The sequence below is a fragment of the Croceitalea sp. MTPC5 genome (assembly GCF_036985505.1).
GTDB lineage: Bacteria > Bacteroidota > Bacteroidia > Flavobacteriales > Flavobacteriaceae > Croceitalea.
Genome location: NZ_BTGQ01000004.1, coordinates 346,029 through 461,371, shown reverse-complemented (window position 1 = coordinate 461,371; position 115,343 = coordinate 346,029). Strand labels below are relative to the sequence as shown.

The 115,343-nt window shown below is 38.7% G+C and carries 117 protein-coding genes and 1 other RNA gene (2 of these 118 cut by a window edge); 68 read left to right on the top strand and 50 right to left on the bottom strand.

The genetic code is table 11. The annotated features are described in order from the left end of the window. The 7 genes from AACM45_RS14840 to AACM45_RS14810 form a co-directional block, all read right to left on the bottom strand. On the bottom strand, positions 1 to 159 hold the 5' portion of the coding sequence (locus AACM45_RS14840; RefSeq protein ID WP_339143674.1) for a hypothetical protein. 585 nt of this gene lie to the left of the window's left edge; only the first 159 of its 744 coding nucleotides appear in the window; its start codon is at positions 157 to 159; its stop codon lies beyond the left edge, outside the window. A gap of 89 nt (positions 160 to 248) precedes the next feature. Next, on the bottom strand, positions 249 to 1,577 hold the full coding sequence (locus tag AACM45_RS14835) for an arylsulfotransferase family protein (protein WP_339143672.1): 1,329 nt from the start codon (positions 1,575 to 1,577) through the stop codon (positions 249 to 251). Positions 1,578 to 1,595: 18 nt separating this feature from the next. Then, positions 1,596 to 4,967 (bottom strand): VCBS repeat-containing protein, encoded by a 3,372-nt coding sequence (locus AACM45_RS14830; protein WP_339143670.1) that lies wholly within the window; start codon positions 4,965 to 4,967, stop codon positions 1,596 to 1,598. Positions 4,968 to 5,148: 181 nt separating this feature from the next. Then, positions 5,149 to 6,084 (bottom strand): hypothetical protein, encoded by a 936-nt coding sequence (locus AACM45_RS14825; protein ID WP_339143668.1) that lies wholly within the window; start codon positions 6,082 to 6,084, stop codon positions 5,149 to 5,151. Between the two features lie 90 nt (positions 6,085 to 6,174). After that, positions 6,175 to 7,131, bottom strand: coding sequence for a hypothetical protein (locus AACM45_RS14820; RefSeq protein ID WP_339143667.1), 957 nt, complete (start codon positions 7,129 to 7,131; stop codon positions 6,175 to 6,177). Between the two features lie 13 nt (positions 7,132 to 7,144). Then, the gene (locus AACM45_RS14815; RefSeq protein ID WP_339143666.1) at positions 7,145 to 8,950 is read right to left on the bottom strand and encodes a SusD/RagB family nutrient-binding outer membrane lipoprotein; all 1,806 of its coding nucleotides are present in this window, start codon (positions 8,948 to 8,950) and stop codon (positions 7,145 to 7,147) included. 26 nt (positions 8,951 to 8,976) lie between these two features. Next, positions 8,977 to 12,234, bottom strand: coding sequence for a SusC/RagA family TonB-linked outer membrane protein (locus AACM45_RS14810; protein WP_339143665.1), 3,258 nt, complete (start codon positions 12,232 to 12,234; stop codon positions 8,977 to 8,979). An 869-nt stretch (positions 12,235 to 13,103) separates the two neighbouring features. Here AACM45_RS14810 and rpsL point away from each other — a divergent pair. The 37 genes from rpsL to AACM45_RS14625 all read left to right on the top strand — a co-directional run bounded on the left by rpsL (position 13,104) and on the right by AACM45_RS14625 (position 37,143). After that, positions 13,104 to 13,478, top strand: a complete 375-nt coding sequence (rpsL, locus tag AACM45_RS14805; RefSeq protein WP_031445118.1) for a 30S ribosomal protein S12 — start codon at positions 13,104 to 13,106, stop codon at positions 13,476 to 13,478. Between the two features lie 24 nt (positions 13,479 to 13,502). Then, positions 13,503 to 13,979, top strand: a complete 477-nt coding sequence (gene rpsG, locus AACM45_RS14800; protein ID WP_339143662.1) for a 30S ribosomal protein S7 — start codon at positions 13,503 to 13,505, stop codon at positions 13,977 to 13,979. A gap of 6 nt (positions 13,980 to 13,985) precedes the next feature. After that, entirely contained in the window at positions 13,986 to 16,112 is a 2,127-nt protein-coding gene (gene fusA, locus AACM45_RS14795) for an elongation factor G (protein WP_339143661.1), read from the top strand. 10 nt (positions 16,113 to 16,122) lie between these two features. After that, on the top strand, positions 16,123 to 16,428 hold the full coding sequence (gene rpsJ / locus AACM45_RS14790; RefSeq protein WP_007094989.1) for a 30S ribosomal protein S10: 306 nt from the start codon (positions 16,123 to 16,125) through the stop codon (positions 16,426 to 16,428). A gap of 158 nt (positions 16,429 to 16,586) precedes the next feature. Next, on the top strand, positions 16,587 to 17,204 hold the full coding sequence (gene rplC, locus AACM45_RS14785) for a 50S ribosomal protein L3 (protein ID WP_339143660.1): 618 nt from the start codon (positions 16,587 to 16,589) through the stop codon (positions 17,202 to 17,204). Positions 17,205 to 17,208: 4 nt separating this feature from the next. Further along, positions 17,209 to 17,838, top strand: coding sequence for a 50S ribosomal protein L4 (gene rplD / locus AACM45_RS14780; RefSeq protein ID WP_339143659.1), 630 nt, complete (start codon positions 17,209 to 17,211; stop codon positions 17,836 to 17,838). Positions 17,839 to 17,845: 7 nt separating this feature from the next. Further along, positions 17,846 to 18,136, top strand: coding sequence for a 50S ribosomal protein L23 (gene rplW, locus AACM45_RS14775; RefSeq protein WP_339143658.1), 291 nt, complete (start codon positions 17,846 to 17,848; stop codon positions 18,134 to 18,136). 9 nt (positions 18,137 to 18,145) lie between these two features. Next, positions 18,146 to 18,970: a 50S ribosomal protein L2 gene (gene rplB / locus AACM45_RS14770; protein WP_339143657.1), complete on the top strand. Its 825-nt coding sequence runs from the start codon at positions 18,146 to 18,148 to the stop codon at positions 18,968 to 18,970. Positions 18,971 to 18,982: 12 nt separating this feature from the next. Continuing rightward, positions 18,983 to 19,261 (top strand): 30S ribosomal protein S19, encoded by a 279-nt coding sequence (rpsS, locus tag AACM45_RS14765; RefSeq protein ID WP_339143656.1) that lies wholly within the window; start codon positions 18,983 to 18,985, stop codon positions 19,259 to 19,261. A gap of 3 nt (positions 19,262 to 19,264) precedes the next feature. Then, positions 19,265 to 19,678, top strand: a complete 414-nt coding sequence (gene rplV, locus AACM45_RS14760; RefSeq protein WP_339143655.1) for a 50S ribosomal protein L22 — start codon at positions 19,265 to 19,267, stop codon at positions 19,676 to 19,678. A 1-nt stretch (position 19,679) separates the two neighbouring features. Beyond that, positions 19,680 to 20,396 carry a 30S ribosomal protein S3 gene (gene rpsC / locus AACM45_RS14755; RefSeq protein WP_339143653.1) on the top strand — a complete coding sequence of 239 codons (717 nt, stop codon included), beginning with the start codon at positions 19,680 to 19,682 and terminating at the stop codon, positions 20,394 to 20,396. A 21-nt stretch (positions 20,397 to 20,417) separates the two neighbouring features. Continuing rightward, complete coding sequence (rplP, locus tag AACM45_RS14750) at positions 20,418 to 20,840, top strand: 50S ribosomal protein L16 (RefSeq protein ID WP_311352199.1); 423 nt, start codon at positions 20,418 to 20,420, stop codon at positions 20,838 to 20,840. A gap of 15 nt (positions 20,841 to 20,855) precedes the next feature. Further along, positions 20,856 to 21,047, top strand: coding sequence for a 50S ribosomal protein L29 (gene rpmC, locus AACM45_RS14745; RefSeq protein ID WP_339143651.1), 192 nt, complete (start codon positions 20,856 to 20,858; stop codon positions 21,045 to 21,047). Between the two features lie 13 nt (positions 21,048 to 21,060). Next, the gene (gene rpsQ / locus AACM45_RS14740) at positions 21,061 to 21,324 is read left to right on the top strand and encodes a 30S ribosomal protein S17 (protein ID WP_339143649.1); all 264 of its coding nucleotides are present in this window, start codon (positions 21,061 to 21,063) and stop codon (positions 21,322 to 21,324) included. A 2-nt stretch (positions 21,325 to 21,326) separates the two neighbouring features. Continuing rightward, positions 21,327 to 21,695 (top strand): 50S ribosomal protein L14, encoded by a 369-nt coding sequence (gene rplN, locus AACM45_RS14735; protein ID WP_311385951.1) that lies wholly within the window; start codon positions 21,327 to 21,329, stop codon positions 21,693 to 21,695. A gap of 100 nt (positions 21,696 to 21,795) precedes the next feature. Further along, complete coding sequence (gene rplX / locus AACM45_RS14730; RefSeq protein ID WP_339143646.1) at positions 21,796 to 22,107, top strand: 50S ribosomal protein L24; 312 nt, start codon at positions 21,796 to 21,798, stop codon at positions 22,105 to 22,107. A gap of 2 nt (positions 22,108 to 22,109) precedes the next feature. After that, entirely contained in the window at positions 22,110 to 22,658 is a 549-nt protein-coding gene (gene rplE, locus AACM45_RS14725) for a 50S ribosomal protein L5 (protein WP_339143644.1), read from the top strand. Between the two features lie 2 nt (positions 22,659 to 22,660). Then, the gene (rpsN, locus tag AACM45_RS14720) at positions 22,661 to 22,930 is read left to right on the top strand and encodes a 30S ribosomal protein S14 (protein WP_054559724.1); all 270 of its coding nucleotides are present in this window, start codon (positions 22,661 to 22,663) and stop codon (positions 22,928 to 22,930) included. Between the two features lie 22 nt (positions 22,931 to 22,952). Further along, positions 22,953 to 23,351 (top strand): 30S ribosomal protein S8, encoded by a 399-nt coding sequence (rpsH, locus tag AACM45_RS14715; protein WP_339143641.1) that lies wholly within the window; start codon positions 22,953 to 22,955, stop codon positions 23,349 to 23,351. A 107-nt stretch (positions 23,352 to 23,458) separates the two neighbouring features. Then, complete coding sequence (gene rplF, locus AACM45_RS14710; RefSeq protein WP_339143639.1) at positions 23,459 to 24,001, top strand: 50S ribosomal protein L6; 543 nt, start codon at positions 23,459 to 23,461, stop codon at positions 23,999 to 24,001. A gap of 12 nt (positions 24,002 to 24,013) precedes the next feature. Beyond that, positions 24,014 to 24,367 carry a 50S ribosomal protein L18 gene (gene rplR, locus AACM45_RS14705; RefSeq protein WP_339143637.1) on the top strand — a complete coding sequence of 118 codons (354 nt, stop codon included), beginning with the start codon at positions 24,014 to 24,016 and terminating at the stop codon, positions 24,365 to 24,367. 6 nt (positions 24,368 to 24,373) lie between these two features. After that, complete coding sequence (gene rpsE, locus AACM45_RS14700) at positions 24,374 to 24,898, top strand: 30S ribosomal protein S5 (protein ID WP_339143635.1); 525 nt, start codon at positions 24,374 to 24,376, stop codon at positions 24,896 to 24,898. Between the two features lie 5 nt (positions 24,899 to 24,903). Then, positions 24,904 to 25,083 (top strand): 50S ribosomal protein L30, encoded by a 180-nt coding sequence (gene rpmD / locus AACM45_RS14695; RefSeq protein ID WP_339143634.1) that lies wholly within the window; start codon positions 24,904 to 24,906, stop codon positions 25,081 to 25,083. 14 nt (positions 25,084 to 25,097) lie between these two features. Further along, positions 25,098 to 25,550, top strand: coding sequence for a 50S ribosomal protein L15 (gene rplO, locus AACM45_RS14690; protein WP_339143633.1), 453 nt, complete (start codon positions 25,098 to 25,100; stop codon positions 25,548 to 25,550). A gap of 13 nt (positions 25,551 to 25,563) precedes the next feature. Further along, a complete protein-coding gene (gene secY / locus AACM45_RS14685; protein WP_339143632.1) occupies positions 25,564 to 26,907 on the top strand; it encodes a preprotein translocase subunit SecY in 1,344 nt (447 codons plus the stop codon). A 90-nt stretch (positions 26,908 to 26,997) separates the two neighbouring features. Continuing rightward, complete coding sequence (infA, locus tag AACM45_RS14680) at positions 26,998 to 27,213, top strand: translation initiation factor IF-1 (protein WP_008613577.1); 216 nt, start codon at positions 26,998 to 27,000, stop codon at positions 27,211 to 27,213. Between the two features lie 10 nt (positions 27,214 to 27,223). Then, positions 27,224 to 27,340, top strand: coding sequence for a type B 50S ribosomal protein L36 (ykgO, locus tag AACM45_RS14675; protein ID WP_010519235.1), 117 nt, complete (start codon positions 27,224 to 27,226; stop codon positions 27,338 to 27,340). A gap of 2 nt (positions 27,341 to 27,342) precedes the next feature. Continuing rightward, on the top strand, positions 27,343 to 27,717 hold the full coding sequence (gene rpsM / locus AACM45_RS14670; RefSeq protein ID WP_339143625.1) for a 30S ribosomal protein S13: 375 nt from the start codon (positions 27,343 to 27,345) through the stop codon (positions 27,715 to 27,717). 106 nt (positions 27,718 to 27,823) lie between these two features. Continuing rightward, the gene (rpsK, locus tag AACM45_RS14665) at positions 27,824 to 28,216 is read left to right on the top strand and encodes a 30S ribosomal protein S11 (protein ID WP_339143624.1); all 393 of its coding nucleotides are present in this window, start codon (positions 27,824 to 27,826) and stop codon (positions 28,214 to 28,216) included. Positions 28,217 to 28,320: 104 nt separating this feature from the next. Then, a complete protein-coding gene (rpsD, locus tag AACM45_RS14660; RefSeq protein WP_339143623.1) occupies positions 28,321 to 28,926 on the top strand; it encodes a 30S ribosomal protein S4 in 606 nt (201 codons plus the stop codon). Between the two features lie 19 nt (positions 28,927 to 28,945). Further along, on the top strand, positions 28,946 to 29,938 hold the full coding sequence (locus AACM45_RS14655) for a DNA-directed RNA polymerase subunit alpha (RefSeq protein WP_339143621.1): 993 nt from the start codon (positions 28,946 to 28,948) through the stop codon (positions 29,936 to 29,938). A gap of 59 nt (positions 29,939 to 29,997) precedes the next feature. Further along, the gene (rplQ, locus tag AACM45_RS14650; RefSeq protein ID WP_339143619.1) at positions 29,998 to 30,495 is read left to right on the top strand and encodes a 50S ribosomal protein L17; all 498 of its coding nucleotides are present in this window, start codon (positions 29,998 to 30,000) and stop codon (positions 30,493 to 30,495) included. Positions 30,496 to 30,582: 87 nt separating this feature from the next. Next, the gene (gene carA / locus AACM45_RS14645) at positions 30,583 to 31,695 is read left to right on the top strand and encodes a glutamine-hydrolyzing carbamoyl-phosphate synthase small subunit (RefSeq protein ID WP_339143618.1); all 1,113 of its coding nucleotides are present in this window, start codon (positions 30,583 to 30,585) and stop codon (positions 31,693 to 31,695) included. A 117-nt stretch (positions 31,696 to 31,812) separates the two neighbouring features. After that, positions 31,813 to 33,105 (top strand): phosphopyruvate hydratase, encoded by a 1,293-nt coding sequence (gene eno, locus AACM45_RS14640; RefSeq protein WP_339143617.1) that lies wholly within the window; start codon positions 31,813 to 31,815, stop codon positions 33,103 to 33,105. Between the two features lie 101 nt (positions 33,106 to 33,206). Then, entirely contained in the window at positions 33,207 to 34,742 is a 1,536-nt protein-coding gene (locus AACM45_RS14635; RefSeq protein WP_339143616.1) for a glycogen synthase, read from the top strand. Positions 34,743 to 34,857: 115 nt separating this feature from the next. Continuing rightward, positions 34,858 to 36,141: a citrate synthase gene (locus AACM45_RS14630; protein ID WP_339143614.1), complete on the top strand. Its 1,284-nt coding sequence runs from the start codon at positions 34,858 to 34,860 to the stop codon at positions 36,139 to 36,141. Positions 36,142 to 36,228: 87 nt separating this feature from the next. Further along, on the top strand, positions 36,229 to 37,143 hold the full coding sequence (locus AACM45_RS14625) for a dimethylarginine dimethylaminohydrolase family protein (protein ID WP_339143612.1): 915 nt from the start codon (positions 36,229 to 36,231) through the stop codon (positions 37,141 to 37,143). Between the two features lie 2 nt (positions 37,144 to 37,145). Here AACM45_RS14625 and AACM45_RS14620 read toward each other — a convergent pair whose 3' ends face one another. Both AACM45_RS14620 and AACM45_RS14615 read right to left on the bottom strand, forming a co-directional pair. Beyond that, complete coding sequence (locus AACM45_RS14620; RefSeq protein WP_339143610.1) at positions 37,146 to 38,279, bottom strand: serine hydrolase domain-containing protein; 1,134 nt, start codon at positions 38,277 to 38,279, stop codon at positions 37,146 to 37,148. 236 nt (positions 38,280 to 38,515) lie between these two features. Next, positions 38,516 to 39,337, bottom strand: a complete 822-nt coding sequence (locus tag AACM45_RS14615) for a LytR/AlgR family response regulator transcription factor (protein ID WP_339143609.1) — start codon at positions 39,335 to 39,337, stop codon at positions 38,516 to 38,518. Between the two features lie 93 nt (positions 39,338 to 39,430). On the opposite strand from AACM45_RS14615, the gene ctlX reads away from it, so the two are divergent. Then, positions 39,431 to 40,360 carry a citrulline utilization hydrolase CtlX gene (ctlX, locus tag AACM45_RS14610; RefSeq protein ID WP_339143608.1) on the top strand — a complete coding sequence of 310 codons (930 nt, stop codon included), beginning with the start codon at positions 39,431 to 39,433 and terminating at the stop codon, positions 40,358 to 40,360. Here ctlX and AACM45_RS14605 read toward each other — a convergent pair. From AACM45_RS14605 to AACM45_RS14595, 3 genes are all read right to left on the bottom strand, one after another. Continuing rightward, positions 40,357 to 41,856 (bottom strand): carboxypeptidase-like regulatory domain-containing protein, encoded by a 1,500-nt coding sequence (locus AACM45_RS14605; protein WP_339143607.1) that lies wholly within the window; start codon positions 41,854 to 41,856, stop codon positions 40,357 to 40,359. The two genes, ctlX and AACM45_RS14605, sit on opposite strands and share 4 nt — an antisense overlap. A 98-nt stretch (positions 41,857 to 41,954) precedes the next feature. Next, positions 41,955 to 43,382, bottom strand: coding sequence for an SDR family oxidoreductase (locus AACM45_RS14600; RefSeq protein ID WP_339143606.1), 1,428 nt, complete (start codon positions 43,380 to 43,382; stop codon positions 41,955 to 41,957). Continuing rightward, entirely contained in the window at positions 43,379 to 43,804 is a 426-nt protein-coding gene (locus AACM45_RS14595) for a hypothetical protein (RefSeq protein ID WP_339143605.1), read from the bottom strand. The genes AACM45_RS14600 and AACM45_RS14595 overlap by 4 nt, the downstream gene beginning before the upstream one ends. A 105-nt stretch (positions 43,805 to 43,909) precedes the next feature. On the opposite strand from AACM45_RS14595, the gene argS reads away from it, so the two are divergent. Both argS and AACM45_RS14585 read left to right on the top strand, forming a co-directional pair. After that, entirely contained in the window at positions 43,910 to 45,691 is a 1,782-nt protein-coding gene (gene argS, locus AACM45_RS14590) for an arginine--tRNA ligase (protein WP_339143604.1), read from the top strand. 2 nt (positions 45,692 to 45,693) lie between these two features. Further along, the gene (locus tag AACM45_RS14585) at positions 45,694 to 46,506 is read left to right on the top strand and encodes a zinc-dependent peptidase (protein WP_339143603.1); all 813 of its coding nucleotides are present in this window, start codon (positions 45,694 to 45,696) and stop codon (positions 46,504 to 46,506) included. 73 nt (positions 46,507 to 46,579) lie between these two features. Here AACM45_RS14585 and AACM45_RS14580 read toward each other — a convergent pair whose 3' ends face one another. Continuing rightward, on the bottom strand, positions 46,580 to 47,323 hold the full coding sequence (locus tag AACM45_RS14580) for a bacteriorhodopsin-like (protein WP_339143602.1): 744 nt from the start codon (positions 47,321 to 47,323) through the stop codon (positions 46,580 to 46,582). Between the two features lie 118 nt (positions 47,324 to 47,441). On the opposite strand from AACM45_RS14580, the gene AACM45_RS14575 reads away from it, so the two are divergent. Next, positions 47,442 to 48,314 carry a Brp/Blh family beta-carotene 15,15'-dioxygenase gene (locus AACM45_RS14575; protein WP_339143601.1) on the top strand — a complete coding sequence of 291 codons (873 nt, stop codon included), beginning with the start codon at positions 47,442 to 47,444 and terminating at the stop codon, positions 48,312 to 48,314. Here the strand turns inward: AACM45_RS14575 and AACM45_RS14570 are convergent. The 3 genes from AACM45_RS14570 to AACM45_RS14560 all read right to left on the bottom strand — a co-directional run bounded on the left by AACM45_RS14570 (position 48,311) and on the right by AACM45_RS14560 (position 52,457). Beyond that, entirely contained in the window at positions 48,311 to 50,869 is a 2,559-nt protein-coding gene (locus tag AACM45_RS14570; protein ID WP_339143599.1) for a TonB-dependent receptor, read from the bottom strand. The two genes, AACM45_RS14575 and AACM45_RS14570, sit on opposite strands and share 4 nt — an antisense overlap. Next, on the bottom strand, positions 50,850 to 51,761 hold the full coding sequence (locus tag AACM45_RS14565; protein ID WP_339143598.1) for a FecR family protein: 912 nt from the start codon (positions 51,759 to 51,761) through the stop codon (positions 50,850 to 50,852). Before AACM45_RS14565 ends, AACM45_RS14570 begins: the two co-directional genes overlap by 20 nt. A gap of 195 nt (positions 51,762 to 51,956) precedes the next feature. Further along, on the bottom strand, positions 51,957 to 52,457 hold the full coding sequence (locus AACM45_RS14560) for an RNA polymerase sigma factor (RefSeq protein WP_339143597.1): 501 nt from the start codon (positions 52,455 to 52,457) through the stop codon (positions 51,957 to 51,959). Between the two features lie 114 nt (positions 52,458 to 52,571). Between AACM45_RS14560 and AACM45_RS14555 the strand changes: the two genes are divergently transcribed. The 4 genes from AACM45_RS14555 (at position 52,572) to folD (ending at position 57,256) form a co-directional block, all read left to right on the top strand. Further along, entirely contained in the window at positions 52,572 to 54,395 is a 1,824-nt protein-coding gene (locus tag AACM45_RS14555; protein WP_339143596.1) for a hypothetical protein, read from the top strand. A 163-nt stretch (positions 54,396 to 54,558) separates the two neighbouring features. Next, positions 54,559 to 55,887, top strand: coding sequence for a signal recognition particle protein (gene ffh / locus AACM45_RS14550; RefSeq protein ID WP_339143595.1), 1,329 nt, complete (start codon positions 54,559 to 54,561; stop codon positions 55,885 to 55,887). Between the two features lie 37 nt (positions 55,888 to 55,924). Then, positions 55,925 to 56,323, top strand: coding sequence for a four helix bundle protein (locus tag AACM45_RS14545; protein ID WP_339143594.1), 399 nt, complete (start codon positions 55,925 to 55,927; stop codon positions 56,321 to 56,323). A gap of 48 nt (positions 56,324 to 56,371) precedes the next feature. Continuing rightward, positions 56,372 to 57,256, top strand: coding sequence for a bifunctional methylenetetrahydrofolate dehydrogenase/methenyltetrahydrofolate cyclohydrolase FolD (folD, locus tag AACM45_RS14540; RefSeq protein ID WP_339143593.1), 885 nt, complete (start codon positions 56,372 to 56,374; stop codon positions 57,254 to 57,256). Positions 57,257 to 57,258: 2 nt separating this feature from the next. Here the strand turns inward: folD and AACM45_RS14535 are convergent, their stop codons facing one another. Beyond that, complete coding sequence (locus tag AACM45_RS14535) at positions 57,259 to 57,387, bottom strand: hypothetical protein (RefSeq protein ID WP_339143592.1); 129 nt, start codon at positions 57,385 to 57,387, stop codon at positions 57,259 to 57,261. A 125-nt stretch (positions 57,388 to 57,512) separates the two neighbouring features. Here AACM45_RS14535 and AACM45_RS14530 point away from each other — a divergent pair, with 125 nt between their 5' ends. Then, positions 57,513 to 59,243 (top strand): alpha/beta hydrolase-fold protein, encoded by a 1,731-nt coding sequence (locus AACM45_RS14530; protein ID WP_339143591.1) that lies wholly within the window; start codon positions 57,513 to 57,515, stop codon positions 59,241 to 59,243. Between the two features lie 959 nt (positions 59,244 to 60,202). On the opposite strand, the gene AACM45_RS14525 is transcribed toward AACM45_RS14530, so the two are convergent. The 5 genes from AACM45_RS14525 to AACM45_RS14505 form a co-directional block, all read right to left on the bottom strand. Next, entirely contained in the window at positions 60,203 to 60,625 is a 423-nt protein-coding gene (locus AACM45_RS14525) for a VOC family protein (RefSeq protein ID WP_339143590.1), read from the bottom strand. Positions 60,626 to 60,791: 166 nt separating this feature from the next. Then, positions 60,792 to 61,283, bottom strand: coding sequence for a TspO/MBR family protein (locus tag AACM45_RS14520; RefSeq protein WP_339143589.1), 492 nt, complete (start codon positions 61,281 to 61,283; stop codon positions 60,792 to 60,794). Between the two features lie 335 nt (positions 61,284 to 61,618). Next, entirely contained in the window at positions 61,619 to 62,845 is a 1,227-nt protein-coding gene (locus AACM45_RS14515; protein WP_339143588.1) for a hypothetical protein, read from the bottom strand. A gap of 223 nt (positions 62,846 to 63,068) precedes the next feature. Then, positions 63,069 to 63,917, bottom strand: a complete 849-nt coding sequence (locus tag AACM45_RS14510) for a hypothetical protein (RefSeq protein WP_339143586.1) — start codon at positions 63,915 to 63,917, stop codon at positions 63,069 to 63,071. Between the two features lie 107 nt (positions 63,918 to 64,024). After that, entirely contained in the window at positions 64,025 to 64,861 is an 837-nt protein-coding gene (locus tag AACM45_RS14505; protein ID WP_339143584.1) for an alpha/beta fold hydrolase, read from the bottom strand. Positions 64,862 to 64,958: 97 nt separating this feature from the next. On the opposite strand from AACM45_RS14505, the gene AACM45_RS14500 reads away from it, so the two are divergent. Continuing rightward, complete coding sequence (locus AACM45_RS14500) at positions 64,959 to 65,390, top strand: winged helix-turn-helix transcriptional regulator (protein WP_339143583.1); 432 nt, start codon at positions 64,959 to 64,961, stop codon at positions 65,388 to 65,390. A 1-nt stretch (position 65,391) separates the two neighbouring features. Here the strand turns inward: AACM45_RS14500 and AACM45_RS14495 are convergent, their stop codons facing one another. The 4 genes from AACM45_RS14495 to AACM45_RS14480 form a co-directional block, all read right to left on the bottom strand. Continuing rightward, a complete protein-coding gene (locus AACM45_RS14495) occupies positions 65,392 to 66,354 on the bottom strand; it encodes a YybH family protein (protein WP_339143581.1) in 963 nt (320 codons plus the stop codon). Between the two features lie 80 nt (positions 66,355 to 66,434). Continuing rightward, positions 66,435 to 66,797 (bottom strand): cupin domain-containing protein, encoded by a 363-nt coding sequence (locus AACM45_RS14490; protein ID WP_339143579.1) that lies wholly within the window; start codon positions 66,795 to 66,797, stop codon positions 66,435 to 66,437. A gap of 52 nt (positions 66,798 to 66,849) precedes the next feature. Next, positions 66,850 to 67,398 carry a hypothetical protein gene (locus tag AACM45_RS14485; protein ID WP_339143577.1) on the bottom strand — a complete coding sequence of 183 codons (549 nt, stop codon included), beginning with the start codon at positions 67,396 to 67,398 and terminating at the stop codon, positions 66,850 to 66,852. A gap of 130 nt (positions 67,399 to 67,528) precedes the next feature. Then, positions 67,529 to 69,037, bottom strand: a complete 1,509-nt coding sequence (locus AACM45_RS14480; protein ID WP_339143575.1) for a helicase HerA-like domain-containing protein — start codon at positions 69,035 to 69,037, stop codon at positions 67,529 to 67,531. Positions 69,038 to 69,116: 79 nt separating this feature from the next. On the opposite strand from AACM45_RS14480, the gene AACM45_RS14475 reads away from it, so the two are divergent. Both AACM45_RS14475 and AACM45_RS14470 read left to right on the top strand, forming a co-directional pair. Next, positions 69,117 to 69,569, top strand: coding sequence for a Rid family detoxifying hydrolase (locus tag AACM45_RS14475; RefSeq protein ID WP_339143574.1), 453 nt, complete (start codon positions 69,117 to 69,119; stop codon positions 69,567 to 69,569). Positions 69,570 to 69,584: 15 nt separating this feature from the next. Then, the gene (locus AACM45_RS14470) at positions 69,585 to 70,217 is read left to right on the top strand and encodes a 7-carboxy-7-deazaguanine synthase QueE (protein WP_339143572.1); all 633 of its coding nucleotides are present in this window, start codon (positions 69,585 to 69,587) and stop codon (positions 70,215 to 70,217) included. On the opposite strand, the gene AACM45_RS14465 is transcribed toward AACM45_RS14470, so the two are convergent. Both AACM45_RS14465 and AACM45_RS14460 read right to left on the bottom strand, forming a co-directional pair. Beyond that, positions 70,214 to 71,122: a hypothetical protein gene (locus AACM45_RS14465; protein WP_339143570.1), complete on the bottom strand. Its 909-nt coding sequence runs from the start codon at positions 71,120 to 71,122 to the stop codon at positions 70,214 to 70,216. The two genes, AACM45_RS14470 and AACM45_RS14465, sit on opposite strands and share 4 nt — an antisense overlap. Positions 71,123 to 71,156: 34 nt before the next feature. Continuing rightward, positions 71,157 to 71,870, bottom strand: a complete 714-nt coding sequence (locus AACM45_RS14460; protein ID WP_339143568.1) for a class I SAM-dependent methyltransferase — start codon at positions 71,868 to 71,870, stop codon at positions 71,157 to 71,159. A gap of 52 nt (positions 71,871 to 71,922) precedes the next feature. Between AACM45_RS14460 and AACM45_RS14455 the strand changes: the two genes are divergently transcribed. The 3 genes from AACM45_RS14455 to AACM45_RS14445 all read left to right on the top strand — a co-directional run bounded on the left by AACM45_RS14455 (position 71,923) and on the right by AACM45_RS14445 (position 74,290). Next, on the top strand, positions 71,923 to 72,417 hold the full coding sequence (locus AACM45_RS14455; protein WP_339143567.1) for a YkgJ family cysteine cluster protein: 495 nt from the start codon (positions 71,923 to 71,925) through the stop codon (positions 72,415 to 72,417). A gap of 188 nt (positions 72,418 to 72,605) precedes the next feature. Continuing rightward, positions 72,606 to 73,439 carry a sterol desaturase family protein gene (locus AACM45_RS14450; protein ID WP_339143566.1) on the top strand — a complete coding sequence of 278 codons (834 nt, stop codon included), beginning with the start codon at positions 72,606 to 72,608 and terminating at the stop codon, positions 73,437 to 73,439. Positions 73,440 to 73,645: 206 nt separating this feature from the next. After that, positions 73,646 to 74,290 (top strand): hypothetical protein, encoded by a 645-nt coding sequence (locus AACM45_RS14445; protein ID WP_339143565.1) that lies wholly within the window; start codon positions 73,646 to 73,648, stop codon positions 74,288 to 74,290. A 54-nt stretch (positions 74,291 to 74,344) separates the two neighbouring features. Here the strand turns inward: AACM45_RS14445 and AACM45_RS14440 are convergent, their stop codons facing one another. Next, positions 74,345 to 75,568, bottom strand: coding sequence for an exo-beta-N-acetylmuramidase NamZ family protein (locus tag AACM45_RS14440; RefSeq protein ID WP_339143564.1), 1,224 nt, complete (start codon positions 75,566 to 75,568; stop codon positions 74,345 to 74,347). Positions 75,569 to 75,571: 3 nt separating this feature from the next. On the opposite strand from AACM45_RS14440, the gene AACM45_RS14435 reads away from it, so the two are divergent. From AACM45_RS14435 to AACM45_RS14410, 6 genes are all read left to right on the top strand, one after another. Beyond that, a complete protein-coding gene (locus AACM45_RS14435; RefSeq protein ID WP_339143562.1) occupies positions 75,572 to 76,813 on the top strand; it encodes an ABC transporter permease in 1,242 nt (413 codons plus the stop codon). 133 nt (positions 76,814 to 76,946) lie between these two features. Continuing rightward, positions 76,947 to 77,927, top strand: coding sequence for a PLP-dependent cysteine synthase family protein (locus tag AACM45_RS14430; RefSeq protein ID WP_339143561.1), 981 nt, complete (start codon positions 76,947 to 76,949; stop codon positions 77,925 to 77,927). Positions 77,928 to 77,960: 33 nt separating this feature from the next. Further along, positions 77,961 to 79,373, top strand: a complete 1,413-nt coding sequence (locus AACM45_RS14425; protein WP_339143560.1) for a CotH kinase family protein — start codon at positions 77,961 to 77,963, stop codon at positions 79,371 to 79,373. Between the two features lie 15 nt (positions 79,374 to 79,388). Then, complete coding sequence (locus AACM45_RS14420; protein ID WP_339143558.1) at positions 79,389 to 80,678, top strand: M20/M25/M40 family metallo-hydrolase; 1,290 nt, start codon at positions 79,389 to 79,391, stop codon at positions 80,676 to 80,678. A 2-nt stretch (positions 80,679 to 80,680) separates the two neighbouring features. Continuing rightward, on the top strand, positions 80,681 to 81,457 hold the full coding sequence (locus AACM45_RS14415; RefSeq protein ID WP_339143556.1) for an aldose 1-epimerase: 777 nt from the start codon (positions 80,681 to 80,683) through the stop codon (positions 81,455 to 81,457). 89 nt (positions 81,458 to 81,546) lie between these two features. After that, positions 81,547 to 81,729 (top strand): hypothetical protein, encoded by a 183-nt coding sequence (locus tag AACM45_RS14410; RefSeq protein WP_339143554.1) that lies wholly within the window; start codon positions 81,547 to 81,549, stop codon positions 81,727 to 81,729. 98 nt (positions 81,730 to 81,827) lie between these two features. Here AACM45_RS14410 and AACM45_RS14405 read toward each other — a convergent pair whose 3' ends face one another. The 6 genes from AACM45_RS14405 to AACM45_RS14380 form a co-directional block, all read right to left on the bottom strand. Beyond that, on the bottom strand, positions 81,828 to 82,607 hold the full coding sequence (locus AACM45_RS14405; protein ID WP_339143552.1) for a LytR/AlgR family response regulator transcription factor: 780 nt from the start codon (positions 82,605 to 82,607) through the stop codon (positions 81,828 to 81,830). A gap of 338 nt (positions 82,608 to 82,945) precedes the next feature. Further along, a complete protein-coding gene (locus tag AACM45_RS14400) occupies positions 82,946 to 84,322 on the bottom strand; it encodes an exonuclease domain-containing protein (protein ID WP_339143550.1) in 1,377 nt (458 codons plus the stop codon). An 88-nt stretch (positions 84,323 to 84,410) separates the two neighbouring features. After that, positions 84,411 to 84,542: a hypothetical protein gene (locus AACM45_RS14395; RefSeq protein ID WP_339143548.1), complete on the bottom strand. Its 132-nt coding sequence runs from the start codon at positions 84,540 to 84,542 to the stop codon at positions 84,411 to 84,413. Positions 84,543 to 84,828: 286 nt separating this feature from the next. Continuing rightward, positions 84,829 to 86,400, bottom strand: coding sequence for an FAD-binding protein (locus AACM45_RS14390; protein WP_339143547.1), 1,572 nt, complete (start codon positions 86,398 to 86,400; stop codon positions 84,829 to 84,831). An 11-nt stretch (positions 86,401 to 86,411) separates the two neighbouring features. Further along, positions 86,412 to 86,780 (bottom strand): hypothetical protein, encoded by a 369-nt coding sequence (locus AACM45_RS14385; protein ID WP_339143546.1) that lies wholly within the window; start codon positions 86,778 to 86,780, stop codon positions 86,412 to 86,414. A gap of 287 nt (positions 86,781 to 87,067) precedes the next feature. Continuing rightward, positions 87,068 to 87,220: a hypothetical protein gene (locus AACM45_RS14380; protein ID WP_339143545.1), complete on the bottom strand. Its 153-nt coding sequence runs from the start codon at positions 87,218 to 87,220 to the stop codon at positions 87,068 to 87,070. Between the two features lie 1,126 nt (positions 87,221 to 88,346). On the opposite strand from AACM45_RS14380, the gene AACM45_RS14375 reads away from it, so the two are divergent. The 6 genes from AACM45_RS14375 to AACM45_RS14350 all read left to right on the top strand — a co-directional run bounded on the left by AACM45_RS14375 (position 88,347) and on the right by AACM45_RS14350 (position 94,658). Next, a complete protein-coding gene (locus AACM45_RS14375) occupies positions 88,347 to 90,038 on the top strand; it encodes a P-loop ATPase, Sll1717 family (protein ID WP_339143544.1) in 1,692 nt (563 codons plus the stop codon). Positions 90,039 to 90,040: 2 nt separating this feature from the next. Further along, the gene (locus tag AACM45_RS14370; protein WP_339143543.1) at positions 90,041 to 90,742 is read left to right on the top strand and encodes a hypothetical protein; all 702 of its coding nucleotides are present in this window, start codon (positions 90,041 to 90,043) and stop codon (positions 90,740 to 90,742) included. Between the two features lie 618 nt (positions 90,743 to 91,360). Further along, positions 91,361 to 91,765, top strand: a complete 405-nt coding sequence (locus AACM45_RS14365) for a hypothetical protein (RefSeq protein ID WP_339143542.1) — start codon at positions 91,361 to 91,363, stop codon at positions 91,763 to 91,765. Next, on the top strand, positions 91,762 to 92,601 hold the full coding sequence (locus AACM45_RS14360; protein ID WP_339143541.1) for a hypothetical protein: 840 nt from the start codon (positions 91,762 to 91,764) through the stop codon (positions 92,599 to 92,601). The genes AACM45_RS14365 and AACM45_RS14360 overlap by 4 nt, the downstream gene beginning before the upstream one ends. A 24-nt stretch (positions 92,602 to 92,625) precedes the next feature. Then, entirely contained in the window at positions 92,626 to 93,084 is a 459-nt protein-coding gene (locus tag AACM45_RS14355; protein ID WP_339143540.1) for a hypothetical protein, read from the top strand. Positions 93,085 to 93,086: 2 nt separating this feature from the next. Beyond that, a complete protein-coding gene (locus AACM45_RS14350) occupies positions 93,087 to 94,658 on the top strand; it encodes a hypothetical protein (protein WP_339143539.1) in 1,572 nt (523 codons plus the stop codon). Between the two features lie 65 nt (positions 94,659 to 94,723). Here AACM45_RS14350 and AACM45_RS14345 read toward each other — a convergent pair whose 3' ends face one another. From AACM45_RS14345 to AACM45_RS14310, 8 genes are all read right to left on the bottom strand, one after another. Beyond that, the gene (locus AACM45_RS14345) at positions 94,724 to 95,200 is read right to left on the bottom strand and encodes a hypothetical protein (protein WP_339143537.1); all 477 of its coding nucleotides are present in this window, start codon (positions 95,198 to 95,200) and stop codon (positions 94,724 to 94,726) included. Between the two features lie 189 nt (positions 95,201 to 95,389). Next, positions 95,390 to 96,106 carry a hypothetical protein gene (locus AACM45_RS14340; protein ID WP_339143536.1) on the bottom strand — a complete coding sequence of 239 codons (717 nt, stop codon included), beginning with the start codon at positions 96,104 to 96,106 and terminating at the stop codon, positions 95,390 to 95,392. A 3-nt stretch (positions 96,107 to 96,109) separates the two neighbouring features. Beyond that, the gene (locus AACM45_RS14335) at positions 96,110 to 97,012 is read right to left on the bottom strand and encodes a DUF5655 domain-containing protein (protein WP_339143535.1); all 903 of its coding nucleotides are present in this window, start codon (positions 97,010 to 97,012) and stop codon (positions 96,110 to 96,112) included. A 1-nt stretch (position 97,013) separates the two neighbouring features. Beyond that, on the bottom strand, positions 97,014 to 99,002 hold the full coding sequence (locus tag AACM45_RS14330) for a restriction endonuclease subunit S (protein ID WP_339143534.1): 1,989 nt from the start codon (positions 99,000 to 99,002) through the stop codon (positions 97,014 to 97,016). A 3-nt stretch (positions 99,003 to 99,005) separates the two neighbouring features. Continuing rightward, entirely contained in the window at positions 99,006 to 100,442 is a 1,437-nt protein-coding gene (locus tag AACM45_RS14325) for a class I SAM-dependent DNA methyltransferase (RefSeq protein WP_339143533.1), read from the bottom strand. Between the two features lies 1 nt (position 100,443). Then, positions 100,444 to 102,828, bottom strand: coding sequence for an EcoAI/FtnUII family type I restriction enzme subunit R (hsdR, locus tag AACM45_RS14320; protein WP_339143532.1), 2,385 nt, complete (start codon positions 102,826 to 102,828; stop codon positions 100,444 to 100,446). A gap of 110 nt (positions 102,829 to 102,938) precedes the next feature. Further along, a complete protein-coding gene (locus AACM45_RS14315) occupies positions 102,939 to 103,628 on the bottom strand; it encodes a hypothetical protein (protein WP_339143531.1) in 690 nt (229 codons plus the stop codon). Further along, entirely contained in the window at positions 103,625 to 104,137 is a 513-nt protein-coding gene (locus tag AACM45_RS14310) for a hypothetical protein (RefSeq protein ID WP_339143530.1), read from the bottom strand. The genes AACM45_RS14315 and AACM45_RS14310 overlap by 4 nt, the downstream gene beginning before the upstream one ends. 996 nt (positions 104,138 to 105,133) lie before the next feature. Between AACM45_RS14310 and AACM45_RS14305 the strand changes: the two genes are divergently transcribed. After that, a complete protein-coding gene (locus AACM45_RS14305; protein ID WP_339143529.1) occupies positions 105,134 to 107,095 on the top strand; it encodes an AAA family ATPase in 1,962 nt (653 codons plus the stop codon). Next, positions 107,082 to 108,071: a hypothetical protein gene (locus AACM45_RS14300; RefSeq protein WP_339143528.1), complete on the top strand. Its 990-nt coding sequence runs from the start codon at positions 107,082 to 107,084 to the stop codon at positions 108,069 to 108,071. Before AACM45_RS14305 ends, AACM45_RS14300 begins: the two co-directional genes overlap by 14 nt. Before the next feature lie 195 nt (positions 108,072 to 108,266). On the opposite strand, the gene AACM45_RS14295 is transcribed toward AACM45_RS14300, so the two are convergent. After that, on the bottom strand, positions 108,267 to 109,511 hold the full coding sequence (locus tag AACM45_RS14295) for a site-specific integrase (protein WP_339143526.1): 1,245 nt from the start codon (positions 109,509 to 109,511) through the stop codon (positions 108,267 to 108,269). Positions 109,512 to 109,744: 233 nt separating this feature from the next. Further along, positions 109,745 to 110,143: a transfer-messenger RNA gene (ssrA, locus tag AACM45_RS14290) on the bottom strand. A gap of 205 nt (positions 110,144 to 110,348) precedes the next feature. Between ssrA and AACM45_RS14285 the strand changes: the two genes are divergently transcribed. Together AACM45_RS14285 and AACM45_RS14280 are read left to right on the top strand one after the other, a co-directional pair. Beyond that, on the top strand, positions 110,349 to 111,545 hold the full coding sequence (locus tag AACM45_RS14285) for an NAD(P)-dependent oxidoreductase (protein ID WP_339143525.1): 1,197 nt from the start codon (positions 110,349 to 110,351) through the stop codon (positions 111,543 to 111,545). Between the two features lie 87 nt (positions 111,546 to 111,632). Beyond that, positions 111,633 to 111,902: a hypothetical protein gene (locus AACM45_RS14280; RefSeq protein WP_339143524.1), complete on the top strand. Its 270-nt coding sequence runs from the start codon at positions 111,633 to 111,635 to the stop codon at positions 111,900 to 111,902. A gap of 88 nt (positions 111,903 to 111,990) precedes the next feature. Here AACM45_RS14280 and AACM45_RS14275 read toward each other — a convergent pair whose 3' ends face one another. The 5 genes from AACM45_RS14275 to AACM45_RS14255 all read right to left on the bottom strand — a co-directional run. Beyond that, positions 111,991 to 112,638, bottom strand: a complete 648-nt coding sequence (locus AACM45_RS14275) for a DUF1361 domain-containing protein (protein ID WP_339143522.1) — start codon at positions 112,636 to 112,638, stop codon at positions 111,991 to 111,993. Beyond that, positions 112,628 to 112,939, bottom strand: a complete 312-nt coding sequence (locus tag AACM45_RS14270) for a hypothetical protein (protein ID WP_339143521.1) — start codon at positions 112,937 to 112,939, stop codon at positions 112,628 to 112,630. The genes AACM45_RS14275 and AACM45_RS14270 overlap by 11 nt, the downstream gene beginning before the upstream one ends. Positions 112,940 to 113,007: 68 nt before the next feature. Beyond that, a complete protein-coding gene (gene creD / locus AACM45_RS14265; RefSeq protein ID WP_339143520.1) occupies positions 113,008 to 114,396 on the bottom strand; it encodes a cell envelope integrity protein CreD in 1,389 nt (462 codons plus the stop codon). Positions 114,397 to 114,445: 49 nt separating this feature from the next. Beyond that, on the bottom strand, positions 114,446 to 114,742 hold the full coding sequence (locus tag AACM45_RS14260) for a winged helix-turn-helix domain-containing protein (protein WP_339143519.1): 297 nt from the start codon (positions 114,740 to 114,742) through the stop codon (positions 114,446 to 114,448). A gap of 4 nt (positions 114,743 to 114,746) precedes the next feature. Then, a protein-coding gene (locus AACM45_RS14255) for a hypothetical protein (protein WP_339143518.1) crosses the window boundary here: on the bottom strand, positions 114,747 to 115,343 show its 3' portion. Its footprint extends 9 nt past the window's final position; the window shows 597 of its 606 coding nt (coding positions 10–606); its start codon lies off the right edge, out of view; the stop codon is at positions 114,747 to 114,749.

Here is a 115,343-nt window from a genome sequence, read left to right as displayed (position 1 = left end):
TCTTGCCTCTTGAATTGGGCCTAATACGGCATTCAATTGACCGTTTGCTTCGAATCCAGCACTTCCAGCAGCACCATAGTTGGCAATTTGACCAGTGGTTTGGGCATTTAAGAAAGTTGCTCCGGCTACAGCTAATGTAATAAAGAGTAGATTTTTCATTTCACGTTTTTAAGATATCGCAAAGCTAAAAAAATGTTTATCTTTTGTTAAGGTATTTGTGATAAAAGTTTCATAAAAATCGATGTACTTTATTGCTCTAAATGCTGTATGGCGGGGTCATTCTTATCAAAATGATATCCCCTCCAAAAAAAGCCCGGGGTTTCATAGCGCCATACTACTTCACCAGCTTCGGTTACTTCCCAAAAACCAAAATCACCTTCTGTTATCAGGCGGTTGCCATTCGGCAATAATGCAACACCCGATACTTTTCCGAAAAACAAATTAGATTGTGTAAAACTCCAAGCGGTAATAGGTTCATTATCCTCATTCGGTCTTAGTGATAGGGTAGAAGGTAGTTCAAGCTCATAGGCGGTTGATTGTTGCTTTGAAAGGCCGTTGGCAAATACGAGGATATTCCCTTTGTTCTCCCCCTTCAGCAGGTTGGGATGATGGTTTCTGTCAAAACGTATTTCACCAAAAGGATTGTCATAGGCATCGGGATTACCGAATCGATAGACCAAATCCCCTCCAAATCCAAAATTTCCACCACTACTTGAAGCAGCTTCTTCAATAGTAGTGCTGTGATCGATAACCCATATTTCGTTATAAAAATTAACACTCAAATAAATAAGGTCGTTTTCCTCATCATAGTCAATACCGTTTGCATGACTAATATCCCCTTCGGCATCTGGCTCAACAACATAGTTTACGTCTATCGATCTTGGGTTTTCTGCTATGGTAGCAAAGTTATCCTTACTATTGTCAAAATCTTGAATAATATGGTCCCACATATGCCATTGCCAGACAATCTGATTGGTATTTGGATTTATTTCGAGTATAGCATCATAGATTACCTCGGTATTTAAGGCATAACCGGCAGCATTGGCTTCATCCAATGATTTTTTCTCCCATGATAAGAACAATATGTTTCCATTTGGCATCATTACCGCATCATGATGCGCGATATGGTCTTCATTTGAATATTCAAAGCTCCATTCTACCTCACTTTCCTTATTAATGAGGGCGATTACACCTCCAAAACCCCCGAACTCTATAAAGGGGTTTTCTGTTTCCAACATGGCCAAAAGTCTCCCATCTGATAAAAGATATGCATCATTACCAAGTCTTTTTCCTTTCAAATCCCATTCAAAAATGATGTTTGCACCTTTATCCATGAGATAAACACGATTTGACGCCGCGTCATTGACCAAAATATATCCGTCAAAAACCAAACTGGCGTTTAATACCTCTAAACCTTCTATATTCTCAACAGGGTCTTCTGTTTCTATGGGATTCTCGGGTTCGTCCACTTGTTCACCTTCCGCGCTTGTTAGGGCATCATCCGCAGAGTCACATGATACTACCATGAAAATTGCTAGAATTAAGGTCAATACGCTAAATGCCAGTTTACTTTGCATAATCATGTGCCGTGAAAATTAGTTTACCATTTCGTGTACGAGAATGGGGCCATTATTTTGAGTGGCCAACAAAAGGTTTTTTCCCCCTGTGTTGATAACTTCGATATCCTTTATATTCCCTTTTAAATAAATACTTGATTTTGAAAAAGATAGCGGATTATATCCATCTTTTTGGTTTGATAGGAGCACCAATCCCGATATGGCGTCCAATCGAGGGGTTTCCACTTCGGTTTCATAAATATTGCCTCCGATGATAATGTCTTCATAGCCATCATCGTTCAAATCAAGACAAGAAGAGGTTAATAAGGGAAACAATTGCGCTTCGATAGGCAGGTACTGTTTTTCAAATTTTCCATCACCTAGGTTAATCAATAGTATGGATTGAAATTCAGTTACTTCATCTTCATAGCCCATATCGAGTTTCTCACCATAGATATCAACCAATTTTGCATTCGCGAACTCTGAATAAGACTCAAATTTTTGTTGAATAAACGGCATTTGTTGAGAAGAACATTCCCTACCCCTCACCGGCACGTATTCACCATTATATTTTTTACTCAAAACAATATCGGTAGTGCCATTGTCGTCAAAATCGTTTGCAAATATTTTGAACGGTTTTTTCTTACTTGCCTTGAACTTTAAATTGAGGCCAACATTTCCAACGATATAATCCGTTAGGCCGTCATTGTTTATATCAGTCTCGTTGACGGAGAACCACCAGCCTTGTTCAGAAAGACTCTCGTCACTTTTTGAAATATTGGAGAATATACCCTGATTGTTTTTAAAAAGTCCGATACCCGTCCATTCACCAACTGCAATAAAATCTTCCCAACCGTCATTATCGAAATCAGTGGCTATCAAATCGTTTATGATTCCGAAATTGAACAGATAGGGTGCTACTTTTGAAGTGACATCGGTCAACATTCCATTTTTATTTTCGTAGACCGTTGAAGATACGGGAATGGGATAGTTCTGAGGTTCGATTCTATTGCCTATTATTAAATCTTTATCACCGTCTTTATCATAATCAATAGCGACTACTGCCTTTCCACTTTTCGGGTTTGTTGTAAGTGCCTTACTTTCAAATTTGATGAAATTGGCAGCTCCATCATTTAGATACAGTCGGTCTGCATAGTATGAAGAATATGGAAGGAATTCATTGCCGCCACTTACCACATAAAGATCTAAATCACCATCGTTATCAAAATCGAAAAATACTGATTCCATATCCTCATGGGTCTTGTCCTTTTTGATATCGTCAGATATCTTTTCAACGAAATTTCCAGAACCCTGTTGAAGATAGATTTTTCCTGCTTGACCAGATGCCGCTCCGATAAAGACATCCGTTAAACCATCACCATTTAAATCTGCACTTGCCATGAAAGGCCCTAAGTTTGACTGTTTGTAAGGTAATAGGATTTCTTTGTCAAAATCGTCGTAGGTATTTTCACGATGTTCAAATGTTATCCCGATTTCCTCCGCGGATTTGGTCTGGAACAAGCCATCACTTTTAATGTCTAACGGAGGGGCCAAAACTGCATCCGCCTCATTGAAGGTCAAAACCGAATTACTGCTTACATCATATTTTTCCTCTAGTTTTCCACTAGGCCATAAAACCTGAACTGTATCTATGGTTTTCTCGTGCCCAACACCAAAATGTGCTATGTTTTGGTGTGAAGAACGATACCCCCTCACCCTTCTAAATTCAATGAATTGAGACTTCTTATTGTAATTGATCCTTATTTTGGGAAATGATTCTGACAACGAGCCGATGGCCTTTACATTCAAGTAATTGCCGCCATTGTTCTCAATGGTATTATTTTGATATAGAAAGCAGTTCTCATCAAGGTTATTGGTGACGATATCCAAGTCTCCATCATTATCCAAATCACCAATTGACGCACCATTACTAAAAGAGAAATCTGATAGCCCCCATTTTTCCGCAGCCTCTTTAAATTGAAGCCCCCCATTGTTCTCATATAAAATGTTCGGTAATTTTTCAGAGGGCATTTCTTCGTATAGTCGCTTTTTAACAGCTAAGGGTACGTTATTCTTATATTTCATTTTAGCTTCAAAAACCCTACGTTGTAAATCGTTGTCTAAAGCGTATCTTCTATAACCGTTGGTGATGTAAACGTCTTTATCTTCATCATGATCAAAATCTGATAATAGTACGGACCAACTCCAGTCCGTATTTGCCATTTGCGTAGCTTGGGCAATATTGGTGAAAGCGTTTTTGCCCTGATTTATTTGTAAGGAATTATACATGTATTGGTGATGGTAACCAGCTTGATTTACCAAATAGTCAAATCTTTTGGTATTCATTGAAGCCATTAATGTTTTTGATCTCACATGATCGTTAGCGGCCATATCCAACACAAAAATGTCTTGTAAGTTGTCGTTGTTGATATCGGCGATATCCATTCCCATTCCGAAAAAAGAGATTTGTTGGGTATACTCCTTTATCTTATCCTCAAAGGTGCCGTCCCCGTTGTTAATGAAAAGCGCATCTGGGATATAATAATCACTTGCAACATATAAGTCTAACAAACCATCGTTGTTAATATCACTAACCGATACGCCAAGGCCAAAAATAGGGCGCTGAAGACCGCTTTTTTGGGTAACATCAACAAATTTGCCGTTTTGATTTTCGTATAAATGAGAGCTATTGAAATAGTTGTTTTCTGGTTTTTCATCAATTAGTTTATAAAGACTGATGGGGTCAACTCCATAAAGCTCATTTTCATTCATTACAAAGCAATCTAAATCACCATCTTGGTCAAAATCAAAAAAAACGGATTGGGTGCTAATACCCATATCAGCTAAACCATACTCATCTGCACTTTCAACAAATGTGCCATCGGTTTGATTGATATAGAGCAGGTTTTTGCGGTTTTGCCTTGAATTTGGCCCACCTTGGGATACATAAATGTCGGACCAGTTATCGTTATTGATATCAACAAAGGTTACGCCGTTTGACCATGTCTTTCCATCATTTATAGCAGCAACATTTGAAACATCTTCGAATGACATTCCACCTTTATTCAAGAAAAGTTTGTTGTCCACTTGATTTCCACAAAAGAAAATGTCTTGTAACCCATCATTGTTCAAATCCTCTATTCCTACTCCGGCACCATTATAAAAATAGTCATAGTTAAATAAATTTTCTAGGGTCTCAAGATTCTCCGTGAGTGCATTATTGAATCGTAATCCACTTTTGTCAGCTGTGATTCGCTCAAAAACCTTGGGCGATTCGGGGTGAACCTTAAATGAGGCAGTAGGGGTTTTCGAACTATCGACACAACTAAGTAATGCCAGTATAATAAAATGAAAAGCTAGAAACTGTTTAAATGGGAATGTTGTTCTGGCTTTGCGTAGTATTTGCATCATAATTAAGCTAACAAGGGAGTAAATTTAGTGATTTATGCCTAAGGGATAGTAGCCAAGATATGTTAAATGGTAGGAGTGTATCTTGGATTAATTCAAGACTATACTATGCCGTTAAGAACTTCATAGTAATAAAAAAACCGCCTCTTAAAGAGGCGGTTTTTTACTAAGATTATATTATGGATTAATCTTTGCAAAAATCAATCGCAAGACTACCAGCATCAGTACTAGCAGGAAAATCCCCTACCGTGTTTCCGTTTGGTGTGATAATTTGGAATGACATTTCACCCCAAAAGTCACCTTGAAAAGCAAAATCCGCAGCTTCTTCCAGACCATCAGGAACCGTAAAGGTTGCTGTGCCTGCACTGGTACCATCTGAGCAATCATAACCCGGATCCTCATATGGTGTACATAGACCTATTTCAAAAACGGTACCGTCACTCAATGTAACGATAAGACCTGGCCCACCTCCATTAGCGGTCGTTGGTTGCCATCCATCTCCATAGGAATCTTGCATTTCTACCGTCCAAACCCCAGGTGTTGGAGGTTTAGGTGGGCAAACCACTGTAGCAGTGTACAGAAAAGGAGAACTGAAGAACGAACCTGTCAATGTACCGGAGTTGTCGGCAAATGAAAATCTTCTGCCATCTACAAGCACCAATTCAAAACGTATAGTGAACTGATCGGAACCGTCTACGGTAGAATTGGAAATGGGCAGTTCACTAACCAATTCTGGAAGTGTAATCATGTAAGAGAACCTGGGCAAACCAAATTCGCCAATCATGAAATCAGAGGTGTCAATCGTTTCTGATAAAACTTCTTCAGTGGTACTGAAATCAGTGCCACCTTCGGCTACTGAATTGTCTCGAAAGCCAAGCCAAACTTCAACCGACTGCACGAGGGTTCCATTTTCAATATCCTGTATTTCTAAATCGACTGCAAAATTTGATTCATCATTGCCTATTGGAATTTCGTTGGAAATTACCTCAACAGTTCTAAGGATCGCACCACGCTCAACATTATCTACGATACCATCAACTACCTGATCGTTATCTTCGCAAGAAGTAAAAATGAAGATGAATATAATCAGTGCTGATAAATATTTGTATGAAAATTTCATTTGTCGTACTATTTTATTTGAATTATGATTTAGGTCTAATTATGTAAAAGGAGGAAAATTTATTTTCCTCCTTTTTATAATACTTCAACCTTAATCTACACGCGTAAAAGTAACAGATACTTCTGCACTACCACCACATGTTCCGCCATCTACATCAAAGACAAGCGTAAACATGGAATCATCTTCTGGATCATACATGGTTATAGTGGATGAAGGAGCATAAGTAATTGTAGGTGCTCCAGCACAAGCCAAGCCAGTATCCAATGGTATAAACGAGATTTGATCACAAACCAAATCAAATGCCAAGCTATTATCAAAGCCTGCACCCCCGTTGAACTGTGGATATAAATTTACAGTCGCAGATCGAGCAGTATTACTGGTAGCAGTTAGTTCTGCTTCGGCATCTCTTACTGTAGCTCCAAAAATCCCAGGTGTATTTTGCACAGAAGTGTAAGTTCCGGTGAATGCACCTTCTGGTATTGGGCAAACTACGGTTGGTGTATACAAGAAGGGAGAACTAAAGAATGAACCCGTTAGTGTTCCTGAATTGTCTGCAAAAGAAAATCTTCTACCATCCACCAATACCAATTCAAAGCGAACTGTAAATTGGTCTCCACCGGTGATGTCAGATTCGTTCCTTCCCACAATGGATAAAAGCTCAGGAAGTGTTACTGTGTAACTGAATCTTGGTAAACCAAATTCACCAATAGTAAATGTTGAACTACTGATGGTCTCAACTAAAGCTTCGTCAACATCAGTACCTGGTCCAAATTCATCAGTATTGTCCCTAAAGCCGATGTAAACTTCAACATCTTGTACTAAGGTACCATTTTCGATGTCTTGTACTTCTAGATCAACAGAGAAGTTACCGTCCGCTTCTCCAATTGGTAGTTCGTTAGAGACTAAATCAACAGTACGTAATACGGCACCTCTTTGAACATTCTCCGTAATCTGATCAACGATTTGATCGCCGTCATCACAACCCGTGAACAGCATTGCTGTCAGTAAGGTCGCTCCCAAAAAATATTTAATATTATTCTTATTCATCACGGATAATTTTTTAGTTAGCAATAGGGAAAGTTGGACTTGCCGGATTGGTATCCCAGAAAACCTGAGTATTCAAATCCGTTCTTTGCGTCAAATTGGGGTTGTTGATAACCTCATTCTGTGGTAATAAGAAGGTTCTAGGAAATGGACCTGGGTTCAATTCCCAGTTCGGTAAAAGCGTAGTAGGAAATCCTACTCTTCTATAGAAATTATAAGCCTCAGTGGCACCGCCGAACAGGGTGATAAAATATTGTTCAGCATACACGTTTAACTTGTCATCCATATCCCCATCTTCAAACTCTTGAACTATTTCATCGATATAAGCTGTATTATCATCACCTGTAGGTACTAAGGAAGACGCAAATTCAGCTGTAATTATTTCACCTGTAGTTGCATCAAAAGTAGTGCCGTCCAATAGTGCTCCCGAATTAAACTGTGGATCTACAAAAGATTGAACTTTTTCAATCGATTTTTCCAAGCCTGAACGCAACAAAGCAGCGGCTCCAGCCATATCACCAGAGGATATAGCAACATCAGCTCTCCAAAAATCGACATACGAAGATAAAAAGATAGGCTCTATACCAGCACCGCCAGCACCTAGCCCAAGGCCCGTGCCATCATCGTCACCATCTAGAACAAATTCAAAATCACCATCCTCATCCTCTTCGATTGCTCCATTTCTGAACAAATCAGCATCAAATTTACCACCTGCAGGATAAACCCCTACAGCAGCCCTTCTAAAACTGTCTGGTGGAGTTCCTTCATCATTACCATGTGAACGGCCCCAATAACCATTGGGTACAGAACAGTAAGTGAATCCACCATCAAGATAGTGCTGTGGTGGTACAACTAAAGAACAGGCCAACTCTTCTTCATTTGGATCCGCATCAGCCCCAGGTGTTTCGCCCACTTGGCGGAAAAAGTAGTACCGTATTCTTGGATCATTGTTATTCAACATTGTTTCCATCAACCAATTTGACTGGTAGATATTCGCTCCAGAAGGAGTATAATCAGCAGCATAATCGGGGTGTCTGTTATCTGGTTGTAGCTCACTGGTACCATAGGTAATCTGAAAATCATCAGCACTTTCCGAAATAAAATCACCTCCGGCAATAATCGAATTGAAAGCAGCTATATTACCTGTATTCAAGTAAGAACGAAGTCTAATGGTGTTTATAACCTTTATCCATGCATCAGTATCTCCGGCGTAGAACAAATCTTGTGCGCCTTGTGTAGCTGGTTCAGCAGCCAATAAGGATTCTGCCTGATTTAACAGGACAAAGGCAGCGGCATAAACATCTTGCGCGCTATCTAAATTTGGCGCAGGAAACTCAACAGGGTTTCCTGCTTCACTAAATGCAGCATTTCCAATAAAATCCGCTAATTGGAACAAGGAATGTGCATATAAGGTTTTTGCTACCCCGATGTGGAAGGAAAAGTCAACATCAGTATTGGCATCAATGGATTCCAAACCTTGAAGGTTGGTCAAAATTCCGATGGAAACCGGGTCTCCAGCGCCATTACCACCAGAACTATATGTTCTTGACCACACACCATTAAGCGTGTTACCGGGTAATTGGTTGAAATAATTCCTTCCAAAAAAGTAATCTATTCTAGTTAATTCAGCAGCTCTATCACTTAGAACTTGTTGGTTCGTCATGTACGCCAACTGAATGGAATTTAATAACAGATTAGGATCTGCCTGATCTGCAGCAAGGTCGTTTGGACTAACTCTGTTGTCCAATTCCGTCGTTTCACAGGAGGTGAAAAGTCCACCTGCGATAAAGACAACTGAAATATATTTAATAAATTTTTTCATAATTTTTATATCATTAACAATTTTTATTAGAATGTAGCTTTTAGACTGACTCCGTATCTTCTAGAACTTGGTCCGTTAATGAAATCAAACCCACGACCGTTACCAATACCAACACCAGCAACGTTAGGATCAAAATTAGCACCATCAGGAGTATTATAAGCATCATACCAAAGGTTGAAACCTTGAGCTGTAAGCGTCAATGATCCAAATGGGGTTTTGTCCAAGAATTTCGATGGGAAGCTATAGCCCAAAGATATCTCTTGCAAACGAACGACAGAAGCATCATAGATTCTAGTTTCCGTTGGACCAAAAAGCAGGTTGCTAAAGTAATACGTAGAGTTGTTCAATTGAATATTATTTACTTCACCTGTACTTTGACGCACACCTGGTAAGATAAATGTATTCTCCCTATCCAACGTCTCAACAATAAGTCCTCTACCCAATAGTGTTGCAACTGTGCTTGAAAGGATATCACCTCCTTTGGTATGATTGATTTGGAAACCTAAATTCCAATTCTTATACCTAAGGGTATTGATAAAGTTCATCGTATAATCTGCGATAGCATCACCCACGATTGGCACATCACCATTAAGGTCTTGTTCAGCGACCACATAGCTACCGGCATCGTTTATTAGGAAGTTACCTGCTTCATCACGAGCAATGGCAGTACCTACAATAGTCCCCAATGACTCTCCTTCAATCGCTGCGTTTGAACCTCTAAACAAGCCACCACCTTGGGCTAAAGAACCTGCATAGGCAATGAAATCTTGTTCTTGCTCTGTAACAGTTTCATTGTTGGTGAAGAAATTAACCCTTGAATTCCAGTTAAAGTTCTCGCTTTTGAATAAATCAACACCTAAATCAATTTCGATTCCCTCATTCTGAATTTGTCCAATGTTACTTTGTGTGAACGTGAATCCAGTAGAAGGTGCCAATGGTTCCGTTACGATAAGATCATTCGTTCTACGATCGAAATAGGTGAAATCAAGTGAAATCCTGTTTTTCCAAAGTTTGGCCTCGAAACCAAATTCCAATTCCTCTAGAAGCTCTGGTTTTAAATCTGGATTTGCCCTGAAATTGTCAATTTGATTCGTAGTCACTGGACCACCGCCACCTACTTCATCCGTAAATCTTAATGTGTTTTGTTCAACAACATTTACCGTAGGATACCCTGTTGGGAAAGTGGCTGACGTACCGTAACTAGCCCTAACCTTTAAGAAGTTCAATCCATTTTCAGATTTTAAACCACTAAAAGCATTGGTAGGCAAGAATGATAAACTAACACCAGGGTATGTTTGACTGTTGTTTTCAGTAGTCAAGTTTGACACCCAGTCCGTTCTTGCTGAAACGTTTAAGAAAAGCATATCATCGTAATCAAAAGTAGCTTGACCCAAAAGACCTACAATATTTCTTGTTTGTGTAAACTGAATAGGCAATTGGTTTTCATAGTTAAAGTGTCTTTTGATACCAAAAACAATCTGTCCGGTACTCGCAACACCTTGTTGGTCAAAACTATCTTGTCTTGATGTCGCACCTAAAGTAAAGGAAGCTCCTAATTTTTCTGATAAATCGTAATTACCATTTACTGAGAAGAAATGCTCCCAAATAGTATTGTTGTTATCAAAAGTATTCAAGAAACCAAAAATTGCTTGGGTAAAGTTAACACCGCCTTTGTTTGAACTTTGAATGTTACGTTCATTGTAGAAATCAAGACCAGTTCTCCAATTCAAGCTGATATTATCATTTAACTGATACGCCAACTGGGCATTCCAATAGAAACGGTTGGTCAACTGACGATTCGTAACGTTTTGTGCAGTCCAACGTGGGTTGATGATATCGTTACCATCCCTGTAGTAAACACTAGAACCGTCGATAGGATTTTCAAATGGTAAACCAATCAAATCCACACTTCGAGGAGTAAAGAGAATATTACCATATACAGAAAGACCATCCGTCCCGTTACCCCTACTTGAGGCAATAGGTGGTGTTCTGTAATCCGTACGAGCATAGTTCATAGTACCGGTTACGGTAAATTTGTTTGATAGTTTTGAACGACCACCAATAGAAACGTTAGCCCTATTCAAGGAGTTACCAGGTGTAAAGCCAACGTCGTTTAAGTAACCAACATTGACATTATAACTTGTATTCCCATCATCACTTGCACCTGCAACATTGATAGATGTATTGGTAGCATAGCCAGGACTTAAAAACCTTTCTACGGAATTATAAGGTCTCCACTCGTATCTTGCTCCTTGTAATTCAGGGAAGGCTTCCCTTGTGGCAGCAACGGAAGTTGACGAATAAGGGTGTTCTAGAGTACCATTGTCATCAATGGCTGGCTGATTTCCCCATCCAGAGACACCATCCCTATCGAAACTTGGTCCCCAGTTACTGAAGAACCATCCGAAAGATTGGTCAAAACCATTACCAAATTGATCTTGATAATCAGGTAATGAAGCATATTCAACAGTAAAGAAAGATTGGTTTACCGTAATCTCGGTCTTTTTTGGACCATTAGTTGCAGCCCCAGCCTTGGTGGTTATAAGTATAACACCATTTTTACCCTGAGTACCATACAAGGTAGCCGCGGCCAAACCTTTTAATACCTCAACGCTTGCAATGTTGTTTGGATCTAAATCCAAGAAACGTGAAGAACCTGTGACACCATCAATAAAGCCGGCTCCATCAGTACCATTCAAACTATTGTTTGTGTCGTTACTGAAAGGTACCCCATCCACGATAAATAAGGCTTGGTTACTTCCTGAAAAGGAACTTAAACCCCTTACCGTAACGTTTGTTGCGGAACCAGAGGCACCACCAGCAGCGGTGATCTGTACACCTGCAGCCTTACCCGAAAGTACCCTTGCAACATCACCCTCAGTTCTGTTTTCCAATTGGTCAGAACCTACAGAGGTAACAGCGTAACCAAGTGCTTTCTTTTCACGCTTGATACCTTGCGCCGTCACAACAACTTCTTCAAGTGCCTGTGCATCTTCCTCCATCTGTACATCAATAGTACTACCCGCACCAACAGTCCTTCTAACATCCCTCTGCCCAATATAAGTGAACAATAGGCTCTGGCCTGGGCTCGCTGTTATTGAGTAAATTCCATCAAAATCTGTTTGGGTACCATTGGATGTACCTTCAACGACAATGTTAACCCCAGGTAAAGGCAGACCGTCTGCATCTGTGACCGTACCTGAAATCGTCTTGTCTTGTGCAAAAGTCAAGTGCACGACAAACGCCAACAAAAGCGTTAAGATTCCATTTAGTTTTGTTCTCATTTTTAAATTATTTGAATTAGCTAGCCGCTAAAATCATAATTTCATGTTAATAATCCAAACTAATTTCACTAAAATTTCACACTCTTGTCAAATATTAACCTTCTTGCAAATTGTGTTAACTAATTTGCATTAAACACGATTATCGAAAGAATTTTTGTTAAAAAATTGCATAAAATTTATTTTTATTTCATGGTGGTTGAGCCATTGAATGGGTATTAGTTAAAATGAGGGTGTTATTGTTATTTTTAATTGTGTTCTTGCCAATTGATTTGTCCAGTGTTAAAAGAGCTTCTTTTGAAACCGTACCCCTAGTTTTGTGAATGTTGGGCGCAGGCAGGTCCCTTTCTTTTAGTGGTATGTCCAAAGCTCATGTCTTTCCGTATCGTAAGGATTGCTGTAACGAAGAGTTATGTTTTCTATATTGTTTGGGTATGGGTTCTGTGAAAAACGATATTTCTTGTTGTCCTTTCTTTTAGATGGTATTTCGTTTTGTATTTGTGATTGAATGATTGATTTAAATGGATTTGCTTTTTGGGTTTATTGAAACCGGATTCCCCAGGTCGGATTGGGAATGGATGCCTAAAGTTTTGTTCTGCTTTATTTTTAGGATTGCAGTAATATAAGGTATGGTCTTTTTTTTTTTTTTTTTTTTGTAGTGGGTGATAAGACAGTAAAGATTTTTAAAGAATTGCTATGTGAAATCAATGTTTTTAAGATGATAGTCCATCGTATTGATGATTCGTGTGAAGGGCTGTTGGAATGCTAGGAAGTTTTTCTAAAATAAATACCTAACCATTTGAATAATTAAGAAATATCACTACATTTGCAGCCCCAAAAAATGGGGTTATTTTATTTAATACAAATTATTAATGCCAACAATTTCACAATTAGTAAGAAAAGGAAGGGTCACAATTACCAAGAAGAGTAAATCGGCCGCTTTGGATTCTTGCCCACAACGAAGGGGAGTTTGTACGCGTGTTTACACTACTACACCTAAAAAACCAAATTCAGCGATGCGAAAAGTTGCTAGGGTTAGGTTGACTAATGGTAAAGAGGTAAATGCATACATTCCTGGAGAAGGGCATAACCTCCAAGAGCACTCGATAGTATTGGTAAGAGGTGGAAGGGTAAAAGATTTACCGGGAGTTAGATACCACATCGTTCGTGGAGCATTGGATACCGCAGGTGTTGCGGGTAGAACGCAACGTAGGTCTAAGTATGGTGCGAAAAGACCAAAAAAGTAATTTAAAAGACTTTAGTAAGAAACGATGAGAAAAAGACAGGCAAAGAAAAGACCATTGTTGCCAGATCCAAGATTTGGTGACCAATTGGTGACACGATTTGTGAATATGATGATGTGGGACGGTAAAAAGTCCGTTGCTTTCAAGGTATTTTATGACGCTATTGATATCGTAGCGGAAAAAAACACCGATGAAGAGAAAACTGCATTAGAGCTTTGGAAAGATGCTTTATCAAATGTAATGCCCCATGTTGAAGTGCGTAGTAGGAGGGTAGGTGGTGCTACATTTCAAATACCAATGCAGATACGCCCAGATAGGAAGATTTCAACAGCGATGAAGTGGTTGATTCTTTATGCAAGAAAGCGTAATGAGAAATCAATGGCACAAAAACTGGCTGCAGAGGTCTTGGCTGCTGCAAAAGAAGAAGGCGCGGCGGTCAAAAAGCGGGTGGATACCCACAAGATGGCCGAAGCGAACAAAGCATTCTCACACTTCAGATTTTAATTAGCAATGGGAAGAGATTTAAAATACACGAGAAATATAGGTATTGCGGCACATATTGATGCTGGTAAGACCACGACTACAGAGCGCATATTGTTCTATACCGGTGTGAGTCATAAGATTGGTGAGGTCCATGATGGTGCCGCTACAATGGACTGGATGGAGCAAGAGCAAGAGCGTGGTATTACCATTACGTCTGCTGCAACGACCTGTACCTGGAATTTTCCAACCGAAAATGGTCAGCCAACTGCTGATGCAAAAGGATACCATTTTAATATTATTGATACTCCCGGGCACGTTGATTTTACGGTTGAGGTAAATCGTTCATTGCGTGTTCTTGATGGATTGGTTTTTCTGTTCAGTGCAGTCGATGGTGTAGAGCCACAATCTGAGACCAACTGGAGATTGGCCGACAACTATAAGGTGCCAAGAATTGGTTTTGTGAATAAAATGGATCGTCAAGGATCAAATTTCTTGATGGTTTGTAAGCAAGTTAAAGAAATGCTTGGCTCCAATGCGGTGCCAATCGTTCTACCAATCGGTGAAGAAGCTGATTTTAAAGGAATCGTTGACTTGGCAAAGAACAGGGCTATCGTATGGCACGAAGAAGGATTTGGTTCTACTTTTGATGTAATCGATATTCCTGAAGAAATGAAAGCTGAGGTCAAGGAGTATAGAGGTGCTTTAATTGAGGCTGTTGCGGAGTATGATGAGGAATTGATGGAAAAGTTCTTTGAAGATGAAGATTCCATCACCGAAGAAGAAGTACACGCTGCCTTAAGGGCCGCGGTTATGGATCGTGCTATCATTCCTATGATATGTGGTTCTTCGTTCAAGAATAAAGGAGTCCAGTTTTTGTTGGATGCCGTATGTAGGTACCTACCTTCACCAATTGACAAAGATGATATTGTCGGTACGGATCCTGATACAGGAGCTGAAATCACAAGAAAGCCTGATGCTAAAGAGCCTTTCGCAGCTTTGGCCTTTAAAATTGCCACGGACCCATTTGTTGGTCGTTTGGCCTTCTTTAGAGCTTATTCGGGTCGATTAGATGCAGGTTCTTATATTTTGAACAATCGTTCAGGTAAAAAAGAGCGTATCTCTCGTATCTATCAGATGCACTCCAACAAGCAAAATGCTATTGATTACATTGAAGCTGGTGATATTGGTGCTGCCGTAGGGTTTAAGGATATCAAAACTGGAGATACGATGTCTTCTGAGAAGCATCCTATTGTTCTTGAAAGTATGGATTTTCCCGATCCTGTAATTGGTATCGCCGTTGAGCCGAAGACTAAGGCAGATGTTGATAAATTGGGTATGTCCTTGGCTAAATTGGCTGAAGAAGATCCAACATTCCAAGTAAAAACGGATGAAGCTTCCGGTCAGACCATTATTTCTGGTATGGGTGAACTTCATTTGGATATTATCGTTGATCGTTTGAGACGTGAATTCAAAGTTGATGTCAATCAAGGCCAACCACAGGTAGAATACAAAGAAGCAATAACGCAAGTTGCCGATCACAGGGAGGTTTATAAGAAACAATCCGGTGGTCGTGGTAAGTTCGCCGATATTGTATTTACAATGGAACCTGCAGGTGATGAAGTCGAAGGTCTTGAATTTGTGAACGTAATAAAAGGTGGTAACATACCTAAAGAATATATTCCTTCAGTTGAAAAAGGATTTAAAGAGGCTATGAAGAATGGTCCTTTGGCCGGATTCGAAATGGATAGTATGAAAGTTACCCTTAAGGATGGTTCTTTCCACCCTGTCGATTCTGATTCATTATCTTTTGAGTTGGCTGCAAAAATGGGATATAAAGTTGCTGCAAAAGCTGCTCGTTCCGTGTTGATGGAGCCTATCATGAAAATTGAGGTTTTGACCCCTGAGGAAAATATGGGCGATATTGTTGGCGATTTGAATAGACGTCGTGGCACTATTAGTGACATGAGTGATAGGGCAGGTTCAAAAGTTGTTAAAGGTGAAGTTCCGTTATCAGAAATGTTCGGTTATGTAACCGCATTAAGAACCTTATCATCAGGTAGGGCTACTTCTACGATGGAATTCTCGCATTATGCAGAGACGCCAAGTAATATTGCAGAAGAAGTGATTAAAGTAGCTAAAGGAGTAACGGTTTAAATATCAGAAGATGAGTCAAAAAATAAGAATTAAATTGAAGTCCTACGATCACAATTTGGTGGACAAGTCTGCTGAAAAAATCGTTAAGACGGTTAAGACGACGGGTGCTGTGGTTACCGGTCCGATTCCATTGCCAACGCACAAAAAAATATTTACAGTTTTACGTTCACCGCACGTGAACAAGAAATCAAGAGAGCAATTCCAGTTAAGTTCTTACAAGCGATTATTGGATATTTATAGCTCTTCTTCCAAAACAATTGATGCTTTAATGAAATTAGAGTTGCCAAGTGGTGTGGAAGTCGAAATAAAAGTGTAAATTTGCACGCTCTTTGAAAAAAGAGATACATGTCCTGAGCTGCGGGCGAGGGAAAAACGGTGAAAGAAAAAAATCTGGGTCAGAGGATTTTCTTGACCCTTTTTTAGTGCCATTAAATTGGCGAATAGATTGAAGAAATAATTAATAATTAATATCAAATGTCTGGGTTAATAGGAAAAAAAATCGGCATGACCAGCATCTTTGACGAGAACGGAAAGAACATTCCATGTACCGTCATTCAAGCTGGACCATGTGTGGTTACCCAAGTCAGAACCGAAGAGGTAGACGGGTATAGTGCCCTTCAGCTCGGTTTCGATGACAAGGCAGAAAAGCGTGCTAATAAGGCTGAAATAGGCCATGTTAAAAAAGCAGGTTCTTCTCCCAAGAAAAAAGTTGTTGAATTCCGTGATTTTGAAGGAGAATTTAAATTGGGTGATACCGTAGGTGTCGATCTTTTTAAAGAAGGGGAATTTGTTGATGTTATTGGTACGTCAAAAGGTAAAGGTTTTCAAGGTGTGGTCAAAAGGCATGGTTTCGGCGGTGTTGGTCAGGCTACCCATGGTCAGCATAATAGGCTGAGGGCTCCGGGTTCCATTGGTGCTGCCTCGTATCCTGCTAGGGTATTTAAAGGTATGAAGATGGCCGGTAGAATGGGTGGCGAACGGGTTACTGTTCAAAATCTACGCGTATTGAAAGTGGTTCCTGAAAAGAACATTATTGTTGTTAAGGGAGCAATACCTGGTCATAAAAATGCTTACGTAACCGTAGAAAAGTAAGGTAATGAAAGTAGCAGTTTTAGATATTAAAGGAAAAGATACAGGTAGAAAGGTCGAACTTTCTAAGGATGTATTCGGAATAGAGCCAAATGAACATGCCATTTATTTGGATGTAAAACAGTATTTGGCGCATCAAAGGCAAGGTACCCATAAAGCTAAGGAGCGGGCAGAGATTGCAGGAAGTACCAGAAAGATTAAGAAACAAAAAGGTACTGGTACTGCTAGAGCTGGTAGTATTAAATCCCCGGTTTTTAGAGGTGGTGGTAGAATCTTTGGCCCAAGACCAAAAGATTATGCCCAAAAGTTAAACAAGAATGTAAAGCGTTTGGCACGTAAATCGGCCTTAAGCTTGAAATCAAAAGACAAGGCTGTGCTAGTTGTAGAGGACTTTAGCTTTGAGACCCCTAAGACTAAGGATTTTGTTCAGGTTTTGAAGTCTTTGGGCATTGAACAGAAAAAGTCTTTGATTGTATTGGGCGACTCGAATAATAGCGTATATTTGTCGTCGCGAAATTTCAAAGGTTCTGAAGTTGTAAAAAGCGCAGAATTAAGCACTTACAAAATTCTTAATGCTAAAAGTTTAGTGGTTATGGAAAGTGCTTTAGAAGGAATTGAATCTAATCTAAGTAAATAAGTAGATCATGAGTGTGTTGATAAAGCCAATCATTACAGAAAAGATGACCGCTGACAGCGAGCTTTTCAATCGTTATGGTTTCTATGTTGACCCTAAGGCCAACAAACTACAAATCAAAGAAGCGGTAGAAACTGCTTATGGTGTGACGGTTGAAAAGGTTAGAACGATGAATTATGGTCCAGAGCGTAAAACACGTTACACAAAGACCGGTATTCAACACGGTAAGACGAATTCGCGTAAAAAAGCGGTCGTTGATGTAGCAGAAGGAGATATCATTGATTTTTACAGTAATCTATAAAGACAAGTAATGTCAGTTAGAAAATTAAAACCAATCACTCCCGGACAGCGTTTTAGAGTAGTAAACGGATTTGACGCGATTACTACTGATAAGCCGGAGAAAAGCTTGCTTGCTCCGTTAAAAAAGTCAGGAGGTAGAAACAGTCAAGGAAAAATGACCATGAGCCATAGAGGTGGTGGTCATAAAAGGAGGTATCGCATTATCGACTTCAAAAGGGAAAAGCAGGGAGTAACTGCAGAGGTGAAGTCGATTCAGTATGATCCGAACAGAACGGCATTTATAGCACTGTTGGAGTATAAAGACGGCGAAAAGAGATATGTTGTAGCCCAAAATGGTCTTCAAGTAGGTCAAAAAGTGGTTTCAGGTGATAAGGCGGCTCCAGAAATTGGAAACGCATTGTTTTTGAGCAATATACCTTTAGGAACAATAATTTCTTGTATAGAACTTCGTCCAGGTCAGGGAGCCGTTATGGCGAGAAGTGCTGGTACTTTTGCGCAATTAATGGCAAAAGATGGAAAGTTTGTGACTATTAAATTGCCATCAGGTGAAACGAGATTGATTTTAGCCAATTGTTTGGCTACAATTGGTGCGGTTTCCAATTCTGACCATCAATTATTGGTATCCGGTAAAGCGGGTAGAAGTAGATGGTTAGGTAGAAGGCCTAGAACAAGACCAGTGGTAATGAATCCTGTGGATCACCCAATGGGTGGTGGTGAGGGCCGTGCATCTGGTGGTCACCCAAGATCTAAGAATGGTATTCCTGCTAAAGGTTATAGAACACGTTCTAAGACGAAAGATAGTAATAGATATATCATCGAACGTAGAAAGAAATAAAAGAAAAAGTAAATGGCACGTTCATTAAAAAAGGGACCTTACGTTCATCATAGTTTAGAGAAAAAAGTTCAACAGAATGTTGAGTCAGGTAAGAAGTCCGTAATCAAAACTTGGTCACGAGCTTCAATGATAACACCTGATTTTGTTGGGCAAACTATAGCTGTTCATAACGGTAGGCAATTTGTACCTGTGTATGTTACAGAAAACATGGTAGGTCATAAATTAGGGGAATTTTCACCAACACGTTCTTTTAGAGGACATGCCGGTGCTAAAAATAAAGGTAAAAAGTAAGCTATGGGAGTTCGAAAAAGACAGATGGCTGAAAGAATCAAGGCAGAAAAGAAAGAGTTGGCCTTTGCTAAACTTAATAACTGCCCTACTTCGCCTCGAAAAATGCGATTGGTTGCCGATTTGGTAAGAGGAAAGAATATTGAAATGGCCTTGGCAATTTTAAGGTTCAATCCTAAAGAAGCCTCCAGAAAATTGGAAAAACTATTACTTTCCGCTATTGCTAATTGGGAAGCTAAAAATGAAGACGGTAACATTGAAGATGCCAATCTATTTATCAAAGAGATTCGAGTTGATGGTGGAACAATGTTGAAACGTTTAAGGCCGGCACCACAAGGTCGTGCACATAGAATTAGAAAACGTTCAAATCATGTAACTATGGTTTTGGGCTCTAACAATAACACAGAAGCTAAAGCATAATATGGGACAGAAAACCAATCCGATAGGAAATCGCTTAGGAATTATCAGGGGATGGGAATCCAACTGGTACGGTGGAAACGATTACGGAGATAAGTTGGCCGAAGATGACAAAATCAGAAAGTACGTTTATGCCCGTTTAGCGAAAGCAAGTGTTTCAAGGGTAATTATTGAGAGGACCCTTAAGTTGATTACCATTACCATCACTACGGCAAGACCTGGTATTATAATTGGTAAAGGAGGTCAAGAAGTTGATAAATTAAAAGAAGAGTTGAAAAAGATCACCAATAAGGAGGTTCAAATCAACATTCATGAAATAAAAAGACCAGAAGTTGATGCGCAATTGGTTGCCGCCAGTGTTGCAAGACAGATTGAAAGTAGAATTTCGTATCGTCGTGCAATTAAAATGGCAATTGCTGCTGCAATGCGGATGAATGCTGAGGGTATCAAAATTCAAATTTCAGGTCGTTTGAATGGGGCAGAGATGGCGCGTTCAGAATCATATAAAGATGGTAGAATTCCATTGTCTACTTTCAGGGCCGATATTGATTATGCATTGGTTGAGGCACATACTACCTATGGAAGATTGGGTATCAAAGTGTGGATCATGAAAGGTGAGGTGTATGGTAAACGCGAGTTGTCTCCATTAGTAGGTTTGTCTACTGGCAACAAAGGAGGTAAGAATGATGGAGGAAAGAGACAACAACGTCGTAGAAAATAATTAAGGTAAAGAAGAGGTAAGATGTTACAGCCTAAAAGAACAAAATTTCGCAAAGCCCAGAAGGGGCGTATGAAGGGACTTTCACAACGGGGTCACCAACTTTCAAATGGAATGTTTGGTATCAAGTCTTTGGATTCACACTTCATCACATCCCGTCAGATTGAAGCCGCTCGTATTGCTGCGACTAGGTATATGAAAAGACAAGGTCAATTGTGGATTAAAATATTTCCGGATAAGCCTATTACTAAAAAGCCTTTAGAAGTACGTATGGGTAAAGGTAAAGGTGCACCTGAGTATTTTGTGGCGGTAGTTAAGCCAGGTCGCATCATGTTCGAGGTTGCTGGGGTGCCACATGACGTTGCTAAAGAAGCATTGAGACTTGCAGCGCAGAAGCTACCTGTTAAAACAAAATTTATTGTCGCAAGAGATTACGACGCAGCTTAAATAAACTGATAAGAAATGAAACAATCAGAAATTAAAGAACTATCGGTTGAAGAGCTTCAGCAGAGATTAGCTGAAACTAAGAAAGAGTATGCTGATTTAAAAGTGGCACATGCCGTGACACCATTAGAAAATCCAATGCAGATAAGAAAGACCAGAAGAACGGTGGCGAGATTGGCGACAGAGTTAACTAAAAGGGAATTACAATAACGGGTTCGGCCTTATGGAAGAAACAACAAGAAATTTAAGAAAAGAAAGGATTGGCGTAGTAACCAGTAACAAAATGGAAAAGTCCATTGTGGTAGCTGAAGTGAAGCGTGTAAAGCATCCGATGTACGGTAAATTCGTTTTGAAAACCAAAAAATACGTTGCTCATGATGAAAAAAATGACTGCAACGAAGGAGATACCGTAAAAATTATGGAAACCCGACCGTTGAGTAAGACGAAATGTTGGAGATTGGTTGAAATCCTTGAAAGAGCTAAATAATTATGTTACAGCAAGAATCTAGATTAAAGGTTGCGGATAATACGGGTGCCAAAGAGGTGCTTACCATTCGTGTACTTGGAGGAACAAAAAGAAGATATGCTTCCGTCGGTGATAAGATAGTGGTCACTGTAAAAGAGGCTACACCCAATGGTGGGGTGAAAAAAGGTTCTGTATCTACCGCGGTAGTAGTTAGAACTAAAAAAGAAGTTCGAAGACCTGACGGTTCTTACATCCGCTTTGACGACAATGCATGTGTATTGTTGAACCCTACCGGCGAGATGAGGGGTACAAGGGTATTTGGTCCTGTTGCAAGGGAATTGCGTGACAAACAGTTTATGAAAATAGTTTCATTGGCCCCTGAGGTGCTTTAAAAGAGATAAGACAAAAGAATCAAGATACAAGAATGCTGTTCGTTGAAACATTTTGGTTTTTTGAATTTTGATCTTGAGCTTGAACTTGAATTTGTAAGAGATGATAAAGTTGAAAATAAAAACAGGAGATGCAGTTGTAATTACTGCCGGAGACCACAAAGGTACAGAAGGTAAAGTGTTGCGTGTTGATGCTGAAAAGAATAAAGCCATCGTTGAAGGCGCTAACATGGTTTCAAAACATGAGAAGCCAAGTGCTAAAAACCCTCAAGGTGGTATTGTTAAAAAAGAGGCCCCTATCCATATTTCAAACCTGACCTTGGTTGATTCAAAAGGCGAGGCAACACGAGTGGGTTATGAAGTAAGGGATGGCAAAAAAGTAAGGGTTTCTAAAAAATCTGGAGAAATAATCTAGTTATGAGTTACATTCCAAGATTAAAACAAGAATATAAGGAACGCGTAATAAAAGCGCTTTCTGAAGAGTACGGTTACAAAAATGTAATGCAAGTACCCAAGCTGCAAAAAATCGTGGTCAGCCGTGGTGTTGGTGCAGCTGTGGCAGATAAGAAGCTTATCGACCATGCCGTTGACGAGTTAAGCAATATCACAGGTCAAAAAGCCGTTGCTACCGTTTCCAAGAAAGACGTAGCGGCATTTAAGTTGCGTAAAGGGATGCCTATCGGTGCAAAAGTTACTTTGCGTGGTGAACGTATGTTTGAGTTTTTAGACAGATTGATTACGACTGCCTTGCCCCGAGTTAGGGATTTTCAAGGGGTGCGTGCCACAGGTTTTGATGGAAGGGGAAATTATAGTTTGGGGGTTACCGAACAAATCATCTTTCCTGAAATCAATATCGATAAGATAAATAGAATCAACGGTATGGATATCACTTTTGTGACTTCGGCCGAAACAGATAAAGAAGCAAAATCATTGTTAACCGAACTGGGAATACCCTTTAAAAAGTAATTATGGCTAAGGAATCAATGAAAGCCCGTGAAAGAAAAAGGGCAAAAACAGTAGCAAAATACGCGGCAAAGCGCAAAGCTTTGAAAGAAGCTGGTGACTATGAGGCTTTACAGAAGCTTCCTAAAAACGCTTCACCCGTGCGTATGCGTAACCGTTGCAAATTGACGGGTAGGCCAAGAGGTTACATGAGAACATTCGGTATTTCAAGGGTAACGTTTAGAGAAATGGCCAACCAAGGTTTGATACCTGGTGTGAAAAAAGCTAGTTGGTAAACAGAATTAAAGAGTAGTAGAAATGCTTACAGATCCAATATCAGATTATTTAACACGAATTCGTAATGCCAGTAGAGCTGGTCATAGAGTCGTTAACATTCCGGCCTCTAACTTGAAAAAAGAGGTTACAAAGATTTTGTTTGACCAAGGCTATATTCTTAGTTACAAGTTTGAAGACGATACCGTGCAGGGGAATATTAAAATTGCCCTCAAGTACGACAAGTTTACAAAGGCCCCTGTTATCAAAAGATTACAGCGTGTCAGTAAACCAGGCCTTCGAAAGTACACAGGAGCAGAAGAATTGCCAAGGGTATTGAACGGTTTAGGCGTTGCCATAGTCTCTACTTCACATGGGGTAATGACTAGCAAGCAAGCTAAGCAGGAGAATGTTGGTGGCGAAGTATTGTGTTACGTATATTAATAATTAAGTAAAAAGTAATGGGTAAAAAGTATGGTAGTATGTTTTGCAGACTTTTTCAGAAAGTGAAAACTAACTACTAAATACGAACTACTAAATACTATAAAATAATGTCTAGAATAGGTAATAATCCAGTTTTGATCCCAGAGGGAGTGACGGTTGAAATCAATGATAACGTCGTTACCGTGAAAGGAAAGCTTGGCGAATTGACCCAAGAATTTTCAGGTGTTGAAGTTGCAATGGAAGATGGCAACATAATGGTAAAGCGTCCATCGGATTCTAAAGAGCACAAAGCAAAACATGGTTTGTATAGATCTTTGTTTTTGAATATGGTCGAAGGTGTATCAAAGGGTTGGACCAAAGAGTTGGAACTAGTAGGTGTGGGTTACAGAGCGAGCAACCAAGGACAAAAATTGGACCTAGCCCTAGGGTTTTCCCACAACATTGTTTTGGACATTGCTCCTGAGGTTAAAATTGAGACAACATCTGAGAAAGGTAAAAATCCTGTTGTGAAACTGACATCATTTGATAAGCAGTTAGTAGGTCAAGTTGCCGCAAAAATCAGGGCTTTTCGCAAACCTGAGCCCTACAAAGGAAAAGGAATCAGATTTGTTGGTGAACAAATAAGAAGAAAAGCAGGTAAATCAGCTTAATAGTAGTGCATTATGGGACTTTCAAAAACCAATAGAAGATTACGGATCAGAAGAAGAATCAGAAAGATTTCGTCTGGTACAGAAACAAGGCCACGTTTGTCTGTTTTTCGAAGTAATAAAGAAATATATGCCCAATTGATTGACGATGTTAATGGAAAAACATTAGCCGCTGCTTCGTCAAGGGATAAAGATATTGATGCAAAAGGCACCAAATCAGAAGTTGCTAACGCTGTAGGTAAGGCTATTGCCGATAAGGCAAAAAAAGCCGGAATTGAAACCGTGGCATTTGACAGGGGAGGTAATTTGTATCACGGAAGAGTAAAATCATTGGCTGAAGGTGCCAGGGAAGCAGGACTTAAATTCTAAATCAATATGTACCAGAAATACAAAAACGTAGAACTAGTAAAGCCAGGAGGTTTAGAATTAAAAGACCGATTGGTTGGCGTACAACGAGTTACAAAGGTTACAAAAGGTGGTAGGGCATTTGGTTTCTCTGCTATTGTTGTGGTAGGTGATGAAAACGGTGTAGTAGGCCACGGATTAGGAAAATCTAAAGAAGTTGCTACGGCCATCGCCAAAGCGATTGAAGATGCAAAGAAAAACTTGGTAAGGATTCCTTTGAACAAGGCCACATTGCCACACGAACAAAAAGGTAAATTCGGTGGGGCAAGGGTGTTTATCAAGCCTGCCTCGCAAGGTACCGGGGTAATCGCTGGTGGAGCCGTTCGTGCGGTACTTGAAGCGGTAGGTGTGCATGATGTACTTTCCAAATCACAAGGTTCTTCGAATCCTCACAATGTGGTAAAGGCAACATTTGATGCATTGTTACAGTTGAGGGATGCTAGCGCAGTAGCCAAAGAAAGAGGTGTTAGTTTAGAAAAAGTTTTTAAAGGATAAATAGAATGGCAAAGATTAAAGTGAAGCAGTTGAAAAGTGCCATTAAGAGACCACAGAATCAAAAGAGGACTCTTGAAGCATTGGGCCTGAGGAAAATTGGCCATGTTGTTGAACATGAGGCAACACCTAATATCCTTGGAATGATAAAGAAAGTAGAACACTTGGTTTCCACTGAGGAAGCTTAAAGAAACGATAAGGAATGGATTTAAGTAATTTAAAACCAGCAGAAGGGGCAGTCAACAGGGATGGAAAACGTCTTGGACGTGGTCAAGGTTCCGGTAAAGGTGGAACTGCTGCTAGGGGACACAAAGGTGCCAAGTCTAGATCTGGTTACTCAAAGAAAATTGGGTTTGAGGGAGGTCAAATGCCCTTACAGAGACGTGTACCTAAATTTGGTTTCAAAAATATCAATCGCAAAGAGTATCAAGGCGTGAATTTGGATAAATTGCAGCTCTTGGTAGATAACAAAGTTGTAAAGGGAGAGGTTACTTTTGATACTTTGCTTGAAAATAGATTGGTAAGAAAAAACGAATTGGTGAAAATTTTGGGTAATGGCGAATTGAAGGCCAAACTTAAAGTTTCCGCACATAAATTTAGTGCATCCGCTAAAGCAGCTATCGAAGCAGTTGGGGGTGAGGCAATAAGTTTATAACAATTAAGATATTATGAAGAAGTTTATTGAGACCGTATCGAATATTTGGAAAATTGAAGAGCTTAGACAGCGTATCCTAATTACGTTGGGTTTGCTCTTAGTATACCGTTTTGGTGCCCAAGTAGTGCTTCCAGGTATCGATACCACTCAATTGGCAAATCTATCCGCTAATGCAGGTGATGGTATTTTGGGTATTTTAAACGCCTTTACAGGCGGTGCGTTTGCAAATGCATCGGTTTTTGCCTTGGGTATTATGCCCTACATATCCGCATCTATTGTGGTGCAGTTGATGAGTATTGCAATACCATACCTTCAAAAATTGGATAAGGAAGGTGAAAGCGGTAGAAAGACAAAAAACCAGATTACACGTTGGTTGACAATTGCAATCTGTATTGTTCAGGCACCGGCCTATTTATATGGTTTGGGTGCCCTCGGTGTTCCTGATAGTGCCTTTATTTTAGGAAAAGGCCTTGATTTTATTGTGCCTGCCGTAATTATATTGGTGACCGGATGTGTGTTTGCAATGTGGTTGGGTGAAAAAATCACGGATAAAGGTATCGGTAATGGTATCTCACTTTTGATTATGATCGGTATTATCGCGACGATGCCCCAATCTTTTGTTCAAGAATTTATCTCTAGAACAGCTAACAATACGGGGGGGCTCATGTTCATTCTTATAGAACTTATCGTTTGGTTCTTGGTAATTTTAGCGAGTGTCTTGTTGGTAATGGCTACACGTCAAATACCCGTTCAATATGCTAGAAGAACCGCTTCCGGTGGTTATGAGAAAAATGTAATGGGTTCACGACAGTATATCCCCTTAAAGTTGAATGCTTCAGGGGTTATGCCAATTATTTTTGCACAGGCAATTATGTTCGCACCAAGTTTGATTGGTAGAACATTCAATAATACTGCGGCGGGTCAATGGATGGAAGTTCAGTTTGCCGATATTTTCGGGTTGGCCTACAACATTTTATTTGCGGTATTGATTATAATTTTCACCTACTTCTACACTGCGATTACAGTGCCTACCAATAAAATGGCAGACGATTTAAAGCGCAGTGGAGGCTTTATTCCTGGTATACGTCCAGGTAAAGAGACAGGTGATTATTTAGATAAGATAATGTCTTTGATAACCTTTCCGGGGTCTGTTTTCTTGGCGTTATTGGCGGTCTTGCCGGCAATCGTGGTAAAATTGATGGACGTTCAAGCAGGTTGGGCTTTGTTTTACGGGGGTACCTCATTGTTGATTATGGTAGGGGTTGCCATTGATACCGTTCAACAAGTGAACTCTTATTTATTGAACAGGCATTATGATGGTTTGATGAAAACCGGTAAAAATAGAAAAGTAGCATAAAATTAGTTTAAAGTTGATGGTTGCTGGTTTATGGTAAAACGAGTTTAGCAAAAACGAACAACGAACAACGAACAACAAACAACTAAGAAAATGGCAAAACAGCCAGCAATAGAACAAGACGGATCAATAATCGAAGCATTATCAAATGCGATGTTTCGTGTTGAATTAGAAAATGGTCACGTAGTAACGGCCCATATCTCAGGAAAGATGCGTATGCATTATATCAAATTGCTTCCAGGTGATAAAGTGAAGTTAGAGATGAGCCCATATGATTTGACCAAAGCAAGAATTACATATAGATACTAAGAAGTAAAGGATGAAAGTAAGGGCATCAATAAAGAAAAGAAGTGCTGACTGCAAGATTGTTCGCAGAAAGGGCAGATTATACGTAATCAACAAAAAGAATCCTAGATTTAAACAAAGACAAGGGTAATTATGGCAAGAATTGCAGGGGTAGATATCCCAAAACAAAAGCGAGGTGTAATTGCACTTACCTATATCTTCGGAATTGGTAAGAGCCGTGCCAAAGAGATTTTAGAAAAATCAGGCGTAAGCGAGGATAAAAAGGTTTCGGAATGGAACGATGATGAAATCGGTAAAATCCGTGATGCAGTTTCTTCGTACACTATAGAAGGAGAGCTTAGGTCTGAAACCCAATTGAATATCAAGCGTTTGATGGATATCGGATGCTACAGGGGTATTCGTCATAGATCTGGTCTCCCGTTGAGGGGCCAACGTACCAAGAACAACTCTAGGACAAGAAAAGGAAAGCGTAAAACAGTTGCCAATAAGAAAAAAGCAACTAAATAATAAATAGAACGGTAGTCATTAGTCTTTAGAAGTTAGAAGAATCTGTTTGAAATGTAAAAGTCTAGGATTCCAATAACTAAAAACTAACAGCTAGAAACTAGAAAATATGGCAAAAGCAAATACAAAGACAACAAAAAAGCGCAAAGTAATTGTTGATTCAAACGGAGAAGCACACATTACGGCATCTTTTAATAATATCATTATTTCCTTGACCAATAAAAAAGGAGATGTAATTTCATGGTCTTCAGCAGGTAAACAAGGGTTCAGGGGTTCTAAGAAGAACACTCCTTATGCCGCTCAGGTAGCAGCTGAAGATTGTGCGAAAGTGGCACATGAAGCAGGATTGCGAAAAGTAAAGGTCTATGTCAAAGGGCCAGGTAACGGTAGGGAATCTGCGATACGTTCCATTCATAACTCTGGTATTGAGGTAACAGAAATCATTGACGTGACCCCAATGCCACATAATGGTTGTAGACCTCCGAAAAGAAGAAGAGTATAATTAATTTAATATGGTCCGCCAATGGCGGATTTTCACTTGAGAGTGTATGAAGATTATCGAAGGATAAGCCTTAATTCATAATCACACTTTCTTAAAACAAGAAGATGGCAAGATATACAGGACCAAAATCAAAAATCGCCCGTAAATTCGGTGAGGCGATTTTCGGAGACGATAAAGCCTTCGAAAAAAAGAATTACCCTCCAGGACAACACGGTAACAACCGTCGCCGTGGTAAAAAGTCAGAGTACGCAATCCAATTGATGGAAAAGCAAAAAGCAAAATATACCTACGGTATTTTAGAGCGTCAGTTTAGAAACCTGTTCGCATCGGCTAAAAGAAAAGAAGGTGTAACTGGTGAGGTTCTCTTACAACTTTGTGAGTCACGTTTAGATAATGTGGTTTACAGAATGGGTATTGCACCGACTAGACGAGGGGCAAGACAATTGGTGTCACATAGACACATTACAGTAAATGGTGAGTTGGTGAACATACCTTCTTATTCATTAAAGGCCGGCGATGTTGTTGGTGTTCGTGAAAAATCGAAATCCGTTCAAGCTATCAACGATTCTTTAGGGAATAATAGCAGTGTTTATGAATGGATTACATGGAATGGCGAAAAGAAGGAAGGAACCTTCGTTGCCGTACCAGAGAGACTTCAGATTCCTGAGAACATCAAAGAACAGTTAATCGTCGAGTTATATTCTAAATAAAAACAACACTGATCCAATTATGGCATTACTTAATTTTCAGAAGCCCGATAAAGTTATAATGATAGACTCAACAGATTTCGAGGGGAAATTTGAATTCCGCCCTTTGGAACCTGGCTATGGATTAACTGTTGGGAACGCATTACGAAGAGTACTACTTTCTTCATTGGAAGGTTTTGCAATTACATCGGTACGCATCGATGGTGTTGAGCATGAGTTTTCTGTTATACCCGGTGTTGTTGAAGATGTTACGGAAATCATTTTGAACTTGAAACAGGTTCGTTTCAAAAGACAGATTGATGATGTTGAAAGTGAGACCGTATCTATTTCGGTTAGTGGTAAAGACCAATTGACCGCAGGTGATTTTCAAAAATTCATTTCAGGGTATCAAGTATTGAATCCCGATTTGGTCATTTGCAATATGGATGCTAAAGTCGCCGTAAACTTAGAAATCATCATCGAAAAAGGACGGGGCTACGTACCTGCTGAAGAGAATAAAAAATCAAATTCCCCGCTAGGAAGTATCGCGGTGGATTCGGTTTATACTCCAGTGAAAAACGTTAAATACAGCATCGAAAACTTTAGGGTCGAACAAAAGACCGATTTTGAAAAGTTGGTTTTCGAGATTGTGACAGATGGTTCGATACACCCAAAAGATGCTTTGACGGAAGCTGCCAAAGTTTTGATTCACCATTTCATGTTGTTCTCTGATGAGCGCATTACATTAGAAGCTGATGAAATCGCCCAAACCGAAACCTATGATGAAGAATCATTGCACATGCGCCAGCTTTTGAAGACCAAATTGGTCGATATGGATTTGTCGGTACGCGCGTTGAATTGTTTAAAAGCAGCTGAAGTGGATACCCTAGGGGATTTGGTTTCTTTTAATAAGAACGATTTGATGAAATTCAGGAATTTTGGAAAAAAATCATTGACTGAGTTGGAAGAACTTGTAATCAACAAAGGGCTTCAGTTTGGAATGGATTTGGCCAAATATAAATTAGATAAAGATTAATAATCATATTTTGCTCCTCGAAGTGTTCGGGTTTGGTAGCAAGATGATAAAATAAGCACATGAGACACGGAAAGAAATTTAATCACTTAGGAAGAACGGCCGCACATAGAAAGGCGATGTTGGCCAATATGGCATGTTCCCTAATTGAGCATAAAAGAATTCATACAACGGTTGCCAAGGCAAAGGCTTTGAAACAGTTCGTTGAACCTTTGATTACCAAATCAAAGATTGAGAATAATCAAACCACAGAGAAAGGTACCCATAATCGCAGAATAGTTTTCTCAAATTTGAGAAGCAAGTATGCGGTCACAGAACTTTTCGGAACGGTTTCTGAGAAAATCGGTGAAAGGCCAGGTGGTTATACCAGAATTATCAAATTAGGTAATCGATTGGGTGACAACGCTGATATGGCTATGATAGAGTTGGTTGACTTCAATGAAACTTACAATGCAGACAAACCGAAAAAGAAATCTACGAGAAGAAGTAGAAGAGGTGGTGGTAAAAAGGTAGAGACCGCCCCGGTTGTAGAAACACCAACAGATGATTCTGAAGAATAACATGTTAATTATTAGTTTATAATAGATGAAAGGATACGCTAAAACGTATCCTTTTTTTATGTTTTTTTGTGAAATTTTAGTTTACAGATGAAATACCAAACAAAAAAGAAAGCACTCGTATTATTGGAAGATGGCACCATTTTCTATGGAAAAGCCGTTGGCGATAGGGAAGGTACGGCATTTGGGGAAGTATGCTTCAATACCGGAATGACAGGATACCAAGAGATTTTCACCGATCCTTCGTATTACGGTCAACTGATGGTGGCGACCAACGCACATATCGGTAATTACGGGACCAATAGTGAAGAAATGGAATCAGATTCCATCAAGATAGCAGGTCTCATTGTGAAAAATTTCAGCTACAACTATTCACGGCCCAGTGCTGACTCAAGTTTGTTGGGGTTTTTAGAGGAGAATGGCCTTTTTGCGGTTTCTGACGTCGATACCCGTGCTTTGGTTAGTTATATTAGGGATAATGGTGCCATGAATGCCGTAATCTCCACCCGAGTGGATGATATAGAGGGTTTGAAAAAAGAATTGAAGCAAGTGCCTAGCATGAAAGGTCTTGAGCTAGCTTCACAAGTATCCACTAAAGAACCCTATTATTTTGGTAACGAAAATGCCACATATAAAATCTCAGCACTCGATATCGGTATCAAGAGGAATATTCTTCGAAATTTGGCCAAACGTGATGCGTACATAAAAGTGTACCCTTACAATACCTCGAAAGAAGAATTGTCTGATTGGGATCCCGATGCCTATTTCATTTCAAACGGCCCCGGCGATCCCGAACCCCTGACCGAGGCAATAGAGACTACAAAAGAAATACTTAAGGGGAACAAACCACTTTTCGGAATTTGTTTGGGCCATCAGGTATTGGCATTGGCCAATGGGGTTTCTACCTACAAAATGCATAACGGGCATCGCGGAATTAACCATCCCATCTTGAACCTAATGACCGGTAAGGGTGAGATTACCTCTCAAAACCATGGTTTCGCCATAAACAAAGAAGAGGCTGAGGCACATCCTGATTTAGAGGTTACCCACACCCATTTAAATGACCAGACCGTTGCTGGAATCAAGATGAAGTACAAGAATGTCTTTTCGGTGCAATATCATCCAGAGGCAAGCCCAGGACCACATGATGCTGATTATCTTTTCGATCAATTTTTCGAAGCAATTAAAGCCAGTGTCAACTAAAACGTTATAGTTGGTTTATTAAGGTGTTTGCATCGTTTTTATGTTGGTTATCATGAAGTTAAAAACGTGGCCTTTCGTATCTTCGTTAAAGATTTTTCAACTATAAATTAAAAGACAATGAGTGTTATTATCAATATCCATGCAAGACAAATTTTAGATTCTCGAGGTAATCCTACGGTCGAGGTAGATGTGATCACGGAAAATGGCGTGCTTGGTAGGGCTGCGGTGCCCTCAGGTGCTTCAACGGGTGAGCATGAAGCTGTTGAGCTGCGTGATGGCGGTAATTCATTTATGGGTAAAGGTGTCGGTAAGGCCGTTAACAATGTGAATACCGTAATCGCTGAAGAATTGGTGGGTGCGTCGGTTTTTGAACAAAATTATATCGATCAAACCATGATCGATTTAGACGGAACACCAAACAAATCGAAGTTAGGTGCCAATGCGATTTTGGGAGTTTCCTTGGCCGTTGCAAAAGCTGCAGCTGAAGAGCTTTCAATGCCTTTGTATCGATACGTGGGTGGCGTAAGTGCCAATACCCTTCCAGTTCCAATGATGAACATTATTAATGGGGGATCACATTCTGATGCACCAATTGCTTTTCAAGAGTTTATGGTTATGCCTGTAAAAGCCAAAGACTTTAGCCATGCAATGCAAATGGGAACCGAAATTTTCCATAACCTTAAGAAAGTGCTCCATGATCGTAATTTAAGTACTGCCGTTGGTGACGAGGGTGGTTTCGCCCCTACATTGGAAGGTGGTACGGAAGACGCTTTGGATACTATTGCAAAAGCTGTTGATAAAGCTGGCTATAAGTTGGGGGATGATGTGATGATTGCCTTGGATTGTGCGGCTGCCGAGTTCTATGTAGATGGAAAGTACGATTACACCAAATTTGAGGGGGATAAAGGAAAAATCAGGACTTCTGCGGAACAGGCACAGTACTTAGCCGATTTATCCGCAAAATACCCGATCATTTCCATTGAGGATGGAATGGATGAAAACGATTGGGATGGTTGGAAACTCCTAACTGAAAAAATAGGGGATAAGGTTCAATTGGTAGGTGATGATTTGTTTGTGACGAATGTGGAAAGGCTTTCTCGCGGAATTGAAAATGGTATAGCCAACTCCATTTTGATCAAGGTCAATCAGATAGGTACATTGACAGAGACCATAGCTGCGGTAAATATGGCGAAAAATGCGGGGTATACCTCTGTAATGTCGCATCGCTCGGGCGAAACGGAAGACAATACGATTGCCGATCTAGCCGTAGCACTGAATACTGGACAGATTAAAACAGGTTCTGCCTCACGTAGTGACCGAATGGCAAAGTATAACCAATTGTTGCGTATAGAAGAAGAACTGGGTGAAATTGCATATTACCCACAAGAGAAAGCGTTCAAAGTAAAATAAACCTAAAGATTTTTTAATATGGAAAAGGGCCTTTCTTATTTTGAAAGGCTTTTTTTTGCGCTGTTTTAAACGTATATTATCGCTCGAAAAAAATTAAATGGATGAATAATTTTTTGTTTGCCGCGGCCGAAAACGATGCAATCGCGAACTGTAAGGCGGGTGGCATGGGTGATGTGGTTCGTGATGTACCAAGACAAATAGCCGAAAGTGGCGATAGGGTGCATGTCGCAGTACCGTCTTATGGTAGGCTGCACCAAGGTCAAGATTTCATAACTACGTTAAACTTTGAATTGAGAGGCCTGAACTATACCGCGGAACTATATCAGGTAAAGCCAAAAAAAACTATTCAGAATATTCATCATTATGTGATACACCATCCAGAAATCGAGGCTGGGGGAATTGCACATATCTACCATGATGATCCAGAGGAACCTTTTTTTACCGATGCCATTAAATATTTTATTTTCTGTACAGCTGTTGCCGAGGCAGTAAAACAAGAGGTGTTCGGAGAACTAAATATTATCCATCTCCACGATTGGCATAGTAGCCTGTTACTTTTTTTACGGGAGTACCATTTGAGGTACGAGAACCTGAAAAAGATTCGATTTGTGTATAGTATCCATAATCTCGCAATTCAGGGTATAAGACCTTTTGAGAACAATTATTCTTCAGTACGAAATTGGTTCCCAGATGTTCGTTATGATGAGGAGAGCCTGCTTGATTACCGTTATCCCGATTGCATCAATCTAATGGCAGTCGGTATTCGTTTTGCAGATGCCGTCCATACCGTTTCCCCATCGTACAAAGAAGATGTAATGAAACCAAGTGACCCACCACAGTTTATAGGGGGTGAGGGGTTGGAAAAAGACCTGCAACAGGCCAATAAAGAAGAACGACTGTTCGGTATACTCAATGGCTGTAACTACAAGAACGTCAATGTTGAGGAGAAAGGCCACATTTATCGAAATACGGTAAAGGCTCTTTTTAAGTGGTTACAAGAAGAATCAAAAAAATACAAAGCTGATTTTTTGGCACATACCGGAGAGAAAATAATGCAATACGTAGGTACTCGCCCCAAATTTATAGTCTCAAGTGTCGCTAGATTGACCGAACAAAAATTCTATTTTTTTAAACGCTCGCCAGAGGCTTTTGTAGAAATACTGCAAAAACTTGAAAAAGTTGATGGTATTTTCATTTTGTTGGGTACCGGGGCACCCGAATATGAAGAGCTCTTTCGTGAAATGAGCTACAAGCACAAAAACTTTATATTCACCAATGGGCAATCAGAAAGTCTTATAGATTCCATGTACTTAGAATCTGACCTCTACTTTATGCCAAGTCTTTTTGAACCTTGCGGCATTAGCCAAATGTTATCAATGCGTAATGGAAACCCATGTTTGGTGCACCATACCGGCGGGCTGATAGATACCGTTAAACATATGAAGACAGGTTTTGGTTTTGGGGGCGACAAATACGATGAGAAAATAGCGGATATGCTCGCCACTTTTGATTTGGCACTTGATGTTTTCGTCAATGACAAACCGACTTGGAAAAAGATTCAGGCCAACGCCAAAAAAGCGCGTTTTACCTGGCAGAAGTCAGTGAATGCCTATTACTCAAAACTGTATCAATTGTAACTTGTTTTACACTTGTTTTTATTCTGTTAAGAATAATCCAATTTTTAACGCTTTAATTGTTAAGAGCTTCCATTTTTCTTAAATTTAAGGTCTTAATTTTAACAAATATACGTACATGTCAAAAACTGCTACTCTTGAATTTGAAGGTAAAAAATATGAGTTTCCGGTAATCGAAGGAACGGAAGATGAATTGGCAATCGATATTAAAACCCTGCGTGGCTTGAGTGGTATGGTCACAATTGACCCTGGCTACAAGAATACGGGCTCATGCGAAAGCGCCATTACCTTTTTAGATGGTGAGAAAGGTATTTTAAGGTATTGCGGATATTCCATTGAAGAGTTGGCTGAAAAAGCGGATTTTCTTGAGGTAGCCTATTTATTGATTTTTGGGGAGTTGCCCAATAAAGAGCAATTGGCCGCTTTTCATCTTGATATCAAAAATGAGTCCCATGTAGATGAGGAGATGAAAAAGATTTTGGATGGTTTTCCGAAATCGGCACACCCCATGGGTGTTTTATCTTCATTGACAAGTGCCTTGGTGGCTTTTAATCCGGGATCTGTAGATGTAGCATCCAATGATGCCATGTATAATTCCATTGTTCGTATACTAGCTAAATTTCCTGTGTTGGTTGCTTGGGCGATGCGTAAGAAAATGGGACTTCCGTTAGATTATGGTGACGATTCTTTAGGTTATGTAGAGAACATCCATAAAATGATGTTCAAAAGGCCAAACCAAGAGTACAAACGGAATAAGATCGTCATAGATGCTTTGGATAAATTATTGATCTTACATGCCGATCACGAACAAAATTGTTCGACGTCAACGGTAAGGATCGTTGGGTCATCACATGCAGGACTGTTTGCATCACTTTCTGCCGGTATATCGGCACTATGGGGCCCATTGCACGGCGGTGCCAACCAAGCCGTTCTTGAAATGTTGGAAGCTATTGAAGCTGATGGTGGTGATACTAAAAAATATATGGCCAAGGCCAAAGATAAAGAAGACCCATTCAGATTAATGGGCTTTGGTCACCGTGTTTATAAAAACTTTGATCCACGTGCGAGAATCATTAAAAAAGCCGCTGATGAGGTTTTGGCGGATTTAGGTATCAATGACCCTATCTTGGATATTGCCAAGGGATTGGAGAAAGAAGCGTTGGAAGATGAATATTTCGTAAAAAGGAAGCTTTACCCCAATGTGGACTTCTATTCTGGAATTATTTATCGCGCTTTAGGAATACCAACGGATATGTTTACGGTAATGTTCGCTTTGGGCAGATTACCGGGGTGGATTGCCCAATGGAGGGAAATGCGTTTAAGAAACGAACCGATTGGTCGACCTCGTCAAATTTATATTGGTGAGAACCATCGTCCTTTTGTCGAAGTAGATAAAAGGTAGATTGCTACCTTAATAAAAACAAAAGCCCTTTTCTAGCATAAAAGGGCTTTTTTTGTGAAAAGATAACTAACCCTTAAAACGACGGTAATGCTTCAATTGAACATTAAAGATGAAACCGCACCACTAAAGGCTGTTGTTCTGGGTACTGCACAAAGCTGTGGTCCGGTACCAAAAGCTGAAGAAGCCTATGACCCTAAATCGCTCGCACATATCTTGGCGGGTACATACCCTAAAGAGGAAGACATGGTCTTCGAGATGGATGCTTTTGCCAAGGTCTTTGAAAAATATGGAGTTCAGGTTTTTAGACCAAAAGTACTCAAAGATGTCAATCAGATATTCTCACGTGATATTGCCTTTGTAATCGATGATAAACTTTTCCATGCGAATATCCTTCCAGATCGTGAGAAAGAATTTCAGGCCATAAAGTATATTGTTGATGAAGTCCCTGCCGAAAAGGTGGTTTACCCACCTGAGCAAGTTCATATTGAAGGTGGTGACGTCATGCCATGGAACGACTATATTTTTGTTGGTACGTACACTGCGGATGATTATCCAGAGTACATCACGGCAAGAACGAATAAAGAAGCTGTATCGTTTTTAGAAGCGCAATTCCCTAATAAAATAGTAAAGCCCTTTGAACTTCGTAAATCCAATACTGATGCTAAGGCCAATGCCCTGCATTTGGATTGTTGTTTTCAACCAATCGGAAAAAACAAGGCGATTTTACATAAAAATGGGTTTTTGGTCGAAGAAGAATACCAATGGTTGGTCAATTATTTTGGACCTGGGAATATCTTTGAGATTACCGCTGATGAAATGTATCAGATGTTCAGTAACGTCTTCTCTATTTCGCCAGAGGTGGTCGTTTCAGAACAAAGTTTCACAAGATTGAACAATTGGTTAAGAAATCAAGGGTTTATCGTAGAAGAAATCCCTTATGCCGAAATTGCAAAGCAAGAGGGATTACTTCGTTGTAGTACACTACCCTTGATTAGGGAGTGATCTTACATGAACAGGGCTTTTAGAATATCCAATTGTAAATTTTCGGCTTTTTTACGAATAGGTGATTCCATCATGGTATTGAAGTTGGTCGCCATAAAGACAATTGCATTTAATTCTGGTAAATAGAGCAATACACACCCTGCTCCCATGCCCCCACCCGAATGGCCCAGGGCATAGGTGACATCCAAATCATAATATTGAATTCCTAGTCCATATCTTTTGTCACCTGCTTCGTTCAGTACAAATTCTTGCATCGATGCTAAGGTGGTAGGTCGTAGTAGTTCTCCTGAGATCAGGCCTTTGAGAAAAAGAACGGCATCTTTTGTAGAGGTCACGATTCCGTCGTCACCTTTCATTGAAGAGACATTGACCCGTTGTAATTTTGAAATGTTCACAGGTATGCTTTCCAATAAAACATCCCAGTAAGCATCGGCGATATTTAATTCTTGGTCGATATTATCCTTTGATAGATAAAAGGTTGATGACAACCCAAGTCTTTTGAAAATGTGTTTTTCCATATAGGTAATATGGTCACCGGTAATTTTATCGGCCACTAATGAAAGTACTTCATAGTTGGTATTTCTATACGAATATTTACTGCCAGGCTCGAAATCCATTGGTTTACCCTTAATATGTGATAGTAAATCTTCTACCGAGAGCACTTTTTGGGGTTCGTGTAAGATTTTCGATACCAGAATAGGGTCATAGTTGTACTCGGGTAGCCCAGAAGTATGGTTCAATAACATTCTAAGGGTAATCTTGTCAACTCCCTTTTTGTCGGTCAACCAGTTTTGGTCCAAGTATTTTGTCAAGAGGTCGTCTAAATCCAGTTTTCCTTCTTCATATAATTGCAAGATGACTACGGCCATATACGTTTTACTGACACTTTGCAAGTAAAATAAATGGTCATTGGTCAACGCAATCCCGTTTTCTATATTGGACAACCCTTCTGCATGCGACCAAAAACCGGTTTCTTCGGTGTATACGGTTAGGGCTAGACCAGGAATACCCATTTCAGTATACTTTTTAAGAACACCTTTTACCGCATCTTGTCTTTCTTTAGGAAATTCATTTTTCTGTGCTTGAAGGGTACTGGCCAAAAAAAATAAGCCTACCCAGAAGATTAATTTTTTCATCTGTTTGATTTTTTCTGAATTCCCGCTCACCGTCAGGCAGGTTCAAAAAATTTGAATGCCTTCTGTAACCCACATGAATCGATGATGTGAATAGTACATGCAGAAAATTCAAGTTCGTATTATGATTGATAATTTTTGCCAAATATCAATTGAAGAATCCGTCATTCGAGCTTTGTCAGGGCCCAAGATGATGAGGTGTATTATTTTTTAGGATAAAGTGTCTTGTTTTCTTTGGATCAGATCACCAATGAGGTGGCCGAATACCATTTTTTGAAAACCGGGGCAGTGGTGCGGCTTACAATTGATTTTACTTTGTTGTCAGCAACTTGAAATTCAACTTCCAATTTTCCGTTTACTTCTTTTCGATAGCCGATAATAGCCTTTCTATGTATGATATATTTCCTGTTTAGACGAAAGAAGAGCTCGCTTGGTAAACTGGGCATAATTTTATTCAGTGAGCCATCGATAATATAATCCTTGCCATCTTGGTCTTTTAAATAGGTGGTTTTTTCATCGACATAAAATAATACGATTTGCTCAAAGGGAATATTTCTTCTGGTATTGCCCAATAAAATTTCAAGACCTGTTGAGCGTAGTTTTAATTCTTCTTGATGAACACGTTGCGAAGTACTCCATTGGTGATGTAAATAGAACCCAATATAGATGCCGTTTACGACCAATATCCAGATAAAGAAAATAAACAAATTATACGTGTAGAATTTAGTGGGCAACGGGCCACTTCCGAATAGGGCATTGATAATTTCAGTCTCAACGACAATGAATCCCTGTGCGACGATATTGGTGATGAAAACTTGCCATAAGATTCGTTTCAAAAAAGCGCTTTCATAAGGCATTTTTATATCTAGTCGATTTATTACCATCCGTATTAAGTACCATGCAACAAATCCGGTGGCCGTATCTATTGCATAGGTGGTATAGGTATACCAATCCCACCGGATCGTGGCATACGTCAGGTGATAGTTAATGGTGTTGATAAAGGGGATAAGCACTAGAAACAGTGTAAGATCATTGTATTTGCCAAGGTACTTTTTAAACATTGTTCTTTATTCTTTCTTAAAGATAATGACCTCATTTTTTTGTTACAATATCACTGATGTAATCATTACTTTAGCGAAACTTTTTTTTGATCTATGCAAATTACCAATACCATACTAATGATTCGTCCAGTTGCTTTTCGAATGAACGAGCAGACCGCGGTGAACAACTATTTTCAAGAAGACCTTGCTATCAAAAACGACATGATCAATAAGAGGGCCCAGAAAGAGTTTGATGATTTTGTCGAGGTGCTTCGTCAAAATGGGGTGACCGTGATTGTGATTGAAGATAGGGTCGAGACGGATACCCCTGATTCCATATTTCCGAACAACTGGGTCTCTTTTCATGATAGTGGAACCGTCGTGGTATACCCTATGTTTGCCGAGAATAGGAGAAAGGAAAGGAGGGAGGATGTTTTTGATGTCCTCGAAGAGCAGGGTTTTCGAATAGACAATATTATAGATTACACAGCCGCTGAGGAAGAGGGGGTCTTTTTAGAGGGAACGGGTAGTATTTTAAAGGATAGGATAAATCAAAAGGCATATTGTGCGCTCTCAGAAAGGGCCCACGAAGAACTGTTCATTGAATTTTGTGAGGATTTTGATTGCTTCCCCGTTATCTTTACGGCAAATCAAACCGTGAATGGCGAACGCCTGCCCATATATCATACCAATGTCATGATGGCCATGGCAGAAACCTTTGCAGTTATTTGTACGGCTACCATAGATGATAAAAAAGAGCGTAAAAACGTAGTTGAACATTTGAAAAAGAACGGTAAGGAAGTTATAACCATCACTGAACAACAGATGCATTGTTTTGCAGGTAATATGCTTCAGGTCATAGGTGCCGATGATCAACGTTTTATGGTCATGAGCTCAACCGCGTACCATAGTCTTCGAAAAGACCAGATAGCCGCCATTGAAAAACACTGTAAAATCGTTCATAGTTCTTTAGATACCATTGAAACTTGTGGTGGCGGTAGCGCAAGATGTATGATGGCAGAGGTGTTTTTGCCTAAAGCTTAATCTTCCGTTTCTACGGTAAACCCCTTTATCGCTTGATTAGGCTCCATGATGTTGTAGCCTTCCCAGAATTCAGGGTTGTATTTTGGCATATAAGTGGATTTCTTGCTTTTATCCTCTTTGAAGTTGTCAAACTGTGTTTGGTCAATAAGCGTGTTTTCGAAAACGACAAGCTCCCACTTATTTGTGTTTTTAAGCCTGAAATCAATATTGAGACGCAGTTCATTTTGTTTGCGCCGACCTTTTACGTTCTTGTTTTTTTCAATGACATCAAGGGGGCGGTCAAATCTTAACCATCGCCCAAAATTAAAATCCGCAAACTTCAGTTCATAACGACCATTTTTGAGTTTGCTAAACTGCATGGAACCTTTGTATAGTGTCTCACGATAAAAAATACCGAGTAACCTGAAGTTTTTGAGGTTTTTCAAGTTTTCAAAATCAATTCGCATCACGGCAAAATCCTCGATGTTGATGAAAAAGCGGCCTTTGAAGTCTGCACTTCTTTTGGGTTTAAAGTCAATGACATAAACCTCCTGTTCCTCGATTTCAGAATATCCTGAAAGTGTGAAGTCGTATTTCCTATTTTTATTGACAACATTCAGTTTGGTGTCCTCTTGATAAAATATTTCGCCAAGTAGCTCCTCAAAAATTTGTTTTTGCCCGTCAACCAACCCAGAAATAGTGTCGTTTTGAAGTTCTTTTTCTAGCTTTTCGGCTTCTTCCGCCTCAATATCACTCAAAATGGAATCTACTTGAACCTTTTGACTAAAAATTCCTGATTTGATCTTTAAATAAGAATCGGGCTTGACATTTTTTGTCAGCATCACCTCTACACGTTTGGCCAGGTCTTCAAATGAACCAATATTCTTTTTGTCATATAGTTCAGCTGCTTTGATGACATCTACCTTATATGCACTGTTCGTTTTGTAAAAGTCGCCAAGGGACTCCGTGTAATGGCTCGAATATCGGGGTAGGGCATCGGCAATACTATCAATCAATTCTTTGTTCAATTCTTCAATGGACGACTTTTCAAAACCAAAATCCGCCTTTTGGATGTTTCCAAAAATCGATTGACGTAAGAAATACCGTTGTTTTACAGGATCATTGTTGGCATTCTCAGGGATTCGTTGAATCATTTTTTCAATGATATCGTCAACAGACAGCTCTTTGTCAAAAAGGTAAACCCCGCCTAGTTCAATAGCTTTTGGGGCTATAAAGAGGGTAGTATCGGAAAAATGTTCGAAAGGGAATCCCTTTTTCTCGTATCCTATACTTGAAATATAGAAGGAATCAAGTTTCTTGTCCGTGGCATCCATCGCAAAACTAAAAACACCTTCTTCATTGGTAATCACGCCTTGGTTTTCTGCAAATTGTACGGTGGCGTAAGCAATTGGCTTTTTGGTCTTTGCATCAACTACTTTTGATGTAATGGTCTGGCCTTCGGCAGTGACTATCAAGAAATAGAAAAGTAATAGGAAAATAGATCGTAAGAATCTCATATTTTGATTGGCATAAGTTTATATCTTTTAGACGCCTATCATACAGTTACCGTTGCCCAGAAGATGTGATTTTTTTGAAAGGGTTTATGGATTTTCAATTACTGGGCCTTCGCGATATTTCGAATCATACCTCCAAAAATAAAATAGTGAAAGGGGAGCACACTGTACCAATATAATCTACCCCTAAGGCCTTTGGGCCTGAACGTGGCAATTTGGTGTAGGGTATTGTTCTTGTCAATTTTAAATTCTAACCAGGCCTCGCCCGGTAATCGCATTTCAGCAAATAATAAAAGTCGTTTCGTTTTTTTGTCGGCCAATAAAACGCGCCAGAAATCCAAGGCGTCCCCCGGAAATATTTTATCTGCATTGGTACGCCCCCTTCTTAGGCCCGGACCACCATTCAACTTGTCGAGAAATCCACGAATCTTCCATAACCAACTGCCATAGTACCAGCCTTGTTCCCCACCTATACGCCAAATATTATCCAAGACTTTTTGGTCATCATCAATGGTAATGGACTGCACGTCTTTAAGTACCCCATATTTCGGTACTTGAATGTATTTTTCAAGATCTTCATCTACCTGGCCGCTGACGACACTATCTTTCCAGCTGCTTATGACTAGGTTTTGCTCGATTTTTTTGAAGGCCATTGCTATGGCCTCTTCATAAGTATGGGTTTGAATACCAAGTAACTCTTGCAATTCATTGTCTCGTGCGACTACTTCCATTTTCATGCTATCGACCAAGTTGACTGCCAGTTTAAAAGACGTTGAGGTTACAAAATAAAGCCAGTATGATGAAAGTTTTGGGGTCATTATAGGTACCGTGAAGATCCAATTTTTGAAGCCCCTTACCTTGGCATACTTATGTAACATTTGTTTGTAGGTCAATACATCGGGGCCACCGATATCAAAAGACCTATCATAGGTATTCTCATTTTGTAGTACCCCCATTAAAAAATTAATGACATCCCGAATGGCGATGGGTTGTGATTTGGTCAGCACCCATTTCGGGGTAATCATAAAGGGAAGCTTTTCGCAAAGATCACGTATTATCTCAAAAGAAGAACTACCTGAGCCCACAATGATCCCAGCCCGAAGTACGGTAAGATGAAAGTTCCCCTGATAGAGGATATCTTCTACATTTTTTCGTGATGAGAGGTGTTTTGATAGCTTGTTGTCATTTACGATGCCGCTAAGGTAAATTACTTGTTTGCAATCGGTATTCTCAAGAAGTGTATTGAACCTTCGCGCTGCCATCGCCTCTTTTTCATCAAAATCGGCTATTGATGATGTCATGGAATGGATAAGGTAATACGCCGTGTCGATATCTTTAGGAATGGTATCCACTGAACCTTCATCCAAAAAATCGATTTCAATGACTTGAATCTTTTTTCTAGTGCTAAAATCTACCGACAATCGCTTTTCGTCACGTACTACGCAGATTACCTCATGCCCCTTTTTTAATAACTGAGGTAGTAATCGCATGCCAATATAACCGTTGGCACCAGTAAGTAATATCTTCATAAATCTTCTATTGAGGTAGGTAGATTATCAGCCTTATGGTCCAATAACTTTTTAAAGAATTTCTGTATGGCTTTGGTGTCTGACCTTACTTTGATAAAATGATTATCGACATGCACGGAATATACGGCAAAATCACCCTTGTAAATGGTCAATTTGTAATATGGAATTATTAGTGCATAAGATTCCAATAGGGAGCGGAATCCGACTATGATACCTTTAGGCCGCATTTCAATATTACAAATGTTGGTATTGTTATCAAGAATCAGAAGATTGTATATTTCGACGCTGGCTTTGGCGATCCCCAATTTTGGGGAACCAATACCCCCCATTTTAAAACGTTCTTTCAAGGTAAAGGGTTTGCCGACCGCTTCATCTATTTTCTTGGTAATTTTTTTGTCTGAGTACGAAACATTTAGTAGCATGGATTAAATTTAAGCAAATACCATGACCAAAGCGTTTGAAGCTTCTTAATCTTCTCTAAAAAGTTTAAAAAAACGTAGTTTTGCTGCGCTTAAAATATGAAGTCAATGCAGCTACAAGAGGTTTTGGAACAGAAAGTAAAAGAAGGGGTACAGGCGATTTTCGGTGTACAACTTTCCAGTGTTGAATTCCAACCCACACGAAAAGACTTTCAAGGTGATGTTACGGTAGTGATTTTTCCGATGCTTCGAATGCTAAAAGGTAATCCTGTTCAGATTGGAAATCAAATTGGGGAATACCTTGAAAACCATGTTGATGAGGTCTCAATGTATAATGTAGTGAAAGGCTTTTTAAACTTGGTCATCTCTGAAAAGTACTATATTGAGTTTTTCAATGCGATTTGTAGTCAAAAGAACTATGGATATGCCAAAGGGAATTCAAAAGATGCCATTATGGTGGAGTACTCTTCACCAAATACCAACAAACCATTGCACCTGGGGCATATTCGCAATAACCTTTTGGGTTATTCAGTCGCTGAAATTTTAAAGGCTGCAGGACACAAAGTGTATAAAACCCAGATCATTAACGATCGCGGTATCCATATTTGTAAGAGTATGCTGGCCTGGCAAAAGTTCGGTGATGGTGAGACCCCAGAATCCTCGGGTCTAAAGGGGGATCATCTTGTAGGGAAGTATTATGTGGCTTTTGATCAAGCCTATAAAGCTGAAATAGCCGAGTTGGTTGCCGAAGGAATGCAAAAAGACTTAGCGGAGAAAGAGGCCCCTATACTTGTGGAAGCCCAGGAAATGCTTCGCAAATGGGAAGCTGGTAACGACGAAATCGTAGCCCTTTGGAAAAAGATGAATGGCTGGGTCTATGAAGGCTTTGATACTACCTATAAGAATATGGGTGTGGATTTTGATACCTTATACTACGAAAGTGACACCTATCTTTTGGGGCGTGACGTGGTGAAAGACGGACTTGAAAAAGGGGTATTCTTTAAAAAGGATGATGGTAGTGTTTGGATCGATCTCACTGATGAGGGGTTGGATGAAAAAATAGTATTGCGGTCTGATGGTACGGCCGTCTATATGACCCAAGATATTGGTACGGCAATTCAGCGGGTAACCGATTTTCCAGATATCAATGGTATGGTCTATACCGTGGGTAACGAGCAAGATTATCATTTCAAGGTCTTGTTCTTGATTCTAAAAAAATTAGGCTACTCTTGGGCGGGGAAATTACATCACCTGAGTTATGGAATGGTAGACCTACCATCCGGAAAAATGAAGAGCAGGGAAGGCACCGTGGTCGATGCCGATGATTTGATGGATAATATGACCCAAACTGCTGCTTCAATCTCAGAAGAACTGGGCAAGTTAGAGGGGTATTCAGACAAAGAAAAGCAAAAGTTGTACAAGACTATTGGTTTAGGGGCGTTGAAATACTACATTCTTAAGGTTGACCCTAAAAAGCGTATTCTATTCAATCCTGAGGAATCCGTTGATTTTCAGGGTAATACCGGTCCATTCATTCAATACACCTATGCCCGTATACAGTCCATCTTACGCAAAGCCGATGATATGGCAATTACCAATGCCTTCGAAACCACGTTGGAATTACACCAAAAAGAAAAGGAGTTGTTAAAGCAAGTACAATTGTTTCCTGAAACGGTACAAATGGCCGCTGAACAATACAGCCCTGCTTTGATAGCCAATTATACCTATGATTTGGTCAAGGAATTCAATTCGTTTTACCAACAGGTATCGATACTTGGCGAGCCCAATGAAACAAAGAGGCAATTTAGGGTTCAACTAGCTAAAAAGGTTGGTGGGGTAATTCAAAATGCGTTTCGCTTGTTAGGCGTTGAGGTACCAGAAAGAATGTAGTATTGGATAATGTTTGGGTCAACATATTCGCTTTTGGCTGCCTTTTTTTCATTCTTAGCTACTTTTTATATATCTTATATTACGCCATAGGGCTATATGACCTAAACCCTTTCTTTAGGCCAATACCTTTAAAGGACCTTGAAAAAAGATTACTGTCTAAACATATTGAAACGATTAAGCATCTTGATGAAAGCCAAAAGGAAAAATTGTACAAAAGAGTAGCATGGTTTAGGGCAAAGAAGACATTTACTTTTAAGTCAGAAACCTTTGATAAAGAAGATATCATACTTTTAATAAGTAGTGCAGGCATGCTATTGACCTTGGGTTTTAAGAACTATAAATTTATAAGAAGTATACACCGAATCGTAATCCACCCAACGGACTACTATTCATCATTCAACAAACGTTATCATTTAGGGGAGTATAATCCTGGGTTAAAAGCTTTGGCCTTCGCCGCCGATACCTTGGTTTTCGGATTTGAAGATGACTCTGATAATATTAATTTGGCCATACATGAATTTGCCCATGCACTTTATTTTGAGACTAAAGGCAAGAATTCATGGGGCGCCCTTCGATTTCAATGGGGTTTTCGAAAACTGGAAAGATTGTTTAACGATAAGGAATTTGCGCTTACTACACTGGATTCAGGTTACTTTCGAAATTATGCCAAGAAGAATCCATATGAATTTTTAGCGGTAATCACTGAGAATTTTATAGAGACGCCCGATACTTTTCACGCAAATCACCTAGAACTATATAATGTCTTAAAGACTATGTACAATTTTAACCCTGTAGCACCTAAGGGGGTCAAATAAATGATTTGTCTCAAATCAAAGAAGCCCTAAACTAAGGTTAGGGCTTCTTCTAAGTAACCAACTAAATACTGGATTATGCCTTATTTCGGGCGGCAACGGCCGCACCGTAGACAACAAGACCAAATCCAATCTTGTTTATGGCGTCACCGATGTTATAGATGACATCCATATTTAAGCCTTCAAAAATACCGTCATACCATCCTGTGGTTCCGGCCATATAGCCTATTGGATAAATTGCCCAACCTACCAATACAAACCAACATAATGTTCTGTGTGCTGACAAAATAGGTCCACCTGCAGCCTCAGCCAGTTTTTTAGCTCCACCGAACCATATTTCATAGACGATGTAGAAATAGGCAAGACCTGAAATAAGTCCCCATAATGCTGGTCCTGACCCGGTGGTATAAACAGCTTCGCCAAAGTACCCGGTTACGAGCATGACCACAGAGGCGAAAATCAGTTTCCACATCAAAGATTTTTTCGCTCCCGCGACTTTAAGTATCAAATAGAATTCAACACACATTAAAGGTACGGTCAATACCCAATCAACATAACGGAAGAATGTTGGGGATTCACCTACACCTGCCCAATAATCACGCATGTACCAATAGTGTACTGCGGCAATAAACGTAATCAACCCTGAAACCAAGATCGACGTTTTCCATTTTTTATCAAAATCGTTCATTGATAAAAAGAAAAAGGCAGAAGCTGCCATCATGGCCATGCAACCCACAAAGAATGTAAACCCGACATAGTCATCGGTTGCAATTTTCGAAACATCCGCAAAAAGCGGCATACTAAGTAAAAGCGTTTTCATATATATAGGAATTAGTTAAAAATGTTTAAGTAAAATTAAATAATATTAAACAAAATAACATAAAAAATGTTTAATATTTTTGTCATATCTTTAAACAAATAGATAAATTTTTCTTAAAATGAAAAATGGGATTATCGTTGCTACTTTTTTTTGCCTGTGGATTTCTACAATGTTCAGTGCGGTTGTACAACAGTTTTTAGGGTATGCCTTGATTTTGACTGTTGGGGTCTTGCATGGGGCCAATGATCTTACATTGATTCGGTTTGCAGCACTTAAGAATGCCATTCCACTAAGGTATTCAAGTGCCCTATTGTATTATATAGCAGCAGTATTTGGTACACTTCTCCTATTTTTTAGCTATCCTCCATTGGCATTATTGTCTTTTATCCTTATAAGTGGGTATCATTTTGGCGAACAACATTTTAAGGATCGGCAGACGTTGTCAAGATTTTTTAAGGTAGTTTTGTTTTCTTCATACGGATTATTAATTTTGTTTATGATATTTTATTTTAACGTAAACAAAACTATTCAAATACTACATGAGATTACAGGATTTAGACTAACAGATACCTCTCTTAAATTTGTCTTGATCTTATCACTGGTCGTTTTTACGGCCGTCATGTTTTATGCTAGATTAACGAAACAGCTCAAAGCGAATCTGATTGAAGAATTTTTCTATTTGTTGGTACTTTTTGTTGTTTTTAATGTTGCTGATCTACTTTGGGGCTTTGCCATTTATTTCATTTTATGGCATAGCATCCCTTCTTTGGCCGATCAAATTCGATTGTTGTATGGCAAAGCGGGCAGGTCACAGCTTGTAGCCTATCTTAAGAGTTCATGGATGTATTGGTTGCTTTCCATTCTTGGTCTTGTTGTCATCTATATGATTTTTCAAGATAACATGGATTTTTTCATCTCGATTATGGTCTACTTTTTGGCCGCGATTACCTTTCCGCATGTTATTGTAATGTCAAAACTGGAAGAGGGTTAAAAGGTCATCCTGAAGCTAATATTCGGGGTCAAACCCAAAGAAGTGTTCTCGACTTTCTCAATCTCGTCGTTTTCTGAAATACGATAGTAACGATTAAGAATATTCCTCCGATTGGTAAGGTTGAGCAGTGAGATGCCGGTACTTGCCTTGACCCTTCTACTAACATCAAACGAATAAGTAGCTGAGGCATCGACCCTAAAATATTCTGGAAGTCGATCACTATTCGATTCTTGATAGTTGATCCGCAATGGAAAAAACGCATTGTCGATAGGGTTGGTTTCATCGGGTGCAGTAAACGGTTTTCCCGTTCGATAATTGAGACCGACCCCCATTTTTAGTTTTTTTATGGTGTAAGTACTTGCCAATGTCACCGTATGCCTGACATCTAGATTGTTAGGAAACCCAGGTGGTACGATACTATCAAAGGTATAATCATTCTTGTTATAGGTGTAACTAAGCCATGTGCTATAATTCTGCCCCTTTTTATTGATTAAAAACTCTGCGCCCTTTATTTCGTAGCTACCTATTTCACCATTGAACTGGTTTTCATTTTGAAAGCCCTGTGTTCTGGTACTGATACCGTCTACTTGTTTGTAAAATCCTTCTAATCCGACATAAAATGAATTCTTTGCATAGTTGAAGCCGATAGACGCCTGCCTACTTCGGGTAACAGGTAGTTCATCTTCGTCTGATAGGATCCAACGTCGTTTTTCAATCCCTAAGAAGTTTTGTTCAAGATCAATGACTTGGTTGGTGCTTTGGCTTTTGAACTCTCCCAAAATTTCAGCCCTTAAATAATTGGCGACCCTAAAATTTATATCGACACGGGGTTCTATCAAAATTTTGGAAAATGTACCTAAATTTTCAATATAATTTAACCTGACGCCACCACTGGCAATGAAATTGTCTTCAAACGAATTGTACCTTATTTCGCTATATGGGGCGTGAATTCTAATAACACCAATGATTTTACTGTTGAATTGAGGCTCAGTCACCTCTGTGATATTCGTAATACCGGTTTCAATGAATTGATACCCATTATACCAATCCATTTTTTCTGATAGGTTATACTTGGTGTCGATTTTAATCGCATTTTCGGTGACCCGATTATTTTGACGTAACTCTTGTATTTGATTTGGAAAAAGGCTTTGCGCATTTAGGCTATATCTAGAAAAATAACCGTTCACATATGATGAAAACCTGGTCGACCATTCGCTTGTGAGGGCTAGGCCAATCGATATATTTGTCTGGTCTAAAAAACTTGTGGATGTTTCGACGGTATTTAGGTCGGTCTCGGTAAAATCCAAATCATTATCAATGGCTATAAAGCTTAAGCGTAATTTCTGGTCCCTATTGATGTCATAAAGCAATTTGCCCGAAAAGTCGTAGAAAAAGAAATTCTCATCGCGCTCAAAATTGTCCTCTACTTCTTCATTTTGTTGATTGCGCACCTCGGTATCTTGAAAAGCCCGGTCCGTAAAGCTACTGTAAGCAGGGGTGTTTAAAAAATCGGTCGTCGAACGGCGTGCCGAAAATTGAAACGCGATATGCTCTTTAATGGGGAATTGACCGAAAATATCACCGCTGATAAAACTTATTCCAGCTCCACCGGTAAACAAACCGTCCATATTATTTTTTGTTTCCATACTGATGACACTGCTTACGCCATCCCCATATTGTGAAGGGGTTCCGTTTTTATAAACGGTTACTTTGTCTGTCAAATAGGGATTGAAAGCAGAAATCAAACCAAAAAAATGACCGGATTGGTACATTTTAATCCCATTCCATAAAATAAGGTTTTGATCATTGGTCCCCCCTCGCACATTAATGTCTGAAACGGTTTCATCAATACTCTTGATGCCTGGCAAAGCTTGAACGCTTTGAAGCACATCTGGCTCGATGAGACCGGGCAAGACACCCAGTTCACCAGTATTAAGTGTGATACTTGCATCTTGTTGCTTCGTAATGCCCGACGTTAAAAATTCGTAAACCGTGACCTCTTTTAGTTTTTGAAAATTCTGGGCCAGCAATAATTTAGGGCAATCGTCGGATTCTGCCAGGCCCTCAATGGCGATATACTTGGTAACATAGCCCAGATACCTGATTTTAAGTGAGGCTTTACGGGGTACTTGCTTTAATTCAAAATAGCCGTTGTCGTCGGTAACCAGGGCTTTACCAGAACCTAACACTTCTACGGTAGCACCTGGTATGTTATTTTCCGCATAATTATCCAAGACCTTCCCACAGATATCGACCAACCGGGTCTTGGCAATGGTATAGTATCTGTCGTCAAGTCTTTTTATCTCAAGTAGGGTCTGATTGTGAATGGCCTGTAAAATGGCATTGAGGTCATTAAAGTCGGGTACGGTTATGGAAACTTTGGAAACATCCTCATCTACGAATGAAAACTTGATATCGTATTCGTTTTCAAGTTGGGCCAAATACGATTGTAGTTCAACTTTAGCCGATTCCTGTGCATTGGTCTGACTTACGATGAACGAAAAAACAATCCCATAAAAAAGTCTTAGCAGGCTATTATGGCGTGTTCTCGGCATAAAAAAGTACGTTAGCTTCACCTAATTTATAACTAATCCGTGAAGGAATACTTATACTTTCTAACGCTATTTTTAAATCGGTGTTGCTAAACGAGCCAGTAAATAATTGCTCCACATCAATATTTTTTACTTGCACCTCAATATTATATTGCCTTTCGAGCTCTTTCAAAACAAACTTCAAGGGAATACTTGAGAAGGTACTTTCATTGTTTACCCATGATGGGGAAGTGGTGTTTGGTTTTTCGGTTGATCTTACTTTTCCATTGATCATCAAAAATGAATTTCCGGCGGGTAATTTTAGTTCTTGATTTTGGTAAGAAACACGTACCAAACCTTCGTAACAGGTGACCTCGAAAAAGCCTTCCCTATTTTCAACGTTGAACTGTGTGCCCAAAACCGTTACCTTACCGGCAGTGGTGCTAACCGTAAATTTCTTGCCTTTTGCAACTTTGAAAAAGGCTTCTCCGTTCAATTGGACGGCACGCTGCTTATCCCATTTATTTTTATGGAAAGAAACTTCGGAATCAGCGTTTAAAATCACCTCTGAATTGTCAGGCAACATCACTTCGGTACGTTCTGCCAATGTCGTGGAAAACGTGGTATCCAAGGTATTCAGGTAAAAATAAGAACCTGCCAATAGTATCGCAATTACCGCAGCGATTTTTAAGAATTGCTTGTAAGGATGCAATGGGCGTACCTTGGTTTCAGTGGTGAATTGACGTCCCTTAAAGGTATTCCATGCCCCCTCCATATCAAATTCAGGGGCTTCCAAAGTATTTGATGCCTCTAGAATCCTCATATAGGAAGCATATTCATCAGACTTTTTGAATTCCGATAATTCAGCCTCAGAGAGTTCATTATTGAGCCACTTTGCCAGATAATCCTCTTGCATGATTTCTATACGTTATGCTATTGTAACAACTTAAGTTTCTAAAACCCTACTTTTTTATATGGAGCCCAAACCCAAAGTGTCTAATTCTTTTTTTTTGCCTAACACCTAACACCTAACACCTAACACCTAACACCTAACACCTAACACCTAACACCTAACACCTAACACCTAACACCTAACACCTAACACTCATCACTATATCCCCTCTATCTTATCACGAAGTGCCTTTAAGGCCAAATGCATCCGTTTTTCAATGGCTTTGATGCTTACACCTTCCATTTCAGCGATTTCGGCATATTTTTTTCCATCAATCCTATTGAGAAGAAAAGTGGTACGCTGGTTTTCTGGCAAGGCATTGATCGCTTCGTCCAATCTCTTTTGAAATTCTTTTTCTTCCAAAACGAATTCCGGGGACTCATTTGAGACGGTATTCGAATGTCTGTCCGCATGCTTTAACCTTACTTTTTCAGCTTTCAGTACATTGAGGTACAGGTTGTTCGCAACGGTATACAAATACGATTTTGCTTTTTCAGGGGTTACCTTGGCACAGTTCTCCCAAAGTTTGACAAACGCTTCTTGAACGGCATCATGCGCTTTTTCTTCATTTCCATATTTATAATATATGTAATTGAAGATCGTTTTTGAATTGGACTCAAAAACGGAACTGAAGGTTTTCTCTTCACAAACATTATTCATGTATGCTTATTTCCTTGGTTGCCCTAAAGATATTTTAAAAAAAATTAAAAATCAGGTAGGGTTTTACTCTGACCGATTGTTTTAGGGTTGAATAAACAAAAAATCCAAATCGTTATGAAAAATTTTAAAAATATAGTTTATATGGGCCTTGTCCTTTTCGGATTAGTGCTCAACTCGTGTCAAGAAGAGTTTGAAGAAGTGGGTGGTGCTGAGGAGCAACAGACCTTTATGGCAGGTTCAAGTACTTCTGAACTGATAGTAAAGACTTCTTTAAACGATGGTTCTTTTGATAATATCGTTGATGGTGCCAGTTGTATCGCGGTGCAATTTCCATATACGGTTGACGTTGCCGGAATTCAAATAACCATTGATAGTATTGAAGATTTAGAATTGATCGAAGAAATCTATGATGAGTTTGATGACGATGAAGACATTCTTGATTTTGTTTTTCCAATCACGATTATTCTGGCCGATTTCACTGAAGTGGTCATCGAGAACAAAGAAGCGCTTCGAGAACTTGCCGCCGAATGTACCGAAGGTGGTGATGACGATGATATTGAGTGTATTGATTTCGTATACCCCATAACTTTGTTCACTTTTGATATTAATGAGCAAGAAACTGGAAATTTTAGGATCAATAGTGATCGTGAGTTGAGGCTTTTCTTCAAAGATTTGGATGATGATGATTTGATAAGTATTGATTTTCCGGTAACCCTTGTAAAAGCTGACGGAACTGAAATCGTTGTCAATAACAATGCTGAGTTGGCCACTGCTCTAGAAATGGCAAAAGACGAATGCGATGAGGATGATGATGATGACTTCAATGATGACGATTTCTCGAAAGAGCGATTGGATGCCTATTTAGTCGAATGTCCATGGGAAGTAAGGGAGGTAAAGCGCGATGGTATGGATCAGACCGATCAATATTTAGAATATCTAATGACCTTCACCGAAGATGGTGCCGTTAGCGTAAAGGATAGAATGGGCAACATGTTGACTGGTGAGTGGTCAACAAGGGTTTCGGATCGTGGTGTTCTTCTTACGCTAGAGTTTGATGTTTTGGTTGATTTTAATTTAGAGTGGGTAGTCTATGAAATTGATGAGCACAAGATAAAGTTATATGCCGACGATGGTAACAAGATCATCTTGAGACAGCACTGCGCCGACGGTGATGGCGATGATGACAATGGAGATGATAATGGTGGGGATGATAATGGTATCATTAGCATCGAAACGTTGATCAATACCTTGACCGAATGTGAGTGGATCATAAAAGACCTCGAAGTTCAAAATGAAGAAGTACAACGCTTATTGGGTTATGAATTCATTTTCAATGAAGATGGCAGTGTTAGTTTAGGTGACGGCATCACGACCTTTGATGGTGTTTGGGAAGTAGGTTCGAACGAAGCTGGGGATCGTACATTGTTTATAGAGATTATGATGGAAACTGCAGTAAGCCTAGAATGGCCGCTTGTTGAAATTGAAGGTTCAAGTATTGTAGATACGACCCGAATTACATTAAAAGACGAGCAGATCGGATATAAGATGGTCTTGCAAAAAGTTTGTGATGACAATGCTGGCGATGACGATGTAAGCGAAATCAGGAACATTATGTTAGGTGGGCTTTGGAACGTGGCCTTATTTGAAGACGAAGGTGTTGATGAAACCGATGATTATGCAGGGATGGATTTCGGATTCTCGATGTTCAACCAGGTTGAGGTTTCAATCAATGACGATCCTATCACGGCCGGAGTATGGAGGGTGTTGAGGGATACCGATGGCAACCTTAAGTTCTTTTTAAACCTTGGTGATGATGAAACCTTTAGCGACCTTACCGAAGCATGGTATATTGGTGAGGTAACGGCCGATCGAATAGAATTGATTTACGAAGATGAAAATGTCAACTTTGACAAATTGGTCTTCGAGAAAAAAATGTAACCCTTTTTTGCCCCACATTTTTGAAAAGGACAGCTTGCCCCAAAGCTGTCCTTTTTTTGTTTGTGAAATGAAATCTTTCAAATGCTGATTTTATGTTTTCCCGCAACATGTGAATCCATAGGTATTTCTTAAATTTGTGCTTCTTCATAAATGATGGTTGCCCATGTTTGATAATTTAAGTGAAAAACTCGATAAGGCCTTACATGTACTGAAAGGTCATGGTCAGATTACAGAGATCAATGTTGCTGAAACTTTAAAGGAAGTTAGGCGTGCCTTACTTGATGCCGATGTCAACTTTAAAATAGCCAAAGAGTTTACCAATACGGTAAAAGAAAAGGCTTTGGGTCAAAATGTATTGACCAACCTACAACCTGGCCAATTGATGGTGAAGATTGTCAAAGATGAGTTGACTACCCTAATGGGTGGCGATGCCGAAGAACTTAATTTGACCGGTGACCCATCCGTAATCTTAATGTCTGGTCTTCAGGGTTCTGGTAAAACCACTTTTTCTGGTAAACTGGCCAATTTCTTAAAAAATAAGAAGACTAAAAAAGCGCTTTTGGTAGCTTGTGACGTATATCGTCCTGCTGCAATTGACCAGTTGCACGTAGTTGGTGAACAAATAGGGGTCGAGGTATACTCTGATAGGGATAACAATGATCCCGTGGCCATTGCAAAAGCTGGGGTTGCCCATGCCAAAACGATTGGGGCCAACGTGGTCATTATCGATACTGCGGGTCGTTTGGCCGTAGATCAACAGATGATGGATGAAATTTCTGATATCCATAAGGCTATCGCTCCACAAGAAACGCTATTTGTTGTCGATTCCATGACGGGTCAAGATGCCGTAAACACTGCGAAAGCCTTTAACGATGTCTTGAATTTTGATGGTGTCATTCTTACGAAATTGGATGGTGATACCCGTGGTGGTGCCGCGATATCGATTAAATCGGTAGTGGACAAACCCATAAAGTTCATTGGTACCGGTGAAAAGATGGAGGCCATTGATGTTTTCTATCCCTCCCGTATGGCAGACCGTATTTTGGGTATGGGTGATGTGGTGTCTTTGGTCGAGCGTGCACAAGAACAGTTTGATGAAGAACAGGCCCGCAAAATACAAAAGAAGATTGCCAAGAATAAGTTCGGATTTGATGATTTTCTGAGCCAGATCCAACAAATCAAGAAGATGGGCAATATGAAAGATCTGATGGGGATGATCCCCGGTATGGGTAAGGCCTTAAAAGGATTGGATATTGATGATGATGCCTTTAAGCATATCGAGGCCATTATCCACTCCATGACCCCTGATGAACGTTCGAATCCCTCGAAGTTGAACTCTAGTAGAAAAAAACGTATTGCGAAGGGGAGCGGACGTACCATTCAAGATGTAAACCAACTCTTGAAACAGTTTGAGCAAATGAGCAAAATGATGAAAATGATGCAAGGTGGTGGCGGTAAGCGAATGATGCAGATGATGCAGAATATGAGGTAGATGTATTGTTCAAGGTTTAAAGATCAAGGTTTGTAGAATGGGTAAGATTGAATCTTTTGAGGATATCGAAGCATGGCAAATGGCAAGAGAGGTTTGTAATGATATTTACGATTTGATACAAACCACCCCCTTGGGCAAGAATTATGCATTGAGAGATCAGATGGATAGATGTTCTGGATCTGTAATGGATAATATTGCCGAAGGTTTTGAGAGAAATGGCAATAAAGAGTTCATTCAATTTTTGAGCATTGCCAAGGCTTCATGTGGTGAGTTGCGTTCACAGCTTTACAGAACGTATGATAGAAAATATATAGACGAGCCTACCCTCCAGGTTCTAAGACAAAAAGTACTAGTAGTGAGCAAAAAGATAAGTGCTTTTATTACCTATTTGTCAAAGTCCGAGTTCAAGGGAGTCAAGTATAAAAATAGGACATAAGCCTTGAACCTTAAACATTGAAACCTTGAACCTTAAAAATTGAAAGCAATGAACATACTTGACGGAAAGAAAGTATCGAACGATATCAAAGATGAAATAGCCGTTCAGGTTTCCAAAATGAAGGAACGGGGCGAGAAAGTCCCACATTTAGCGGCTGTTCTGGTCGGCAACGACGGGGCAAGTTTAACTTATGTGGGCAGTAAGGTAAGGTCCTGTAAAAAAATAGGTTTTGAGTCGACTTTGATCCATCTTCCTGAAGAAACCACCGAAGAAGAGTTGTTGGCACAAGTCGTCTCCCTGAACATGAATTCAGATATTGATGGGTATATCGTACAATTGCCATTGCCCAAGCATATAGATGAACAAAAGGTATTGATGGCCGTGGACCCCGATAAGGATGTAGATGGCTTCCATCCAACCAATTTTGGTAAAATGGCCTTGGATATGGATTCTTTCATACCAGCGACCCCCTTTGGCATCATGGAACTATTACGACGCTATAATGTGGATACCGAAGGGAAACATACCGTGGTAATCGGCAGGAGCCATATAGTAGGGCGACCCATTAGTATTTTAATGAGCCAAAAGGGAAAAGCGGCGAACTCCACCGTTACGTTGACCCACAGTAGGACAAAAGACCTGACCACTTTTACCAAAGATGCCGATATCGTGGTATCCGCATTAGGGGTTCCAGATTTTTTAAAGGCGAACATGGTCAAAGAAGGAGTGGTTATCATCGATGTCGGTATCACCAGGGTTGCAGATGAAACAAAAGCCAAAGGATATTACATCACCGGCGATGTTGATTTTGATGAAGTAAGTCAAAAGGCTTCTTACATCACCCCAGTACCCGGTGGGGTCGGCCCCATGACCATTGCCATGCTGCTCAAGAATACCCTGATTGCCAGAGAGCGGCATAGGGCAGGGAATTAGGCCTAATCTTCTTTTTGGGTTTCCTCTTCTGGGGTCAAGATTTCCACATCTTGGTCTCCCTCATCATTCGTACAGCTCGACATGGCCATAGAAGAAAAAAGGAGCGCGATAAGTAGTAGTAGTGTTTTCATTCCAGATTATTTTAGAATCGTTTTTTTTGGGACTATAATGGATATAACGCTTAACTTCAATGTCTTATTATATCATTTGGCAAAGGTAAATTGACTATCTTTTTGGTTCAAATATGTAACCAATCATGAGAATTCCATTTTTAATTTGTTCCCTAACAGTGGCTTTATTGTTTTCCTGTGAGCCAGTCATCAAAAGAAGTACTACGTTTAACGTTTCCTTTTCAAAAGATGCCAGTTCAAAAACACTGGATGGCCGTTTGCTCTTAATGTTGGCTACCAATGATGAAAAAGAACCGCGATTTCAGATTAATTCTGGCTTGACGACCCAATTGATTTTTGGCATGGACGTGGAATCAATGAAACCTGGGGACGAAATGGTATTTGATGACACCGTATTTGGATTCCCTTATTCAAGTTTGGCTGACGTACCGCCTGGGGATTATTATGTTCAAGCCCTATTGCATACGTATGAGACTTTTGATTTGGCTACAGGGCATACCGTAAAACTGCCAATGGATAATGGTGAGGGACAACAATGGAATCGTTCACCTGGTAATTTGTATAGTGAGCCATTTAAGATTACGATTAATGAAAATGGGGCAAATGACATTGCGGTTTCCATGGATACTATGATTCCGCCCATTGAAGAGCCTGAAGATACCCAATGGATCAAACACATCAAGATCAAGTCAGAAAAACTATCCGAATTCTGGGGAAGGGATATGTACCTCGGTGCCCATGTACTCTTGCCAAAAGGTTTTGAAGACCATCCAGAGGCCAAATATCCCCTAATGATTTTTCATGGTCATTTTCCAGATAATTTTGGGGGTTTTCGAACCACGCCACCCGACCCTGATACCAAACCCGAATATTCGGCCCGTTTTGACGTGGAGGGCTACAATATCATACAACAGCAAGAAGCCCATGATTTCTACAAGCGATGGAACGAACCTGACTTTCCTCGATTCTTGATTGTCGAAATACAGCATCCCACCCCGTATTATGACGACTCTTATGCCGTAAACTCAGCGAGTCAAGGACCTTATGGAGATGCCATCACTTATGAATTGATTCCTCATATCGAAAAAGAGTTCCGCGGTATGGGCGAGGGCTGGTCACGCTTTTTGTACGGTGGTTCGACCGGGGGTTGGGAAGCTTTGGCTGTTCAGGTCAAATATCCTGAGGAATACAATAGTTGTTTTGCCGCCTGCCCCGATCCCATTGACTTTAGGGCCTATTGTTTGACGAATATTTATGAGGATAAGAATGCCTACTATTACGATAGTGGGCATAAGCAACTCGAAGTGCCTGCACACCGTGATTATTTGGGTGATATTACCTCAACCATTAAAGATGAAAACCATCTGGAACTGGTGCTTGGCACAAAATCAAGATCAGGCCAACAATGGGATATTTGGGAGGCAACCTATTCCCCGCAAAACTCAGAGGGGTATCCTGAGCGAATTTGGGATAAAAGCACCGGCGATATCAATGCTGAGGTCGCCAATTACTGGAAAGAGAACTTTGATCTACGTCACATTTTAGAACGGGATTGGGATAAGTTGGGTGCTAACCTAAAAGGTAAAATCCATATCTACTGTGGTGATATGGACAATTATTATTTGAACAATGCCGTATATCTTATGGAAGATTTTTTAGAAAGTACTACAGACCCTTATTATGATGGTGAAGTGTTGTACGGTGACCGTGCCGAACATTGTTGGAACGGTGACCCTGACCAACCCAACCATATTTCAAGGTTGCGGTACAACAGCATGTATGTGCCCAAAATCATGAAACGCATTGCAGAAAGTGCTCCTAAAGATGCTGATGTAACCAGTTGGAGGTATCGATAAGCTATTTTGTTACCATGTCATACTGAGCACAGTCGAGGTGTTTTAATGTAGCACTGGAAATTTATAGAATGTCGGTTACCGAATCGCAAGATCACGAAACCATCTGTGGAAATCGTTATGAAAGACGCCCGTGTGACCCATTGGGGTTATCGATAATCAGTTTTATAACCAGGTCATGCTGAGCGCAGTCGAAGTGTTTTAAATGCATCACTGGAAATTTACGGAATGTCGGCTACCGAATCTCAAAATCACGAAACTTTCTTTGGAAATTGTTATGAAAGCCGCCCGTATCACCAATTGGGGTTATCGATGATCAATTTATAATCATGTCATACTGAGCGAAGTCGAAGTGTTTTAATGCAGTACTGGAAATTTACGGAATGTCGGCTACCGAATCGCAAGATCACGAAACCATCTGTGGAAATTGTGATGAAAGACGCCCGTGTGACCCATTGGGGCTATCGATAATCAGTTTTATAACCATGTCATGCTGAGCGCAGTCGAAGTGTTTTAATGCAGCACTGGAAATTTACGGAATGTCGGCTACCGAATCGCAAGATCACGAAACCTTCTGTGGAAATTGTTATGAAAGACGCCCGTATCACCAATTGGGGTTATCGATAATCAATTTATAATCATGTCATACTGAGCACAGTCGAGGTGTTTTAATGCAGCACTGGAAATTTACGGAATGTCGGCTACCGAATCGCAAGATCACGAAACCATCTGTGGAAATTGTTATGAAAGACGCCCGTATCACCAATTGGGGTTATCGATAATCAATTTATAATCATGTCACACTGAGCGCAGTCGAAGTGTTTTTTGCAGTACTGAAATCTTATAAAATGACATAATCACAAATGAAACACATCATAGATACTAACATAGTTCGTGTTTGCTTTGTGGTATTCGGTAGGCCTTTGCTTATTTTATATTAAGAAGGTAGTGCATCGTGTTGGTTATTTTGCAAACAACTGCCCCATATCTTTAAAAGCCTTAAACTCTAAAGCATTGCCCGCGGGGTCTAAAAAGAACATGGTGGCCTGTTCCCCGACTTCCCCTTTAAATCGCACATAAGGTTCGATTACGAATTCAACTCCTTTTGATTGTAGCGCTGTAGCAAACGATTCAAAGGTTTCCCAAGGCAGAACAACTCCATAATGGGGTACGGGAACATTTTTACCGTCTACCGCATTAGTATGCAAATCCTCTTCACCCTTCGGTTTATAATGAATCACGACTTGATGCCCAAATACGTTGAAATCGACCCAATGGTCACTGGATCGCCCTTCTTCACAGCCCAAAACATCGCGATAAAAAGTGCGGCATTCAGCAAGGTTATGGACGGGGATGGCGACATGGAAAGGGGTAATGTTATTCATAGATCTAAAAATAGTGAAAATGTCCGTTAAGGGAACTTTATCGAACATCTTTAGTTAGTCTCGTGAATGGATTTTTAATTTTTAACCGGTATAGGTCTAGAAATCCCAATATCCGTATCTTATTTTCAGCTATCATCAATACTCAAACAATCCGTAAGGCGACACCTTAAAGTAGACCTATTTCAGCTAAGGTGATCAGCGTCGCAAAAGTTACCCAAGGAATAATGGGAAAGATCAACCATGCCGCGGTTTTGGATTGCTTAAGAATACGGTAAAAAACATATGAAGCTATAAAAATAGTAAACACATTTCCTATTAACCCACCAAGTACGCTACCGATGGCCAACGAATAGAACGGATATAGCAGACAAGAAATGATGAGGGCATCAACAAACACCCGATTTGACCTCAACAAATGATCTTCTGATTTTCCCACAATCCATCGAGATACGGCCAATGCTATAAACCAGATGGTCCAAACCAGCCCTACGACCCATCCCGGGGGTGCAAATGAAGGCGTATGTATCGGGTTTTCAGATGAGTTGGTACTCCATTCTAGACTGAAAATCAGGCCGTTTATCAAAATGACACTGCCGACTACTAAAAGTAGATTAAAAATGAGTGAACGTCCGTTAGGTTTGTGGAATAGTATCGTCATAGACTTATTTTTAAGTTCAATAGTAATTTCAATTTTGCGAATCTTTCTAGTTCATATCCTCCCGGGGATTTTTTTTCATTTTCTTTTGAGAGATTCGTTCGGACTAATGATGTTAAAAATGTAAGTTAATTAAAAATTTCCAATACTATTTAGGGCCTTTGTAGTCTTCCCTAAAAGTGAAGACTTCCTTGTTTTTGTGTGTAACTTCTAATGCATGAGTAGTAGCGGATTTCAACTCACGAACCTTTCGGTTTTGCACTGACCTTTGTTTAATATTTATACTTTCGTTTTATCACTTAAACGCTATTACCCATACACCGCGTTAGCAAGTGTTCTTATTTCAATTCGATGCTTAGGCGATTGAATTTATCAAAATAATCTACATTTAATTCTTCAAGCTCTTCATAGGTAACCACCCCGATTCCAATATACATTCGATTAAGGTCACTTGAAAATTTTTCTTTCATTTCAAGCTTTTCTTCTTTCCTCCCTGCTAGTAAAATATGGTCAAAGTTTTCTGTCTTATAACCTAATTTAGATTCTATTTCTGGCATATTTTCTTTATTGCCAGAATACTCTTTATATCTCCAAACTTGTTCTAAGTGAGATATATAGTTACTGCTCAATTGAGGTCTTTTCGTTTTCTTTTTGACATAAAAAGTAACGTCTTCTTTTTTTACCTCGAAAAACGTTGTTTTTAAAAACTCGGGAAACTCTGTTTTAAGGATATAATCACATTCTTCATTAGTTTTCCCATTCAAATCATATAAATTTTTCTCGTATTCGAAATCAACATATGCATCTCTTAAAAGAATCATTTTATTCTGATTGAAAAAATCGTGTAGTATTGTACGTTCATTATTTTTTCTATCATATTTGATATGGTTATTATAGGTTGAGTTAAATTCTAAAATTGATTGTTCTATTTCTCTTCTATTTATTATCAACCAATCGTAAACTAATGGTGTTGGTAGCTTGATGAATTCTTCGGATACGATTAAGGTTTTAAGTAAGAAGTAACTTTCAGAATTTTTGCTTATTCGATTTTTGTAATGAGTTTTATAAAAAGTTGATTCTTGGAAATTATGAGTGTTCTTATTTAAAATTTCCAGGTTTTCTAAATCGGTTACTAATCTTTTTCGCCAAGTCCTTATTGTATTTTCAAATTCGGCAATAAACTTATCGTGCTGTCCTTCCTTATTCTTTTTAATAATAGCTTGCCAACCTTCTACTGAAATTGTTCCTCTTGTTTCTATGTCAGTATATAGTATGACTGGAATAGAACTAATCCTAAAATTGCCTTTTGAATAAGAGGTTTTAAATCCATTTCTAAATCTTAAAATTTTGGAAGCTTGTAAGATATCATTATGTTCTGCTGATGATTCATTGGTGATTATTGCATCAATGTGAAGTTTTTTATTTTCTAGTTGTTCAATTATAAATGATTTGGTTTTCTCGAATGAATAGCAAAAGATTAATTCATTTTCTTCGTAACCATAATTTTTGAAAATATTCTTATACGTATCTTCAGATGATTTAAAGTCGTTGATTAATATTTTCATTTTTTGCTGAAATGCTTGCTAATGGTCTCGTCTATGATAAGTGCGGCGCAGAAATCCATCGGATTTCCAGCTACGTACTAGGCAAAAGCTTATGGTTTAGTATTTTTCTTTTTTTTGGTCAAATGCAAAATCCCAAAGATTTTGCTGACTTCATAAATATACACAGACCTTTAGATTTTGCCCTGAAGTCTGCATTATACTTAAGCATTGTTAGCACCAGTTTTTATATCCTATTTTTTAACTCCTCTATTATTTCAAATGGTATATGGTATGCATTAAACGTAAGTGTTTTTCCGGTTTTTTTAAAGCTATTCATAACTTTAATATCGTTGGATTTGGTTTTATAGCTACCTACTCGTTCCTCTAAATTGGAAATTGCTTTGAGAATCTGTTCTTTTTGAATATTTATCACATGCCTTTGTATGTTAATAATTGAAATAGATACATCATAGATTAGGGGTTTTAAATCAATATTTTCTGTCAATTCGCATATATCATTGTAAACAATACTTCCCAGCAGATTTTTTTCTTTTTTTATCAAATCTATGTCTATTAACAATTGAATACTACCTAAAGTTTTTCCTGGAACATCAATAAATTTTTCTGCCTGTAGGACTAGTCCTTGTAATGGAAAACCTAAATGAATCGAATAATTTCTTAGTTTAATTAAAAAACGATAGGCAAAACAATTATCAAATTCTTGACTTGTAAGTTTTAGAAAACTGCTTGCCTCATCAGAGTGTTTTCCATATTTTCTTTTCAAATATGATTCCCCATTATCCAGGAAGAATTTGAATGACGATAAAAAGTTTAAGATTACTTGATTTGCTTTTAGTAATAAATCGGGATGATGTAGAATTTTCAAGTCAGCCCTATCCGTTGAAATATCCGTTATTTTCTCTAAAAATGAGGAATAGTCTTTGAGATTTAGTTGAAGGTTTTTGAAAATAACAAATTGAGTATAAACATGTTTTAATATTTCAGAATCTTCTCTTAATTTATCAAAATATTCTTGGTCAATTTCTTTTATATCTTCAAATTTTCTATTCTCGAAAGTTGATATTTTAATCAAATTTTATTTTTTCAAATTGGTGCCAACAACTGAATATAGTTACTAGCAACTATATTCAAATTATATGTGCCTTAAAAATAAATGAATATAGACTGCTTAACAATTCATTACGCTAAAAAAGCGATGATTTGTTCATTTACCGCTTCTTGGTGCATGGAATGCCCAAGCCCTTTGGTAGCCACCAATTGGCTGCCTTTCCAGTGTTCATGAACCCTTTTTGAGGCTGAAAAAGGTACTTGTAGGTCATATTCGTCATGAAACAACAGGCCCTTTTTGGTATTGTTGGCCACAAACCGTGCGCTTGAAAATTCATGAAAGTGAAAACCCAACCATTCTTTTAACCTTTTGTCCATGGCCGCCCTGACCCTGTTATTGAATCGTAGCAGTTTTTGGTAATGGTCCATAAATTGGGAGAACTCGCAAGGGGAACCCACGGTCACGATTTTTTCTACCGTTGATTCAGGGTTTTTAAAATGGTCGTACAATATCGTCATGCCACCAACGGAGTGGGCAACCACATATTTAGGGCGATATTTATCGAGCATATGACGTGATGACAGCGAGTATAAGGGTACATGAAGGCGTTTGCCAGAAGAATACCCGTGGGCGGGAGCGTCAAACGCAATGATGTTAAAGTTATTCTCTTTGAGTTTTTTAATAAGGTTTCGCCATCGGTAGGTGTTGCTTTCCCAACCGTGCATTAAAAGCACCGTGTCCCCGGTTCCTTCCCATTGGTACGATTGTACCTGGTGTTCACCGACGATTTCAACCTCATGTTTTGCAGCGTCTAAAAACGCTTTTTGAACAGGTAAGACCTTTCCTTTTCGAATCGTACAGAAAACATCAAAAGCCTTAATGGCCGTTGCCCGTGGATTAAAAAGGACTTGAATATTGAAAAGTTTACCATAGGCAAGCGGAACGATTTTGGCAAGTATTTTTTTCATAAGGTTACTTTTTGTAACTTACTCTTTAAAGGAAACTAAAAATACATATTCTTTTTTAGGAAAAAAAGAAGTTACCCGCACAAAACCTGATGTCTCTATGGAAACCGTTACTGATAATCAAAAAGATAGGACAATAAAAAAGCTCGAAAAAATGTTCGGGCATCTTGATTACAAACATCCGCCAGAACTTTGCCCTGTTAGGGATATTATGTCGGTGGCCTCGGATCAATGGAGCGTCTTGATCATCTTATGGCTTGGTTATTTTCCGGTTTTACGTTTCAATAAATTGAAAAAGTTTGTGTACGGTATCTCAAACAAGGTGTTGAGTCAACGATTGAAAGTTTTAGAGGCCGATGGTTATATTTTGCGAAAAGCCTATGCCGAAGTTCCCATACGGGTCGAATATAGCCTAACGGAGTTTGGACAGAACTATGTGGAAAAACTATTGGAATTGACCGAATGGATGCATCTCAATAGCCCGAAGGTGATAGCGAATAGAAGTAAATATGGAAACATAGAAAATATGTAGTTCACCGTTTTACCGAATTCCAAATGTCTAGGTGCATTTTCCATTGATCATTTTCTTTTTTCCAAACAACGACATACTTGCCCTGCCATTCATTAATTTGTCCGTCTGGGTTTTGCGTTTTTCCTTCATACACTCCATAATCATGTGCATACTCACCAAAGAATTTCACTTCTTTTGACGTGATTTTATGGTGTACGGTTTTGTACCCATTATTTTTTGGGGTCCAGTATTTTTCAAGTTTGGGTCCCTCTAAAATAGGTCTGTTGTTGGGGAAAATTTTCGCATCAGCGGTGTAACTATCCATGATACCATCAATATCCCCAGACATGACCGCTTGCGAAAATTGGTTGGAGGCTGCTATGATTTCTTGCTTATCGCCTTGTTGCGGTTTCTTCTGGTTTGAGCAGTCTATTTTCCAAAATGGGAATGCGACAGTTTCGGTTTTGTCTACCCATTCGCCAACCCATTTATACCCATTTTCATTGATATCATAAAAGGTCAATCTAGAAAAGCCATCGGTTCCGTTGGGGGCTTTTTGTTCTTTGTACAGTACGATTTTACCTTCTTCCGTTTTGACGCCTTCCCAGGTAGCTAATCGGGGCGTGGGCGTGCCAGAACTATAATAATGCACGTACCATTTGGTACTGTCGGCGATGAACTGACGTATACTGCCCGAATGACGCCCATCGGCTTTAAGGGTCTCATCTTGAATGCCCATGCCGTTCATAATGTATTTGAACTTCCAAACCATATCGACAGGTTCTGCCCATGTTTGATCTGGGTTTCGAGATTGCGACTTACAGTTGCAGGTGCCAATTAGGGGGGCGAAATCGGTAATTTGTTCAGGGGCATCCGGATTTGGAAGTCCGTAAGGATTTTCAAAAGATGGCTCAAAATCGTATTGGGCCAAAACAAAACTCGGCAGCAAAACTGCGATGGTAATGAGTTGAATGACGATTTTCATGGTATTGGTCGTGGTTAACTATTCTTGAAATTAGGGAAAACCTATCAATAAAAAGCACTGGTTATGAACAAATTAACGAATCAGTCTTCTCTGTGAACAGTATCCATACTGAATGCAGGCATGCAAATAGCGAGGTATTCACATTCTTCTTCAAAAGGGTTTGAATATTGCACCCTTGTACCCTTGTGGATTTTTATGGATTGCCCTGCTTTTAATACCACTTTCTCACCATCAACGAGAAATTGTTTTTGACCTTTAATGATAAAAGTGAACTCGTCAAATTCTGGGGTTTGAAACGGTTCGCTCCATCCCGCTGGTGCCTTCATATGGGCAATACTGATGTTGGCATTACCGTCCGTTGCCAAACCAAAGTGTTCTGCTATGTATTTACCATCTTCGGTAGGAACGACAAAAGGTGATTTTTGAAGGATATAATTCTTCATTTCTTTATTTTACCAACAACCAACAACCAACAACCAACAACCAACAACCAACTCAATCCCACCCAAGCATCAAATACTTGATTTTTGCTTCATCAGGTATTTGAACCGCTTCAATTTTAGTAGTGGTATACCGTAAACTGGATGGCAATTCAGATTTGTCTATGGTAAAATAAAGATTGCTCTCTTTTGGAAATACCACAATACTGTTAAAAGTCGTGACAATCTTTTTAATTGCGTAGTTTTCTTGAATGTCTTTAAAGGTGCTATTGAGTGAGATCCCTTTTTCAGAGGTATATCTAGAATCTAGAATCTGCACATTCTCAAAGGTCTGTATGCTATCTGTATTTGGGGTAAGTCTTAGAAGCGGCCGCCCACCTTTTTCAAAGATTTGGATCTTTTTGGTCGAGGCCCCGATTTTAGTGGACAGCGTATCCTTAAGTATGGAATCCGCACTAAACATGTCCTCTAGCCTAGAAACAGGGGTATCTCTCCGCAAGGGGCCAACACTATTTTCTGTGATTTGAAAAGTGGTATCCTTCTCAGTGCACGAACTGCAAAAAATAAGGGTAAAACTTGCAATGGTCAAGTATATTTTTTTCATTTATCTAACATCTAACATCTAACATCTAACATCTAACATCTAACATCTAACATCTAACATCTAACATCTAACATCTAACATCTAACATCCAACATCCAACATCCAATATCCAATATCCAACATCCAACAACTAACGAATCACTTTTTTCAAAACCCCCAATACCCCGCGTATAAAGGTAGCGCTTGTCAATACTTTGACCACTGGGTTCATTCGGGTACTTTTACGCCGTGTGGTCGTTCTTTGTGAACGTGAGGCGGTTTTTTCTTTGGCTGCTTCTTTTTCAGCCTTTTCAATTTTTTCATTTAAGATTTCATAGGCGCTTTCCCTATCGATTTCCTCGTTGTACTTTTTAATAAGTTTTGAGCTTTCAAGGGTTTCTTCGAGTTCTGTTTTGGTCAACACGTCCATACGGCTCATTGGGGCCCGAAGCATGGTAGCGGCCAGTGGTGTTGGGCGACCTTTTTCATCTAAAGCCGAAATCAGGGCCTCACCGATACCCAATGAGGTCAACACTTCTTTGGTGTCATAAAATTCTGAATCAGGATAATTCTCAGCGGTCAGCTTAATGGCCTTTCGGTCTTTGGCCGTGAAAGCGCGAAGGGCATGTTGTACTTTTAAGCCTAATTGGGATAACACCGCATCGGGCACATCAGTTGGGTTTTGAGTGACAAAGTACAATCCGATACCCTTAGACCGAATGAGTTTTACGATACTCTCTATTTGGTCTAACAAGGCTTTTGAAGCTTCTTTAAAGATCAAATGGGCCTCATCAATGAACAAGATAAGTTCAGGGCGGTCACTATCACCCTGTTCGGGAAAAGTAGAGTAGATTTCAGCGAGCAGACTAAGCATGAAGGTAGAGAATAACTTTGGTTTGTCTTGAATATCCGTAAGGCGAATGATGTTGATATAGCCCCTGCCATTTTCATCTATTCGTACCAAATCTTCAACGTCAAAAGATTTTTCCCCAAAAAATAGGTCTGCCCCCTGTTGTTCCAGTTCAATTATTTTTCGAAGTATGGTTCCCGTTGAACTGGTAGAAATTCGACCATATTCCGCTTGAAATTCCTTTTTGCCCTCGCCTGTTGCGTATTGTAGTACCTTTTTAAAGTCCTTCAGGTCGAGTAGGGGTAATTTATTGTCATCACAGTATTTAAAGACCACGGCGACGATACCTTCTTGTGTGACCGTTAAATCCAATATACGAGAGAGCAATACCGGGCCAAATTCTGAGACCGTAGCCCTTAGCCGAACCCCATTTTGTTCGGAGAGCGATAAAATTTCAACCGGAAATCCCTTAGGTTCGAACGGTAGGCCAATGGCGTTATGACGCTCATCTATTTTTGGATGACCCGGGCTTGCTTTCGCAATTCCGCTTAAATCCCCTTTTAAATCCATCAACAGTAAAGGAATACCCTTATCCGATAAATTTTCGGCGATTACCTGCAAGGTCTTCGTTTTGCCTGTTCCCGTCGCCCCTGCAATCAGTCCATGACGGTTTAAAGTCTTTAAAGGAACTTTGACGAAGGCGTTCGTTACGGTTTCGCCATCAACCATACCAGCACCCATGGTGATAAAGTCCCCCTTCGTGGTATACCCCTTATCAATATGGGCAAAGAATTTTTCTTTGTTGCTCATCGAATCCAATTTCCGATAAAAATAGGGTAATTTGGTAGAAGACAAAAGATTCAAGACATTCAAAAAAACGGAACCGGATATGAGAACAAAAACACTATTAGCCTTCGTATTGGTTGTTGTTGTGTTTGCCACAACCACCCATGCACAAGAAAAAACGGAAATCACATTCCACAAACCTGAGAACCCCGCTCGCGCCTCAGCGCCTTTTAGCGAAGCAGTGCAGGCTGGAAACCTGTTCTTTTTGGCAGGACAAATAGGAATGGATAGAACGGTGGGTAAACTTGCGGAAGGCGGTATAGAAGGCGAAACGGAACAAGTCATTAAGAATATAAAAGGCGTTTTAGAATATCATGGGCTTGACCTTGATAATGTGGTAAAGTGCACCGTTATTCTGAGTGATATCGATGATTTTAAGGACTTTAACGCGGTCTATGTGAAATATTTTATAAAGAAACCGGCGCGAACCACTTTTGCCGCAGCCGGTCTAGCTGCTGGGGCCAAAATTGAAATTGATGTGATTGCGGTGAAGTAGCCTTATCTTTGCACTATGGTTTTACAAGATGTGATGCACTTGGTGGACAAGGGGGAAATGTTACCCTTGATGGAGGAGTTTTACACCATTCAAGGCGAAGGTTTTCATAAGGGTACTGCTGCGTATTTTGTGCGTATCGGTGGTTGTGATGTTGGTTGCCATTGGTGTGATGTGAAGGAAAGCTGGAATGCCGAGACGCATCCTCCAACAGAAATAGGGAGTATTGTGGAAAATGCATCCCAATATTCAGATACCATAGTCGTTACGGGTGGGGAACCCTTGACTTGGGATATGGGTCCGTTGACCCAGGCCTTAAAGGCAAAAAATCTGAAAATACACATTGAGACTTCCGGAGCTTATCGGCTTACCGGAACCTGGGACTGGATTTGCCTATCCCCTAAGAAGAACAAATTGCCACAGGAAGAAATTTATGACAAAGCGCATGAGTTGAAAGTTATTGTGTACAATAAGCACGACCTTGTATTTGCCGAAGAACAGGCAAAAAAAGTCAATGAAGCATGTATACTGTATTTACAACCAGAATGGAGCGTGCGTGAGAAGGTAACACCACTGATAGTGGAGTACGTCATGCAACATCCGCAATGGAAAGTATCATTGCAGACCCATAAGTATCTGAATATTCCTTAACTGCCCGAAACCGGTCGGCCGCCATTACCTGATAGATCCAACAGACATTCCGGGTCCAAAACGGGAACCACTTGACTACCTCTTGCGGCTTGTTGTTCTAAAAGTTTAAGAATTCCCGTTCCACTTAACGAGCAAGGGGAGGTCAAGGCTTCTTTACCTATGGCACTGGCAACCCTACTTGTGGTGCCAAATTGCAATTGGGCCTGCATCAAGCAACCCGGTACATTGCAGTGGTTGGGAGCGTCAACATCTTCATGGTCATTGATCGCTACCGTACCTAAGTTGACCAAACCGAATAAATGCCCGAATTCGTGGTTAAGTGTAGCCGTTTCAATGTCAATAAGCGGTTGGGCCGAGAACCCACTGCCGCTGGCCAATATGCGAATAGTACGCTCGTAAATGACCATAGAGGTATTTCTAAAAACGGCCCCTACCGTTACCAATCCTTCATCCAAATCATCGCCATCAGATGGGGCATCCGCAAAAAAGATGTAAATCGCAAGGGTACTACCATCGTTGAATGCAGTTCTATTTTCTTGTTCAAGGTCATCTATTTCCTCAAGTGTAAAAGACTCTTCACCAGGTGAGGGAATTTCCTTATAGATAACCTCGATATCATCTTTAAACGTGTTTTCCCTTAAATAGTCTTGAAAGTTGTTCATAGCCTCCTCTGTAGGGCGAAACCCTGGGGCGAAAGTTACCTCAATCAACAACCGATCAAAATTTGTGTTTGAAAGTATGTCGTTTGCCGAAGCACCGGTAGCTAACAGGTTTTGAGATCTGTCAACTTCCTCCGGACCATCATCCGTCATGCCTATTGGATCCTCCGTACCATTGTCACTAGAACCACAGGCTACAAAAATAATCGTGAGTACAAGTAAAAATATGTGGCGTATATGCTTCATAATGTTTTTTATAAGAACGATGATTTGTACCAATCTAGTATTGTTTTAACGTGAGCCTAGATAAATAGTCGTAATGTGGACCTTCACTTACATATTCGCAGTTAAAATTATGGTTTTCTGCGCAGTTTTTTAGAGTTTGGTAATCAATATAGAGCCACTTGAATGGTTTGCTCCGTTTTCCTTTGTATTCCATTTCAAACAGTACTTCGCCATAATAGTCGCCGTTGTTGGGTATCCAGTAGCCCCCGTCGTCGTCTTGGTCATACATATAGATGATATCGCTTGAATCCAATAAAACTTGGCCATTAGGTCTGAGAAGTTTTTTAAAATGGTTCAAATAGATGTTCAGACTGTTGAGGTCACCGGCTATTCCGATACCGTTCATAAGTAGTAAAAGAGTGTCGTACTTTGGGCCCTCGTGATCGAGAACCGAACAGTTCAGCGTTTTTAATATACCACGATCCTTACAAACCTGAACTGCACCGTTTGAACGGTCAAGTGCCGTTACCTCAAATCCTTTATTTTGTAGGTATAGGCTGTGGCTTCCAGAACCACAACCAATATCCAATACCTTGCCTGAACATAGTTTCAGGGCTTTTTGCTCCAGGTCCGGCATTTCATCGAACCCTCGAAAAAGATAGGGGAGTGGCATGGTGCCTTCTTCATCCAACGAGGAGTACGTCTTGATATCTTCGCTATACATACCCTGATTAAAGTCTACTAGTGCCTCACCAATAATATCGATCATTACGAAATCATTAGACTACAAAAATGGAATAATATTTTTAGGTTTGTTTGAAATGGAACATCAATTGGAAGAATTGCCACAAAAGGCTAAAGAAAAACAGTCTGAAAATAAGAGGTTTTTTAACAAGCTTAAAAAGAAACCACCCAAGAACTTGGATTATGTGATGCAGGAACTGCATGAAGATGAATTTGAACGGACAGACTGTCTTACCTGTGCGAATTGCTGCAAAACAACGGGACCCTTGTTCACAAATGCCGATATTGAACGAATTGCCAAACACTTTAGGCAAAAACCGTCAGATTTTATAGCGCGCTATTTACGGTTGGATGAAGAAAATGATTATGTATTGCAACAAGCTCCCTGTACTTTTTTAGGGTCGGATAATTATTGTTCCATTTACGATGTTAGACCAAAAGCATGTAAGGAGTTTCCGCATACCAATCGTAAAAAGTTTCATCAAATAAGCAATCTTACTTTGAAAAACGTAGCAATTTGTCCTGCTGCTTTCAATATTGTCGAAGAAATGAAGAAGAAGATTCTTTTTTAGGAAATAGGAGCCAGGAGCCAGGAGCCAGGAGCCAGGAGCCAGGAGCCAGGAGCCAGGAGTCAGGATAACATTCAAGATAAGGATGAAATTCATAATTTCCTAACCCCTAACCCCTAACCCCTAACCCCTAACCCCTAACCCCTAACCCCTCAATTTGACATTTGCATTAGAGTTCGTATTTTAACGCTATGGAACAGCTAATGGCTTATTTTGAAAATATTCCCCCGTTACATCGAAGTCTTATTCTGGTCGGTGGTATCACTTTTTTCTGGATTTTAGAGGGCATCATGCCCCTTTTTAACGTGAAGTATAAAAAGTGGAAGCACGCCCTACCAAATTTTTTCTTTACCCTAACGACTATCGTCATAAATTTTCCATTGGCTTTTTTACTCTTGAAAACTTCGGATTGGACCATTGCCAATGATTTTGGCATCATCAATTGGTTGCCTGAAATGCCTTTATGGTTTTATGTGTTGTTAGGGGTGGTATTGCTTGATCTGATAGGGGCATACACTGCCCATTTGGTTGAGCATAAGGTGAAACCACTTTGGATGGTCCATTTAGTGCACCACTCGGATCATAATGTAGATACTACCACGGCTAACCGTCACCACCCCTTGGAAAGTCTGATTCGATATACTTTTACTTTGGTAGGGGTTTTTATTGTAGGTGCTCCGGTGGGCATCATAATGCTGTACCAAAGTTTGTCGGTGGTACTTTCTCAATTCAACCATGCAAATATCCGACTACCCAGAAAAATTGATAAAGCCCTGAGTTGGATTATCGTATCACCCGATATGCATAAGGTCCACCATCATTTTGTATTACCCTATACCGATTCCAATTACGGTAATATTTTCTCCATATGGGATCGTCTGTTTGGCACGTATATGGAATTAGCACCCGATAAAATTACGTATGGGGTTGATACTTTTCCTGATGAGAAAGAGAATAGCAGTATTTCAGGACTTCTGAGGCAACCATTTCATAAATACAGAAAACCAACTACTGGCAAATCATAAATCATTGGCGTTCTTGCGTAAGTATTTTTAGTAATTCAAGGAAAGTACTTACTTGGCTTTGTTGGGGGTATCGCGAGTGCCGGGCTGGCGGTTATTGATTTTAGGGCAACCAGGCCAAATAAAGTCCACTATTACAAAGCCTACAAAAATAAAGGGCTTTTGGTAACAATTTTGGTATGGAATCGTCTTCTGTTCAAACCAACCCAATGGATAAAATCAAAAAGAAACTCTGGGCCCAGATTTTCATCATATACACCCGGTATTTAATCGGGGGCGCTTTTGTGTTTGCCAGTTTGGTAAAAGTAATGGGTGGGCGTTTTACGGCGGAAAGCGGGGCATCGAATCCTATTGATAGTGCTTGGCATTTTTTTGAGACCCTATACGCTTCGGGGCTCTACTGGAAGTTTATAGGTGTGGCCCAGCTAGTATCAGGGTTTCTCTTAATGACGCAGCGCTATTCCAAACTTGCGGCATTGGTCAACTTGCCCATAATATTGAATATTTTCATGATTACGCTGTCATATTATTTTGCGTTTACCCCGGTCATTACAGGGTTAATGTTGCTTGCGAATATTCTTCTAATCGTTTGGGAATGGAATGAGCTTAAAATCATTTTTAATCTTAGGCCAACACTGACCCATGAAAAATTAATGGAAAACGATAAGCTATGGTCATTATTTGGGTTGGTCCTTTTTGTTCAAACACTATTTTGCAAGCTATTTTTAGGTGAAGAAAATGCAATATTCTGGCTTTTGTCTTTTCCCTTGCTAGGTTTGCTCGCCCTTGTTCTCGGTTTAAAACGAGAGCGAAAAAGAAGGTATTTGATTCAGGTCAATCCTCTGGATACCTAGATATTGTCTTTTGAGTCTTTGCAATATGCCTTTAGGTTTTTGAATCGCCCTTGATCAATAGCGAAGGTATTTTTTCCGAATTTTTTTGAATGCCTCCAAATCATCTTGCCAGGTCGCTTTGATTTCAGCTTCTGAAAGTCCGGCCTCTAGCTGTTGTTGCAATCTTTCGGTTCCAGCGTGTTTGGTAAAGCTTTCCGTTTTAAAAAATCGGCTTTTGTCAGTACAATTTTGATATGCTTTGATGAGCCATTTTAAAGAAACCGAATCCATGCCCCCATGTGCTGATAAATCTTCACCGTAACATATTTTGCCTTCCTCTTTAGGATATTTAGAGCCAAAATTTGGTTGCGGTATATATTTGAATCCAAACACCGTACTATCTAAAAATGAGGCACCATAGCGTTGAAATTGTAACGCTGTACCGCGCCCTGCATTAATATTCGTGCCCTCGAACAAACCAAGGCTAGGGTACAGGGTTATGGCCGTATCATTAGGTAAATTTGGCGAAGGTCGTATCGGTAGACTATAGGGAACATCGCGTGTGTAATGTTTTAATGGAATAACGGTTAGGTCAGCTTTAAGTCCATTTTCAAGCCAGCCCTCGTCATTGATCATTTGGGCATATTCGCCAATGGTCATGCCATATACCAAGGGTATTTCTTGCATTCCCAAAAAACTTGAATGTTCTGCTTGCATGGTCGGTCCGTCTACATAATGCGCGTTGGGGTTGGGTCTATCTAAGAGTACAATCGGTATTTTAGCTTCGGTGCAAGCTTCCATGACCAACTGCAATGTGGCAATGTACGTGTAAAAGCGTACACCAACATCTTGAATATCAAATACGACGACATCGACGCCTTCAAGCTGTTCCGCTTTTGGTTTTTTATTCTTTCCGTAAAGGGAAACAATAGGTAGGCCAGTTTGGGTATCGGTACCATCTTTTACCAATTCACCGGCATCGGCCTTACCACGAAAACCATGCTCAGGTGCAAAAACCGATTTGATGGTTATGCCTAAAGAGCGCAACGAGTCTACCAAATGGGTATGTTCAGATGCCGTAAAAATAGTACTGGTTTGATTCGCAACTAGGGCTACGGTCTTATTTTGAAGTAGGGGTAGGTAGGCAGCTGTTCTATTTGCCCCCACAACCACCGCTTTCTGGGTCGGTAGTTCTTCGGTTTTTTCGATGGAAACCTGTTTTTTTGATTTTTGGGCGCATGCAACTAGTACTAAACTAAAGCATAAAAGAGTATTTTTGAACCTTAAGAAAAACGGCATCAATTGAATTTTGAGTTTTTTATTGCCAAACGCCTTATTACAGGGAAGGAACATAAAATTAGTATTTCCGCTCCGATAATAAAAATAGCCATAGCTGCCATCGCAATTGGCATCGTGATGATGTTGATTGCCATAGCTTCTAGTGCGGGGCTGCAATTGAAAATTCGTGAAAAGGTAGCTGCTTTTAATGGCCATGTACAGATTTTGAATTTTGATAATAATAATTCTGAAGTATCCGTTGTGCCAGTATCATTAGACCAAGAGTTTTATCCTGAGTTTAAAAATGTTGAAGGGGTTTCGCATATTCAAGCAGTTGCGGTAAAGGCCGGAATTATTAGAACTGAAGAGACCTTTGAGGGTATTTTGGCGAAAGGGGTCGGTAAAGACTACAATTGGAAATTTTTTGAAGAGTTTTTGGTAGAAGGCCAGACCCCTGATTTCATGGGGGAACTCAATGAGCAGGTGTTGATTTCTAAAATCTTGGCCAATAAACTGAATTTAAAAGTAGATGATACTTTTTTCTCCATTTTTTTAAAGGATGGGGATTTATCCAAAACACCTAATAACAGAAGGTTCAAGATTGTCGGCATCTATGATAGTGGATTTGAAGAATTGGATGCCTCTTATATTTTTGTTGACCTTCGTCATGTTCAACGCATGAACAAATGGGAAGCTCATGAAGTTGGAAACTTTGAGGTTTTTCTGAATGACTTTGATGAGATTGAACAAAAAACCGTGGAAATCTATAATCATACCGTTTCTGATTTAGATACTACAAACCTGAAGAACAAATACTACAAAATATTTGAGTGGATCTCATTGTTCGATTTTAATACTGCACTGATTATCGGTATCATGATTATTGTTGGGGGAATCAATATGATTACCGCACTATTGGTTTTGATATTGGAACGTACACAAATGATAGGTATTCTTAAGGCGCTGGGCTCGCCTAACTGGAGTATTCGAAAAGTCTTTTTGTACAATGCGGCATATTTGATCTTGATCGGATTGTTTTGGGGCAATCTTATCGGTCTCGGAATACTCTTTCTGCAGCAAAAATTTCGGTTTTTGAAGTTTCCCAACCCTGAAGAATACTACGTAGAATATATTCCCGTGCATATTGACCTCACCTCGGTTTTGTTTTTAAACGTGGGTGTACTTTTTCTCTGTCTGTTAATGTTATTGATCCCATCGTACGCAGTTTCAAAAATAGCTCCGGTAAAGGCGATAAAGTTTGAGTAGGATTCTTTGGACAAGGGACAAGAAACAAGTTATACGATATCGAAGCCCATAAATTTTTATCAAGCTGTATTGTATAATTCATTTTTCTAAAATGGTACTTTGAACCAAGTACTTCGTATTTTTGGCACCAACTATGGAATACGCTAACAATATCCTCGAAACCATTGGTAACACCCCATTGGTGAAATTAAATCAATTGACCGCTGATTTACCCTGTTTGGTACTCGCTAAATACGAAACATTCAATCCTGGAAATTCCGTAAAAGACCGTATGGCCCTTCAAATGGTAAATGATGCGGAAGCTGCGGGAATTTTAAAACCTGGCGGTACCATCATTGAAGGTACCTCGGGCAATACCGGTATGGGTTTGGCACTTGCTGCCGTCGTGAAAGGCTACCGTATGATCTGTGTAATCAGTGACAAACAGTCCAAAGAAAAAATCGATATACTGAAAGCCGTTGGTAGTGAGGTGCATGTATGCCCAACCGACGTTGCACCAGAAGATCCACGAAGTTATTATTCGACTGCGAAAAGATTGGCAACAGAGATACCTAATTCTTGGTATGTGAACCAATATGATAACCCAAGTAATTGTAAGGCCCATTTTTTAAGTACCGGCCCAGAGATTTGGGAACAGACAAAAGGTAAAATCACACATTTTGTGGTTGGTGTAGGCACCGGGGGGACGATTTCAGGGGTGGGATCGTACTTGAAAATGAAGAATCCGAATGTAAAGGTTTGGGGCATTGATACCTATGGGTCTGTCTTTAAGAAGTATCATGAAACGGGTATTTTCGATAAGAATGAGATTTATCCTTATGTCACTGAAGGTATAGGGGAAGATATCTTACCAAAAAATGTACGTTTCGAAATTATTGACGGGTTTACAAAAGTTACCGACAAAGATGCTGCTGTCTATACCCAACGCTTGGCCAAAGAAGAGGGGATGTTTTTGGGCAATTCTGCCGGAGCTGCCGTTAAAGGCTTGTTACAGCTGAAAGAACATTTTACCAAAGAGGATGTCGTCGTGGTGTTGTTTCATGACCACGGTAGTCGATATGTCGGTAAAATGTTCAATGATGATTGGATGAAAAAAATGGGTTACATCGAATAGTTTTTGGTAAATTGAAGTCAAAAAATTGCCGATATGACTTTTCGCTTAAAAAACGATTCTCAGTTTCTCTACACAATTTTATTCACTTTAGTACTGGTCTCTTGCAGTGGTAATGATGATTTACCTTCAAATGATGATGATGTCACCGGTGAGGAGGAACCAATTGTTGAGATTCCGTTAGAAGATAGGTTGCCACAAGTAGTCGTAAACACGAACGGGGGTACCATTGTCGATGAACCTAAAATTCCATCTGATGCAACGATAATCGTTGCAAATGATACGCTGTATTCCGGTAATATGGGAATCGAATTTAGGGGTGCTACTTCACAGACCCTCTTTCCTAAAAAATCATACGGTCTTGAAACCTGGGATGAAAATAATGAGGACATTAATGTGTCACTTTTAGGCCTTCCCGAAGAAGAGGATTGGATACTTTACGGTCCTTACAGCGATAAATCGTTGATACGCAATATTTTAATCTATGATCTGTCCCGTGATATCGGCAGGTATGCCAGCAGGAGCCTTTTTGTTGATTTGACCCTTAATGGAAATTATCAAGGGGTCTACGTTTTTATGGAAAAACTAAAACGTGACGGAGAACGCATTGATATCAACAAGCTCAAGGAGGATGAAAATGAGGGGGAAGACGTTACTGGTGGTTATATACTTAAGATTGATAAAACTGCGGGTAACAATTTAGGTGAGGGCTATAATGAGTTGAATTCCTTTGTTTCTGATTATCCACCGCCAAATGCTTTCGGTGGACAAGAAACCTATTTCTTGTACGAATACCCAGATGCTGAAGATATTACAGCAGCGCAGAAAACTTATATTTCAGAATATATGGGTGCTTTTGAGGATGCTTTGATATCAGATGATTTTAGGGATCCCGTGTTAGGTTATGAAGCTTACATTGATGTGCCAAGTTTTATTGATTTTTTCTTGCTTAACGAACTTGCAAACAATGTTGATGGGTATCGACTAAGTACATTCATGCATAAGGATAAAAATGAAAAGTTGAAGATGGGCCCCATATGGGATTTTAACCTTGCCTTTGGTAATGCCGATTATTGCGGGGGCGGTAGTCCACAGGTTTGGGCGTATAAGTTCAATGAGCGTTGCCCACAAGATATTTGGTTAGTACCATTTTGGTGGGATAGGTTTATGCAAGACCCCGATTTTGTCGAACAGTTAAAAGCCCGTTGGGCCACATTAAGGGGCAGTACGTTTTCAAATGGTGCTATAGAAGCGCGAATAGGCAACTATTTAGAAACCCTTGAACAGTCTGGGGCAAAAGACATTAATTTTCAGGTTTGGCCAGTAATAGGGTCGTATGTTTGGCCTAACAATTTTGTTGGCACGAGTTATGGCGAAGAACTTGCTTATTTACAGAATTGGATAACAATGCGCTTAGATTGGTTAGATACCTCGATAAGCCAACTTTAGAAGAACTACGAATAGATGAAAAGACTTTTAGCATTATGTTGCTTCGCTTTTGTTCTGGGGTCCCTATTTTCCCAAAAGTTGACGAGGGTTGAAAAAAAAGTCTTGACGACTATTGAGAAGAATAATGCCGAGGCCGTTTCATTTCTCGAAGAAGTGGTCAATATCAATAGTGGTACGTTAAATACCAAAGGGGTCAAAGAAGTCGGTATGGTTTTTAGAAATGCGCTCGAAGCCATCGATTTCGAGACCCAGTGGATTGATATGCCTATCGCGATGAATCGAGCGGGGCATTTGTTTGCCGAGACTTCTGGTAGTAAAGGAAAAAAATTATTGCTGATTGGCCATCTTGATACCGTCTTTGAAGAAGACAGTCCGTTTCAACAGTTTAAAATGGTAAATGACAGTGTGGCCCATGCACCGGGGGGCAATGATATGAAGGGTGGCAATGTTATGGTATTGTTTGCTTTAAAGGCCTTACATGAGCATGGCTTATTAGATAATGCCCAAGTCATTGTTGCATTTACGGGAGATGAGGAGAGTACCGGAAAGCCTTTATCAGTGAGTAGAAAAGATTTGATTGAAGCGGCCAAACGCAGCGATATAGCCTTGGGCTTTGAAACTTCAACAGGTTTTAACTATGCTACCGTAGCACGTCGTGGGGCATCTGGTTGGGTTTTGGAGGTAGAGGGAAAACGAGCACATTCCTCAGGTATTTTTAGTGAAAGGACAGGGGCAGGGGCGATTTTCGAGGTCTCAAGAATCCTGCATCAATTTTATACGGATGTCAAAGGTGAAGATTTACTGACATTCAATCCGGGTACCCTACTTGGTGGTACTTTCGTCAATTATGATAAAACCACAAGTAAGGGCGATGTTTTTGGAAAAACCAACGTAGTAGCACAAAAAGCCGTGGTGAACGGGGGGTTAAGGTTTATTTCAGAAGCGCAAAAAGAGATGGCAAGAACTAAAATGCGTGAAATAGTGGCCAATAATTTGCCGGAGACTTCGGCGTCAATTTCTTTTATCGATAGCTATCCCGCCATGGGGCCTACAGAAGGGAACATGAAATTACTGACCTTGTTGAATCAAGTGAGCCTAGACTTGGAACAAGGTGAGGTGTCGGCCTACGATCCTGGCAAAAGGGGAGCTGCCGATGTATCGTTTGTGGCAAGTTATGTAGATTGTCTAGACGGTTTAGGTACTATGGGTTCAGGTGCACATACACCCCAAGAAACCGTAAACCTCAATACCATTGAGGCCCTTACCAAACGAGCGGCAATTTTAATATATAGATTGATACATTGAAAATGACAGTATTACAAAAGAACAATCAGGTTGTAACGATTGACAATGGCGAATTGATAGGTTACCGTGTAGATTCGCATGAGTTTATTCATCAGAAAGGAAGCCCCGGTTGGGGAAGTTCGGACACGGAAATGTTTCCGATAATTGGCCCGGTCGATGAGGCTGATTTTTTGGTCAAAGTACCTAAGGGAAATGCGGTTCAAGACCAACACGGACATTTTAGACTGTTGCCATATGAACTTGTCAAAAGTTCTGAAACAAGTGCCTTGTTTCGAAAAGAATATCAAGCAGGTACGCCTGTTAAGAATAAAAAATATCCTGAAAAATCACCTAAGGAATTATTGACTTGGCCCTATAGTTTTCAAGTCGAAAAACAATTTAATCTATTGGCCGACGGCCTTGAGATTACATTTGCGGTCACTGGTGACCATCATATGCCTTTTATGTTGGGGTATCATCCCGCTTTTAAGTTACATTCCTCGAATCCTTTGATTAAAACAGCTGATAAAGAGCTGACCCTTGGTGAGGTTTTAGCCGTTGGTAGCCGTGCTTATGAAATTCCGGATTGCCAAGAAATAACCTTGAAGGATAAAAAAGAGTTGACCATTAGAACAGAAGGTTTCAAACATTTTATGTGCTGGACCGAGGTATCTAATATGCTGTGTATAGAACCGATAACTTTTTACCCCTATGCCGTTGCGCAGCGTGAACTACACCAAGGGTTTCAACATGTAACTAAAGAAGAAGTATTTCAGGTTCGACTTCATCCGAAGGGATAATCGAGATTGTTAAAGGAATCACAATTTTTTTATTGGATTAGACGTTATTTTAAGTAAATTGGTACGACTAATCGTATTAATGACTGTTAATGTTAAAAGATTTTATTGAGAGGATAGGGGTGATGAACTGCATCATGCTCTTAGTGGTATTATCCATTATCATCGTCTCAGAAGTACTTTTCCTAAGTGGAAAAAAGATAGATGCGATATTTATTGCATTTTGGGCACCGACCATACTTGGCTTTATGAATTACTTGAAGTATAGAAAATAATGGATTTCATTCTTGGCTACTCTATTTTGGTTGCGCTAATTTTTATAGTGTGGTTGTTCTTTGTGGCCAAGATGTATCGAAAAATGAAAAAATAAGGTTTAAGAAACCCCTTTAAGCCAATTTTTGAAGTGCCTTACACGGTTTCTACTTACCACGAGATCAAGTTCTGATTGGTTCGTTTGCAATGTTATTTTTAGTCTACTGTTGAAGTAATCTTCCGCAGAATGAATCTCGTCTATATTGATCATCATTTTTCGGTTGATACGAAAGAAATCATTTGGATCAATAAGCTCTTCAAGCCTTTCCAATGTAAAATCCACAATGTGTGAGTGACCTGACCTTTCCACCAAATATGTATTTCCTTCTTCAGAGTAAAAACAGCTGACATTTGAGATAAGTACGGGCTTTAACCTGTTCTCATGCCGAATAAGAAACCTTTTTTTATAGCGTGGAGGCGTAAAGGAATCCATCATTTTATCCATCCGTACTAAATAATCATCCTCATCGGATTTTTTGATTGACCAATATTTTTTGAGGGCATTTTCCACGTCATTGATTTTGGCAGGCTTTAAAATATAATCGATGCTATTGTATTTGAAGGCTTGAACCGCATAGGTGTCAAAAGTGGTACAAAAAATAATGGGTTTTTCAATGCCAGCGGTATCCAAGATATCAAAACAAGTGCCGTCGCCCAGATGGATATCCATGAATATCAAATCAAAATCAGGATTTTTCGCGAAAAAGGATACTGCCATTGCTACCGAGGTGATTTCTTCTACAATCTCATGTTTGATGCCAGTCTCAGAAATTAGGTTCTGTAAATATAGACTTGATATGGGTTCATCTTCAACCAGTACTATTTTTAAAGTTTTATCCATTCACTCAAAAAAATATAAAAAGGCAAGTTAGTATAATGTTTGCTAATATAGCAGGTAATGTATTGAAATGCCATTAATTTAATACTCACAGGTATATTTTGGTATGAAGTCATCAGAAAAACTTAAAAAAACCTATACCATCCATAACGCTTTATGCAGGATTGGAATGTGCTAGGTGTCGTGATTTAAAAGATGATACTTGCATACGCATTGAATAAATATTGGCTTCTATAACGTTTCGGCCAATCACGGTTTGGGGATGACGTGTTGTGGTTGTTCTCAATCGTAACCAACTTCTGTACCCCAAATCGTTTCATGGAATTTGGTGTGACGAATTCTTATGAAACCAGTGGAAGTGGCATACGTTGGGGATTATGTTTTTTGAGATGTGCTTGAATAATACGCTTGGCCTCTACCGTATCTTCTTGCCGAATCAAGAAAGCCTCTAAATCAACCATTGCGTTTATCTGTACATCCTTGTCGATAAAACCATACCCCAGATAAGAGGTATTTTCCATAAGTACAAAAGCTTTTTCATCAATACAACGACCTTTTTCTTGAATAAGGATTCCATCATCGACTTTTTGTAGATCGGCCAGGGCCGATTTCACTTTTAGGTTGTAATCGGAAACGCTTTCCCTTTCTCGGCAGATGCCTTCGCAATTTTTTGCCTTATAATGTGAACAGGCATTTGAAGTTTGCTGTAGATGACAATATTTAGGACAAAGTGCAAAGGTTTCGCAAAGTTCTTCCAAATGGGTTCTGCAATCAGCCTGATTGTAGAATGTTTTTAAGGGTGTACGAATGTTCTTTAGAGTATCATACGCGATATGGATAACCCCTTTTCTGTCTTCATAACTAAAGAGGGCATATTGTTTCAGCACCCTCTTTTGGGCCCTATTATATTTTGGGTAATGTTTTTTAATGGCTGCTGATTCCATTAAAAGGGCTACGAGCTCGCTGCCCGAAAGTTCATGGTCTATGTCGGCTATTTCCCTGCATAAACGGATTTCGTGATTGCTTTTGTCATAAAAATGACCCAATACCCTTCTCTTGATATTGTTGGCTTTGCCAATATAAATGATTTGCCCGATACTATTCTTGAAGTAATACACCCCTGGTGCCGAAGGCAGGTTATCCACTTTGGATTTCTCCAACAAAGGGGGTAGGGTCGCTTCTTGACTTCTGGCGTTGAGAAAGGATTTTAGTATAGCGTCCGAACCGTTTTTCGCCAGAAGCGTTTGAAAAAGAAGTACCGTGGCATGTGCATCACCCCGTGCCCGATGTCTGTCGGTCAGTGGTATTGCAATTGCGGCACACAACTTACCCAAACTGTACGATTGAAGACCGGGAATCAATTTTCTTGAAAGTCGAACCGTACAGAGTTTTTTTCGTGTAAAATCAATACCAAGTTGGCGAAACTCTTCTTTGATGACACCGTAATCAAAATTTACGGCGTGGGCTACAAAAATGGTGTCTTTCGTAATCTCAAGAATTTGCCCAGCGATTTCATCAAATGTGGGAGCAGCAGCGACCATTTCATTATCAATACCGGTCAACCCTGTAATGAAATGGGGGATGGGGCATTTCGGATTTACCAAACTGGTGAATTCGTCGATAATTTGGTTCGAATCAAATTTAAAGATGGAAATTTCAGTGATTTTATTGCCTTTAATTCCGTTTCCCGTGGTCTCTATGTCGATAATCGTGTACAATGAATCCTTTTTGGCTTTTGGGAATTGAAATTACTAAGAATGAAAAAAGCCACCAAATAGGTGGCCTTAAGACTTTTGTTTTAATAGTTTATAAGGGTATCTCCCTACCCAACACGGCCATAATAAAATAAATGGTGATTGAAATGATCAAGCAACTAATAGCGGCTAATCGGTTTGTGGGTGTGAACTCTTTTTTAAGCTTTAATACGATAGTTTTCATTTGGGGTAATTTTTTTGTAAAAATCCCCTGGATTCCTAAAAAATTAAAATATCATCGGTCAGGAAATGATATTACGGACGAGTAACAATTGCTGTGAAATTTACCGAAAAAATGTACATTTCAGCGGTTTTATTTACCGTAAAAATCGAACCTTTGAGCTGGATTAGAATACTAGTGTAGCGAGAAAAATTGTATTGTCAATTCCTTGAAAGCCAGGTTTGATAAAGCTCTTTTGGGATTCGTATCAACACATTTGATAAATAGCATGTTCCTTAAAAACTATGGCTTAAACAATAGCGCCATGAACCTTATTTAGTCCACATTGTTCGATAAATTTATTTTCAAAGACCCTTAATACGGGAATGGAGAGCAATCGGTTTCTAGCGTCAATCCATGATTGTACTTGATTAGCGCCATACATGTTTTTAACCCGGTTTTCATTGAGGTTGAAATTAATTTTGCCCCAATGTAGCGTATAGGCAATTCCCTCTTGCTCAAATTTGTTCCATACCGCTTCATAAAACTCCCTAGCCTTATTGCCATCAACCCCGTCCATCTCTAAAACACAGGTGTTGGAAAATTTGGTAAAGCCAAGGGCCGCTTGGGTTCCCTTTACATATCTTAGGGAAAGCCCACCGGGGAAGGGCTTTTGTTTGTTCACTTTTACGATAAGTTCAACGGCTTTTGGTGAATCTTCAATGGAGATTCCGATTGCTGCACTTGCCACTTTCCCCCGAAACTTGGTGTAATTGAAAATCTCTTTTATAGTCCCCTGTATGGGGTCTTGGGCTTCGAAAGCCAATTTAAACATCGCATTGACCATTGCTGGAATCAATAGCCCAGAACCTGGCAGTTTGTCTAAAACGGTTGAAATGATTCCCAAAAGATCATCCCCATAGGTAAAATCATTGCTTCTCAGTATTGGAGGATGTGGTGCCAAAGGCTTTTTGAACATGTACTTTAGAAAAGCACCTTTATCAGGGTTATTAGGTTCAAATTTGTGGATGTTAAAAAGTACTTCAAAATGGTATAAATCCCCATTTTGTCCTGTTCCGGGTAGTTGCAGGTCCGAGAAATCGAGTTGGGTCATGGCCTTTTTCAATGTATTGTCGTAAGCAATATTCCCAACGCGGTGTTCTGTCAATAAAAATTGGGGTTCCGTTTCAATCATTACGCCGTGAATGAAGCCAAAACTGCCAAAAGAGACCAATGCCGCATTGAAGAGATTGTCGTCTTGAATCAAATCGGCATCCAACCAATCCACAAATTCTTGCGAAGCTACTGGGTATGAAGCTCGTTCTAACCAAACATGACTATCAGGTCCGGTAACCAAATGCAGGCCAACTACAAAATCTGGGATAGCCCCTATCTTGAATGCTGCCCCATGAGTACCTGTAGACAACGCTCCGGCAATGGTTTGTCCGTTACTGGCCCCGGAAGCTTTTATGGATCTAGGTGGATTTTTGGCATCCAAACGGTTATTGACTTCATAGATAATGGCGCCGCATTGCAAAAAGTAAAGGTCTTCGGGACTGTTTGCATAATTGTGCGCGACATATTTTTGACTAAGTGGAAACGAGAAATTCAATGCCGCTGTATCTATTAACCCCCCTTCGGTAACCCCTACTTTAGTGAAAGACCATCCACTGCCCATAGCTCGCAATTTTATGCTATTATCAAGGGCATGTTGAATGAGCCATTGGAAATTTTTAGTGGTTTTTCGATAGCGTTCCTTGTGATTTTGCCCTGCAGGATTTCTTAATTTAAAAGAAGCGTTTTGAACAAGGTCATGCGTAAAATTTTCATGCTTGTTGGTCCACTGTTGAATGGGCAATTGGTTTATTCCGTTGGGTAGCATAGTTGTCTTTTTTAATTATCCAAATCACCTTCGCCATTTTGGGGTCGTGCACAACCATAGATGGCCGTTCTATGGTTTACGATTCCGACAGTGACCAAGCTCAATAAAAAGTCGGTAAAAGAGGTCTTGACCACGGTCCATGATATGGCTTTCTCCTCACAAGGGCAGATGGTTCCGGCTATTTCAGGATTTGCACTTACCGTTTTAGTGCCTCCCGGCGCCACGCCCCACCAATAACTCCAACTCGATTTACGTTGGCACTCTAGATTTTCAACGCTATCTTGATAGGGGCTGGCTTCGATACGTGTGCTGACGCATGATGATAGCGGTAAAAGGATTAGGAGCGTTGTGATACGTAGTGGCTTTAGGCTTTTTTTCATGGTTTAGTTGTTATTTTTTGTTTTCGACTTATTCATTCTGATGATTTGAAAGTCTTCAAGTAAAAAAGCTATTTTATAATGCTCTTGTTAAGCGCATTAAGACTTCTAGGGTTTGCGTCCATATTAATCGCTGTTAATTGCGCATCATGACACCCCTGAATTTGTTCGGCCAAATTCACTGCAAGCATGTTAAGGGAATCCATGGCAACTTCTTGTGCTGTAATTTTTTTATTCTAATGAGAAGCCTTTTCATCAAATTCATTTTGGGCGGCTAGCAGTTCTTCTGATTATTTTTCACTGGCCTTGATGTTTGTTCCGAAAACGTTGACTTCTTTACTATTGTTGAGCAAATTGGCTATTTCGGGTTGGAATAAGAATAACACGGCAATGGCCACTATCGCCCATATCAGTATCTTAAAAGGGACGGTCTTCTTGTCCATCTTGATTAAGTATTTTGGTAACTTACTGTTAAAAGGTAATACTAAAGGGTTTGATTAGCAGATAGATATGTATGATTTGTAAGCTTTTTTGTATAATCAGTGAATATTATTCTTAGTTTTTTAGAAAAAGGAGATGGATTGAAGATTGCAAAGGACCAGAACCTACATTTTCAAATGCCAATAAATAAAGAAATTTAGATTGTTTCAGAAAATTCGCTCATCGAACAGGTGACTTTATCCTGAATTCAATTCAAAATTGCATTAAAACCCTAGTTTTTTTAAGGTTTTCATGTAGTTGAATTTGTTGTGAAATTGTTATTTTTCGATGCCTCATGAAACTACTTCAGACCATATCCTTTTGCGTTTGGAAAAGAACCCTTGAATGAAGTTTATATTTAACAGTTTGATTAGTTACCAAAAAATACCTAGATGCGGGTCTAGGGAAGGAGTCATGATAGGGGTGGATATTTTTTCTGAGCTTCTTCTTTCGAAATATTATCTGAAACTCAATACTTGTTTGTTTCGTTTTGGAAGGGAAAACATCAACTCATTTTTGGCTGGTTCCGATTTACAAAAAAACTATCATATTATCATAGATCTATAAAGAGCTTAAGCCTTAAGGACATGCATTATCTAATAGCGACGTATTTGAAAAATCTCATAAAGAAATACCACAATAAGATATTGCGATTTAATGGAGTAATTGACGAACTAATCAATCGGAGTATTGCTATTGTAAATGCAAATAGTGAAAAGAAAGAACTCGGAATTTTTGAACCTACTATCTGCACTAGTATTTCGAAGAATTATAAACCACGGTTAAAACAGTGAGATAAATTAGAGGAATCTATCCTGATATTTATCAAAAAGATGAGGCAAAGCATTTCTATATTATGGTTGATTAATTGAGGTACATGGATAAAATTAAAAATTATCACTAAATGAATTTTAAAGCATTAAGTATCTTCATTAGATGTTCAAAAAAAAGTGATATAAGAGACTATTCTGAAAAAAGTCGAAATAATGACAAATTAATCAAAATATTGGAAAGTTTAATGAGGGCATCACTTGTCACATTAATTCGATAATTCCAAAAATTTCATTCAATCCTTAAGAATTTACCAATATGAAAATTGAGAAAACCATTCTTCAACAATGTGGTCTACCGAGACCGGTAGGCAACGGCAATAGAGATTTCAGTATTTATAAAGGTTATATTGATCAAAACACTTGGATTGGGGAACCTGACGCCACAAAAGAATGGGCCAACAACAAAAAACTTTCTACTGACAGATTTGTATTGACTAAATCTTATGAGATATTTTCTTCTCAGAATACCTTGTTTCTTTTCGGTAGAAGAGGTACGGGTAAAACATCAATTTTACAAATGTTAAACCATAGGACTAATAAGAATTTAAAGTCTATTTATTCATATTCTACCATAATCAAGAAAGAGAACCATTTAAAGCCTTTGACAATGGCTTTACGATCTTACAATGATTCAATAGCGGATGATGAAATGATTCATGTGGCAAAATCACTCTTCAAATGGATTATAAATGTCTGCGCTATGAAAAGACTTCTTAAAAACTTCAAGGATGTCAAAGGAGAAGATTTAGATAAAATAAGAACATACCTTGTTGATTTAAAATTAATTGGGGAAGAGGAATTTCATTCTAGTTTTTCTCCGATTCAGACAATTACAGATTATTTATACGCGAATCAAGAATCTTATGTGAATGATAAACTTGATTTCATAGGAACACTTTTGAAAACCATAAAACAGCTTGAGTCAAGGGAATATCTCTCTGCCCTAAATGGTTTGATATCAGTTTTAAATAAAGAAAAGAAAACATGTTTAGTATTAATAGATAGCCAGGAGCGCTATAAATTTAATGACAGGGTTTTTTCGAATACTATTACTGGACTAATAAGCGCTGTATTAGAAATAGATCAGGTATTTAGACAGACTAAAATTAAAGCAAAAGTTGCTTTTCCGAGTGAAATTGTTCCCCATATGAATCCAGAGAATAAAGGAAAGACAAACACGAAAAGTCATTTCATTTTTTGGCAGTACAATGATATTGCAGAGTTAATAAGTAAGCGTTATTCATTGATGTTAAGTGATTTGGGAATCGAAGATGCTAGAGGTCATACTGATGGACAAGAAGGTGTTCATGAGATATACAATTACATTCCTAAAACAATCAATACCTATTCAAAAATTGAATATGACACGCTTTCCTACGTAATCAACCATACCCAAAAGAAACCAAGGGAGGTTATTCAACTCTTCAATAAGATACTGTCTTTGGGGCATCAAAATAAAGTTCCTTTCACTAAGATTACACCAGAGTATATAATTGAAGGTACTAATGCAGAAATAAAGGATTTAAGCTCTGCGGTTTTGGATATGTATAGAGAGATTTATACTGATGTTTACCCCATCGTAAACAAGACTTTTACAGATAGAAAAAATATTATGACTTTTGGTGATATGCAATCTTTTTTAAGAGAAACAAAAAGTCTGATTATTGATTATTCGGGTTCTCGACATCAAATTGAAAGACTTTTTGCAGAATCAGGTATTCTCGGCAAGGTAACCAGCATTTCCAGAATCAAGGACTCTGATAAAAAAATATGCCAAGCAGATTTCGAATATCAAATCAAGGGAGGTTTAACTTTCCAAAGTCAAGATGTTCTAGCTATTCACCCTATGTTTTACCAAGAATTCAATTCTATGGTATTCGAAGATACCTTGGTAGTTCCGAAACCTAGTCCTAATGAACAAAATCAAATTATTGAAAAAGCGAAATAATTATGCATTATTATCATTTGAAATTGGCCTTAACAGATGATAGGATACTAAAAATTCTGAATGAGACCAATATTCAGAATTTAAAGGAAAATTATCTTGAACCTCATTTCAGGGGAGAAGATTATTTTATTGATGGAGAAGACTGTAACAAATCCTTGGTTTCTAAAATTACAATTACCAAAAGTCAAGATAATTCTCTTGAATGCGTTAATATTTTTAAAAAAGAAGCCGATGTGACTTTTGAGGATGAACTTGAATGTGTATTTGATAATCGCATGTTTTCAATAGATATTACTACGGAAATATGCCAAGAACTTAAAGAGAGAACTTCTAAAGAAAATGAATGGCTTGTTTCACAATTAAATAATTTGAAAAATAAACTTGATTATAGGTTAAAACTGAATCTTGTTGGCATTAAAATAGTTTTATTAACCTTTTTGTTGTCATATGTTTGGCTAATTTTTTATTTATATAATACCTACAGAGAAGATTTAGAACGAAAAGAACCACTAGTTTCATTAATAGCAACATTGATAGCTCCTGTTTTGCTAGCATTGTTTCCCATAATTATGGGCCGGAATTTTAATTATATTGATGAATGGAATTCTTTTAAAAAAAAGGTTAAAATTAAGATTTATAAAAAAAATAATTTTGATCAAAAACAGTATGAAAAATTTTTAGAACGGACTTCCGAGGGTATTTAGTATTAATCTTGTTTGTGTATTAATTTCATTCTATATCCTTTACTTGCATTTTCTCAAATTAATAATCCCATTATGAGGATGCTACCAGTTTTGTAGAATCCTATTAAGTGATTCAGAATTTCAATGTCCCTAACTGGGAGTCTAAATAACGTTAAAAGAACATATTAAAATAGTTTAATCAGGAGTTGGCTTTTTCCTTGCCCTCCTAGCCGTGGTTGAAAATCAAAATTTCAATCCTTTGGGTTGTTAAATGCTACGCTCATAAAACAAAAAGCGAGCTTTTTTTTGCTCGCTTTCGCATTTAATTATGGAATTTTGACTTCAGTGGAGCCGGAGGGATTCGAACCGAAGGCTGTAATGGCCTGTATATAGGGATTTTGAGAGGGTTGGAAAATTATGCTCACCGGATAGGTCACTTTACCTGAAAACTACCTACAAATTATAGAAAAACCACAGTTTTTTTAAGGTTTTTGTGCACCATAATCAAAAAGTGATTTCTTATCTTTTTGGGCCTCTTTTATATACCCATTCGCTTTCCCTTTAATCTTGGCAAAATCCCTATTTATAGGGATGGTTGACAAAGATATAAATAGCTAATTTTCTTTAAACTAGATAATCATGATACTCGTCACTTGTAAGGCCATAGACTGTCCTACACCTCATTTTTATGTAAATCTAAGTGCTGGCAAAGTTCAACTTACATTTCCACTTGATAGTCCGGATGCCAATATTCCTCCACCACAAATTGCAGCAGCGAAAGTCGCTGTAAATAAACAATTTAAGTTAACGCAAGAAACGCCGGAAAAATTTACAAATGAGGAGATTGAATTAATTAAGGAATGGTACGAGCAAATGCAAAAGCAAATACCCCAGGAGAATTTCGGTATAACAACATTTGAAGAGATTGAAGAAGCTACTGATTACTTGATTGTCTATTGTGAAAGCAATCATCAAAATTATATCGCACTAAAGGATTTAGACACTCCTCTCGAAGACAGTAATCATAAAAATAACGGCGAATGAGTAAGCCCATGCCTGATAAGTCCGATACTTCTCCAAAGAATCAGTTCGTTAGATATGATGAATATTGGTTACAGAAAGCTAGGGATTCCATTGATGGTACTACACAAGCACTCACACAAAGACTAGAGTCACTGAATAAATTTCTCAATTACTTGGTTGCTGGTGCTTTTTTGGGCGTCGGAGGCGTTACTTATGCTACTTATCTTGAATCTCCAAAATGGTACATCTATCTCGCGTTCATAATACCATTAGTTATTGTAGGTATTGCAAAATATAAAGTAAGCATTGATGGTGGTGAATTAGAGTTAAGAAACACCGATATGCGGAGTCCTACTCAAATTAATGAGGCATACTTTAGAATTATCGCAGCTCAATCAAAAAAGGTAAAGGACGCAGCTGGCTATGTTGGATTAGCAACCTTTTTTATTCTTATTTGCTTTCCTTTGGCGATTTTTTTACAGAACCTTGAAGAAAGCAAAGATGTTCCAGACACTTATTTTAGTGTGACAACTGATTCAAAAAGCCTTTATATACAGGGCAACCTTGGCAATGTAGAAAAGGTGTGGGCTGTACTTTATGGTAAAGATTTAAAAAATAATGTCAGACCTCCAATTCACGCTGATTTTTTACTCCAGAAAAAAGGGCAGCTTGACATAATTATTGATTTAAAAAAACTCGGCCTGAAATTAGAAAAAGTAGAACTTTTTTATTCTGAAAAGGATAAGAAGTTTAATCACATTTTCGGTTTTGGTAAAGAAAATTTAGATGCATCCAAAAAAGTTACTAATGAACCACGAAAAACAGATGAATCATTAGATAGTTTGAAAATAAAATAATCCAACCATAAAAATAAAGTGGCTATGAGTAAGAATCATTTCACCCTTATCCCTATTGAAGAAAATAAAACAAGATTAAAAATAGTCGGCAGAGGCAAACACTTTGCAAACGGTGTTATTCAACCAGGCGAAGGAATGATAGATGTGACTATTACGAATTATGATTATTCATCAAACTATCTCAAGAGTAAGATAAGAGAATATCTAGTAAACGAAGAAGGTATTACTGCAAGTATCATTTTCAATTTATTACAAGTCAATGACCCGCAAAATACGCTCGCATTTTTAGATGATGGAATAATCTACGATGCTGGTACAGAATATCCGTTTGCTGCAGGTGAAAAGGAAAATTATTTTGTTGATGGTATACTGAGTTGTGACTCCGAAGCACTGGACTATGATTTTACTGCAATTTTTGTACAGACAGCCTACAAGTTTTGTCGAGGGATTAAGGTAAATTATAATGTATTTGAGATTGGATAATTATGAAAAAAAAGATTCTAATATTAAGCGTGATAAGTATTATTGGTTGCTCTACCCCAAAGCTCTCCAATTTACATAGAGGTGATTTTGAAGTTTCAAAACAAGAACTAAATAATCTTTTCCGGATGGATGTCAATATTGTTCCAATACCTGAACCAAAATCCAAGCTGAAGCCAAAACCAAAGACCTTTTTGGATTTAAGGGATTCTACCCAAGTTCATTACATCAAAGAACTGAGCAGTAAAATTGAGGATGCTGATAAATTCATTGAGGCCTTAAAGAAACCGGTCTTCGTTCCTAAAACACAGAAATCAGTCAAAAAAACTGATTATACGACTGTTAAGGTTAGGCTTTATGTAAATCATGTCAAGCAGTATCACGAAGCTACCCTAAATACCTTAACGGCACCATTGGGTCAGTTAATACATCCAAATTCAAGAATTGCATGGTTAAATACTGAAATAAGGATTAAGGGTAGCAATTGCTGGCAAATTGAGACCATTGATAAAATACAGACACTTTATGAAACGATTGACCTTGGAACCCTTAACCGAGAGCAGACGGTTAATTTAAGTGTATCTGGTTCGATTGGATATGATCTAGGAAATAATAGTACTAGCGGTTTGAAAGATATTGCAGGAAATATTTTGAGTCCACAAACAACAAAAGTGACCAATGTTTATGATGAAAATGGTAATCTTATTGACAGTGTTACAGTTGTCGATAGTTCAAATCAAAGTTCTAATACCGAAAATTCTAGTTCGAATGATAAAAGTAGGTTGCTTGGAACTAAAGCTGAGGCGAGCTACGGTAATGCAACAGCAATTAAAGAAGGTTATAATCTAAAGTTTAATGAAATCAAGACCGGATACTCTTTTAGTAAAAAAGAAATTCTGGTTTCTCAAAAAGGCAGTTTTTCAAGAGACGTATCCAATGTTGAATTAATAACAGCAACTCTGCGATATCTTGACCCAAAACAGACAACTGTATATTCTTTTAAAGAGTTGTTTGGTGATAGTGGGCCAAATTCGGCTAAGGACATTGAAATGGATTCTAGGAGTATCAAATACATTGAGAAATTAGATGAAAATAAAGATGATTACGCCAATATAGAATTTAGGTACAATGGTTTGTTTAGGGCAGTTAAAAACTTAGGTCGAGGAAAAAATATGCTGGAATATGATGATAAAGTGATTTATTATCCTTTTAAATCAGATTATTCTTCGGTAGATGATGAAAAAAGGACAATTTCTTCCCAAAGGCATGCCACGTCGATTTACAAAATAAAAATCAAAGTAAAAGGAAAGAAAAATCCATTGACTTTAGAGAATGCCAAGAACAATAAAATAATTTTCATGATTGACGAGGAAGAAGTCTATGAACTAAAAAATTGGTTAGAAATCATCCCAACAAAAGAAATAGACTTTTTGAAAAATGGTAAAGTTTGGCTGCAGCTAAGCGCAGAATGTCCAAGTTGTCGGAAAACTCAATTAATAGGCCCAAACGTTTTGGAATCGGATATGGCCATCATTAAAGATATTGAAGCCGTTTATTTCGAAGAGATAAAAAAATGAATTGTCTCGTTAAAAATTTATTTGCAGAGAATATTTAAAAAACACAAAAACAATCGAATCCCAAGTTATTTGTTTACATACCTCTTTATTAGGTTGGAAGGGTCAGTGCTCCGATTGCACCAATTGGCAATGCTAGGATGCGTGGCCACTATCACATTTATTTTATCAGGGTTGGAAAAAATCTGAGTTTTCAATTTTCTTTTATTTTGTTCAATGAATTCATCTTGAAAAATATGGGCTTCCAGTTTCTTTCTTACAAAACCCCCAGCAGTTTTGCCGAAACAAAGTATGTTTTTGATTTTCTGTGTCTGTATTACATATTCATGAAACGGCCAGCAGAGATTGGCCAATTCCGTAAAGTTCTTAGATAACCCTTTTTCTCTTCGAGTTCTAACAAAAACAACATTGCTGGCTGGAATTTGTGCTGGATTGAATTCAAGAATTTCTAATAAATGTAGCAAGCGTGGTTGAAGTCGGTTGGTGCCTGGCTTTTTACCACCCCAGCTTTCATCTCTGTATTCTGACCAATTTGATTTGTTCAAATTTTTGTTGGTGTGATACTCCAAAGTTTGATAATTCTGTTGGATTGGCGACCCACCCGGATTTAATCCCAAAATATATAGTAGTTTTTTTCCTTGGAACGCTTCTTTTCCAGAATAGAAAACAGAACCAGAAATTGATTTTATTTCGTCGGGAATTAGCGAAAGTAGTTTGTCGTTCAAATCCTTAATTTAATCTGATTCTGGTTTGGGGTCTTTATATTTTTCTATGAATGATTCATACTCTTCCATAAATCTTTCACGCAAGGCGGATATCGTTTCTGTAAAACCATATTTTTCTGATATTTCCGCTGCCTCGGTTATCAACTTTTCCAGCTTTTCATTATCTATTAGTAAAGAATATGGAGAAGGTTTTCCTTTGGATGAAAAATCCTTTTCAATTTCAGAGGATATCTTATTTACGATCTTCTCCAGTTCCTTAAAAAAATAGGTAAGCTTTAAAATCTCATCTTGAACTAATTTCACATAATCAAATTCAATAAATTGAAACACTTCTTTATTTCCTCTAAAATATGGATGTATTCTGCTAGAGGTAGAAACAATGCCTTTGTATGCACGCCAGTCACCGGAGCCAACGCTTTTCAAGTCTTGTCCGAAACAATCCTTTAAATCACCCCCTAGATGTCTTGTTTCAAAAATGCAACCGCCACAAAGACTCATCAACGAATAAGCCATAAAAGAAGAATCTTTTGGTATTTCCAAATATTTTATACTTGGCAACATTTTGACGAAACCGCCCCATGAAGGGAGATCATCTCTTCTTTGACGATATTTTATGCAAAATTCCTTTACCGCATAATCTATATGATGGGTAGGCTTGATGATATCGATACAGAGATGCCCCATTTCATGCCATACGGCCCGTTTAATCTCCTCATATAAGCTCATTGCTTAACTTTTATTATAAGAGTTTTCAATGAGTCCTTTGGTATCTTCTAAGTCCTTTATTGTTTTTACAATGACCTCTGTGTCGCCCGTTCCGTAATGGCCAATATTTGAAACATCCCGTATGTTTTTGGTAGGGTTTTCTAAGTTTTTAAAGTCGAGCTTTAAGTAGATGACCAACTCCTTCTTTTTGGTCTTTATCTCTACGCAAGCAAAGTTTTTAATTCTGGAAAAGGCATGATAATATTTTAGTTCTTTTTTCTGTACGTCATCCCCTAAGGAGAACATAAAATCTTCTAATTCTTGATAAAAAGCCAGTAAATCATCGGACGCTGCATTCATGGCATCGTCCATGTCTCGGTATTTAGTTGGCAAACCATTTGAAGTTCTGGTCGAATCTTGTTTTTGAGACGTTCCGGCCAATTCAAAAATGACGTTGTTTCCTTCAAATATGCGGTACCTTATGAGTTCTATATTCCGATTAATCTGCCCAATTGCATAATCGTCATATCGAGTGAAGTCTTTCGCGATACACAATAATCTAGGGTTGGTCCAATCTACTTGCTTATCTTTTGGCAATGCATTTTTTTTCATACAGAGCAATTCAAAATTGGCTTGATGATCCATTAGCCAATCCAAATAGAACAAGCCCTGATTGATTACGTTTTCCTTACTATCAAGTTTGTATTCAATGATTACTGGTGAAAAGTTTTCATCAATGCCTAAAGTGTCTATTCTGCCCTTATGTTTATTTCCTGTGGAATATTCTGATGCTAAAAAATGAACTCCAAAAAATGTATCTAAATTCTTTTCGCAAAGGGCTTGGATCTCTCGCTCGTAATTGAATTCAATTGGTGATTTTGAAGTAGCTATTCCCCCATTGATACTGTAAAGTTTTATATCCGCCATATTACTTTTTACTTTTTGGTAATTCAATGATTTTACCCCAACCATCGGGGATAAAACCCTTCTCTTTCATCCAATTCAATGCGGGCGTAACCCTATCTTTAGGATATACATATTTTGCCTTTCCTTTATCCCATGCTAAAAAGTCTTGTTTCAACAAATCATCTGTTATCCGTTGCCCTCGAATCATTCTATTATTCCAAACAGCATAAAGGGTTGAAATAATCTCAGGAATCTGATAATCAAAACTTTTAAAGGTGATTAGAAGGTTATCAATGCTTTGCAATTCTTGCTGTGAAAAATAGTCGTAAGTATTTTGGGATTTGATATTGTTGTTTCCAGGCAATATCCTATTCATTTTGCCCACGACTTGCTTGTGAAACCAACCGGCTTTAGTGGTTTGATTGAAAAAGGGAATGGTAAATTTATTATCGTATGGGCCAGCGGCTTTTTGCTTGTATTCCTGCCCAAGATTTCTTTTTAGAACATGATAATCTGCAAGGTGTAAAAGCTTCTCGAATTTCGTATCTCCTAACCTTTTATCGTCTTTGGATTGATTGATAATGTAGGATGCCAGCATTTTTCTTTTCAAAAAGTGTCTTTCTTCCAATTCTTGAGCGATTGGCACCTTAACAATTTTAGTTTTCTTTTTGGATTTAGGCTCAAAAGCTTCTTTTAGAACGGCTTGCATGAGCATATTGGAGAACCTTTCACTCCGAGTTATCTCTTGTTCTAAAGCGTTACACTTTTGCAATAGAGCTCCTACTTTTTCTACAATGACCTGTCTCTCTTTTTCCGGTGGAAAAGGAATCAACATTTCGTCCATTTTACTTTTTGGTAAGCCTTCTCTTCCAGCACCAGTCTGAACTTCAATAATTGTTCTTTGAAAATAATTTGAACAAATTACCTTATGTAGAAAATAACTAAAAGATTTATCAATACTTCTTATTATCGAAACATGTTGGTTAATATTTCCAGTGTCAAATTTTGGAGGAACAATGCAACATCTTCCAATTGAACCGCCAGTAATATTCAACAGTAAATCTTCTGATTCTACTTTTGTTCCACTCATTTTTTCGTGGATTTGATCAGATATATAAGCAATATCATTTGTCCTTAACCCATCATCATAGACGTTTTGAGAACGTATAAATTTAATTCCTGAACTAATGTAAGCTGATTTGCCCCCTCTAGGTGTGCTACCTGAACCAGTTTTGGAACATAAATCCAATAGCCTAACCCATGCCCAACTTTTTGGTAAATCAAAAGGAATTTCAACTTCTGAAATTTGTGGCAATGGTTTTTCCCTACGAATTTTCTTCTTTTTGACAAGCTTTTCTTTTTCTACTTTTATTTGTTTTAGTAATTCGCTTGCAGGTTCTGTGTTCGGCTTTTGTGCCCGCCATTCTTTAGTCAGTTTTCCTTGTATGGCTTCTTGTAAAATGGCTTGTTTGAGTTGAGAAAGTGCATGTTTTTGAATTTTGATTTCTCTTGTGAGGTTATTTGATATTGCAGATTGCCCCTTATATCTTTTAACCATTTCAACTTGTTCATTTTTGCTTGGTAAAACAATGCCGTGATTTAGGAAAACTTTTTCATCCAAATATTTTCTATGTGTCGAGCCAGTACTTGATTCAATGCAAATTTGAAGAAAGTTGAAAGAATGGGTGAAATAAAAAAACCATTCAATATCTACCAATTCGGTATCGACTTTATACGTCCAAAAATTTCCGGTAATTATAGCACCATCAAGCGATTTTGGAATTATTCCAAAAGCACCATTTCTTGCATCAATTTTAGAAAGTATAAAGTCGCCACCTGTAATCACAAATTGCTTTTTCGTTCCAATTTTTGAGCCGTCGACCTTGTCTCTCAATGATACTCCTCTATGATTACTAGAAACAGTAACACGTTTATATAAAACACCGTCTTTTATCTCGACTGTATTTTTTATTCTTTTTAAAAAGTCCTTTATTTTAAAATCTTTGGCCATAAATTACTTTAGCATATTTTCTAATTGGCCAATATAATCTTGACTTTTTGTGATTGAATCATTTAGTTTTTGCAATGCTTCCGAGGTAGAAATTAATGTTGCTTCTTCTTCTTGATTTGGATTCTTAATATCTAAATCCCAATCTTTTAAATCCTTAACATTGACTTTCCAAGCTAAATCGTTTTCTACTCGGTTATCCCACCAATCAATAATAGGTTGAAATTCCTCAAATTGAATCGGTTTGGTCTTGGAATAGCTTTTTTGACCTTCTGGTAATTTATGCTCGTAATACCATATTTCTTTGGTTTTATTGCCTTTTTCAAAAAACAATAAATTGGTGCTTACAGTAGCTGGATGAAATGTGCTTTGTGGTAAACGAATGATGGTATGCAAATTGCAATCGGTCAATAATTTTTCACGTATTCTTGCTTTTACACCATCACCTGTGATGGAACCATCTGGCAACACTATTGCTGCTCGACCCTTTGGTTTTAACAATCGAAGCATCAATATCACAAACAAATCTGCAGATTCTTTACAACGGTAAGTTGCCGGGAAGTTGGTCTCCACACCGTCTGCAATACTCGCACCGAACGGAGGGTTTGCCAAAATGACTTCCACTTGGTCTTTTTTGCCAATACTGTTATATTCATTTTTTAGGCTATCAATATAATGGTAATCCGGTATTTCTATTTCGTGTAAAATTAGATTTGTGAGACCCAACACAAAAGGTACTGGTTTAAATTCCCATCCAGTAACGCTGTTTTGCAAGACATGTTCATCATCAACAGTTTTTACATAATTTTCCCTTACATGGTCAATGGCCTCGGTTAGAAATCCGGCCGTTCCTGATGCCGGGTCTAGTACATTTTCACCTAATTTTGGATCGGTCATTAAAGTCATTAATCTAGTCACTGCCCTTGGTGTGTAGTACTCGCCTTTATTTCCAGCATCCCTTAATTCGACCAATATACTTTCATAGATAGTCCCAAAAACTTGTTTATCTTTTGAGCTATTGAAGTCAATTTTGTTAAGTTCATTAATGACCTTTCGCATTTCATAACCTGACTTCATGAAGTTATTTGTACCGTCAAAAATTTGCTGGACTATACTGGCCCGTTTCGGATTTTTAGAACTGGTCAATGCACTCAAAGTAGCGAAAAGGCCTTTATCATTTTGAGTGGTTCTATCAATAAAATCCAATAATTCGTCACCTGTGATACCCTCGGTGTCCGCCGCCCAATTTCGCCATTGAAACTTTTCTGGAATTACAGACTCATAATCTTCTTTTATGAGCTCAAGTTCTTGGTCTTTATCATCAATTATTTTTAGAAATAACATCCAGCCCAACTGTTCCAGACGTTGTGCATCACCAGATATACCCCTATCCTGACGCATGATATTTCTAATGTTTGTTACTACTGTTCCTACGTTCGCCATTTTACGCTATGCTATTATATAATTCAGATTCCAACTCTTTTAGGGCGGATAAATATTGTTTTTTACCTCCAAAGGCCTTTATTAATTCCATGGGGGTTCCCAATTTATTCAATGGATCAAGTTTTAGAACTTCAGTAGTTTCAATGGTCAAGAGGCCATCTTCTGCATACTTATCCAATAGACTGTTTAATACGGCTTGGGCTTTTTGCCCATACTTGGTGAAGTAGTTTCTTTTTTTAACGTTATTGGCCCGTTCCTTGCGTGTAAGTGGTTTAGCCTCGAAAGCTAAATGACAGATTAAATCAAAAGGGTCAAAATCCTTACCTACTTCTTCTTTGAGAAGGTCAAAGAAAATACCTTGCTCTTCTAACTCTTGAATTATTGCTTCTTTCTTTTCTGCTTGATTCCAATGATTCAAGAATTTTTCCAACGTTTTAAATTGTTTGGTTACGTTGTTTTTAGTGTAATCCCTTAAGCTTTCGGTTATGATTTTTCCATCTATTCCTAAATATTGAATACGTTCATTTACGATTTTAACTGGAACGCCATTAATTCTAATTTTTCCGCTAGGTTCATTTATGATATGACCACCACCTTCAATTGCTGGATAGTCCCGTTCATCTGGAAATTCTATTTCCTCACCATCTAGAATATCGGTGATGATTTCTGTTGTTGTTTCATCTTCAGCACCGCTTAAATCTTCATCTTCATTTACCTGTTTAATCATAACAGGATCACCATCAAATTCTGGGTCAGCAAAGAGATTTGTGACATTTCGGAAATCCATTATGGTGAAATACGTTTTTCCGTATTCCTCATTTATTCGGGTTCCTCGACCAATTATTTGCTTGAATTCCGTCATTGAACCGATATTGCTGTCCAAGACGATAAGTTTACAAGTTTGAGCGTCAACACCTGTGGTCATAAGCTTTGATGTGGTCGCAATGACAGGATAGGACTCACTAGGGTTGATAAAACTGTCCAATTCCCGTTTCCCCTCTTCATTATCCCCTGTTATTTGCATAACATATTTATTATTTTGCAAGAATAGGTCTGGGTTGGCATTAGCTAATTCAGTTCTCATTCCTTCCGCATGTTCTATGTCAATACAGAAAACGATGGTTTTTGCAAATCGGTCATAGCCCTTTAGAAATTCTGTAATTTTCCGTGCGACTGATTGCCTTCGTTCATCAACAACAATGTTCTTATCAAAATCCGTTCGATTGTAAATTCTGTCCTCAACGGGATTTTCGTTCTTGTCTAAGAATCCATCTGGTGGTCGCCAGCCCTCGGCATCAATATCGAGCGTTACCTTTATTACCTTATATGGTGCTAGGAAGCCATCATCAATACCTTGTTTTAGGGAGTAGGTGTAAATAGGTTCACCGAAATAGTCAATATTTGAAACTTCAGTAGTTTCCTTAGGGGTAGCTGTCAGGCCGATATGAGTTGCCTTGTTGAAATATTCCAATATTTCACGCCATTTACTATCGTCTTTTGCGCTGCCCCTATGGCACTCGTCTATAATTACTAAATCAAAAAAATCTTGGCTGAATTTTTTATAGGCATCCTCAGATTTACTATCAGATAATCCTTGATAAAGAGCTAAATAGATATTGTAAGCAGTATCAATTTTTTTGTTCTTTATTATTGTCATTGCTTCCTTAAAAGGAGCAAAGTCTTTGCGGAAAGTTTGGTCAATTAAAGCTGTTCTGTCGGCTAAGAAAAGAATTCTCTTTTTTGCGCCACTTTTCCATAATCTCCAAATAAGGTGAAAAGCTGTGTAGGTCTTACCACAACCCGTAGCCATTACCAATAAAATCCTGTTTTGTCCTTTGGCAACCGCTTCAATAGTTCTATTGATTGCTATTTGCTGATAGTATCTTGGTGTTTTACCCGAGTTATCTTGAAAATAATCTTGTTTGGCTATTTCTTCAACTTCCTCGGTTTCAATTCCTTTGTACTTTTTATATTTTTCCCAAAGCTCTTCAGGGCTAGGAAACTCTCTTAGAGCGATTTCTTTTTCAATTATTCCATCGGTTGTGGTTTTATCATGAAAATAGAACCCGTCACCATTACTGCTAAAAACACAAGGAATATCCAAAGTATTCGCATAGCCCAGTGCTTGTTGTATCCCACTTTTTAAACTATGCTTGTTGTCCTTTGCCTCGATAATGGCAATTGGAACATTAGGCTTGTAAAAGAGAATATAATCAGCGAATTTTCTTTTGCCCCTTGCCGTCAGCTTGCCTTTAACATAAATGCGACCATCAGTGAAAAATATTTCACGACCAATTTGGGTTAGTTCATCCCAACCTGCATTGAGTATAGCAGGCGTAATAAATTTGGCCTTTATGTCAGATTCGGATAAGTCTTTTTTATTCATTGGTCAGTTGGCTGTTAATACAATGTAGTAAAACACTCACAGTTTAAAAAATGCCAAGGCATTCTGAGTATGGATAAGTTGATAAATACAATACTTTTTTCTCTGTTTAATTAATTATTCAATATGAATTGAATCTTCTTCTTTATCATTTCAAAACGCTCAGATTGTCCGTCGTAAAACATAAATCCCATCACCGCTTCTTGAAGTTGAGCACTCTCCAAGATTTCTTCCAGACAGGTTTGTAGAAAATCTTTGACCTCTTTTGAACTATTGGCTAGAATCTCATGCCAATCGGTACGGTTATCCAATACATAGGTGATGTCCTCTAAATCTTTGCTCAATCTAGGGTCGTTTCCACCTCTATCCTTAAAAGCAGAGAATTTACTGGCCACAAAATAGGGTAGGGGCATGATTTGAATTTTGATATCATCAACCATAACAGTTTCTCTAAGGTCAAACCCTTTTGCAAACCAAGGGTTGGCAGGAGCCCAACCCACAGCCTTGGTACTCATAACATCAACTAAAACATCATCCAGTTGAAACCGACAAATAACACCAAGGTCGGCAGATTGTATAAAGCCTTTTTCAATTAAAAGTTGTCTTACTTCTTCCAATTGGGGGATGGAAAGAATTTGTAGGCTGATATCGATGTCTTTTGTTGGCCGTACATCATCTGCTGCTGGGTCATTGATATACAAGCTCACGGTAGCCCCACCCACATAGATGACTTCATCATTTAAATCTCCTAGGGCAGAAGCTACTTTTTTAATAATTTCTTTATTGATAAGCGTATTCTTCATTGTAAACGCTTTTCCAATTCTTTAGTAGCCAAATTTCGTTCCCTAGCCTTTCCCAATCGCATCGCATCAGTCAATGCTAACAATTCATGAAGTTTGGCATCTTCAAGACAGGCTTTTGGAACATTGGGGTGTAAAGGCTCAATGGCAAATCCACGATTTGAACCAAGGGTATAGGGCCAAACGTAATCTTGCTCACTTTGAATGACTTCATTCAGTGGGGGAGCACTATGGGAAGTTAGTACCCCTCTGACGGAAGATGAAGGTTGTTCAGGATATACGTAACGGAGCCCATGAGTCAAAAAATCGAAAAGGGCAGCTTTAAAAACTTGTTTTTTATCTCCTGAAATAAGCCCTGCAATTTTGCTTCGGTGCAAGGATTCGCTAACCTCACTTTGACTTATATATAATTCATTGGCCAGGTCTTTATTAAACCAGGGTTCATCACCTTTAGCAATAATCTTAAGTAAAATGACCACGTCGTGTGGTCGCATACCACTATGCTTTTTCATGATTATAATTTGCAATTCGCGAATCGCGATATGCGAATCTACAATGTTTTTGTAAATAAACAAGAACCAGAACACACCATACCTCATTCATTGGGCATGGAGTGTATTGGTTCTTTCTGTCCGGACACAACCCAAGTTTCGTTGAAATTGGGTTAAGTCCTAACTGCCGTGCAGATAATCTACCTCACAAGCCATTTTGAAGTCATCTGATGGCATAACATACCATATAAAATGATAAAAAAAAGATTTTTCAAAGAATTTAGGATTTCATAAAATCTGGTTTGATTTAGTTGAATTTAATAGATTCAAAAAGCACATTGTGTCTACATTTTTTGTCCTGCCAGCAGGACGAAGAATGTAAAGCAAGAGGGTAACACGCTAAAGCGATGTTACGATTTTTAGTTTACTGATTTTCAATCTCTTACAGAGAGATAAAAATCCGTGAAAATTAAGTTTTGCGCCAAAAGCTCTGGGAGCCCCAGTAAACACTGGAAATTTTTGGCGCAAAAAATAGTATTTGACTCAAATTGTTGCTGTTTGAGCCACTTTTTTTCACGGATTTAATTTGCAGTTATTTGTTGCGATTTGAAAGACGCTTCCAAATAGAATTTTGAAAGGAGAGATGATTTTGAAAATAGCAAGTGCGCCCTATTTCAATTTTACTTTACGCTTAGCTTTCTGCACACTATAAAATCGAAACAGGATCCAGCGCAGGTTAGTTATGGTGGATTTGGGGCTGAAAATAACTTGCTAGAACTGCTTCAAATGAATTATTATTTATAATAAACTTCAAAATAACCTGACATGGATTAGTTTTTTGTTGGATTTTTCCTGCAATAGGATAAAAATTCTATTTTAGAATTTAATATTCTTTTAATTACTATTTCAAATAAGAATGGTAAAGCTTTCCTAGTTAAACCGGATGACGGCTCTGATATAGCCGATTCTTTAGAGTATGGCATTTAGATTTTTTGAACACCGAACTTTGATACGAAAATGGAACTCAAATACACATGGATTCAAGATTATAAAAACCTCAAGGATATTGATTTCAATTTCAAACATTCTAGTAGAGAACAGTTTTCTTTTACTAACAATGAATTGCATGTCAATGAATCAAAAAAAGAAGCTCCAAAAAAATTCTTCAGCTCAAATATAACCGGGATAACTGCCATTGTTGGGAAAAATGGTTCCGGTAAAACTAACCTTAGTGAGTTTTTGACATATAATCTTGCTCATGTCAGTTCAGGTTTGTCCGTTTACATGACAGGCAAGGGTTTGTTGGTTTTGGACCAAAAGATATTTATTCAAGAAAATATTGAGTTTAAGAATGAAAATTTTTATCAAGAAAAGGGATATGAGATATTTAGGTACAAGGATGCGCCACTAGATAAAAATTCTGGGAGAGATTGGCACATATTAGAAAAAACCAAAATAATTTATTATTGCCCAATTCATTCCTATAGGCTTTTCTATAGCGGTCGTGGACTTGGCAATATGATTAATATATCGACTAGTTATTTAATGAGATATGATGTCTACGACTCCTTAAAATCTGTGATTATTAATGATTGGTATTCTTGGGGTCAAAAGGATTCAACGGATTCTTTGGCCGCTCATATTCGTTGTGAAAAAATACGGGAGTCAGATATTATTTTGAATTATAGCGAAATAAGAGAATTAATTGACGTTCCAGATATTATTCAAATCACAATAGATCATCCCTCTGAGAATAATTTATTAAATCAACCAAGATCATATGGAAAGGATGAGGCAGGGGAAAGACGGTCTAGAAATTATGAGGAATTGCAAAACATCGAAGTAGGATTTAGCCATCACCTTTTTGAGCAATATAAATCTGACTCTGAAACAAGAACAGGTTTTGAAACATTTAATGTCAAAGGTGAAACTAGAAAAAATGCATTTCGTCTAACTTTTTTGAAATGTTTTTTTAGGGGTCTTCTCTTTTTTGGGAAAAAATCTTTCGCCGAAGGATTCTTACTAGACTTCATTCTCGATAACGAATATAATCTTGAAGACAAATCTCTTTTATCCGATTTAGAGAATCTAAAAAAACAACTAAATGCTCTTGTAGATAGTCATAATTGGGAAGATTTAGAAGTAGAAATCATTGAACCTAGTCTTTCACGTGGTGACGAAAGAGATTTGCAGATTTACAGTCTATATCGAAGGATTGAAATTGATACAAGAAAAGAAAACATCAAAAATAAGTTGTTAAAACTAATCTCGACCACGAAACGTCTGTTATACAATGAGCTTCATTTTCATTACGAGTTTTTTCATCAAATGAGTGCGGGAGAACAAAATTTACTTAATTTCTATTCAAGGTTTTACTATGCTAAAAAGGAGCTAGAGATAATTGAAAAAGACTCTCAAGAATCAAAGGGTGAAGAAATTCTCATTTTTATTGATGAAGGAGAAATTGCGTTCCATCCTGAATGGCAGAGGATGTTTTTTGACACCGCGATTACCTATTTGTCCAATCTTTTCAATGAGAGGAAAATACAATTGATTTTTACTACTCATAGCCCGTTTGTTTTGTCCGATATTCCCAAAGAAAACGTAATATTTATGGACAAAGGTGTAAATGGAAACGCAGTAAAATCTCAATTGAATAGGGAGCAAACATTTGGTGCCAATATTTATTCTTTATTGTCCGATTCCTTTTTTATGGATAATGGAACAATAGGGGAATTTGCAAAGAATAAAATCAAATTCGCGCTGGATGTTTTGAAAGGCGAAATTCAACAACATACTCCTGAAACTTTGGAAGAAGTAGATTACATAATTGAGGGTTTGGGAGAACCTATTATCAAGCAACAACTGGAAATAATGAGAAATAACTTTTCTAATCGTGATAAATTGAGTGCTTTGGAGAAAAAAGTCCAAGAGTTGGAGGAGAAATTAAGAAATGAATCACCAGATGATAACGATTAAAGTTTCAAATCTTACCGTTGATGATTATGCTAGTTTGATTATAAAATCAAATGGTAACTATAAATCTCCGATGAAGCGCATTGATGATTGGTTAGCTAAAAATACAAGGCATAGGGATAGGGCTCTTTTCAATTATCTCAAAAAAAACCTTCACCGAATTATTAAGGCAAAACCAATGGAGTTGGAAATGATAATACAAGAGTTTGATTCAAAAGGGTATCAATCTAGGATTTTGAAACCAAAAAATAAGACTCTGAATAAAACCGGATTAGCAATAAAAGATGTTTTTGGGTATGATAGATTTCGTGGAAGTGCTAGGGCCGTATGGCTATCAGAGAAGCTAAATATTAAGTCCTGTACTTATTGCAATACACAATATTCTTTAACTGTAGCGCGTAAGGGTAAGACCAAGTTGTTGTTTCATCTTGATCACTTTTTTTCACAAGATAAATATCCTTATTTGAGCTTATCTTTTTTTAACCTGCTACCATGTTGCTCTAGTTGTAATATGAGTAAATCAAACAAGGCTTTTAACTTAAAAGAAGACATTCATCCTTATGTTGATAGTTTAGATCAGATTGCAGTATTTGAGGCGGATCATTCAAGTCTAGTTGAATTTCTTTTGAATATTAATAAGAATAAGATAAAATTACTTTTGGGTCTTCGAGCTAAACACTACGGAGATACTAAAAAGCAAAAAAAACTGGATAATTACAATGAACAGTTTAAAATTGAAGCAATGTATGATCAATTCAATGATGTTGTGGCGGAAACATACTTGAAGTCATTGTTTTATAATAAATACAAAAGGCAAGAATTGGTTGATTTCTTCAAAAAAAACTATGGTGAAGTATTATCTGACGAGATGATAAAAAGATTCGTAACTGGCAATTATATGGAGAGTAAGGATTTATTAAAACGACCACTGGCAAAAATGATGAAAGATATTTGCGAAGACTTTTACCCGTATTTCTGATAAGATTAAGAAATGACTAACTAAGAACTTAAAGACTTAGAAATCAAACTATGGGACTCTGCTAATGTACTAAGAGTTGATGGCTGTTCAAAGAACTGGATTTGCTGTTTAGCTATTTTAAACGCTTCCAAAACTCACCCTTCTCGAAAATTTAACATGATTACTTTTATCAAAAACTGAAAGAAATTCCACTCTTCAGTTGGAAGATTTTTGTTTTTTAGAACCTTTCGCCAATTTAACTTTTAATATTGCCATATCATCACTCACTTTCTTATTCACAATCTTTGCATAGTGTTGTGTGGTCCGCAAATTTTTATGCCCCAAAAGTTTGCCTACTGTTTCAATGGGTACGCCATTGGAAAGGGTTACGGTAGTAGCAAAAGTATGTCTGGCCAAATGGGTCGTCAGATTTTTTGAGATACCGCAGCGGTCAGCAATTTCTTTAAGATAGGAATTCGATTTTTGATTGCTTAATACGGGAATCACACATTCCCCATTTTTGACCTGAGGATGATTCTCATATTTCTCAATGATTTCCATCGCGGTAGGGAGTAGGGGAATGCCCAATTTCGAACGGGTCTTTTGTCGTGCACTTTGAATCCATAGACTGCCATCAATATGGGTCACGATATTGTTTGGGGTGAGCTTTTTGACATCGATATATGCCAAACCTGTGAAGCAGCAAAAGACAAACATATCCCTGACAAGCTCTAGGCGCGGCATCAATGAATCTAAGCGAATAATGGCTTCTAGTTCTTCCTTAGCCAGAAATTCACGTTCTACATGCTTGAATTTTACTTTGTAATTGTAGAAAGGGTCTTTCTGAATCCAATCGTTGGCCACAGCCATTCGAATAATTTTTTTAAAGTTATTGATATACTTCAGCGCACTGTTGTGGTTGCACTCTTTGCTAAACTTTAAAAAATATTCAAAGCGTGTAATGAATTTATGGTCTACATCCCTTATCGGAAAATCATTCTTCCCGTATTGCTTTTTGATAAATGCGGCCGTGTGCTTAAAAGTGGTGTTATACCGCTTCCAAGTGCCTAACGCAAATTCCCTGCCCACTAAGGATTTCATTTGCTTATTATGCTCCTCAAAAACTTCGAGCAACATCTTACGGGGTTCACCTTTACCCAGGAAACGAACCTTAATATCTTCCGCAGAAAACGGTTTTCCTTCCTCAATTAAATGATGATGTATTTTGTTAAGTTTATGACGAATGGTCGTCATATAATAATTCAATTCTTTAGCCTCCTCTTCTTTTCCTTTTACACGATTCATTCGGGAGTCCCAGTGTTCTGGGGCAACCTTGCGCTTTATGCTTAGTGTGGAACGCCTTCCATTCACGGTAATTCGCACATAAATACCCGCCTTACCGTTCTTGTCAAGACGCTTGTCCTTAAGGTAAAATAATATGGAATAGGTATGAGCCGCCATTTTAGGTGTCGAATAGGTATCGATTAAGACGAAAAAAAGATAAAATAAAAAATCGTAAAAAACTAATAATTAGTAAATTATAAAGAAATCGACACCCATTTTTAAATTTAAAAATGCTCACCGAATAGGTGTCTTTTTATTTGATTTTAAATGATATTATTTGATATCATAAAAAATGAAAAACCCTGTAAATCATATGATTACAGGGTTTAAGATTTAGAGTGGTGTCTAAAAAGTGGAGCCGGAGGGATTCGAACCCTCGTCCAAACAAGCAATTAAAAGGCTTTCTACATGCTTAGTCTTTGTTCAGTTGTCGACGCACGACCGACCAAAAACCGCCTATCGTACGCTTAGCTTCTTAAAATTTTTGTGCTATTGTCAAAGCAAACAATAACCTTATGTTGACTTTTATGGTGCCTCAAAACGAATCGCCGTCAACAAGGGCTATTCTGAGACATCTCGCTTCACTACCTAGTAGCGACGAGGCCAATCTTACTATAATTCAGATTAAGCGGCAAGAGCGTAGTTATTATCGCCAATTAAAAGTGTGGAATAGAGTTTAACGAGCATTACTTCCATAGCTCGGCATGCTTACATTCCAATTGGTCTCGCTGTCAAAACCAGTCGGCCCCTTCAATGAGATAACAAATCTATGATTTGTGAAATCGAATTGAACCCCGAGCGTAGTCGAGGGATCTTTTCTCATCCCATCTTTTTTTTCAATGAACAATTTTTTAAAAGGATGTCAAAGTTACATAATTTATCTGCCGGTGGTAGAAAAGTTTGCGTACCCTAGACAATCCACTTAAATTGGGTCAATAATTATACCAAAGCCAAATGAAGTTCGGAATCATCAAAGAACGCAAAAACCCACCTGATAAAAGGGTCGTATTGTCACCAAACCTTTGTCAAAATGTCTTAAAAAAACATTCCGAGGCACAAATCGTTGTCGAACCCTCGCCCATTCGAATATTTTCTGACGATGAATATCGTGAAACGGGTATCAAAGTAGCCAATGAAATGGAATCTTGTGATGTGCTTTTAGGGGTCAAGGAAGTACCTATCAAAGCCTTAATTCCTAATAAGAAATATTTTTTCTTTTCCCACACTATAAAAAAGCAACCTTATAATCGTGATTTGCTAAGGGCAATTTTGGCAAAGAACATTGAATTGTATGATCATGAGGTAATTACCAATCAAAATGGCCAACGTTTGGTTGCGTTTGGGCGTTATGCGGGCATTGTCGGGGCCTACAACGGGGTAAGGGCTTACGGGCTTAAATACAATTTGTTTCAGCTTCCTAAAGCCGAGAACCTAAGGGATAGGCAAGCCTTGATTGCGGCACTTCAGAACATTAAGATACCTAACATCAAGATATTACTTACGGGTAGGGGCAGGGTCGGTAATGGTGCTAAAGAAATGTTGGATGCCATGGGACTTAAAAAAGTGAATGTTGCGGACTATCTAAGCACTACTTTTAAAGAACCGGTCTATTGCCAAATTGATGCCTCTGAATATAACAAACGCAAAGATGGCGTTCGCGGTAATAAAGCGGATTTTTTTGCCAATCCGCAAGACTATAAATCCAATTTCTTTCGATTCGCCAAGGTAACGGATTTCTATATCGCAGGTCATTTTTACGGCGACGGCGCACCATATTTATACACTAGGGAAGATGCCAAACACCCTGATTTTAACATAAAGGTAGTTGCTGATGTCAGCTGCGATATTGATGGCCCAGTGGCAACCACGATAAGGCCATCAACGATTGCGGAACCTATTTATGGGTACGAACCCCAGTCAGAGGGCGAAATGGATTTTAAAGCTGCTGAAGCCATTGCCGTAATGGCGGTGGATAACTTGCCCGCCGAACTGCCACGTGATGCCAGTGACGGATTTGGTGAGGCTTTTTCAAAATACGTAATCCCTGCTTTTTTTAATGGGGATGCCGATGGAATTCTAGAAAGGGCGCTAATGACCAAAAACGGAAAATTGACAGAGCGATACCAGTACTTAAGTGATTATGTCAATTAAATTCTGGGGCTTATCGAAAGATTGGGTTGCTTTTTAGGTTAAAAGTGGTTTTTTCATATATTTGATAGCTTTACTATTGCGAAAACAGTGAAATTCAACTGGATTTTTAAGAACCAAACGGAGCAAGATTTTTCGAAACGCTGCATCGAGCTTGAGTATACACTCAGGCCGAAAATCACCAAATTTTTATTGAAACAAATGGACAGTGAATTGGATGGTGACTTTTCATGTTTTCATTTTGATGTGGATATGAATTCGAATTGGGTATGGATTTCCAAGAAAACCCCACAACAGTACCTGCTTAAAATTAGAAAGGCCTTTGATGTCGAGATTAACGGTTCCCAAGATTTTTTATGAGCTGAGCTCGTCTTTGTTCTTACATTTCGTTCAATGACAGTCCAATGTTTCGGAAATCATAAGAAGCAACGATTACCTCAAGTTCAATCTATTTGTTAATGCGTGTGCCCCATCGAGTTGTTGTAATAAAGATAAGCATTCCAAATATCAGCGTGACCAACCAAGCAAGCGGATGCTCCAAACCTCTGATTATTAAGATGAAAGTGGTTTTCGGATGCGTAAATACATCCCAGCTGTTCAACCGTATAAATCGACCTAGGTAAACGCCGTATCCGCAAAGTAGGGCAACTGCACACGTCATAAATCGTACTATCCCATCCGCATAGAAAATCCTGTAAAATTCTTGAAATATCCTTAAAGAATAGATTCCTGATAAGAAAGAGGTCACCGCGAAGAAGGCTATAAGTATCGTGTCAAAAACAACTAATTTTAGACTACTCAGGTGCAGATGGACGAAATCGGTAAGTACATATGGGGCATTGGGCAAAAACAGCAGCCAAACGAACGAAATTACAGTTCTATACACCGGTTTTGCCATGATTACCGGATGTTTATACAGCAGTAGCGCGATTGCAAAGGGAATCAATGCCAAAAAAAGGTTCCAGCCCAAAAACAACAGAAAGTAACTTCCTGTAAGTTTTATACGAACTAGTAACAATACTACGGCAAGAATGGAGCCTATTGTCAGCGTGCTGATCTCAGCATATTTTTGGTAAACCAGATCTTTAGATTTCATAAGCGATGAGTATTACGATATATAAGATGGTGATGGGTATATTGATGAGCAAACAAAGTGCGGACTTCATCAACCCTTGCTTGTTGGGTAGTTGTGAAAACTGAAATGCAAGACTCATCAAAAAATACAGGGTGTTGATGACCAGAATCAGTAATGCAACATAACCATAGTACGCCCTAACAGGATAATTTGGTTCTAGAAATAGGTAGCTAGCGGTCAAATGTCCTCCTAAAAGGGTAGTGGCCAAAAACAATATTAGGGCACCTTTACTCAGTTCTTCCATAAGTTTTTCTGATAGCATGGTATATTATTTTGAAAAAGAGCCGCAACAATAGTGTGCTGCGACCCTTTAGCAACCAACTAAATAAGTTAAGCCCGGGCCCAATCAATTTTTCGTGAGGCGAACATGACTATTGCCAATATGCAAAACAACCCGATACTGCCTACGAGCAATGCATAACTCTCCAATTGTATGATGACGAAAATAAAGGTGTAAAGCGCAGTAAGCGAGGTGAATATGAAGAGTACGAACTTGATGCTCTTTAAAATACTTTGCGAATACAGACTAATCAAACCGATGACCGCGGTACTGGCAATAGCATACGCTTTTAAAAAGTTTTGGTGTTCAGATATGGAGATAAGCAATGTATAGAACATGACCAGGGCAAGCCCGATCATCAAGTATTGAAAGGGATGGATGTTGATGGTACTAATGGTCTGTATTAAAAAGAAGACCAAGAAGGTAAGGGCAATGACCAAATACCCATATTTTGCGGAACGTTCGCTTTTTTGATATTCGTCTACAGGTACCAATAGGTCGGTACCAAATGAAAATGACGAAAGGTTCGGAAGTTGCCCAAAAAAGGCCTGTTCAAACTGCCGGTTCGTCTGCAATACCTTCCAATTGGCTTCAAAACCTTCATTGGTAACACTTTCATCCGCATCTTCTTCAGGCAAGAAATTTCCGGTGAAACTAGGATCTTCCCAGTTACTGGTCATGTGTAAGGTAGTTTGCTCGCCAACAGGTACGAACCGTATTCGAGAACTTCCATTTACGGTCATAAGGGTCGTAAAATTGATACGACCTACTTTGGGTAAAGCTGTTTCATTCAAAAATGCACTTTCCAGTTCATGCATGGCCAAATAATTAGGATGATAGGTTCCGTCTGAGTCGGATTGTTTATACTTGGGAAGAAATTTCGTTTTTGAACCACCCAGTTGCATCTCAATTTGATTTTTAATGCCTTTAAGGTTTGAGGTCTTTATGAGAATGGTTGCCTTTTGCCATAGAACATCTTCTGATTTGACGTCGTTTTGGGCAAAATTGGGTACGCTAAAACTTCCTGTAAAATTCATTTCACTAGAGAAAACAGAGGTTTCGTAAATACCCCGTTCTTTTTTAACGGCGTCTACCCGAGCATCAATTTCAAGGTCATCAGGAAAGAAATAGGCGTATTTGATTTTACTGGTACGTTCTGTGATAACCGATTTGGTGCCCGTGACCATTTTTGTGGATTCGGTGTAGGTCTTATAGGGAACCTTAAGTATGGGACCCATAAAAAGCACTTCTTCGCCCCATAAATTACCTACTTCTTGAACCACATCTTGTTGGCGTGAAGCACGTTCTCGAATCAACTCTTTTATAAAAATCAACGGTATCAAGAGTACTAAGATGATAAAGCCTATCATTAACATTCTGGCAGTGATACTGGTTCGTATCCAATTTCCAAATCCTTTGTTGTTTTTAATTGTTTCCATTTGTAAAGTTTAAAAGTACTTTGTATTTCAAAGTAAAATGATAAAAAAATTAATTTTGTTTTCGAATTAAGTTTTCCAGCGCCTCAATATGTTTTTGAAAGGCCGCTTTCCCAGATTTTGTGATACTGTATTTGGTATTGGGTTTACGCCCTATAAAGGATTTCTCGACTAAAATATAGTTGGCCTTTTCTAAGGTTTTGGTATGGCTGGCCAGATTGCCGTCGGTTATTTCAAGCAGTTCTTTGAGCCGATTGAAATCAACACTTTCGTTGACAATAAGAATGGACATAATGCCCAAACGAATTCGATGATCGAATAATTTATTAATGTTGTCAATCAGCCCCATTCGGTTATTTTTCTTCCTTAAGGTAAACTAAACTTCCATAGATGATATGAAAAACACCGAATCCGAGAATCCAAAACCAGAAACCATACCCGGGTAGTGCAGCGCAAACGAGTCCGAGTACGATTTCGGCGTATCCCAGGTATTTGACATTGCCCAAGGTATACTTTGAAGCGTTGACCAAGGCCAGGCCATAAAAAATCAACATCAGTGACCCGGTAAGACCATAATGTTGGCTATTGAGTTTGATGAGAATATAGATACCCCCGGTCAGCAAGGGAATAAGGAAGTTGACAAGTAACCTTTTTGTTGTTTCATCCCAGATTTTTTCGTTGTTCTTTTTAGCCTTTTTTGAGGTCAATAAATAGCCCGTTAACACACTAAGTAGGGCCACTGAAATTAAGATAATGACAATCAATCTAAAGTTCCAACTATGTAAGGTCAGGTATTCCCCAGGCTTGGGAAGCAAGAACAAATAGGTGATCAGGGCACCGGTCAGTGCATAGAGGCCCGCCATAATACCAGATAGCCCACTTAAAGAGATAAATCGCGACGAGCGATTCATTAAATCCTTTATTTTTGAGATATCATCAAGATATTTATT

What these genes read in the sequence shown, in the direction of transcription:
- AACM45_RS14835 (WP_339143672.1), bottom strand. Translation starts at nt 1,577, where the DNA reads ATGCAAAGTAAACTGGCATTTAGCGTATTGACCTTAATTCTAGCAATT.
- AACM45_RS14830 (WP_339143670.1), bottom strand. Translation starts at nt 4,967, where the DNA reads ATGATGCAAATACTACGCAAAGCCAGAACAACATTCCCATTTAAACAG.
- AACM45_RS14825 (WP_339143668.1), bottom strand. Translation starts at nt 6,084, where the DNA reads ATGAAATTTTCATACAAATATTTATCAGCACTGATTATATTCATCTTC.
- AACM45_RS14820 (WP_339143667.1), bottom strand. Translation starts at nt 7,131, where the DNA reads ATGAATAAGAATAATATTAAATATTTTTTGGGAGCGACCTTACTGACA.
- AACM45_RS14815 (WP_339143666.1), bottom strand. Translation starts at nt 8,950, where the DNA reads ATGAAAAAATTTATTAAATATATTTCAGTTGTCTTTATCGCAGGTGGA.
- AACM45_RS14810 (WP_339143665.1), bottom strand. Translation starts at nt 12,234, where the DNA reads ATGAGAACAAAACTAAATGGAATCTTAACGCTTTTGTTGGCGTTTGTC.
- rpsL (WP_031445118.1), top strand. Translation starts at nt 13,104, where the DNA reads ATGCCAACAATTTCACAATTAGTAAGAAAAGGAAGGGTCACAATTACC.
- rpsG (WP_339143662.1), top strand. Translation starts at nt 13,503, where the DNA reads ATGAGAAAAAGACAGGCAAAGAAAAGACCATTGTTGCCAGATCCAAGA.
- fusA (WP_339143661.1), top strand. Translation starts at nt 13,986, where the DNA reads ATGGGAAGAGATTTAAAATACACGAGAAATATAGGTATTGCGGCACAT.
- rpsJ (WP_007094989.1), top strand. Translation starts at nt 16,123, where the DNA reads ATGAGTCAAAAAATAAGAATTAAATTGAAGTCCTACGATCACAATTTG.
- rplC (WP_339143660.1), top strand. Translation starts at nt 16,587, where the DNA reads ATGTCTGGGTTAATAGGAAAAAAAATCGGCATGACCAGCATCTTTGAC.
- rplD (WP_339143659.1), top strand. Translation starts at nt 17,209, where the DNA reads ATGAAAGTAGCAGTTTTAGATATTAAAGGAAAAGATACAGGTAGAAAG.
- rplW (WP_339143658.1), top strand. Translation starts at nt 17,846, where the DNA reads ATGAGTGTGTTGATAAAGCCAATCATTACAGAAAAGATGACCGCTGAC.
- rplB (WP_339143657.1), top strand. Translation starts at nt 18,146, where the DNA reads ATGTCAGTTAGAAAATTAAAACCAATCACTCCCGGACAGCGTTTTAGA.
- rpsS (WP_339143656.1), top strand. Translation starts at nt 18,983, where the DNA reads ATGGCACGTTCATTAAAAAAGGGACCTTACGTTCATCATAGTTTAGAG.
- rplV (WP_339143655.1), top strand. Translation starts at nt 19,265, where the DNA reads ATGGGAGTTCGAAAAAGACAGATGGCTGAAAGAATCAAGGCAGAAAAG.
- rpsC (WP_339143653.1), top strand. Translation starts at nt 19,680, where the DNA reads ATGGGACAGAAAACCAATCCGATAGGAAATCGCTTAGGAATTATCAGG.
- rplP (WP_311352199.1), top strand. Translation starts at nt 20,418, where the DNA reads ATGTTACAGCCTAAAAGAACAAAATTTCGCAAAGCCCAGAAGGGGCGT.
- rpmC (WP_339143651.1), top strand. Translation starts at nt 20,856, where the DNA reads ATGAAACAATCAGAAATTAAAGAACTATCGGTTGAAGAGCTTCAGCAG.
- rpsQ (WP_339143649.1), top strand. Translation starts at nt 21,061, where the DNA reads ATGGAAGAAACAACAAGAAATTTAAGAAAAGAAAGGATTGGCGTAGTA.
- rplN (WP_311385951.1), top strand. Translation starts at nt 21,327, where the DNA reads ATGTTACAGCAAGAATCTAGATTAAAGGTTGCGGATAATACGGGTGCC.
- rplX (WP_339143646.1), top strand. Translation starts at nt 21,796, where the DNA reads ATGATAAAGTTGAAAATAAAAACAGGAGATGCAGTTGTAATTACTGCC.
- rplE (WP_339143644.1), top strand. Translation starts at nt 22,110, where the DNA reads ATGAGTTACATTCCAAGATTAAAACAAGAATATAAGGAACGCGTAATA.
- rpsN (WP_054559724.1), top strand. Translation starts at nt 22,661, where the DNA reads ATGGCTAAGGAATCAATGAAAGCCCGTGAAAGAAAAAGGGCAAAAACA.
- rpsH (WP_339143641.1), top strand. Translation starts at nt 22,953, where the DNA reads ATGCTTACAGATCCAATATCAGATTATTTAACACGAATTCGTAATGCC.
- rplF (WP_339143639.1), top strand. Translation starts at nt 23,459, where the DNA reads ATGTCTAGAATAGGTAATAATCCAGTTTTGATCCCAGAGGGAGTGACG.
- rplR (WP_339143637.1), top strand. Translation starts at nt 24,014, where the DNA reads ATGGGACTTTCAAAAACCAATAGAAGATTACGGATCAGAAGAAGAATC.
- rpsE (WP_339143635.1), top strand. Translation starts at nt 24,374, where the DNA reads ATGTACCAGAAATACAAAAACGTAGAACTAGTAAAGCCAGGAGGTTTA.
- rpmD (WP_339143634.1), top strand. Translation starts at nt 24,904, where the DNA reads ATGGCAAAGATTAAAGTGAAGCAGTTGAAAAGTGCCATTAAGAGACCA.
- rplO (WP_339143633.1), top strand. Translation starts at nt 25,098, where the DNA reads ATGGATTTAAGTAATTTAAAACCAGCAGAAGGGGCAGTCAACAGGGAT.
- secY (WP_339143632.1), top strand. Translation starts at nt 25,564, where the DNA reads ATGAAGAAGTTTATTGAGACCGTATCGAATATTTGGAAAATTGAAGAG.
- infA (WP_008613577.1), top strand. Translation starts at nt 26,998, where the DNA reads ATGGCAAAACAGCCAGCAATAGAACAAGACGGATCAATAATCGAAGCA.
- ykgO (WP_010519235.1), top strand. Translation starts at nt 27,224, where the DNA reads ATGAAAGTAAGGGCATCAATAAAGAAAAGAAGTGCTGACTGCAAGATT.
- rpsM (WP_339143625.1), top strand. Translation starts at nt 27,343, where the DNA reads ATGGCAAGAATTGCAGGGGTAGATATCCCAAAACAAAAGCGAGGTGTA.
- rpsK (WP_339143624.1), top strand. Translation starts at nt 27,824, where the DNA reads ATGGCAAAAGCAAATACAAAGACAACAAAAAAGCGCAAAGTAATTGTT.
- rpsD (WP_339143623.1), top strand. Translation starts at nt 28,321, where the DNA reads ATGGCAAGATATACAGGACCAAAATCAAAAATCGCCCGTAAATTCGGT.
- AACM45_RS14655 (WP_339143621.1), top strand. Translation starts at nt 28,946, where the DNA reads ATGGCATTACTTAATTTTCAGAAGCCCGATAAAGTTATAATGATAGAC.
- rplQ (WP_339143619.1), top strand. Translation starts at nt 29,998, where the DNA reads ATGAGACACGGAAAGAAATTTAATCACTTAGGAAGAACGGCCGCACAT.
- carA (WP_339143618.1), top strand. Translation starts at nt 30,583, where the DNA reads ATGAAATACCAAACAAAAAAGAAAGCACTCGTATTATTGGAAGATGGC.
- eno (WP_339143617.1), top strand. Translation starts at nt 31,813, where the DNA reads ATGAGTGTTATTATCAATATCCATGCAAGACAAATTTTAGATTCTCGA.
- AACM45_RS14635 (WP_339143616.1), top strand. Translation starts at nt 33,207, where the DNA reads ATGAATAATTTTTTGTTTGCCGCGGCCGAAAACGATGCAATCGCGAAC.
- AACM45_RS14630 (WP_339143614.1), top strand. Translation starts at nt 34,858, where the DNA reads ATGTCAAAAACTGCTACTCTTGAATTTGAAGGTAAAAAATATGAGTTT.
- AACM45_RS14625 (WP_339143612.1), top strand. Translation starts at nt 36,229, where the DNA reads ATGCTTCAATTGAACATTAAAGATGAAACCGCACCACTAAAGGCTGTT.
- AACM45_RS14620 (WP_339143610.1), bottom strand. Translation starts at nt 38,279, where the DNA reads ATGAAAAAATTAATCTTCTGGGTAGGCTTATTTTTTTTGGCCAGTACC.
- AACM45_RS14615 (WP_339143609.1), bottom strand. Translation starts at nt 39,337, where the DNA reads ATGTTTAAAAAGTACCTTGGCAAATACAATGATCTTACACTGTTTCTA.
- ctlX (WP_339143608.1), top strand. Translation starts at nt 39,431, where the DNA reads ATGCAAATTACCAATACCATACTAATGATTCGTCCAGTTGCTTTTCGA.
- AACM45_RS14605 (WP_339143607.1), bottom strand. Translation starts at nt 41,856, where the DNA reads ATGAGATTCTTACGATCTATTTTCCTATTACTTTTCTATTTCTTGATA.
- AACM45_RS14600 (WP_339143606.1), bottom strand. Translation starts at nt 43,382, where the DNA reads ATGAAGATATTACTTACTGGTGCCAACGGTTATATTGGCATGCGATTA.
- AACM45_RS14595 (WP_339143605.1), bottom strand. Translation starts at nt 43,804, where the DNA reads ATGCTACTAAATGTTTCGTACTCAGACAAAAAAATTACCAAGAAAATA.
- argS (WP_339143604.1), top strand. Translation starts at nt 43,910, where the DNA reads ATGCAGCTACAAGAGGTTTTGGAACAGAAAGTAAAAGAAGGGGTACAG.
- AACM45_RS14580 (WP_339143602.1), bottom strand. Translation starts at nt 47,323, where the DNA reads ATGAAAACGCTTTTACTTAGTATGCCGCTTTTTGCGGATGTTTCGAAA.
- AACM45_RS14575 (WP_339143601.1), top strand. Translation starts at nt 47,442, where the DNA reads ATGAAAAATGGGATTATCGTTGCTACTTTTTTTTGCCTGTGGATTTCT.
- AACM45_RS14570 (WP_339143599.1), bottom strand. Translation starts at nt 50,869, where the DNA reads ATGCCGAGAACACGCCATAATAGCCTGCTAAGACTTTTTTATGGGATT.
- AACM45_RS14565 (WP_339143598.1), bottom strand. Translation starts at nt 51,761, where the DNA reads ATGCAAGAGGATTATCTGGCAAAGTGGCTCAATAATGAACTCTCTGAG.
- AACM45_RS14560 (WP_339143597.1), bottom strand. Translation starts at nt 52,457, where the DNA reads ATGAATAATGTTTGTGAAGAGAAAACCTTCAGTTCCGTTTTTGAGTCC.
- AACM45_RS14555 (WP_339143596.1), top strand. Translation starts at nt 52,572, where the DNA reads ATGAAAAATTTTAAAAATATAGTTTATATGGGCCTTGTCCTTTTCGGA.
- ffh (WP_339143595.1), top strand. Translation starts at nt 54,559, where the DNA reads ATGTTTGATAATTTAAGTGAAAAACTCGATAAGGCCTTACATGTACTG.
- AACM45_RS14545 (WP_339143594.1), top strand. Translation starts at nt 55,925, where the DNA reads ATGGGTAAGATTGAATCTTTTGAGGATATCGAAGCATGGCAAATGGCA.
- folD (WP_339143593.1), top strand. Translation starts at nt 56,372, where the DNA reads ATGAACATACTTGACGGAAAGAAAGTATCGAACGATATCAAAGATGAA.
- AACM45_RS14535 (WP_339143592.1), bottom strand. Translation starts at nt 57,387, where the DNA reads ATGAAAACACTACTACTACTTATCGCGCTCCTTTTTTCTTCTATGGCC.
- AACM45_RS14530 (WP_339143591.1), top strand. Translation starts at nt 57,513, where the DNA reads ATGAGAATTCCATTTTTAATTTGTTCCCTAACAGTGGCTTTATTGTTT.
- AACM45_RS14525 (WP_339143590.1), bottom strand. Translation starts at nt 60,625, where the DNA reads ATGAATAACATTACCCCTTTCCATGTCGCCATCCCCGTCCATAACCTT.
- AACM45_RS14520 (WP_339143589.1), bottom strand. Translation starts at nt 61,283, where the DNA reads ATGACGATACTATTCCACAAACCTAACGGACGTTCACTCATTTTTAAT.
- AACM45_RS14515 (WP_339143588.1), bottom strand. Translation starts at nt 62,845, where the DNA reads ATGAAAATATTAATCAACGACTTTAAATCATCTGAAGATACGTATAAG.
- AACM45_RS14505 (WP_339143584.1), bottom strand. Translation starts at nt 64,861, where the DNA reads ATGAAAAAAATACTTGCCAAAATCGTTCCGCTTGCCTATGGTAAACTT.
- AACM45_RS14500 (WP_339143583.1), top strand. Translation starts at nt 64,959, where the DNA reads ATGGAAACCGTTACTGATAATCAAAAAGATAGGACAATAAAAAAGCTC.
- AACM45_RS14495 (WP_339143581.1), bottom strand. Translation starts at nt 66,354, where the DNA reads ATGAAAATCGTCATTCAACTCATTACCATCGCAGTTTTGCTGCCGAGT.
- AACM45_RS14490 (WP_339143579.1), bottom strand. Translation starts at nt 66,797, where the DNA reads ATGAAGAATTATATCCTTCAAAAATCACCTTTTGTCGTTCCTACCGAA.
- AACM45_RS14485 (WP_339143577.1), bottom strand. Translation starts at nt 67,398, where the DNA reads ATGAAAAAAATATACTTGACCATTGCAAGTTTTACCCTTATTTTTTGC.
- AACM45_RS14480 (WP_339143575.1), bottom strand. Translation starts at nt 69,037, where the DNA reads ATGAGCAACAAAGAAAAATTCTTTGCCCATATTGATAAGGGGTATACC.
- AACM45_RS14475 (WP_339143574.1), top strand. Translation starts at nt 69,117, where the DNA reads ATGAGAACAAAAACACTATTAGCCTTCGTATTGGTTGTTGTTGTGTTT.
- AACM45_RS14470 (WP_339143572.1), top strand. Translation starts at nt 69,585, where the DNA reads ATGGTTTTACAAGATGTGATGCACTTGGTGGACAAGGGGGAAATGTTA.
- AACM45_RS14465 (WP_339143570.1), bottom strand. Translation starts at nt 71,122, where the DNA reads ATGAAGCATATACGCCACATATTTTTACTTGTACTCACGATTATTTTT.
- AACM45_RS14460 (WP_339143568.1), bottom strand. Translation starts at nt 71,870, where the DNA reads ATGATCGATATTATTGGTGAGGCACTAGTAGACTTTAATCAGGGTATG.
- AACM45_RS14455 (WP_339143567.1), top strand. Translation starts at nt 71,923, where the DNA reads ATGGAACATCAATTGGAAGAATTGCCACAAAAGGCTAAAGAAAAACAG.
- AACM45_RS14450 (WP_339143566.1), top strand. Translation starts at nt 72,606, where the DNA reads ATGGAACAGCTAATGGCTTATTTTGAAAATATTCCCCCGTTACATCGA.
- AACM45_RS14445 (WP_339143565.1), top strand. Translation starts at nt 73,646, where the DNA reads ATGGATAAAATCAAAAAGAAACTCTGGGCCCAGATTTTCATCATATAC.
- AACM45_RS14440 (WP_339143564.1), bottom strand. Translation starts at nt 75,568, where the DNA reads ATGCCGTTTTTCTTAAGGTTCAAAAATACTCTTTTATGCTTTAGTTTA.
- AACM45_RS14430 (WP_339143561.1), top strand. Translation starts at nt 76,947, where the DNA reads ATGGAATACGCTAACAATATCCTCGAAACCATTGGTAACACCCCATTG.
- AACM45_RS14425 (WP_339143560.1), top strand. Translation starts at nt 77,961, where the DNA reads ATGACTTTTCGCTTAAAAAACGATTCTCAGTTTCTCTACACAATTTTA.
- AACM45_RS14420 (WP_339143558.1), top strand. Translation starts at nt 79,389, where the DNA reads ATGAAAAGACTTTTAGCATTATGTTGCTTCGCTTTTGTTCTGGGGTCC.
- AACM45_RS14415 (WP_339143556.1), top strand. Translation starts at nt 80,681, where the DNA reads ATGACAGTATTACAAAAGAACAATCAGGTTGTAACGATTGACAATGGC.
- AACM45_RS14410 (WP_339143554.1), top strand. Translation starts at nt 81,547, where the DNA reads ATGTTAAAAGATTTTATTGAGAGGATAGGGGTGATGAACTGCATCATG.
- AACM45_RS14405 (WP_339143552.1), bottom strand. Translation starts at nt 82,607, where the DNA reads ATGGATAAAACTTTAAAAATAGTACTGGTTGAAGATGAACCCATATCA.
- AACM45_RS14395 (WP_339143548.1), bottom strand. Translation starts at nt 84,542, where the DNA reads ATGAAAACTATCGTATTAAAGCTTAAAAAAGAGTTCACACCCACAAAC.
- AACM45_RS14390 (WP_339143547.1), bottom strand. Translation starts at nt 86,400, where the DNA reads ATGCTACCCAACGGAATAAACCAATTGCCCATTCAACAGTGGACCAAC.
- AACM45_RS14385 (WP_339143546.1), bottom strand. Translation starts at nt 86,780, where the DNA reads ATGAAAAAAAGCCTAAAGCCACTACGTATCACAACGCTCCTAATCCTT.
- AACM45_RS14380 (WP_339143545.1), bottom strand. Translation starts at nt 87,220, where the DNA reads ATGGACAAGAAGACCGTCCCTTTTAAGATACTGATATGGGCGATAGTG.
- AACM45_RS14375 (WP_339143544.1), top strand. Translation starts at nt 88,347, where the DNA reads ATGAAAATTGAGAAAACCATTCTTCAACAATGTGGTCTACCGAGACCG.
- AACM45_RS14370 (WP_339143543.1), top strand. Translation starts at nt 90,041, where the DNA reads ATGCATTATTATCATTTGAAATTGGCCTTAACAGATGATAGGATACTA.
- AACM45_RS14365 (WP_339143542.1), top strand. Translation starts at nt 91,361, where the DNA reads ATGATACTCGTCACTTGTAAGGCCATAGACTGTCCTACACCTCATTTT.
- AACM45_RS14360 (WP_339143541.1), top strand. Translation starts at nt 91,762, where the DNA reads ATGAGTAAGCCCATGCCTGATAAGTCCGATACTTCTCCAAAGAATCAG.
- AACM45_RS14355 (WP_339143540.1), top strand. Translation starts at nt 92,626, where the DNA reads ATGAGTAAGAATCATTTCACCCTTATCCCTATTGAAGAAAATAAAACA.
- AACM45_RS14350 (WP_339143539.1), top strand. Translation starts at nt 93,087, where the DNA reads ATGAAAAAAAAGATTCTAATATTAAGCGTGATAAGTATTATTGGTTGC.
- AACM45_RS14340 (WP_339143536.1), bottom strand. Translation starts at nt 96,106, where the DNA reads ATGAGCTTATATGAGGAGATTAAACGGGCCGTATGGCATGAAATGGGG.
- AACM45_RS14335 (WP_339143535.1), bottom strand. Translation starts at nt 97,012, where the DNA reads ATGGCGGATATAAAACTTTACAGTATCAATGGGGGAATAGCTACTTCA.
- AACM45_RS14330 (WP_339143534.1), bottom strand. Translation starts at nt 99,002, where the DNA reads ATGGCCAAAGATTTTAAAATAAAGGACTTTTTAAAAAGAATAAAAAAT.
- AACM45_RS14325 (WP_339143533.1), bottom strand. Translation starts at nt 100,442, where the DNA reads ATGGCGAACGTAGGAACAGTAGTAACAAACATTAGAAATATCATGCGT.
- hsdR (WP_339143532.1), bottom strand. Translation starts at nt 102,828, where the DNA reads ATGAATAAAAAAGACTTATCCGAATCTGACATAAAGGCCAAATTTATT.
- AACM45_RS14315 (WP_339143531.1), bottom strand. Translation starts at nt 103,628, where the DNA reads ATGAAGAATACGCTTATCAATAAAGAAATTATTAAAAAAGTAGCTTCT.
- AACM45_RS14310 (WP_339143530.1), bottom strand. Translation starts at nt 104,137, where the DNA reads ATGAAAAAGCATAGTGGTATGCGACCACACGACGTGGTCATTTTACTT.
- AACM45_RS14305 (WP_339143529.1), top strand. Translation starts at nt 105,134, where the DNA reads ATGGAACTCAAATACACATGGATTCAAGATTATAAAAACCTCAAGGAT.
- AACM45_RS14300 (WP_339143528.1), top strand. Translation starts at nt 107,082, where the DNA reads ATGATAACGATTAAAGTTTCAAATCTTACCGTTGATGATTATGCTAGT.
- AACM45_RS14295 (WP_339143526.1), bottom strand. Translation starts at nt 109,511, where the DNA reads ATGGCGGCTCATACCTATTCCATATTATTTTACCTTAAGGACAAGCGT.
- AACM45_RS14285 (WP_339143525.1), top strand. Translation starts at nt 110,349, where the DNA reads ATGAAGTTCGGAATCATCAAAGAACGCAAAAACCCACCTGATAAAAGG.
- AACM45_RS14275 (WP_339143522.1), bottom strand. Translation starts at nt 112,638, where the DNA reads ATGAAATCTAAAGATCTGGTTTACCAAAAATATGCTGAGATCAGCACG.
- AACM45_RS14270 (WP_339143521.1), bottom strand. Translation starts at nt 112,939, where the DNA reads ATGCTATCAGAAAAACTTATGGAAGAACTGAGTAAAGGTGCCCTAATA.
- creD (WP_339143520.1), bottom strand. Translation starts at nt 114,396, where the DNA reads ATGGAAACAATTAAAAACAACAAAGGATTTGGAAATTGGATACGAACC.
- AACM45_RS14260 (WP_339143519.1), bottom strand. Translation starts at nt 114,742, where the DNA reads ATGGGGCTGATTGACAACATTAATAAATTATTCGATCATCGAATTCGT.